Annotated in this window: 104 protein-coding genes, 2 tRNA genes, 4 pseudogenes and 1 riboswitch (2 of these 111 cut by a window edge); of the genes and pseudogenes, 55 read left to right on the forward strand and 55 right to left on the reverse strand. The window is 63.4% G+C overall.

The features are described from left to right. Together RVAN_RS03020 and RVAN_RS19470 are read left to right on the forward strand one after the other, a co-directional pair. Window positions 1–467, forward strand: the 3' end of a protein-coding gene (locus RVAN_RS03020) for a response regulator (RefSeq protein ID WP_169309508.1). It extends 547 nt beyond the left edge of the window; the window shows 467 of its 1014 coding nt (coding positions 548–1014); its start codon lies off the left edge, out of view; the stop codon is at window positions 465–467. Window positions 468–820: 353 nt separating this feature from the next. Next, window positions 821–1177: pseudogene (locus tag RVAN_RS19470) on the forward strand (HWE histidine kinase domain-containing protein); the annotation flags it as partial. A 352-nt stretch (window positions 1178–1529) separates the two neighbouring features. Here RVAN_RS19470 and RVAN_RS03025 read toward each other — a convergent pair. Both RVAN_RS03025 and RVAN_RS03030 read right to left on the reverse strand, forming a co-directional pair. Then, window positions 1530–1619, reverse strand: a tRNA-Ser gene (locus tag RVAN_RS03025). 261 nt (window positions 1620–1880) lie between these two features. Beyond that, window positions 1881–3926 (reverse strand): TonB-dependent receptor plug domain-containing protein, encoded by a 2046-nt coding sequence (locus tag RVAN_RS03030; RefSeq protein ID WP_013418293.1) that lies wholly within the window; start codon window positions 3924–3926, stop codon window positions 1881–1883. Between the two features lie 105 nt (window positions 3927–4031). Then, a riboswitch (cobalamin riboswitch) is annotated at window positions 4032–4220 on the reverse strand. A gap of 189 nt (window positions 4221–4409) precedes the next feature. Here RVAN_RS03030 and RVAN_RS03035 point away from each other — a divergent pair. Both RVAN_RS03035 and rph read left to right on the forward strand, forming a co-directional pair. After that, window positions 4410–4733 carry a hypothetical protein gene (locus tag RVAN_RS03035; protein WP_013418294.1) on the forward strand — a complete coding sequence of 108 codons (324 nt, stop codon included), beginning with the start codon at window positions 4410–4412 and terminating at the stop codon, window positions 4731–4733. A 278-nt stretch (window positions 4734–5011) separates the two neighbouring features. Continuing rightward, window positions 5012–5725 carry a ribonuclease PH gene (gene rph / locus RVAN_RS03040; RefSeq protein WP_013418295.1) on the forward strand — a complete coding sequence of 238 codons (714 nt, stop codon included), beginning with the start codon at window positions 5012–5014 and terminating at the stop codon, window positions 5723–5725. 252 nt (window positions 5726–5977) lie between these two features. Here the strand turns inward: rph and pyk are convergent, their stop codons facing one another. The 6 genes from pyk to RVAN_RS03070 form a co-directional block, all read right to left on the reverse strand. Then, entirely contained in the window at window positions 5978–7411 is a 1434-nt protein-coding gene (gene pyk / locus RVAN_RS03045) for a pyruvate kinase (protein ID WP_013418296.1), read from the reverse strand. Continuing rightward, window positions 7408–7953 (reverse strand): DUF1036 domain-containing protein, encoded by a 546-nt coding sequence (locus RVAN_RS03050; protein WP_013418297.1) that lies wholly within the window; start codon window positions 7951–7953, stop codon window positions 7408–7410. Before RVAN_RS03050 ends, pyk begins: the two co-directional genes overlap by 4 nt. A gap of 38 nt (window positions 7954–7991) precedes the next feature. Continuing rightward, window positions 7992–9296: a glycerate kinase type-2 family protein gene (locus tag RVAN_RS03055; RefSeq protein WP_013418298.1), complete on the reverse strand. Its 1305-nt coding sequence runs from the start codon at window positions 9294–9296 to the stop codon at window positions 7992–7994. A 173-nt stretch (window positions 9297–9469) separates the two neighbouring features. Next, window positions 9470–10339, reverse strand: a complete 870-nt coding sequence (nadC, locus tag RVAN_RS03060) for a carboxylating nicotinate-nucleotide diphosphorylase (protein WP_013418299.1) — start codon at window positions 10337–10339, stop codon at window positions 9470–9472. A gap of 100 nt (window positions 10340–10439) precedes the next feature. After that, a complete protein-coding gene (locus tag RVAN_RS03065; RefSeq protein ID WP_013418300.1) occupies window positions 10440–10964 on the reverse strand; it encodes a DUF1499 domain-containing protein in 525 nt (174 codons plus the stop codon). A gap of 139 nt (window positions 10965–11103) precedes the next feature. Then, window positions 11104–11667 carry a hypothetical protein gene (locus RVAN_RS03070; protein ID WP_013418301.1) on the reverse strand — a complete coding sequence of 188 codons (564 nt, stop codon included), beginning with the start codon at window positions 11665–11667 and terminating at the stop codon, window positions 11104–11106. A 350-nt stretch (window positions 11668–12017) separates the two neighbouring features. Between RVAN_RS03070 and gap the strand changes: the two genes are divergently transcribed. The 3 genes from gap (at window position 12018) to RVAN_RS03090 (ending at window position 14831) form a co-directional block, all read left to right on the forward strand. Continuing rightward, a complete protein-coding gene (gap, locus tag RVAN_RS03080; protein WP_013418302.1) occupies window positions 12018–13025 on the forward strand; it encodes a type I glyceraldehyde-3-phosphate dehydrogenase in 1008 nt (335 codons plus the stop codon). Window positions 13026–13137: 112 nt separating this feature from the next. Continuing rightward, entirely contained in the window at window positions 13138–13716 is a 579-nt protein-coding gene (locus tag RVAN_RS18650) for a thiamine phosphate synthase (protein WP_013418303.1), read from the forward strand. 134 nt (window positions 13717–13850) lie between these two features. Continuing rightward, on the forward strand, window positions 13851–14831 hold the full coding sequence (locus RVAN_RS03090) for a tetratricopeptide repeat protein (protein WP_013418304.1): 981 nt from the start codon (window positions 13851–13853) through the stop codon (window positions 14829–14831). Window positions 14832–14965: 134 nt separating this feature from the next. Here the strand turns inward: RVAN_RS03090 and RVAN_RS03095 are convergent, their stop codons facing one another. Beyond that, on the reverse strand, window positions 14966–15592 hold the full coding sequence (locus tag RVAN_RS03095; protein WP_013418305.1) for an acetate uptake transporter family protein: 627 nt from the start codon (window positions 15590–15592) through the stop codon (window positions 14966–14968). Window positions 15593–16119: 527 nt separating this feature from the next. Between RVAN_RS03095 and rpmF the strand changes: the two genes are divergently transcribed. From rpmF to RVAN_RS03115, 3 genes are all read left to right on the forward strand, one after another. Beyond that, window positions 16120–16305: a 50S ribosomal protein L32 gene (gene rpmF, locus RVAN_RS03105; protein WP_013418306.1), complete on the forward strand. Its 186-nt coding sequence runs from the start codon at window positions 16120–16122 to the stop codon at window positions 16303–16305. Between the two features lie 186 nt (window positions 16306–16491). After that, window positions 16492–17559: an NUDIX hydrolase gene (locus tag RVAN_RS03110; protein WP_013418307.1), complete on the forward strand. Its 1068-nt coding sequence runs from the start codon at window positions 16492–16494 to the stop codon at window positions 17557–17559. Between the two features lie 333 nt (window positions 17560–17892). After that, on the forward strand, window positions 17893–18456 hold the full coding sequence (locus RVAN_RS03115; RefSeq protein WP_013418308.1) for a CarD family transcriptional regulator: 564 nt from the start codon (window positions 17893–17895) through the stop codon (window positions 18454–18456). Window positions 18457–18570: 114 nt separating this feature from the next. On the opposite strand, the gene RVAN_RS20460 is transcribed toward RVAN_RS03115, so the two are convergent. From RVAN_RS20460 to RVAN_RS03130, 3 genes and pseudogenes are all read right to left on the reverse strand, one after another. Continuing rightward, a complete protein-coding gene (locus tag RVAN_RS20460; RefSeq protein WP_169309509.1) occupies window positions 18571–19305 on the reverse strand; it encodes a thermonuclease family protein in 735 nt (244 codons plus the stop codon). Window positions 19306–19912: 607 nt separating this feature from the next. Beyond that, window positions 19913–20464, reverse strand: a complete 552-nt coding sequence (locus tag RVAN_RS03125) for a hypothetical protein (protein ID WP_013418310.1) — start codon at window positions 20462–20464, stop codon at window positions 19913–19915. A gap of 133 nt (window positions 20465–20597) precedes the next feature. Then, window positions 20598–20768, reverse strand: a pseudogene (locus RVAN_RS03130) (acetyl-CoA C-acetyltransferase); the annotation flags it as partial. A gap of 66 nt (window positions 20769–20834) precedes the next feature. Between RVAN_RS03130 and RVAN_RS03135 the strand changes: the two are divergent. Then, window positions 20835–21503, forward strand: a complete 669-nt coding sequence (locus RVAN_RS03135; RefSeq protein ID WP_013418311.1) for a glutathione S-transferase family protein — start codon at window positions 20835–20837, stop codon at window positions 21501–21503. A 73-nt stretch (window positions 21504–21576) separates the two neighbouring features. Here the strand turns inward: RVAN_RS03135 and RVAN_RS03140 are convergent, their stop codons facing one another. Continuing rightward, complete coding sequence (locus RVAN_RS03140) at window positions 21577–22278, reverse strand: SDR family NAD(P)-dependent oxidoreductase (protein ID WP_013418312.1); 702 nt, start codon at window positions 22276–22278, stop codon at window positions 21577–21579. A gap of 261 nt (window positions 22279–22539) precedes the next feature. Here RVAN_RS03140 and RVAN_RS03145 point away from each other — a divergent pair, with 261 nt between their 5' ends. Both RVAN_RS03145 and ligD read left to right on the forward strand, forming a co-directional pair. Then, entirely contained in the window at window positions 22540–23514 is a 975-nt protein-coding gene (locus RVAN_RS03145; protein WP_013418313.1) for a Ku protein, read from the forward strand. Beyond that, window positions 23514–26426 carry a DNA ligase D gene (gene ligD / locus RVAN_RS03150; protein ID WP_013418314.1) on the forward strand — a complete coding sequence of 971 codons (2913 nt, stop codon included), beginning with the start codon at window positions 23514–23516 and terminating at the stop codon, window positions 26424–26426. The genes RVAN_RS03145 and ligD overlap by 1 nt, the downstream gene beginning before the upstream one ends. A 57-nt stretch (window positions 26427–26483) precedes the next feature. Here ligD and RVAN_RS18655 read toward each other — a convergent pair whose 3' ends face one another. After that, window positions 26484–27644 (reverse strand): tetratricopeptide repeat protein, encoded by a 1161-nt coding sequence (locus RVAN_RS18655; protein WP_169309510.1) that lies wholly within the window; start codon window positions 27642–27644, stop codon window positions 26484–26486. 585 nt (window positions 27645–28229) lie between these two features. Beyond that, entirely contained in the window at window positions 28230–29603 is a 1374-nt protein-coding gene (locus RVAN_RS18660) for an ATP-binding protein (protein WP_169309511.1), read from the reverse strand. A gap of 660 nt (window positions 29604–30263) precedes the next feature. Between RVAN_RS18660 and RVAN_RS03165 the strand changes: the two genes are divergently transcribed. Next, the gene (locus RVAN_RS03165; RefSeq protein ID WP_155942333.1) at window positions 30264–31832 is read left to right on the forward strand and encodes a glycoside hydrolase family 3 N-terminal domain-containing protein; all 1569 of its coding nucleotides are present in this window, start codon (window positions 30264–30266) and stop codon (window positions 31830–31832) included. Between the two features lie 77 nt (window positions 31833–31909). Here the strand turns inward: RVAN_RS03165 and RVAN_RS03170 are convergent, their stop codons facing one another. Beyond that, complete coding sequence (locus tag RVAN_RS03170; protein WP_013418318.1) at window positions 31910–32491, reverse strand: cytochrome b/b6 domain-containing protein; 582 nt, start codon at window positions 32489–32491, stop codon at window positions 31910–31912. Further along, complete coding sequence (locus tag RVAN_RS03175; RefSeq protein ID WP_013418319.1) at window positions 32491–32778, reverse strand: PepSY domain-containing protein; 288 nt, start codon at window positions 32776–32778, stop codon at window positions 32491–32493. Before RVAN_RS03175 ends, RVAN_RS03170 begins: the two co-directional genes overlap by 1 nt. Window positions 32779–32927: 149 nt before the next feature. Here RVAN_RS03175 and RVAN_RS03180 point away from each other — a divergent pair, with 149 nt between their 5' ends. The 3 genes from RVAN_RS03180 to RVAN_RS03190 are packed head-to-tail and all read left to right on the forward strand — an operon-like array spanning window position 32928 to window position 35272. Continuing rightward, a complete protein-coding gene (locus RVAN_RS03180; protein ID WP_013418320.1) occupies window positions 32928–33233 on the forward strand; it encodes a PepSY domain-containing protein in 306 nt (101 codons plus the stop codon). Beyond that, a complete protein-coding gene (locus RVAN_RS03185) occupies window positions 33234–33899 on the forward strand; it encodes a response regulator transcription factor (RefSeq protein ID WP_013418321.1) in 666 nt (221 codons plus the stop codon). Further along, window positions 33896–35272: a sensor histidine kinase gene (locus RVAN_RS03190; protein ID WP_013418322.1), complete on the forward strand. Its 1377-nt coding sequence runs from the start codon at window positions 33896–33898 to the stop codon at window positions 35270–35272. Before RVAN_RS03185 ends, RVAN_RS03190 begins: the two co-directional genes overlap by 4 nt. 327 nt (window positions 35273–35599) lie before the next feature. Here RVAN_RS03190 and RVAN_RS03195 read toward each other — a convergent pair whose 3' ends face one another. From RVAN_RS03195 to RVAN_RS03210, 4 genes are all read right to left on the reverse strand, one after another. Further along, window positions 35600–35791 carry a Trm112 family protein gene (locus RVAN_RS03195; RefSeq protein WP_013418323.1) on the reverse strand — a complete coding sequence of 64 codons (192 nt, stop codon included), beginning with the start codon at window positions 35789–35791 and terminating at the stop codon, window positions 35600–35602. Between the two features lie 186 nt (window positions 35792–35977). Next, entirely contained in the window at window positions 35978–36655 is a 678-nt protein-coding gene (locus tag RVAN_RS03200) for an LON peptidase substrate-binding domain-containing protein (protein WP_013418324.1), read from the reverse strand. Between the two features lie 19 nt (window positions 36656–36674). Further along, window positions 36675–37589, reverse strand: a complete 915-nt coding sequence (gene trxA / locus RVAN_RS03205) for a thioredoxin (protein ID WP_013418325.1) — start codon at window positions 37587–37589, stop codon at window positions 36675–36677. 149 nt (window positions 37590–37738) lie between these two features. Beyond that, on the reverse strand, window positions 37739–38365 hold the full coding sequence (locus RVAN_RS03210; protein ID WP_049779583.1) for a putative colanic acid biosynthesis acetyltransferase: 627 nt from the start codon (window positions 38363–38365) through the stop codon (window positions 37739–37741). 283 nt (window positions 38366–38648) lie between these two features. On the opposite strand from RVAN_RS03210, the gene mdh reads away from it, so the two are divergent. The 8 genes from mdh (at window position 38649) to lpdA (ending at window position 48745) form a co-directional block, all read left to right on the forward strand. After that, the gene (mdh, locus tag RVAN_RS03215; protein ID WP_013418327.1) at window positions 38649–39620 is read left to right on the forward strand and encodes a malate dehydrogenase; all 972 of its coding nucleotides are present in this window, start codon (window positions 38649–38651) and stop codon (window positions 39618–39620) included. Window positions 39621–39727: 107 nt separating this feature from the next. Next, window positions 39728–40927 carry an ADP-forming succinate--CoA ligase subunit beta gene (sucC, locus tag RVAN_RS03220; RefSeq protein WP_013418328.1) on the forward strand — a complete coding sequence of 400 codons (1200 nt, stop codon included), beginning with the start codon at window positions 39728–39730 and terminating at the stop codon, window positions 40925–40927. 55 nt (window positions 40928–40982) lie between these two features. Continuing rightward, a complete protein-coding gene (locus RVAN_RS20020) occupies window positions 40983–41297 on the forward strand; it encodes a hypothetical protein (RefSeq protein ID WP_013418329.1) in 315 nt (104 codons plus the stop codon). After that, entirely contained in the window at window positions 41206–41676 is a 471-nt protein-coding gene (locus tag RVAN_RS03225; RefSeq protein ID WP_013418330.1) for a PIN domain-containing protein, read from the forward strand. Before RVAN_RS20020 ends, RVAN_RS03225 begins: the two co-directional genes overlap by 92 nt. A gap of 3 nt (window positions 41677–41679) precedes the next feature. Further along, window positions 41680–42555 carry a succinate--CoA ligase subunit alpha gene (gene sucD, locus RVAN_RS03230; protein ID WP_013418331.1) on the forward strand — a complete coding sequence of 292 codons (876 nt, stop codon included), beginning with the start codon at window positions 41680–41682 and terminating at the stop codon, window positions 42553–42555. Window positions 42556–42709: 154 nt separating this feature from the next. Next, the gene (locus tag RVAN_RS03235) at window positions 42710–45679 is read left to right on the forward strand and encodes a 2-oxoglutarate dehydrogenase E1 component (RefSeq protein WP_013418332.1); all 2970 of its coding nucleotides are present in this window, start codon (window positions 42710–42712) and stop codon (window positions 45677–45679) included. Window positions 45680–45928: 249 nt separating this feature from the next. Continuing rightward, a complete protein-coding gene (gene odhB, locus RVAN_RS03240) occupies window positions 45929–47206 on the forward strand; it encodes a 2-oxoglutarate dehydrogenase complex dihydrolipoyllysine-residue succinyltransferase (RefSeq protein ID WP_041787256.1) in 1278 nt (425 codons plus the stop codon). A 129-nt stretch (window positions 47207–47335) separates the two neighbouring features. After that, a complete protein-coding gene (gene lpdA / locus RVAN_RS03245; RefSeq protein ID WP_013418334.1) occupies window positions 47336–48745 on the forward strand; it encodes a dihydrolipoyl dehydrogenase in 1410 nt (469 codons plus the stop codon). Window positions 48746–49133: 388 nt separating this feature from the next. Here the strand turns inward: lpdA and RVAN_RS03250 are convergent, their stop codons facing one another. The 5 genes from RVAN_RS03250 to RVAN_RS03270 form a co-directional block, all read right to left on the reverse strand. Next, window positions 49134–49466 (reverse strand): HPr family phosphocarrier protein, encoded by a 333-nt coding sequence (locus tag RVAN_RS03250; RefSeq protein WP_013418335.1) that lies wholly within the window; start codon window positions 49464–49466, stop codon window positions 49134–49136. A gap of 22 nt (window positions 49467–49488) precedes the next feature. Continuing rightward, window positions 49489–49890, reverse strand: a complete 402-nt coding sequence (locus RVAN_RS03255) for a PTS sugar transporter subunit IIA (protein WP_013418336.1) — start codon at window positions 49888–49890, stop codon at window positions 49489–49491. A gap of 102 nt (window positions 49891–49992) precedes the next feature. Further along, window positions 49993–50460 (reverse strand): HPr kinase/phosphorylase, encoded by a 468-nt coding sequence (locus RVAN_RS03260; protein ID WP_013418337.1) that lies wholly within the window; start codon window positions 50458–50460, stop codon window positions 49993–49995. An 8-nt stretch (window positions 50461–50468) separates the two neighbouring features. Further along, window positions 50469–52325: a sensor histidine kinase gene (locus tag RVAN_RS03265; protein WP_013418338.1), complete on the reverse strand. Its 1857-nt coding sequence runs from the start codon at window positions 52323–52325 to the stop codon at window positions 50469–50471. 108 nt (window positions 52326–52433) lie between these two features. Further along, on the reverse strand, window positions 52434–53129 hold the full coding sequence (locus tag RVAN_RS03270) for a response regulator transcription factor (protein WP_013418339.1): 696 nt from the start codon (window positions 53127–53129) through the stop codon (window positions 52434–52436). A 366-nt stretch (window positions 53130–53495) separates the two neighbouring features. Between RVAN_RS03270 and RVAN_RS03275 the strand changes: the two genes are divergently transcribed. From RVAN_RS03275 to truA, 7 genes are all read left to right on the forward strand, one after another. Next, window positions 53496–55106: a phosphoenolpyruvate carboxykinase gene (locus RVAN_RS03275; protein WP_049779203.1), complete on the forward strand. Its 1611-nt coding sequence runs from the start codon at window positions 53496–53498 to the stop codon at window positions 55104–55106. A gap of 381 nt (window positions 55107–55487) precedes the next feature. Beyond that, the gene (locus RVAN_RS03280; protein ID WP_013418341.1) at window positions 55488–57101 is read left to right on the forward strand and encodes an ArnT family glycosyltransferase; all 1614 of its coding nucleotides are present in this window, start codon (window positions 55488–55490) and stop codon (window positions 57099–57101) included. A gap of 57 nt (window positions 57102–57158) precedes the next feature. After that, window positions 57159–57308, forward strand: coding sequence for a hypothetical protein (locus tag RVAN_RS20025; protein WP_155942334.1), 150 nt, complete (start codon window positions 57159–57161; stop codon window positions 57306–57308). Between the two features lie 70 nt (window positions 57309–57378). Then, complete coding sequence (locus RVAN_RS03285) at window positions 57379–57720, forward strand: hypothetical protein (RefSeq protein ID WP_013418342.1); 342 nt, start codon at window positions 57379–57381, stop codon at window positions 57718–57720. A gap of 267 nt (window positions 57721–57987) precedes the next feature. Beyond that, entirely contained in the window at window positions 57988–59532 is a 1545-nt protein-coding gene (locus RVAN_RS03290) for a helicase HerA-like domain-containing protein (RefSeq protein ID WP_013418343.1), read from the forward strand. Window positions 59533–59698: 166 nt separating this feature from the next. Then, the gene (locus RVAN_RS03295; RefSeq protein WP_245258027.1) at window positions 59699–60493 is read left to right on the forward strand and encodes a ribonuclease T2; all 795 of its coding nucleotides are present in this window, start codon (window positions 59699–59701) and stop codon (window positions 60491–60493) included. A 230-nt stretch (window positions 60494–60723) separates the two neighbouring features. Beyond that, window positions 60724–61461, forward strand: a complete 738-nt coding sequence (gene truA, locus RVAN_RS03300; RefSeq protein WP_013418345.1) for a tRNA pseudouridine(38-40) synthase TruA — start codon at window positions 60724–60726, stop codon at window positions 61459–61461. Window positions 61462–61523: 62 nt separating this feature from the next. Here truA and RVAN_RS03305 read toward each other — a convergent pair. The 7 genes and pseudogenes from RVAN_RS03305 to RVAN_RS03335 all read right to left on the reverse strand — a co-directional run. Continuing rightward, window positions 61524–61937 (reverse strand): annotated as a pseudogene (locus RVAN_RS03305) (ATP-binding protein); the annotation flags it as partial. Then, window positions 61934–63453, reverse strand: a pseudogene (gene istA, locus RVAN_RS03310) (IS21 family transposase). The pseudogenes RVAN_RS03305 and istA, both read right to left, overlap by 4 nt. Window positions 63454–63842: 389 nt before the next feature. Beyond that, window positions 63843–63919, reverse strand: a tRNA-Pro gene (locus tag RVAN_RS03315). 763 nt (window positions 63920–64682) lie between these two features. Beyond that, window positions 64683–64931, reverse strand: a complete 249-nt coding sequence (locus RVAN_RS03320; RefSeq protein ID WP_013418347.1) for a hypothetical protein — start codon at window positions 64929–64931, stop codon at window positions 64683–64685. Between the two features lie 188 nt (window positions 64932–65119). Continuing rightward, window positions 65120–65557 (reverse strand): phasin family protein, encoded by a 438-nt coding sequence (locus RVAN_RS03325; protein WP_013418348.1) that lies wholly within the window; start codon window positions 65555–65557, stop codon window positions 65120–65122. Between the two features lie 816 nt (window positions 65558–66373). After that, the gene (gene rpmB, locus RVAN_RS03330; protein ID WP_013418349.1) at window positions 66374–66682 is read right to left on the reverse strand and encodes a 50S ribosomal protein L28; all 309 of its coding nucleotides are present in this window, start codon (window positions 66680–66682) and stop codon (window positions 66374–66376) included. A gap of 198 nt (window positions 66683–66880) precedes the next feature. Continuing rightward, complete coding sequence (locus tag RVAN_RS03335) at window positions 66881–67495, reverse strand: peptidoglycan recognition protein family protein (RefSeq protein WP_013418350.1); 615 nt, start codon at window positions 67493–67495, stop codon at window positions 66881–66883. A 278-nt stretch (window positions 67496–67773) separates the two neighbouring features. Between RVAN_RS03335 and RVAN_RS03340 the strand changes: the two genes are divergently transcribed. Then, window positions 67774–69516: a Crp/Fnr family transcriptional regulator gene (locus tag RVAN_RS03340; protein WP_013418351.1), complete on the forward strand. Its 1743-nt coding sequence runs from the start codon at window positions 67774–67776 to the stop codon at window positions 69514–69516. Between the two features lie 52 nt (window positions 69517–69568). Here the strand turns inward: RVAN_RS03340 and RVAN_RS03345 are convergent, their stop codons facing one another. The 6 genes from RVAN_RS03345 to ppa form a co-directional block, all read right to left on the reverse strand. Then, complete coding sequence (locus RVAN_RS03345) at window positions 69569–70561, reverse strand: adenosine kinase (RefSeq protein WP_013418352.1); 993 nt, start codon at window positions 70559–70561, stop codon at window positions 69569–69571. A gap of 18 nt (window positions 70562–70579) precedes the next feature. After that, window positions 70580–71338: an endonuclease III gene (gene nth / locus RVAN_RS03350; protein WP_013418353.1), complete on the reverse strand. Its 759-nt coding sequence runs from the start codon at window positions 71336–71338 to the stop codon at window positions 70580–70582. Between the two features lie 300 nt (window positions 71339–71638). Continuing rightward, complete coding sequence (locus RVAN_RS03355) at window positions 71639–72259, reverse strand: 2,3-bisphosphoglycerate-dependent phosphoglycerate mutase (protein ID WP_013418354.1); 621 nt, start codon at window positions 72257–72259, stop codon at window positions 71639–71641. A gap of 36 nt (window positions 72260–72295) precedes the next feature. Beyond that, a complete protein-coding gene (gene dapB, locus RVAN_RS03360) occupies window positions 72296–73093 on the reverse strand; it encodes a 4-hydroxy-tetrahydrodipicolinate reductase (RefSeq protein ID WP_013418355.1) in 798 nt (265 codons plus the stop codon). Window positions 73094–73421: 328 nt separating this feature from the next. Then, window positions 73422–73880 (reverse strand): hypothetical protein, encoded by a 459-nt coding sequence (locus tag RVAN_RS03365; protein ID WP_013418356.1) that lies wholly within the window; start codon window positions 73878–73880, stop codon window positions 73422–73424. Window positions 73881–74177: 297 nt separating this feature from the next. Further along, window positions 74178–74711 (reverse strand): inorganic diphosphatase, encoded by a 534-nt coding sequence (gene ppa / locus RVAN_RS03370; protein ID WP_013418357.1) that lies wholly within the window; start codon window positions 74709–74711, stop codon window positions 74178–74180. A 167-nt stretch (window positions 74712–74878) separates the two neighbouring features. On the opposite strand from ppa, the gene RVAN_RS03375 reads away from it, so the two are divergent. Continuing rightward, on the forward strand, window positions 74879–75361 hold the full coding sequence (locus RVAN_RS03375) for a hypothetical protein (RefSeq protein WP_155942336.1): 483 nt from the start codon (window positions 74879–74881) through the stop codon (window positions 75359–75361). Between the two features lie 111 nt (window positions 75362–75472). Here the strand turns inward: RVAN_RS03375 and RVAN_RS03380 are convergent, their stop codons facing one another. Further along, window positions 75473–76219 (reverse strand): YebC/PmpR family DNA-binding transcriptional regulator, encoded by a 747-nt coding sequence (locus tag RVAN_RS03380; RefSeq protein ID WP_013418359.1) that lies wholly within the window; start codon window positions 76217–76219, stop codon window positions 75473–75475. A 265-nt stretch (window positions 76220–76484) separates the two neighbouring features. Between RVAN_RS03380 and RVAN_RS03385 the strand changes: the two genes are divergently transcribed. The 4 genes from RVAN_RS03385 to RVAN_RS03400 all read left to right on the forward strand — a co-directional run bounded on the left by RVAN_RS03385 (window position 76485) and on the right by RVAN_RS03400 (window position 79612). After that, window positions 76485–76757 (forward strand): metal-sensitive transcriptional regulator, encoded by a 273-nt coding sequence (locus RVAN_RS03385; RefSeq protein ID WP_013418360.1) that lies wholly within the window; start codon window positions 76485–76487, stop codon window positions 76755–76757. Window positions 76758–76932: 175 nt separating this feature from the next. Continuing rightward, window positions 76933–77637 carry a phosphate signaling complex protein PhoU gene (gene phoU / locus RVAN_RS03390; protein ID WP_013418361.1) on the forward strand — a complete coding sequence of 235 codons (705 nt, stop codon included), beginning with the start codon at window positions 76933–76935 and terminating at the stop codon, window positions 77635–77637. 194 nt (window positions 77638–77831) lie between these two features. After that, window positions 77832–78938 carry an S-(hydroxymethyl)glutathione dehydrogenase/class III alcohol dehydrogenase gene (locus RVAN_RS03395; RefSeq protein ID WP_013418362.1) on the forward strand — a complete coding sequence of 369 codons (1107 nt, stop codon included), beginning with the start codon at window positions 77832–77834 and terminating at the stop codon, window positions 78936–78938. Between the two features lie 167 nt (window positions 78939–79105). Then, window positions 79106–79612: a DUF3280 domain-containing protein gene (locus RVAN_RS03400; RefSeq protein WP_169309512.1), complete on the forward strand. Its 507-nt coding sequence runs from the start codon at window positions 79106–79108 to the stop codon at window positions 79610–79612. A gap of 9 nt (window positions 79613–79621) precedes the next feature. Here RVAN_RS03400 and pqqE read toward each other — a convergent pair whose 3' ends face one another. The 9 genes from pqqE to yajC form a co-directional block, all read right to left on the reverse strand. Beyond that, complete coding sequence (pqqE, locus tag RVAN_RS03405) at window positions 79622–80749, reverse strand: pyrroloquinoline quinone biosynthesis protein PqqE (protein ID WP_013418364.1); 1128 nt, start codon at window positions 80747–80749, stop codon at window positions 79622–79624. After that, window positions 80719–80964 carry a pyrroloquinoline quinone biosynthesis peptide chaperone PqqD gene (gene pqqD / locus RVAN_RS03410; RefSeq protein WP_245258028.1) on the reverse strand — a complete coding sequence of 82 codons (246 nt, stop codon included), beginning with the start codon at window positions 80962–80964 and terminating at the stop codon, window positions 80719–80721. The genes pqqE and pqqD overlap by 31 nt, the downstream gene beginning before the upstream one ends. A 50-nt stretch (window positions 80965–81014) precedes the next feature. Then, window positions 81015–81800 (reverse strand): pyrroloquinoline-quinone synthase PqqC, encoded by a 786-nt coding sequence (pqqC, locus tag RVAN_RS03415; RefSeq protein WP_013418366.1) that lies wholly within the window; start codon window positions 81798–81800, stop codon window positions 81015–81017. A 161-nt stretch (window positions 81801–81961) separates the two neighbouring features. Further along, the gene (locus RVAN_RS03420; protein WP_013418367.1) at window positions 81962–82675 is read right to left on the reverse strand and encodes an ATP12 family chaperone protein; all 714 of its coding nucleotides are present in this window, start codon (window positions 82673–82675) and stop codon (window positions 81962–81964) included. A 10-nt stretch (window positions 82676–82685) separates the two neighbouring features. Beyond that, entirely contained in the window at window positions 82686–83546 is an 861-nt protein-coding gene (locus RVAN_RS03425) for a phytoene/squalene synthase family protein (protein WP_013418368.1), read from the reverse strand. A gap of 5 nt (window positions 83547–83551) precedes the next feature. Further along, window positions 83552–83932, reverse strand: coding sequence for an Mth938-like domain-containing protein (locus RVAN_RS18665; protein WP_013418369.1), 381 nt, complete (start codon window positions 83930–83932; stop codon window positions 83552–83554). 14 nt (window positions 83933–83946) lie between these two features. Next, window positions 83947–85077 carry a protein translocase subunit SecF gene (secF, locus tag RVAN_RS03435; protein WP_013418370.1) on the reverse strand — a complete coding sequence of 377 codons (1131 nt, stop codon included), beginning with the start codon at window positions 85075–85077 and terminating at the stop codon, window positions 83947–83949. 85 nt (window positions 85078–85162) lie between these two features. Then, window positions 85163–86809: a protein translocase subunit SecD gene (gene secD, locus RVAN_RS03440; RefSeq protein WP_013418371.1), complete on the reverse strand. Its 1647-nt coding sequence runs from the start codon at window positions 86807–86809 to the stop codon at window positions 85163–85165. Between the two features lie 43 nt (window positions 86810–86852). Continuing rightward, complete coding sequence (gene yajC / locus RVAN_RS03445) at window positions 86853–87242, reverse strand: preprotein translocase subunit YajC (RefSeq protein WP_013418372.1); 390 nt, start codon at window positions 87240–87242, stop codon at window positions 86853–86855. Between the two features lie 197 nt (window positions 87243–87439). Here yajC and RVAN_RS03450 point away from each other — a divergent pair, with 197 nt between their 5' ends. From RVAN_RS03450 to RVAN_RS03460, 3 genes are all read left to right on the forward strand, one after another. Next, the gene (locus tag RVAN_RS03450; RefSeq protein ID WP_013418373.1) at window positions 87440–88318 is read left to right on the forward strand and encodes an ATP-binding protein; all 879 of its coding nucleotides are present in this window, start codon (window positions 87440–87442) and stop codon (window positions 88316–88318) included. 42 nt (window positions 88319–88360) lie between these two features. After that, window positions 88361–89272, forward strand: coding sequence for an NAD(P)/FAD-dependent oxidoreductase (locus RVAN_RS03455; RefSeq protein WP_013418374.1), 912 nt, complete (start codon window positions 88361–88363; stop codon window positions 89270–89272). A gap of 168 nt (window positions 89273–89440) precedes the next feature. After that, window positions 89441–89836 (forward strand): hypothetical protein, encoded by a 396-nt coding sequence (locus RVAN_RS03460; RefSeq protein WP_013418375.1) that lies wholly within the window; start codon window positions 89441–89443, stop codon window positions 89834–89836. A 22-nt stretch (window positions 89837–89858) separates the two neighbouring features. Here RVAN_RS03460 and RVAN_RS03465 read toward each other — a convergent pair whose 3' ends face one another. After that, the gene (locus RVAN_RS03465) at window positions 89859–90344 is read right to left on the reverse strand and encodes an Lrp/AsnC family transcriptional regulator (protein WP_013418376.1); all 486 of its coding nucleotides are present in this window, start codon (window positions 90342–90344) and stop codon (window positions 89859–89861) included. A gap of 164 nt (window positions 90345–90508) precedes the next feature. Here RVAN_RS03465 and RVAN_RS03470 point away from each other — a divergent pair, with 164 nt between their 5' ends. The 9 genes from RVAN_RS03470 (at window position 90509) to RVAN_RS03510 (ending at window position 103351) form a co-directional block, all read left to right on the forward strand. Beyond that, a complete protein-coding gene (locus tag RVAN_RS03470) occupies window positions 90509–93961 on the forward strand; it encodes an indolepyruvate ferredoxin oxidoreductase family protein (protein ID WP_013418377.1) in 3453 nt (1150 codons plus the stop codon). 70 nt (window positions 93962–94031) lie between these two features. Beyond that, window positions 94032–95195, forward strand: coding sequence for an isovaleryl-CoA dehydrogenase (locus tag RVAN_RS03475; RefSeq protein WP_013418378.1), 1164 nt, complete (start codon window positions 94032–94034; stop codon window positions 95193–95195). A gap of 88 nt (window positions 95196–95283) precedes the next feature. After that, entirely contained in the window at window positions 95284–95655 is a 372-nt protein-coding gene (locus RVAN_RS03480; protein WP_013418379.1) for an AbrB/MazE/SpoVT family DNA-binding domain-containing protein, read from the forward strand. A gap of 9 nt (window positions 95656–95664) precedes the next feature. Continuing rightward, window positions 95665–96084: a PIN domain-containing protein gene (locus RVAN_RS03485; RefSeq protein ID WP_245258029.1), complete on the forward strand. Its 420-nt coding sequence runs from the start codon at window positions 95665–95667 to the stop codon at window positions 96082–96084. 94 nt (window positions 96085–96178) lie between these two features. Beyond that, window positions 96179–97786, forward strand: a complete 1608-nt coding sequence (locus tag RVAN_RS03490; protein WP_013418381.1) for a carboxyl transferase domain-containing protein — start codon at window positions 96179–96181, stop codon at window positions 97784–97786. 7 nt (window positions 97787–97793) lie between these two features. Further along, window positions 97794–99848 carry a biotin carboxylase N-terminal domain-containing protein gene (locus tag RVAN_RS03495; RefSeq protein WP_013418382.1) on the forward strand — a complete coding sequence of 685 codons (2055 nt, stop codon included), beginning with the start codon at window positions 97794–97796 and terminating at the stop codon, window positions 99846–99848. Continuing rightward, window positions 99841–100719 (forward strand): hydroxymethylglutaryl-CoA lyase, encoded by an 879-nt coding sequence (locus RVAN_RS03500; protein ID WP_013418383.1) that lies wholly within the window; start codon window positions 99841–99843, stop codon window positions 100717–100719. The genes RVAN_RS03495 and RVAN_RS03500 overlap by 8 nt, the downstream gene beginning before the upstream one ends. A 182-nt stretch (window positions 100720–100901) precedes the next feature. After that, window positions 100902–102083 (forward strand): acyl-CoA dehydrogenase, encoded by a 1182-nt coding sequence (locus RVAN_RS03505; protein ID WP_013418384.1) that lies wholly within the window; start codon window positions 100902–100904, stop codon window positions 102081–102083. Next, window positions 102080–103351, forward strand: a complete 1272-nt coding sequence (locus RVAN_RS03510) for a CaiB/BaiF CoA transferase family protein (protein ID WP_013418385.1) — start codon at window positions 102080–102082, stop codon at window positions 103349–103351. The genes RVAN_RS03505 and RVAN_RS03510 overlap by 4 nt, the downstream gene beginning before the upstream one ends. Window positions 103352–103496: 145 nt before the next feature. Here the strand turns inward: RVAN_RS03510 and RVAN_RS03515 are convergent, their stop codons facing one another. After that, on the reverse strand, window positions 103497–103907 hold the full coding sequence (locus RVAN_RS03515) for a hypothetical protein (protein WP_155942337.1): 411 nt from the start codon (window positions 103905–103907) through the stop codon (window positions 103497–103499). 64 nt (window positions 103908–103971) lie between these two features. Continuing rightward, complete coding sequence (locus tag RVAN_RS03520) at window positions 103972–104238, reverse strand: DUF883 family protein (protein WP_013418387.1); 267 nt, start codon at window positions 104236–104238, stop codon at window positions 103972–103974. 335 nt (window positions 104239–104573) lie between these two features. On the opposite strand from RVAN_RS03520, the gene RVAN_RS03525 reads away from it, so the two are divergent. Beyond that, window positions 104574–104984 (forward strand): DUF2853 family protein, encoded by a 411-nt coding sequence (locus tag RVAN_RS03525; RefSeq protein WP_013418388.1) that lies wholly within the window; start codon window positions 104574–104576, stop codon window positions 104982–104984. A 161-nt stretch (window positions 104985–105145) separates the two neighbouring features. On the opposite strand, the gene RVAN_RS03530 is transcribed toward RVAN_RS03525, so the two are convergent. Continuing rightward, window positions 105146–105463 carry an antibiotic biosynthesis monooxygenase family protein gene (locus tag RVAN_RS03530; RefSeq protein ID WP_013418389.1) on the reverse strand — a complete coding sequence of 106 codons (318 nt, stop codon included), beginning with the start codon at window positions 105461–105463 and terminating at the stop codon, window positions 105146–105148. Window positions 105464–105556: 93 nt separating this feature from the next. Between RVAN_RS03530 and RVAN_RS03535 the strand changes: the two genes are divergently transcribed. The 3 genes from RVAN_RS03535 (at window position 105557) to RVAN_RS03550 (ending at window position 109169) form a co-directional block, all read left to right on the forward strand. Next, window positions 105557–106342 (forward strand): SDR family NAD(P)-dependent oxidoreductase, encoded by a 786-nt coding sequence (locus RVAN_RS03535; protein ID WP_013418390.1) that lies wholly within the window; start codon window positions 105557–105559, stop codon window positions 106340–106342. Window positions 106343–106782: 440 nt separating this feature from the next. After that, on the forward strand, window positions 106783–108393 hold the full coding sequence (locus RVAN_RS03545; RefSeq protein ID WP_013418392.1) for a hypothetical protein: 1611 nt from the start codon (window positions 106783–106785) through the stop codon (window positions 108391–108393). Beyond that, window positions 108387–109169 (forward strand): hypothetical protein, encoded by a 783-nt coding sequence (locus RVAN_RS03550; protein WP_013418393.1) that lies wholly within the window; start codon window positions 108387–108389, stop codon window positions 109167–109169. The genes RVAN_RS03545 and RVAN_RS03550 overlap by 7 nt, the downstream gene beginning before the upstream one ends. 174 nt (window positions 109170–109343) lie before the next feature. On the opposite strand, the gene dusB is transcribed toward RVAN_RS03550, so the two are convergent. Further along, a complete protein-coding gene (dusB, locus tag RVAN_RS03555; protein WP_013418394.1) occupies window positions 109344–110360 on the reverse strand; it encodes a tRNA dihydrouridine synthase DusB in 1017 nt (338 codons plus the stop codon). 249 nt (window positions 110361–110609) lie between these two features. On the opposite strand from dusB, the gene RVAN_RS03560 reads away from it, so the two are divergent. Then, window positions 110610–110978 carry a hypothetical protein gene (locus RVAN_RS03560; protein ID WP_013418395.1) on the forward strand — a complete coding sequence of 123 codons (369 nt, stop codon included), beginning with the start codon at window positions 110610–110612 and terminating at the stop codon, window positions 110976–110978. 165 nt (window positions 110979–111143) lie between these two features. Here the strand turns inward: RVAN_RS03560 and ettA are convergent, their stop codons facing one another. Next, window positions 111144–112636, reverse strand: partial view of an energy-dependent translational throttle protein EttA gene (gene ettA / locus RVAN_RS03565; RefSeq protein ID WP_013418396.1) — the 3' portion only. Its footprint extends 166 nt past the window's final position; only the last 1493 of its 1659 coding nucleotides appear in the window; the start codon falls outside the window, past its right edge; it ends in the stop codon at window positions 111144–111146.

Raw genomic sequence — 112636 nt, forward strand, 5'->3', positions numbered from 1 at the left:
AGCTTGAGGACACGGCGTTCCTCGACGATCCAGGGATTGCGAGTTGGTACCATACCCTCGCCGAGCGCATCGGAGCGGTCGAGCACTATCTCCTGCCGTCACCGCCGGGCCTGATGCTGGTCGACGAGGCGGGGCAGGTCACCATCGCGTGGATCAACAACCCGGATCGGATGCGCGCTCAACTCGAGATTGCGATCGATATCGGCGCTCCCGCGGCGCTTTTGAAAGAGCTACGCGCCGGCAACACGATCCTCACCTGCCCGACGCCGACCGGGTTCTACGAAGAGCAGTACGAGCTCGATTGGCGAAAGTACGCTTTGCCGTGCGAGGAAATCAGGGGGAACACGCTCTGGAAAGTCGCGATCCAGCGCGACCGGGCACTTTGCTTGTCGCGGGCACTTGGCTTGTCGGCAGTCTCGTTGCGCCAATACCGCCAGTCGCAGGCCGGGGGCGTCTGCGAAATCTAGCAATGTCGAGTCGTGGCGCAACGCCATCGTTATCTCGGCGCATCCTCCATCTGGAACGATCACACTGCCTGCGCGTCCGGCGTCTTCGCTGGTGAACGAGATCGACCCGCGCCGTATCTCGGGCAGCAGGATGCCTGCTTGCTGGGCCGTCTCGCGTCGTCCAGTCCCTTTTTCAAGCTGCCAGAGCAGGTGGCATCTTGCATGCCTTGTCGAGCGCAGGCGGTCGCCCATCCACAGTCCATGGCGTCGAGCCGATCGAGCCGGGCTGGATGCGTGGCCGCCCCGACTTCGGACAAACACACTTACGACAGTTCTTGTGATTTCAAGGGAAACCGCGGTACGCCACCACCCTCGCCGAGTGCGGTGACGCTTTTCAGGCCCGCATTCTGGCGCTCTCAAAGACGCACAATCTGCGCACCGAGAGCCATTGGGAGGGCGCTTCCTTGCGGCGCATCCTCGCTGCGGAGCTTTCGCCCTATGGTCGCGCGGGTAATGAGCCGCGTTTCGCGCTCGACGGGGAGACCGTGAACCTGTCTCCGGGGCAGGTCCTTATGCTCGGGATGGCGGTTCAAGAACTGACGACGAATGCCGCGAAGTACGGTGCTCTTTCTACCCAGTCCGGCAGGGTCGATGTCACTGGAGCGTCGACAGGAACGGGGCCGAGGAGGTCGCGCGAATTCGATGGGTTGAGAGTGGTTGACCGACCGTGAGTCTGCTAACGCGGCAGAGTTTCGGGTCTCATCTGATTGAACGCGGGCTCTCGTTCGAAACGGGGAGCGAAGTTCGCCTGGAGTTCGCGCCCGCGGGTCTTTGATGCGCGATCACGATGCCGCTCAAGCGCGCGGATAACTGATGGGGAGCGAACCGCAAAATGAGCCGGAGCAGGGTTGCGAGCGTGGCTTTTCTCTCCGGCTCCTTCCCTGGGGGATGAGGCGGGATGACGTCGCTGGCGTCACGCCTGCGCGCGGGCAAAGCTGGTGCGGGTAGCCGCGGGCTTCGGTGTTGAGGCTGTCCAGCGCTCCGGGAGCGATGAGGCGTTTCCGTAATCTTGCGGCGAGAATTTGGCGGAGGGGGTGGGATTCGAACCCACGGTACGGTTGCCCGCACGCCGGTTTTCAAGACCGGTCTATTAAACCACTCTAGCACCCCTCCACTGGATGCTGGCCGCTCGCTTGCCGAGCGCTGGAACGCTTTGCGCCGGGATCGACAGACACACAGCGCCACGCCGCTCGCCGGTTCACACCGAAGCACGCCAGACTTTCCACGGCGATGGATAACAAATGCGCCCTCGCGGAGCAACTGCGATGGCGATGTGTCGGGAGCTTCTTCGCGTTCTTCGGCGCAAAGAAGCTCCGTCTCCTGTTTCGCATGCGGAAGCGAGATGCGTCCCGCGTGCGCTCGTTTCCGAAGTGGCTACTTCAGCGACGCATAGGTATTGGCGTCGACGTTGAACGTCAGGCCGCCGAAGACCGAGAGGCCCGGCGTGTTGTAGCGGCGCACCGTCTCATACTTCTCGTCGAGCAGGTTTTCGCCGCGCACATAGGCGGTAAGGCCCGGACGGATGTCGTAGCTGAGCTTCGCGTTGAGCAGCACGTAATCTTCGAGCTGGTAATTGCTCGAATCCACGGTGTCGAGCGCGAAACGCGTGTTGACGTTCGCCTTGACGGTGTCGAACAGCACCGCGTCCGCGCCGAGCGTGATGCTGTTGCGCGGGATGCGGACGAGGCGCGAGCCATCCTCCGCCCTTGCATCGACATAGGTGTAGCCCGCCGACAGCGTGAGCCACGGCGTGACCATCGCCGCGCCGGAAAGCTCCACGCCCTCGCGATGTGTCGTGCCGGGGATCTGCTGGTAGACCCACTTCCAGTTGGCGTCATAACCACCGCCAATCTCATTCGTAGTGTCGACCTGGAAATACGTACCGCTTAAACGATAGCGCTTGTTGTCGAACCACTGATCGAAACCGACGTCCCAGCTTTCACTTTCCTCGGGCTTAAGACCAGTGTTGCCGGAAACCCACTCGTTGTTTGCGTAGAGTTCATAAAGGCTCGGCGCGCGGAAGCCCGTGCCAGTGCTGGCGCGCAGTTTTGTTTGCGTAGGTTCATAGAAGTACGCGCCGGTGAAGCGGTACGTCTGAAAGTCACCGAAGGTGCTGTGCTCATCGTTGCGGCCGCCACCGGTGATCGTCAACCCCTTCAGCGGCTCCACCGAAAGTTGAGCGAAGACACCCGTCAGATCGATTCCGTGCTGGGAGTAAGCGCCGGTCTCAGCGGTTTCTTCCATGTAGTCGGCACCCGCTGTCACGGTCGCCCATTTCGTGATTTTCGCCGTGCCGAGATAGTCCACCTTCCAGCGGTCGCCGGTATAGGAGTCGTTGACGGCTGAACCACTGGACCATCCCCACTGATCGCGATCAAGTTTCATGCCTTGAATCGAAACCGTGTTGACGAAAGCGCCATCGAAAAGCTTGACCTCGGTGCCTACACGGCCGGACTGCTGGCTGTTTACACCGCGCGCGCCTGGCCATCCGTCTGGCGCCAGCCCCCAGGAATCGTAGGTGCTGTCGTAGTTATGCTTTTCCTCCAGAGCGCGCGCAGCAAAGAAGACTTTCACATCGTTGGAAAGCTTGTATTCGCCTGTGCCGCTGAAGGTCAGGTTGCGGTAACCGTCGTCTTCATTTCCAATCGCCAGAGCGGAATAGCCATCGCTGCGCACACTTTGCACGGTGAAGCGCGCATAACCGCGATCCGTGCCGTAGGCCGCGCTCGCCGTGCCGCGCTGGGTGTTGTAGGAGCCTGTCTCGCCGGAAGCCGTCATCGAAGCGCCGAGCACGGGGCGCGCCGTGTCGATTGAAATCACACCGCCGATCGCCTGACCGCCGTAGAGCAGGCTTTGCGAGCCTTTCAACACCTCGATGCGCTGGACATCGGTGGCGAGGATAGTTTCAAGCGCCGTCGTGACCTGCGTCCCGGTGGGATCGGATACATCCAGCCCGTCGACCTGCACCTTCACATATTTAGAAGCCGCGCCCCAAATGAAATAAGATGTTGTGCTGGCCGGCCCCGACTGCGCCACAGAGACGCCCGGCACCTGCGCGAGATAGTCCTGCACATAGGTGCGCGACTGCGCCTCGATCTGGTCGCGCGTGATGACCGTGACCGCGGAGCCGACCTTGGTAATGTCGGTGGGCACGCGGTTCGCGGAATAGATCACATCGCGTGACGCCTCGCCCGGCACCGCCTCTGCGGGCTCGGCCTGCCCTTGCGCAACGGCCGGGGCTTCCTTCTTTTTCTTCGGCGTTGCGGCTTTCTTCTTCTGCTTGTCGGCCTCGTCCTTCTTGACGACGACGGGCGGCAGGGTGTCCGAACGAGCGGCGGTTTGGGCCTGTGCATTCGCGGCGAGCGCGACAAGGCTGACGAGCGCGACGCAGGAGCGCGCGCGCGGATAGGAAACGGGCATTTTGGCCTCGCGATAACGTGACACGTCACCACGAACCAAAGTCAGGAACGCCGCGTATTGAGCGGATTCCAAGCCCCATCAGGACACCCCGCCCGACGTGTTCGCGCGTGACCACGGCTGATGGCAGGTCTCCTGGCTCGCGGGTCCAAGCTCCACGCCGCCTTCCCGGTTGCCCAGTGGCCTTTGGCGCTTCGCTCACCGCTTACAGTTGCGGGGGCAGCCGCGGATTGAGGACACCGTCCCTCACCGCGTTCCCTATTATCCTCACGTGAGGACCATCGCCTCATGGCATAGCTTGCGCGAAGCTTGCGTCGCAACCACGCAAATGCCGCAATGCGGCAAGTCTCGCGCAAGCTGTGGCGCGACGGCAACATCCCGCCATCGCGGGCCCCGACGCCGTTAACCATGCCCGTGCACGCATGATTAACGCTGCCCTGCTATTTTTAAGAAAATCGTTTGGTTGCGTGGAGGGAGGCGCGGGGCATGACATCGGCCGATATCATGCGTTTTGTGATCATCATCAGCCTCGGCGTGCTTGCGTTCATTACCTTTCTGGTGGCGGGCACACTGATCGGGCTGATGTGGCTCGAAAGCTGGTCCTGCGGGCATTGCAAGCAATATCCCGCCGGGATTTACATCCTTGGCGTGCTGGGCCTGTTGCTGCTCGGCTCGATGGGGCAAGAGGCAGGCGAAGCGCCGGAAACCTGGCGCAACTGGGTCAAGGCCCATATCCAGACCCTGATTATTCTGGCGCTGATCCTCGTCACATTCATGCTCGTCGTGAACTGGTGGTGGTGGTTCGGATAGGCACGGCCACGAGGACACGGATCACGCCCGATCCCGGTGCGGCTCGTTTCCGACGCGCAGTGACGGTGGCGGTCTGCGGCATTTGGCGAAGGATCAAAGCGACGCGGGGGCGGCCGAAAGCCGTTGATACCCGAAAACCGCTGGCCTACTGTCCGCTACGGCGTTCACGAGGACGCCCAAAATTCACATCTGCGCTGGATCGACCGTCCGGCTGCGGCAAGGTGAGCATTATAAAAACGGGCGTGGCTCAGCTTCGCGCCCGAGATGAGAGAAATTTCATGCGCCCCTCGAAACGGCAGGCCGGCGACCTTCGCCCTGTGAGCTTCCAACGCGCCTTTTCGCATCACGCGGAAGGATCGTGCCTCATCAAGTTCGGCAATACGCATGTGCTATGCACGGCGAGCCTTGAAGATCGCGTGCCGCCGTGGCTGAAGGGGCAGGGACGCGGCTGGATCACGGCCGAATACGGGATGCTACCGCGCGCCACCTCCGACCGCACGCGCCGCGAGGCGACGACCGGCCATCAGTCCGGCCGCAGCCAGGAAATTCAGCGGCTGATCGGACGGTCGCTCCGCGCCGTGGTCGATCTTCAGGCGCTCGGCGAACGCCAGATCATGGTCGACTGCGATGTGTTGCAGGCCGATGGCGGGACGCGCACGGCCTCGATCACCGGGGCATGGGTCGCGCTGCATGATTGCTTCCAGTGGATGCGCGCGCGCGACATGCTTCGCGGCGAACCCATGAAGGACAACGTCGCCGCCATTTCCTGCGGCATTTACAAGGGCGAAGCGGTTCTCGACCTCGATTATCCCGAGGATTCGGATGCCGAGGCGGACGCGAATTTCGTGTTCACCGGCAAGGGCCAGATCGTCGAAATTCAGGCTACGGCGGAGAAGGGCGCGTTCTCCGAGGAACGCATGGCCGAATTGACGGCGCTCGCGAAGAAGGGCATCGCCGAACTCGTGAATTTGCAGAAGCTTACGGTTCTTTGACATTGCCATGCCCGCTGCCTGACCGGCGGCGGGCATGCAAAGTCTGAGCATGGCGGATCGCTTTGCGCGGACTTCCGCGCAATCAGAAGCCACGATCGCAGGATCGGAATAGCTGATCCTGTCTGCTTTCGACGGCGCATAAAGCCCGCAGTTCAGAGCGTTTCTGCTTAATTGAAACGCTCTGCATGTTCGTTTCGCATTGCCAGACGGAATACCGGTTTTTGTCGCGCGGCTTCGGTGACCCGCCGCGCCTTAGTGTGGCTTGCCGCTGTCCTCGCCGATGGTGAAGATGCGCAGCATGTTCGTGCTTCCCGGGCGCTTGAACGGCACACCCGCGCAGACGAGGACGCGGTCGCCGTCGTCAGCATAACCGGAAGCGCGCGCGACCTCCTCGGCCCCGCGCACCATCTCACCCGTATTCGCGGGGTCGGATGTCTGCACGCAATGCAAGCCCCAGACGAGGTTGAGCCGCCGTGCTGTCTCGATCACCGGTGTCAGCACAACGATGGGCTGGGCGGGCCGCTGTCGCGCAACGCGAAGGCCGGTCTTGCCGGTCGCCGTGTAACAGAAAATCGCCTTCAGCTTCAACGTCTCAGCGATGGATGCGGCGGCGGCGCTGATCGCGTCGGCGGCGGTCTTGTCCGAAGGCGTCCCGCGAAAATGCAGGATGCTCTCGTAATTGACATCCTTTTCCACTTCGCGCGCGACGCGGTCCATGGTGGCAACGGCCTCGACCGGATAGGCGCCGGTCGCTGACTCGGCGGACAGCATCACCGCATCCGCGCCCTCGAAAACGGCGGTCGCAACGTCGGAGACCTCGGCGCGCGTCGGAACTGGGGATGACGTCATGCTTTCTAGCATCTGCGTCGCAACCACCACCGGCTTGCCGAGATCGCGGCCGGCTCGCAGAAGCTGCTTCTGCAATCCCGGCACCTGCTCAAGCGGCATCTCGACGCCGAGATCGCCGCGCGCGACCATCACGCCGTCGCTTTCGCGCAGGATGTCGTCGATTTCGGCGATGGCGGAGCGGCGCTCGATCTTCGCCATGATCGCGGCGCGATCGCCCACGATGGCGCGCACGTCGCGCACATCATGCACGCGCTGCACGAAGGAAATGGCGATCCAGTCCACGCCCGCTTCAAGGGCAGCTTCGCAGTCCAGGCGGTCTTTCGGCGTCATCGAGGCGAGCGGCAGGATGGCATCGGGTAGATTCACGCCCTTGCGGCTCGATAGCACGCCGGCGGTAATGGCTTCCGCGACGATGCGGCCGGGGCGCGCGTCGAGAACGCGCATGTGAAGCTTGCCATCGTCGATGAGGAGCGTGTGTCCAGGTTCGGCCGCTGCGTAGATTTCCGGGTGAAGAAGCCCGACGCGATCGATAGTGCCCGGCGTGTGGTTCGCATCGAAGATGATGGTCTGACCACGTTCGAGCTGGATGCTGCCTTCCGCGATGGAGCTGATGCGAAGCTTCGGCCCCTGAAGGTCGGCGAGGATGGCGATGGGGCCGTATTTGCTTTCGAGGTCGCGCAGCGCGGCGATGTAGGTGCGCATGTCGTCGTGGCTCGAATGGCTCATATTGATGCGGAAGACGTCCGCACCAGCCACGACAAGGCGTTCGAGTTGTTCAGGGGTGCTCGTCGAAGGCCCGAGCGTTGCTATAATCTTGACGCGGCGTTTTCTTTTCATCGGCGGCGTTGTCCCGGCGCGGAGGCTGCTGCGGCTTGCGCGGGAGCATCGGCAGCGGGCGGTGCGCCGCTCGCAGCCGTCGGCGCTGCGGGCGCCGTTTCGGATTGATCGGTGAGTTTCACCGTCCAGTCCGTCTGCTCCTGCGTATCGACTTCAAAGAACCCGCTTTTCTTGAAGCCGCGCCCGTCGCAATTATCGATGCCCTTGATAGTGAACTCAACGTCATTGGTGCACATGGCGATCGCGCCGCCCCACTCGCCGCCCTTGTCGTAGTCGAAGGCGTAGACGTAGTAGAAGCGCGCGCGCAGCTTGTCCTGAATGAGAAGGGCGCAGGACTGACTGTCGACATTCCACCAGCCTTCGCTGACCCAGCCGTCCTTGTCCTTGTAGCCGATGGCGACGCCGATGCGGCTCGCAGTGCTGTTGCAAAGCTTGAGCTCGGCGTTCGCCGGAGCGGGCAGGGCGAGCCCGAGGCAGAAAACGCCCGCCAAGGCTATCGCACGTGCCAGCCGTGGCGTTATGGGAAGCTGTTGCAGGATCATCCGTGGGTTCCAGGAATCACGTGAGTCGCTGGCTCACACTAATCTCTGATTGAGCTGTCGACAACAATAGCCCTGAAGTCATTCACATTTGTTCCCGTGGGGCCGCATACGACGAGATCGTTCGTGAGCCGGAAGAAGCCAGTGGCGTCGTTATTGGCGAGAAATGTGGCTGGAAGGAGATTGAGCGCCGCCGCGCGCCGGGCCGTGCCGGGATCGACGATGGCTCCCGCGGGGTCGTTCCCGCAGTCGCCGGTCCCGCCGTCGATGCCGTCCGTGTCGCCCGCGAACGCGGCGATGCCGGGCTGACCGTTGAGGGCCGCGGCAAGCGCGAGCGCGTATTCCTGATTCGGGCCGCCTCGGCCGTTTCCACGTACAGTCACGGTGAGTTCGCCACCCGAAAGGATTACGACGCGCCGACCGTCTGCGAGGCAGCGGCGGGCGAGGCGGGCGTGCATCTCGGCCACGTCGCGGGCTTCGCCTTCGAGCGAATCGCCCAACATGATGACCTCGTAGCCGAGGCCGCGCGCCAGTTCTCCCGCCGCGTGCAGTGAGTCGCGGCCGGTGGCGACGAGTTCGTAACGCGCGTTGGCGAAAATCGCGTGCCCCGGCTTTGGGGTTTCGTTCACGGGATCGTTCAGCGCCTCGATCACCGAACGCGGCGGTTCAATGCCGTATTTCGCAAGAATGCGCCGCGCATCGGCGAGCGTCGTGGTGTCGGGGCAGGTGAGGCCCGAAGCGATGGTCTCAGGCTCGTCGCCGGGCACATCCGAAATGGCGAGCGTGACGAGGATCGCCGAAGGCGAAGCGCAGGCGGCGAGGCGTCCACCCTTGATGCGCGAGATGTGTTTTCTGACGCAGTTGATTTCGCTGATGCGTGCGCCGCATTTGAGAAGCGTGCGAGTGAGATCCTGCTTCTCGGCGAGCGTAATTTTCCCGGCGGGCGCAACGAGGAGCGCCGACGCGCCGCCCGAGATCAGCGTGAGGATGAGGTCGCCCGCCTTGGCGGAGTGCGCGGCCTTGATGGCCTCGGCGGCGGCGAGCACGCTGCTCTCGTCAGGGATCGGGTGCGCCGCCTCGATGAGCTTCAATTTCTTGAGCGGTTCCGAGTTCTCGCCATGCCGCGTGATGGCGACACCTGTCAGTGTGTGAGACGCGCAGGTTCGCGAGAAATGGTCTTCGGCGATGCGTGCCATTCCAGCCGCCGCCTTGCCGCAGGCGATGATGACGATCTTGCCGTCCGTCGGGCATTCGGGGAAGTGACGCGGCAGACAGCGCCCCGGCTGCGCGACAGCGACGGCCGTATCGAATAGCGCATAAAGGAAGCGTCTGGCGTTGTGTGACACGTCGCAAACTGGGGGTTAATGGTCGATGGTCGCCCAGCGCACGTTACTGCTTCGACCGCGATGGTCCAATTGGCTTTAAGTCTGTCGCCCAAAGTAGCGGGGTGCCATGCGATTATTGCATGGCTCGCGTTGCCGGCCGGATGGGCCTTGCTGCCCCGTTTACGCCCCGCTTTTCAGAAGTCGAGGCCGATATCGAGCGCCTTCACCGAATGCGTGAGCGCGCCAACCGATATCATGTCCACGCCCGTTTCCGCGATGGCGCGCACCGTCACGAGCCGCACCCCGCCCGACGCCTCGCAGAGGATGCCAGGCTTCGCGGTTTTGGCGCGCGCGACGGCGCTCTTGAGCTCGGGCACGGCCATGTTGTCGAGAAGCACAGCGTCGACATCATGCCGAAGGGCCTCTTCGAGCTGGGTCAGCGTATCCACCTCGACCTCGATCTTCACCATGTGGCCGTTGGCGGCCCGCGCGAGATCGATTGCCGCCGAAACGTCGCCCGCCGCCGCGATGTGGTTGTCCTTGATGAGTACCGCATCGAAGAGGCCAAAACGGTGATTGTATCCGCCGCCCGCGCGCACGGCGTATTTCTCGAACGCGCGAAGGCCGGGCGTCGTCTTCCGCGTGCAGACGATGCGGGCGTGCGTGCCGTGAACCGCCTCCACGAAATGGCGCGTGGCGGTGGCGACGCCGGAGAGATGCTGCACGAGGTTCAGCGCGACGCGTTCGGCCGAGAGTATGGCGCGCGTGCTGCCCGATACGCGGGCGATGACGCTTCCGGCATGGGCGGTTTCGCCGTCGCGAAGCTCCGCCGCGAAGGATATGCCGGGATCGAGCGCGCGAAACGCCGCCTCGGCGAGCGGAAGCCCCGCGATGCAGCCGTCTTCGCGAAGAGCGAGCACGGCCTCGGTGACATCATCCGGCGCGATGATGGCGTTGGTCGTGATGTCGCCCGCGAGGCCGAGATCCTCCGCCAGCGCATCCCTGATGAGAGCCGCGACGAGATGATGGGGAAATTGAAGGTTCGAGGGGGCGTGTCCCGTCATGTCTTTTGCCAAGCTCGCATTCCAGAAATGAACGCGGAGCTTAACAAGGAACGCCCGGGGTGCAAACGTCTTCGCGCGATGAGCGCAGGGTTTATGCTGCTCAGGCGATCTGCACCACGGGCGCGAGCTTCGCAAGCTTGTCGAGCCAGCGCTGAACCCGCGCCTTGTTCACGCCGAAGTCGCCGCGACCGACGAGCGAGCGGCTGTAAATCGCGATGGTGGACCGGCCATCCTCGACATCGACGAAGCGCACTTCGATGGTATCGGGGAAACGCCAGAAGGCGGAGCGTTGCACATAGCGCGCGCTGAGTTTGTTTTCGTCGACATCGACGAGTTCGAGGTTCGGCTCGGAAGCGACGGCCGTCCTGAACGCCTTCCTCAGTTCATGCGCGCTCACCGCGAAGACTGGCGGCTTGATATCGCTGCGAGCCTTGCATGCGCCAGGCGGGCAGGCGAGCGCGTCGTTCGGCGTCTCGCGGCGGCTCAGCGTTTCGAAATCGACCGGCCCCTGATCGGCGGGACCGGCGAGCGACCAGAGCCTCTCGGGACCGACGATGAAGAATGCGGCGATGATCGCGATGGGGATCGCAACCAAAGCAATGGCGACGACGGATCGGGCTCTCATTATATCTCCGATGGCAGGGCAGCCTTGGGAAATGGTAGACCACCCGCCCGCGAAGGCAAGCGTCGGCACGGCGGATGCGGCATGCACAAAGAGAAGGAGCCTCGGAAGGCTCCCGGCGAAAGCCGTTGCGCATCGACCGTCAGCGGACGAGGCGCCCGATGCGTGTCACGCCGAACGCAAGCGCGCCAAGCGCACCGAGAATAAGGAGCACGCCGCCCGGCATCGAAGCTTCGGAAGGCTGGGCCGCTTCGGCCGACGACAGCGGCGTCGCCTGCCCGGGTGCATCCCGCTCAACTCTCGTGGCATCGAGCGCGGCGGGAGACGAAGGGCGCGCCGACGCGACCACCGGCCCGGAGAGCAGATCCGCGACGAGTTCCTGCGTACCGATGAGGGCGATTTCCGCAGCCTCCTTCAGGGCGCTTGCCTCATCGAGCTTTGCCTTGAGTTCGCCGACTTCGCCGCGTGCGTCTTTCTCGGCGACCTCCGCGATGTCGCGGGCCGCTTCGGCGAATTCGCGGGCGCGAACCTCCACGGCATACTTGTCGCGGAGCGTGTTCACCTTGTCTCTTGCATCGGTGAGCTGGCTCGACATCGCGAGGTTCGCCTGAAGCAGTTCCTGTTTTTCTGTCGTGCTTGCGACGAAGGCGACGAACAGCCCGAAGCTCAACGCGCCGAGCATGTAATTGAGGTAATGGCTGGGCATGACGGTTCCTTAAAGGAAGGTTAACGGGTCAACGCGCACATCTTTTTCTTCCTTTTTCATAGCAGCTATTGGTTAACGCCAGCTTTTTCAGATGTTTGACGACGGAAAGTAATTGAAACCTATCAAGTTCGCTCGCTGCAACTTTCGCGCGATGCTTTGCGGTATCTCGCCCAGCTTGCGGGCTGGTCGAAGGGTTATCGGACGTTTGCTGGGTTTCCGCGCAAGAAAAAATCTTTAACGGAGGGCAAAATCGTTTGCCTCTTGCGTTCCGTGCCGTTAGCGATCAAGGTTGCGCGCGCGCAACAGATGCAAAAGATTGCGAATCTCGTTTCCAGCGGAAAACACACACAATGACTGTCAGGGTAGCTATCAACGGCTTCGGCCGCATTGGTCGAAACGTTCTCAGGGCCATCTCCGAATACAAGCGTCATGATATCCAGATCGTTGCGATCAACGATCTGACGGACGTGAAGACAAATGCACATCTGCTTAAATACGATTCCGTCCACGGCAAGTTTCCCGGCGAGGTTAACGTAACCGGCGACGGCATCGATGTCGGCTACGGCCCGATCAAGGTTCTCGCCGAACGCGATCCGTCGAAGCTTGCCTGGGGCGACCTCGGCGTCGATCTGGTGATGGAGTGCACGGGCGTGTTCTCCGATCGCGACAAGGCGGCAATCCACCTGCGTTCGGGCGCGAAGAAGGTGCTCGTCTCGGCGCCGTCGAAGGGCGCAGACCTCACCGTTGTCTTCGGCGTCAACCACAAGCAGCTTGAGCCCTCGCACGAGATCATCTCGAACGCGTCGTGCACCACCAACTGTCTTGCGCCGGTCGCGAAGGTCATCAACGACCTGTGCGGCCTCAACCAGGGCTACATGACGACGATCCACTCCTACACGAACGACCAGCGCATCCTCGACCTGCCTCACAAGGATCTGCGCCGCGCCCGCGCCGCTGCTCTCTCCATGATCCCGACCACGACCGGCGCCGCGAAGGCGATCGGCCTCGTGCTGCCGGAACTTGCGGGCAAGCTCGACGGCACCTCGATGCGCGTACCGACGCCGAACGTGTCCTGCGTCGATCTCGTGTTCATCCCCGGCCGCGAAACGAGCGTGGAAGAGATCAACCACGCGATGGAACGCGCCGCGCAGGAAGAGCTGAAGGGCGTGCTCGGCGTGACGAACGAGGAACTCGTTTCCACCGACTTCAACCACAACCCGAACTCGTCGACCTTCGATCTCACACAGACGCAGGTCGTCAACAACAAGCTCGTGCGCGTGCTGTCCTGGTACGATAACGAGTGGGGCTTCTCGAACCGCATGGTCGATACGGCTGTCGCCATCGGCAAGCTCATCTAGAGTATGATCCGCAAAAGTGGGCACCTTCGCGAGAAGATCATGCCCACGAAAGAACTTTGAGCGAGATTGCGACCCGTAAAGGCGATCTCGCTCTGGAGAAAGCGATCACATCATGAACGAAAAGCCCTGCGGGCTGATCGTTGCCATTCCGCCCGCTTTGGAAACAGAGTGGGCGGCGCGTCTTTCGGAGCTCGTGGCAAGCTTCCGCCCCGCCGGGCTGATCGTTCGTCCGTCGCGCGAAAACGCGGCGCTCGTGAAGGCGGCCGCACCGCTCGAACTCGCCGTGCTCGTCGCTGGCGAGATCCGTGAAGCCGCGCGCGCCGGGGCGACCGGCGTCTGGTTCCCGTCGTCGGAAGATGCGGATTTTGCCGGTGCGCGGAAAGCGCTTGGCGCCGACGCGATCCTTGGCACGGCCTGCGGCGTGAGCCGTCATGCGGCCATGGAAGCGGCGGAGGCTGGCGTCGATTTCCTCGCCTTCGACGCCGCCGCCGACCTCGACGCCGCAGTCGATGCCTCGGCGTGGTGGGATGAGGTGGCGGAAGTGCCAGTCGCGCTCATCGTCGGAGCGACGAAGCCGGAGCGCGACCGTGTCCTTGATGCACGTCCAGACTTTCTTCTTGTCGAAGAATCGGTGACGGCGGGCGAAAGCCTTATTTTCGCAACAGAGTTCGGATTGCAAAGCCAGACCTGAAGTGTTTTCGAGCGAGGCGTCTGCCGGTTGAGAAAACGCGTCAGCACAAGCCTAGCTTTCCGCACGACGCGGAGACCGTCGGATGTTCGGCGGGCAATCCATCGCGTCGGCGATGTCTTCGAGGTTTTGCTTCCGTGAAAAGCCTGCGACTTCTGACCTTCGCCTTGACCGCCGTCTTCATCGGTGCGCTGGCGCCCGCTTGCGATGCCGCATCGAAGGCGCCGCCCGCGCAGAAGGGCGGTTGGTCCACGAGCGAAGCGCCCTCGGACCCGGGCGATCCAGCCTACGCAGCCTTCGAAGCCGGGAATTACGATGAAGCCTACCGGCTGGCGAGCGCAGCGGCGCAACGCGGCGAGGCGCAGGCCAATACGCTCCTCGGCGAGCTTTACGAACAGGGCCTCGGCGTCCATCAGGATCTGAAGAAGGCCGCCGAGTGGTTCACCAAGGGCGCAGTCGCGGGTGATATGCACGGGCAGTTCCGCCTCGGCGTCATGCTCGCCGAAGGCCGCGGGCTCAAGAAGGATCGCCGCAAGGCCGCCGACTTCTTCGAGGCCGCGGCGCAGCAGGGCCATACGCTCGCGGCCTATAATCTCGCGCAAGTTTATGTCGAAGGCTTCGCTCGACCGCAGGACATGGGCCGGGCGGCCTACTGGCTCGGCATCGCGGCGGAAAAGGATCACGCGCAGGCGGCCTACGACCTCGCGACGCTGCTTCGCCACGGCGATGGCGTCCAGAAGGACGAGGCCAAGGCAGCCCAGTTCATGGCCAAAGCTGCGGATATGGGCAATGTCGAAGCGCAGGTGGAGTACGCGATCATGCTCGGCAACGGCAAGGGCGTGCCGAAGGACGAGGCGGGCGCGGTTAAGCTGCTGCGGATCGCGGCGGAGCGGGGAAACCCGATCGCGCAGAATCGGCTGGCGCGCGCCTATTCGGCGGGCTTCGGCGTGGGGAAGGATCGAATCGCGGCGTCGAAGTGGCATCTGCTGGCGCGGGCCGCCGGTCAGAGCGATTTCAGGATGGACCTGTTCGTGATGTCGCTGAAGCCGGACGAGCGCAAGAAGGCGGAAGCCGAGGCGCAAGCTTGGCGCGAGGAAGCCGGTGCCGCTGTCCGCTGACGCATAGGGCATGACCCTCTCATTGATCGCGCCAGGCCGAGCTTTCATGTATCGGGAGCGATGACGCTTAAAAGCCAAAAGCGCCGGACATTGTCCGGCGCTCTGGAAGGCTGACGACTGAACCACTAAGTTTCTCAGGGAACGAGCGGCCCCGGCAGCGGCAAAACCTTCCTGCCGAAAGCCGTATTCACGACCAGCGCGCCGCTGAGATAAATCCCCACGATGCCAGCGCCAAGCAAGGCCCAAGCGGGGATGAACGCGTTGGACTTTCCGATCAGGCCGAGATCCATCAACGCCACGAAGGGCAGGGCCACATCGAGCAGCGCCACGATGGCGAAGAGTAGCACCGTGTTCTTGAGGAAGGCGGGGGTCCAGAGCCAGAGAACCATCGTCAGAACGGCCCATGCCCAGCCATCGATGCGCGCATCGAAGGGAACCTGCCGCACAATCATGTCGTACTTCAACAGCATCTCGACGCCGCCGACGAACATGAAGAAGGCGGCGAAGAACAGAAACGTGTTACCTCCGGTCGAATTATTCGACTTGTAGTCCAGGATCGCCACAGTGAACTGGATGACGAAGCCGCCCAACAGCCAGAGGCCCAGCAACGGCATGGCCTCTTTTGTGACGTTGCCGCTCAACAAGGCGAAAAAACAGAAGCAGGCTACAGCCAGACCAACCAAACCCGCCGGCGTCGGATTCGCCCAAGGAGATGTTGTGAGCTGAACGTTCTGAAAATTCGAGTCTACTCGCTGGTCCATTGAATTCCTCTATCGAATGACGTGACGCGTGTTCAGTGATTGCGGTTTCGCTGCCACTGAGGCATGCCCTCGATACGTACCCATCCCATTCACGATCGAAGGATTGCCGTTCTGTCAGTCGTCATTTCGCGAGGAAGATTTTCGCTAGATGTCCATTCGTTTCGAGAATCTTTAGCTGCCGGTCCGTAATCCCCGAAACAGGATCGCGCCACTCAACTAAAGTCTTGCATGCCAAGGGTTCGCACGGCGCGAACGCTGCCCAAACAAGGACATGCATGAGATGGACGGTTCCCGCCCGAACCGGCGTGGCGAAACGCCGCCCGATGCAAAAGCAGGCCACGTCCGGCCACGGCGGCAAACGATCGGCGCGCCTCATGGCGGAAAACCATCGGGCTTTTTGCCAAGCGGGCTAGCCAAGCGTTAAAAGGGCATGTATATCTAGCGGCGATTAACTCTCGACAGGCTTCGCACCTTCGGAAAGGGAACCGAAGGACGGGGCTTGTTGCATTTCTATTCGGAGAACGACGATGGCAGTCCCCAAGAGAAAAGTCTCGCCCATGAAGCGCGGTTTCCGCCGCTCGGCCGACGCGCTTGCCGCCCCGACCTATGTCGAGGACAAGGAGTCGGGTGAACTGCGCCGTCCGCACCACATCGACCTCAAGTCGGGCAAATATCGCGGCCGCCAGATTCTGGAACCGCGCGAAGACATCTAACCGGTCCGGCCTGTAGCCTCGCATAGGCTCATCGCCTCTCTGGATCGGTGCTTTCAGCCCTTATGCGCCGCGCCGCGATCAAACGCGGCGCCTTTGGCGTTTTTGGCGTCCGCGTCGGCATAGCATTTCCAACGCGTCCGCCTGGCATAGCGTATTCAGGCCCGATCTGGTATTTCATTGGTTGCGATGACACCCGAGGATCTTCTCATACGGGAACACAAAGCGCCGGACGGCCACCCTACCGCTGCGCCCGGAGAAGAAACGGCTGCCGTCGAGATCGGACTGAATGCCGCCATCGTGTCGATGATCTGCGGCGAGCCACAGATTCTCACCGTCTCGACCGGTAGCGGCGCCAATGGCGATTCGCCGCCCGCGCTGCCGTTTGGCCTCTTCACGCCGCGCAAGCATCGCACGCTCGAAATCGGGCTGCGTGACTGGGTGAAGGACCAGACCGGCGCCGACCTCGGTTATGTGGAGCAGCTCTATACGTTCGGCGATCGGGGCCGCCACGCGCACCCGGGCGACGAGGGCATGCATGTGGTGTCCATCGGCTATCTCGCGCTGACCCGCAACGAAGAGGCTCGTGCGGGCGGCGGGGCGCACTGGAGCGCATGGTATCGTCATCTGCCCTGGGAGGACTGGCGCAACGGCAAGCCCCAGATCCTGACGCAGGAGATCGAGCCGAGGCTTGAGGAATGGGCGCATCGGCGCGAGAGCGCGGGCACGCCGCGACGGCCGCTCGCGCGAGGGGACCGCTTTCGCATGTGTTTCGGCCAGTCGGTGCCCTGGGACGACGAGAAGGTGCTGGATCGCTACGAGCTTCTTTACGAGGCCGGTCTTATCGCGGAGGCGGCCCGCGACGGTCGCGACGCCGCGCGCGCATGGTCTGACCTGCCGCAACTCGGGCGTCCGATGATGTTCGACCACCGCCGAATCCTCGCGACCGCGATGAGCAGGCTGCGCGGAAAACTCAAATATCGGCCCGTGATCTTCGAGTTGATGTCCGAGACATTTACCTTGCTTGATCTTCAGCGGGTTGTCGAAGCCATCCTCGGTAGCTATCTGCACAAGCAGAACTTCCGGCGGCTTGTTGAAAACGCGGGGTTGGTCGAATTGACGGGCCAGCAGGTATCGAGAACGGGCGGCCGCCCCGCGCGGCTCTACCGCTTCCGAAAAAGCGTCCTTCTCGAGCGGCCTGCACCTGGTTTCAGGGTTCGCGTGCAGAACATTACAAGAACAAATTCTGCCACCTGACCGTTGCCCCGTTAACACTACTCGTAGGAAAGAGAAGAAATCCCCAGAAAGAGGGTGATTAAGCTCTTTGAATGCTTCCTAAAAACGGCGCATTTTGATAATATTTCCCTGTCGGTAGGAAGACTCATTGCGGCGATTGAGTCTGATCGGCCTCGGCAAGACCCTCAATCGTAGGCGCGTACGAGCCGCCTGCAAAGGATCACGATTAAGGCATGGCTTCGAGTCGGCTCTAAAAGGGCGGGGCGGCTTATTTGTTTTCAGTCATGCGAGGCGTAAGGCTGCGGCATGTTGATGAGAACCCTCTAACCAAGACAAAGCAAAGTGAGAGCGAGTATGCCTGATAATAATAAGGATCTATGCTTCGGTTTCAAAGCCAACGAATACGTGGTTTATCCGACGCACGGCGTAGGGCGTATCGTTGCGATAGAAGAGCAGGAAATCGCCGGCTGCAAGCTCGAACTCTTCGTTATCAACTTCGAAAAAGACAAGATGACGCTTCGCGTCCCCACGTCGAAGACGCAGAGCGCCGGCATGCGCAAGCTTTCGGACGCAGCCGTGCTCGCTCGCGCCATGGAGACGCTGCGCGGACGCGCCCGCGTCAAGCGCACGATGTGGAGCCGCCGCGCCCAGGAATACGAGGCGAAGATCAATTCCGGCGATCTGATCACCATCGCCGAAGTCGTGCGCGACCTTTACCGTTCCGACGCGCAGCCCGAGCAGTCATACTCCGAACGCCAGCTTTACGAGTCGGCTCTCGATCGCATGGCGCGGGAAATCGCCGCCGCTCAGGATGTCGATGAATCGATCGCCATCCAGAAGGTCGCCGAAGCGCTGACAAAGGCCGGTCGTCTTCGCAAGCAGGAAGTCGAAGACGAAGAGAAGAAGGAAGCCGCCTGATCGGCTTGCTTTTCCCGCAGCGTCGCGTGCTCTTTCGCTCGGAGCCGCGATGCCGCGACAGCAAGCCGTTCCTCCCATCGAGACGATGAACATGCCATTCGGCGCGTGCCGAGGTTAGCGCAGTGTTGCGCCTTCCTCGCCGCTGACGACTTCAACCTGCTCAGGTAAAGTGGCCGTGATCGATGGCCCAGCCTTGCGCTCCAGCCAGCCCCGGATGCGCACGATCTTTCCGACAATCGCGGTCACGTCGCCGCTTAGGCGCTTCGCCGCCGCTCCTTCGGCATACGCACGGAAGCCGAACTTCTTGTCATCCCCAAAGGTCAGCGTTATGCGCGAGCCGCTTCTGGCGACGCCTTTCACTACGCCCTCCACGATCTGATAGGTCTGAACGAGATTGCCGACGAGGCGCGGCTCGGACGCCGACAAGATCTTGAAGACGGCGCTCCCCCAGTTTCCGCGCCTTTCGGCTCTGGCGGTTGCCTCGGCGGCTCGAAGCGCGGCGAAGCAGCTCTTGTTGTCCGCTTGCGGCGCGGCAAGCGCCAGCCCGGCTGACACGAGTTGTTGTTGCAGCCAGAGCGGCGGATCGCCCGCGACGAAGATATGCGCGGTGGTCACGCCGTAGCGATCACGCTCCGCGCCGCCGATTTTTACCTCGACCTTCTTCCCGAGCGCGCCCTTCAGATAAGAGGTCGCATCGTGCGCGGCGTCGCCGCCTTGTTGCGGCAGGGGAGGGGTCGCGATGATTTCCGCGAGGCGAATCATGCGGCCATCCGCGAGGCGGAGCGTTTGCGGTCCGGTGACGGCGGCAAGGGCGCTTTCGCCCGCGCTTCGGAGGTCACAGGTCGGCACGGCGGCCCCCTGTTGCCCGCGCGAAGGCGAGGCCGCCACCAGCACGGCCAGAATGCAAACGGCGGAGGTAGCCTTGCGAAAGCCGCTCGCGGAAATGGTTCGCGGGACTTTCGATCCCGCCCACCACATGCCTCGCCAGCCAAATACGCTCGACGCATGCCAAAAGTTGCGCGCGCCAAGTAACGGCGGAGCCGACAAGCTCCGTCGACAGCTCCCGCCGCGCGGGCTTCCGCAGAGTTCGTGCCCGGAGCGGAAAAGCGGCTCGTCGATGCGCGCCTGCGCGTGGCGGAATGAAAAAATCATGGCGCAATTCGTAGTAGCTCGCTGCACCGCGCTCAAGCGTTTCCCCGGCACGCATCGCATCGCCGTGGCGCGCGCGGCACGCCAGCGCTTCCGATGTGCGCCACCGCTGCACCTTCGTTCATCGGTGGTCCGGCCTGAGTGTCGAGCGAGCAATGGCTTGGCGCCACGGAGCTTATTGGCGCGCGATCGGTTGCTCCGCGAAGATGCTTCGTTTGTCATCGTGCAGCGCAAGCGCAGACGGCGGTCTACGCGCGCTTGGTCCGCGCGGCGGCGTGACGGCGCTCAGTTTGAGTCCGCCCGGCGTCTACGCGTGCTTGGTCCGCGCCTTCATCCTCAGATAAGCGTCGTAAAGCACGAACAGCGCCAATATCTGCACGAGGATCGTTGTAATCACGCCGCGAATGAAGCTCAGCGTGAAGTCCTGCGTAAAGAGGATGTAGGTTTTCAGGGCGAGCGCGAACGCCTGATAAGCCAGCAGGAACAGGAGCGGCGCACGTCCCGGCCGTTGAAACAGCCAGACGAGGCCGACCACGAGGGCAATGAGGTCGGCCGCGACCTGTGGGACGGCGTCCGGTCCAAACGCGACGAGCGACATCAGAAGCGAGATCACCTGAGCCGCCGGCACGCCCGCGGCGAGCGCCAGGAAACGCCGATCCTGCGGCAGCAGATATCGCATCGCGAGGGAACTCGCCGCGAGAAGTGCGATGGCAAGACCGTAGCTTATGACGAGCATGCGTGTGAAGTCTTCGGACACGGTCGCGACGGCATAAGCGCCGATAGCGGCAAGCACAGCAACAACGCCGCCACCGATGGCAAGCAGCGGTATCTGTTTTACGGGAGCGCTCTTCTGCAGCATGGTTCCTTCCCTCCGGCTTATACTTTTACCTTCGACTATACCACGAAGAGAGAAAGAGCCGTGACCACGCTTTCGCGACCCGTCGTTCATCGGCATCGCGCACAAGGTCCAGCAAGGCGAAAGCCGAGCCGCTTCAGTCGATTTCGACGGCCATCGCCACGGCTTCGCCGCCGCCGATGCACAGGCCTGCGATGCCGCGCCTTGCGCCCGTCCGCCTCAGCGCGCCCGACGCGCCGATGGGATGGCCAAGCGCGCATGCCCCGCCGCCGATGTTGACCTTGTCATGGGGAAGCCCGAGGTCGCGAAAGCGGAACTCCGACGCAGGCGGACTGTTGCGCTTCAAACAACCGACATGAAGAGACGCATCAACATGGCCACAAGCGACAAGCCAGAACTCGAAATCATCGGCGCGCCGTGGGGCAACTTCGTCCGCACGGTCTGCATGGCCGCCCGCGAAAAGGGCGTGCCTTATACGCAAACGGTGGTGCGGCCGACCGATCCCGAGGTGGCCGCGATCCATCCGTTCAGCCTCGTGCCGTGCGCGCGTCACGGCGACCTCGTGCTGTTCGAGAGCCGCGCCATCTGCACCTATATCGACGACGCGTTCGACGGGCCGCCGCTCGTGCCGCGCGACGCTCGCGGCGCAGCGATCACCGAGCAATGGATCGCGCTCGTGCTGACCACCATCGATCCGGTGCTTGCGAGGCAATATATCAGCGCCTATCTCGCCGCGCCGGACGGCAAGCCCGACAGCGCCACCATTGAGGCGCTTCTGCCGAAAATGCACAAATGCTTCGCGGTGCTCGACGAGCGTCTCGCGGTGAGCCGCTATCTCTCGGGCGATGAGTTCAACCTCTCGGACATGATGTTGTTTCCGCTGATGTGGTTCATGCGGCTGAAGCCGGAAAGCGCGGCCATGCTGGAGGAGGCGCCGCATATTCTCGACTGGTATGCCCGCGTCGCCGAAAGGCAGAGCGCGCGCGAAACCGAGCCGCCCGTCGTCACCGGACCGGCGGTGGCCTGCGGCGCGTTCGGCTAGAGCATGATCCGCAAAAGTGGGCACCGGTTTTGCGATAAGATGATGCTCAAGAAATCGCTCTTCCAGCGCCGGCCTACCAGTCGGCGGGTTCGCCACGGCGGAAGAAGCCGCCCGTAGGCCCGTCCGCCGAGATCGCCACAAGATCCGCGATTTCCCGCGCCGGCTCGGATGGATCGCGGTTTGCCTCCGCGCCGCCCATATCGGTACGCACCCAGCCGGGGCAAAGGCTGTTCACCTTCACGGGGCTGTTCGGCCCGAGTTCGGCGGCAAGAATTTTCGTGAAGCCGTTCAGCGCGAGTTTTGCCATGCGATAGGCCGCGTAGCCGCCCGCCATGTCCGAGATCGCGCCGAGGCCCGACGAGACGTTCACGATGCGCCCGGACCCTTTCGCCAGCATGCGCGGCACGACGAGTTGGCACATGCGGATCGGGCCCCCGAGATCGATTTCGAGCGTGCTCAGGAGGTCGCTTTCGGCCATGTCGAGCACGGGGGTCTTCGGGTTAAGCAGGATCGCGGCGTTGTTGATGAGGCCATCGATCCGCCCCTCGTGCTTCTCGACGCAATCCACGAAGGCGCGACAGCTTTCGGCGTTCGCCACGTCGAGCGGAAGCACGATAACTCCTTCGAGCGGCGCCATTTTCGATGGTTGGCGCACCCCCGCCACGACCGTCGCGCCGCGCGCCTTGAGTTCCTTCGCCGTGGCGAGGCCGATGCCCCGGTTGGCGCCTGTCAACAGAATGACTTTCCCGGCAATCGGATCGACGGGCAGCGGCATGGCATCTCTCCCTTGTTGGTTTCTCGCTGACAACGCTCTAACCCGCGTGGCGCTTCATCTGGCGCACCGTCGCGGGTTGTTGCGTACATTATCGCAAATTCAAGCGTCGAAATGCTTCTACGATCTTCTTTTGTTCTTGAAACTAACGCCTTGAACGCGAGCTGAAACGGAACTTCTTGAACGCACGCCGCGTTTTCATCCACCGTGAGACGTGCCACCCGGCATCGAATACTCACGCCCCAAGCCTTCGGAGTTCCGCGTATGGCCCCGCGCCCTTACTGGAAAGGCTATCTCAAGCTTTCGCTCGTCTCTTGTTCGGTCGCGCTCTATCCGGCGACTTCAAGTTCGGAGCGCATTTCTTTCAACTGGCTGAACCGCGCGACGGGCAACCGGCTGAAACAGCTCATGGTCGATTCGGACACGAACGAGCCGGTTGAGCGCGACGAGCGCGTGCGCGGCTATCAGGTGGCGAAGAACGATTACCTGTTTATCGAGGACGACGACCTCGACACGGTGGAGATCGAAAGCTCGCACACCATCGAAATCGAGCGTTTCGTGCCGAAATCCGAGATCGACCCGGTCTATCTCGACAGCCCCTATTATCTCGCGCCGAACGACAAGGTGGCGGAGGAAGCGTTTGCGGTGATCCGCGACGCCATGGCGGCGGAGGGCGTTGCGGGGCTGGGGCGAGCGGTCATCAACCGGCGCGAACGGCTTTTCATGCTGGAGCCGCGCGATAAGGGCATCGTCGCAACATCGCTGCACTACAATTACGAGGTGCGCGGCGACGAAGCCTATTTCGAGGACATCCCCGAGATCAAGATTCCCGGCGAGATGCTGGATCTGGCGAAGCACATCATCGGCACGAAGCGCGGGCATTTCGACATCGCCGCCTTCGACGATCGCTATGAGAGCGCGCTGGCCGAGATGATCAAGGCGAAGCAGGCGGGCCGCCCGATCGAGGCCACCCGGCCCGCGCAGCCGACAAACGTCATCAACCTTATGGAAGCGCTCAGGAAATCGGTCGCCGCTGAAAAGGGAACGAAGGTTGCGGCCGCGCCCGCTTCCGGCGAGGAGCCGAAGGCGAAGAAATCCGCCGCTAAGCCCGCGCCGCGCGCCGCCGCCGAAGCCCGCGCCGAGCCGGAGCGTAAGCCGCGTGCGGCCAAGGCGAAAGCCGCCGCCGTCCCGCCGCCGCCGCGTGCCAAGCCTGAACGAAAGAGGGCGGGCATACACTGATGCCGAAGGGCGCCGCCTCAGCACCGGCAAAATCGAAGCGCGGCGCGCCGGCCGTCTCTGCGAAAGGCGACCTCACGCGCTACCGTCAGAAGCGCGACTTCGCGAAAACGCCTGAGCCATCCGGCACGAAGCAACTGGCCAAGGCCCCTGAGCTGCGCTTCGTCATCCAGAAGCACGCGGCGCGGCGGCTGCATTACGACCTGCGCCTTGAACTCGATGGCGTCTACAAAAGCTGGGCGGTGACGAAAGGGCCGAGCCTCGATCCCGCCGAAAAGCGGCTCGCCGTGCATGTCGAGGACCACCCGCTCGACTATGGCGATTTCGAGGGCATCATCCCGCCGGGCGAGTATGGCGGCGGCACGGTCATGGTCTGGGATCGCGGTACGTGGGAGCCGGAAGGCGACCCCGCGAAGGGCTACGCGAAAGGGCATCTCGCCTTCACGGCGCACGGCGAGAAACTCAAGGGCCGCTGGCACCTCATTCACATCAAGCCGAGGCCGGGCGAGAAGGACCAGCAGTGGCTTCTGTTCAAGTCAGACGACGAATTTGCGCGCGCGGCGGGCGATGGCGACATCCTCGAAGACGCGCCGGATTCGGTCGCGACAGGACGCAGCATCGATGAAATCGCGCGCGACGGCGAAGCGGTGTGGTCAGGCAAGGCGGGGCTTGTGAAGGGCGAGCTTTCGCCTGCGGAGGGCGCGGAGGAGTGGCCAGCGTTGCCGAAACGCAAGCGGCGTCGCACGCTGGCTGATGCCACGGGCGCGGCGGGGGCCATCCGTGCCGACCGCCGCGCGTCGGATGAGGATGCGGCGAAGACCACGTCGCGGCGAATTGCGCGCCGCGTTGCCAAAGCACCCGTAGCGCAGGATGCCGACCCTGTCGCAGCCGCACCGCCACCCGCGAAGTCGCCCGCCCGCGTCGCGGTGGCAACCACGGCACCCGCCGGCGCCGCGAAAGCCGTCGCGGGCGCGAAGAAAGCGCCCTTCCCCGGCTTTGTCGCGCCATGCCTCGCGCAACTTTGCGAGCGCGCGCCCGACGGCGACAACTGGCTGCACGAAATCAAGTTCGACGGCTACCGGGTCATGGCGCTGATCGAGAACGGACGCGTGCGCCTCATGACGCGCAGTGGCCTCGACTGGACGGAGCGTTTCCCCGCAATCGCCGCCGCGTTCGCCGCCTTTCCCGCCGCGTCTGCCATCGTGGACGGTGAGGCCGTGGTCGAGGATCACACGGGCGTGTCGAGCTTCTCGGCGCTGCAAGAGGCGTTGTCCACCCGCAAAAGCAAAGCCGATATCGTCTTCTTCGCCTTCGACCTTCTCTATTTCGACGGTTACGACCTGAGAGGCGCGAGCCTCGAATCACGCAAGGCCGCGCTCGCGCCGCTGGTTGAAGCCGCCGCAGCGTCGGCACTTCGATATTCCGACCACGTCATCGGTCACGGCCCGGCCATGGTCGAAAACGCCTGCCGCCTCGGCCTCGAAGGCATCGTGTCCAAGCGCCTCGACGCGCCTTACCGCTCCGGCCGGCACGGGGCATGGCTCAAGACGAAATGCACGAACCGGCAGGAATTCGTCGTTGGAGGGTACGCACCATCGACCGCGATGCACGGCGCTATCGGTAGCCTCGCGCTCGGCGCTTATGACAACGGCGCGCTGCTGCATGTGGGCCGCGCCGGGACCGGCTTCACGCAGGCGACCGCGAAGGCGCTGTTCAAGCAGCTCCAGCCGTTGCGGCGCGCAACCTCGCCCTTCGCCAATGCGTTGTCGTCAGAAGAAAAGCGCGGGCTTGTTCATGTCGAGCCGCAGCTCGTCGCCGAGGTCGAGTTTCGCGGCTGGACAGGCGACCGGCATCTACGTCACGCCGCATTCAAGGGCTTGCGCGAAGACAAGCCTGCAACGGAGGTTCTGTTCGAAATGCCGCGTCAACAGACAGCCCCCGACGCCGCCGCCCGCGAACGCACCACGCCCGCGCGCGCTCGTGCTACGCCCGGGAAGGGCGGCACCGTCGATTTCGAAGGCATCCGGCTCACTCATCCCGACCGTATTCTCTGGGAGGGGCAGGGGCTGACGAAGCTCGGCCTCGCGGATTATTACGCAGAGGTCGCCGACCACATTCTGCCGTTCATCACCGGCCGCCCACTTGCGCTCGTCCGCTGCCCGAGCGGCCAAGGCGGCGATTGCTTCTATCAGAAGCGATCCTTCGCGGGCCTCACCGACGCGGTGGAGGTGGTCCCGATTGCCGACAAGGACGGCGACACGGAGGCGCTCGTCATCCACGATCTGCGCGGCCTTATCAATCTTGTGCAATCGAACGTGCTCGAAATCCATCCCTGGGGCGCGCGCATCGACGACCTTGAGCGGCCCGACACGCTGATTTTCGATCTCGATCCGGGCGATGGCGTTGGCTTCGAAGCGGTCATGGATGGCGCGCGCGAGGTTCGGCGGCGGCTCGGCGATCTCGGCATCGAGTCGTGGGTGAAGACGACCGGCGGCAAGGGGCTGCATGTGGTGTCGCCGCTGGTGCCGGATCTCGGCTGGGAGGAGTTGAAGGCCTTCGCCCAGGGTATCGCGCAGACGATGGAGCGGGATGCGCCGCAGCGCTTCGTTTCGACCATGGCGAAGAAAGCGCGCGACGGGAAAATCTATGTCGATTACCTGCGCAACGGGCGCGGCTCGACGGCCATCGCACCCTATTCCACGCGAGCGCGCGAGGGCGCGCCGGTGGCAACGCCGCTTGGTTGGGACGAACTCGGCCCGGCTCTGACGCCGCAAAGGTTCACGGTCGAAACGATGGGTCGGCGGCTCGCAGCGTTGAAGTCCGATCCGTGGGCGGGTTATTTCGAGAATCCGCAGCGCATCGAAAGCCTTGGCGGGCGAGCGGCGAGGCAACCGAGACGGCGACCGAAGTCTTAGATCGCATGGCCTGTTCGCCAATCGGAACCCGGCGATGCGCTTTATTCGCGATCTGCTCTACTCGTCCACGCCCGCCAATTTGACGCTGGATGGCAAGTCGCTGCGCGCATCCGTCGAGCGTGCGCGGTACATCTCGATAATACCGGCAGACCCGCTTTCCTTCTGATCGACGCTGTAATGCGGCGTCCCCTCTTCGGAGACAGACATCGGCGTGGCGTCAAGCTCGGTCAGCGCTTTCGACGTACCCTTGATCGGCGTGCCGACCAGCGGTGTCGTGAGCGATTGCTGCGTCAGAGGCGTAGCGGCGGAAGGCGCGACCGGCGCGGTAGCGGCCGACGCCTCATCGCGCGTGCCACCGTTGATCAGGATGTCGCTCGACACCGGGAAACGCGCGGCGCTCGCCTCCTGCACGATGAAAGCGTTCGCTTCGAGAATTTCGCTCGGCGCAGCTTCGGCGCGCGCGCTTTCAAAGATCCGACCCACCCAAGCCTTGTCTTCGTTCGAGGCGTTGCGGTGCGCGATCGCCAGCAATCCCAATCCGTCGCCGGGCACCCGCTTCACGCCATCCCGGCCCTTCCAGAGGATCTCGCCAAGCGTCGCCTGAGCGGGCGCATAGCCCTTGCGGCTCGCAGACAGAAGCCATTGAGCGGCGGCACGCGTGTTCTTGGTGACGCCTTCTCCTTCGGTGAGAAGCCTCGCCAGCTCGAACTGGGCAGCGGGATCTGCGAGATAGCTTGCGGCGTGGTGCACGAGGCTGAAGGCGTAGGCCGGATCGGGATCGATATCCGCTTCGGCTATGCCCTGTTCATAAAGCCGCGCCATCTGGAGGAAGGCCGAGGCGATGAGCGGAGCACGTGCGTCGCGCGAGCCGGTTTCGCTGAATTCTGCGATGATGCGCTGGAAATATTCGGCGGCGCGGCTCTCGCTCTTCTTGACGCCATTGCCAGTTGCGAAGCGCCGGCCGAGTTCGACTCGCGCGGCAAGGTCGCCCTTGTCGGCGGCGGCGGCGAGGTCGCCATATTTGGTCTGCGGAAATGCTGTCGCGGCTTGCGCTCCGGGAAACGGCGCGAGCGAAGCCGATGCCGGCGCGGGTGCCACGGTGGCGCCGCGTCTGGGCTGCAAGCCGGTCTGCAAGGCGACCATGCCTATGGCGACGCCGCAAAACAGCAGTGGAATGGATAACACCCTGAGAGCGCGCATTACTTTAGAGATCTTCATGGCAAATATTTTCAACCGAGGCGCCTCGACGCCCGACAAAGTGATCTCGTGCTCGCGTCGCACGCTGCACGTGCATCTTGAGTACCCGGAAGTTGTAGTCGTTTTTAGGCAAAGTCCCGACATAATGACGGCAGGCCGTTTTTCTCCCCGACATCAAGCATCCCGCAGCAATCGCCGACCACGATTCCCCGGCTTCGGAAGTCTCGGTTCCAGTCGTCGCGAAAAACGCAACGCCCTCACGAGAGGACGCGAGCGTTGTCGCGGCGAATTGAATGTTTGGGGGTGTCATGGCGTTGAATGTGCGAGCGGTCACGGCAACCATCCTCTCACCGGCAATAACCGGCGCTTCGGAAAGTCTGTTATTTATCGGGAGGGAAGCACCGCATACGCATAACAGACGGCAACTTCGACAAACTCTAAGCCTCTTCTACAAGTACAAGGTCGAATTGCTTTCGGTTTCGACTTAGAACAATGTGGTTCCTGTTTATGGCCTAAACGGGGCAGGGACGCCCCATCCCGTGCTGTTTGGGCAACAGGAGCGTCTAAAGGGTAACCATCCCGGAACCGTGTCTTAAAAGCTTTAAATCAAATCCTGCCAAGCGGGATGAACAGCCGCGACAGCACGTCATGACGCTGAAGCGGTTTCAACTCGTCGCGCGCCTGTGAAAGCCACGGAAGGGTCGAGGGCGCGAAATGTCTCAGGGCGTCCTCGAAGGCGGCCGTCGTGAGCGCCCCTTCGCCCGAACCCGATAACGCCTTAGTTAACGAGGCGTTACTGACGAGGTCGGCAAGCGCACGCAGGTCGGCACCCGAAAATCCGTCCGTCTTCCGGGCGATCCGGTCCGCTGAAACCGCCTCTGCCCCGGGTATGCCCGCGATCGCCTTAGTCAGAATTTTCTTGCGGGCTTCGTAGTCGGGCGGCGGGACGAAAAACAGGCTCTGCATCCGCATCGAGCGGAACAGCGCGCGGTCGAGGTGCCACGGCGCATTCGATGCGACGATGACCAAAACGCCACTGTTGTTGCGCTGAGTCCCGTCGATTTCCGATGCGAAAGCGGAAACGAGAGCGCTCACGCTTTCGCGGGAAGACTTCGCGCGCTGAGAGACGACATCGAATTCGTCGAAGAAGAGGATGGCCGGCGTGTCCGAGCGCGCTTCGTCGAACAGCACGCGCAGCCGCTTCTCCGCCTCGCCCGGATATTTGTCGATGAGATCTTCCGGGTTCACAGACAGGAAGCGCGCGTCGCTTTCGCCCGCGGTGGCACGGGCGACCAGCGTCTTGCCGCAGCCGGGAGGGCCGTAAAGCAGGATGTTGCCTCCGGCCTTCTGCTTGTAGCGCTCGAAAATGCTCGGCTTCAGATATGGCAGCACGATGCGGCGGCGGACTTCCATCTTGACATCGTCGAGACCGGCCACGTCGCCGAAGGTGAAGGCGACGTCGTCGAAGTCGTCGAGGAAGACATCGGAGAAAACGTCGCGCCGCTCCTGTTCGGCCTTCGCTTCCCGGCGCAGGGAATAGGTATTCAGCGAGATGACCTTGGCGGGCGTGGCGATGATCGGGCTACCCGGCCGAATGCCGAGCAAGCGCTCCAGATCGCGGTTGCGGATGGCGGCATCCTGCTGCACGGCCTGCCGATAGAGCGTCTGCGCCTCCTGCTCGCGGTTGAGCGCGAACAGGGCGCGCGCCCTGAGCGCCTGCTCCTCCGGATGGTCGGAACAGCGGGCGAGCGTTTCCGCCAGGTCGAAATCCTCAGCATTCAGGCTGAAACGGCAGGCTTTGCGTCTGACGGCGGCGAACGGCTCGCTCGTCAATGTGTCTTGCGGAAGCGCGCGCAGCAGTTCGAGAACCGCCACTTGCCCCTCTTGCCCCTCGGCTTCGTCCATGATGATCGAGAGGAGGTCGCCACTCGCGCGAGTCCTGTAGACTTTGATCAGCGCTTGCAGCGTCTCTTGATCCATATGCGGATTGCCCATCACCGTTTGGGCACGCCCGCGCTGCGTTGCAAATTGAGCGCCATTACCACTACCCCGTCTTTAGCCGCCGATAACAAAGGCCAAACGTGCAAAACGCAAGGCAGTGCGGGCCGATATAGGGGGGAACTTTCCGTTTTTCCCCGCCTTGTGGCCCGCCCACCACAACCCCTGCTGCACATTGACCTGAAGCGTTCCCGTTCCCGTTCGAAGACGTCATTGCCACCGCGATGGTGTCGGTCTCATGGCGCATGGCCGCGAAAAGGAGGGACAACGGGGCGGTGAGACAGCGTGTCTCGGCGCGCGGATTCTGTCGCCGCAGCGCTCACGGTGATCGCCCGACTGCGCCCGTGCGGTGGAGCCTTGCGATCCAGGCATTCCGCAGAGTGGCTCCACCATCAGCCTGAGGATTGGAAATATACATGAAAGCAATAAGTTAGCTGTTCGGGTGTCGGCGCCGGTCAGCTCGCGAGCGCGCCCGCCAGGAAATGCCGCGCGCACATTCGCGTTCTTTTTTTCGAGCGAAACCAAAAGGCATCTACGGCAAAAGAAGTATGGATCTCGCGTCCCGCGTGCTGGAACGCAACCCAGCCATGCAATATCCTCCGACAGGCTGAATTGGGCCTGGTATGGTGTATGGGGGGGTCGGTGCGATCAAGGCTTGTCGCGCTTGGCGTTTTTGGTCTTTCGGGGGCGGCCGCCGCGGCGCCTATCCCGTTGCCGCTCGCTGCCCCTTCCGACGCCGTCGCCTTCGTCAATGATGTAGAAGACGCCTTCCCAGGTACAGCGACGACGCGTCGTCTTCGCTCCACGCCCGCCGATTGCCGCGCCCGCGCGCTGCAATATAGCGGGGGTGAATGCGTGGCGACGGTCGAGAAGCCGCCCGTCGCGTCGCCGCAAAAGCCACCTCTGCCGCCACAGCCGCCGAAGCCGAAGACTGCGACACCCGCCCCGGCCGCCGCCCCGAAGCCCAACGCTCCGCCCAAGCCGAATGCCCCGGTCGCGAGCGCCACACGCCCCACGAACGAAAGCGGACGCACGCCGCCTGCGGCGAAGCCCGTGGTGATGCAGACTTCGCGGGTTCTCGGCCCGGCACCGAAAACCGACGTGGCGAAGGTCAGCGTGGCGAAGGTCAGCGTGACCAAGGTCGGCGCGCCGAAGGGCGATGCGGCGAAAGCCTCGGCGGCGAGTGCGCCTCCCTCGTTGCGCGCCATGACGGGTCAACTGCTTCTCTCCGGCTTTTCCGGGCGGCGCGCGAGCGATCCAGACGTCGTCCGTGTTCATGCGGCGCTGGCTGCCGGGCGTCTCGCGGGCGTAGTCGTGGCCACGAGCAACATTTCATCGTCCGCGCAACTCCGCGAGTTGCTTCATTATCTGGGGGATGAAACCGGGGCCGTGCCCGCCCTCGTCGCGGTGGATCAGGAAGGCGGCCCCGAATCCGCGCTCGGCGAGGAGAAGGGCTTCGCCTTCTATCCTTCCGCCAAGAATGTCGGGCGGAGCCGCAGCCTCGGCGAAGCACGCGCGCTTTACCGCGAAATGGCGGAGGAGATGTCTTCTCTCGGCATCACTCTTAATATCGGACCGGCGCTCGGCGCCTGCGGCGACAAGCGGGCGGATTTTTCCGCGCCGTGCTTCGCCACGGCTGAGCCGCGTGCCCGGGCGTTCGCGGCCGCATTCACGCGCGGTCACCATGACCGGGCAGTTCTGACGGCACTTCGTGCGGAGGCGTTCAGCGCGCGCCGTGCGGCATCGCTGCGGCGCGAGCGCGCCAGCACGGCCATGCTGCGGGCTGTCGCCAGAGCCGATGCGGCCGACGCCGCAATCCTGCGCGTAAAGGCGAGCGAGCAACCGATTTCGTCCGCTGTGACGAGTGTGTCCCAGCCGTCGCGACCCGGCGAGAGCTGGCTCCGACGCGACATGGCATTCGGGGGAGCGATCATCGTCGACCTCAACCTCGGTAACAGTGGCGCGCCGTTGCATCAGGGCGAAGCGGTTGTATCCGCGCTGATCGCAGGCGCGGATCTCGTGCTGGTGCGCGCAACGCCGGACGTGCCGCAAGACCTCGACGAGACCGTTTACGAGGCGGTGGAAGAGGCAGTGGTTGCAGGTCGGTTGCCGCGCGCGCGGGTGGAGGATGCCTGGCGTCACGTGCTTTCGCTCAAGGCGCGCCTGGCGTCCTTTCGCCAGCGAATGCAGGTTGCGACAGCATCGCGTTAGTTTCATCAAAGCCGAAATCCGCTCAGGCTGAGACAACCTGAGCGGCAAATGGACAAGGCATTGACGGGCGCGAAACGCTAAGCGTCCGATACATCGGTGCCGGTTTTCTTGCGACCGGTAATCATGGCGCGGGCGAGGTTTTCGCCGTGCTGGACGCTGGACCAGATCACCCCGACGATATGAAGACCGATCAGCACCAGCATGCCGTTGGCGAATGCCTCGTGCACTTCCTCAAGCTGATGCGAGCCCCAGCCCGATTTCGTCGTCATCATATAGCCTGTGGTGCAGGTGCCGATGAGCGCCGCCAGCAGCATAAGGATCATGATGCCGCCAGCCGGATTATGGCCGAGATAGCGCGGACCGATGAGTGAAGTGGAACCGCGAAGATAGGCGAGCACGGTTGCAGGCGATTTCACGAAGTCGCTGAAGCGCGCATGCCTCGTGCCGATGAAGCCCCAGACGATGCGCAGGCCCACGAGCACCGCGATGGCATAACCCACCATGATGTGCACGCGCTCGACCTCGTCGCCGGTCGCGAAAGCCGCGATGAACAGGCCGACGAGCGACCAGTGGAAGACCCGCACGAACGGATCCCACACCTTGACCGTTGCCGGCGGCGTCGCGCCGCCGGCTTCGATCGCCTGATGGGCGATGGTCATCAGTCTTCGTCCTTCTTCGTCTCGACGATCTTCGCATTCGTCGGATCGACGAACAGCTCGATGCGCTCGCCGGACTTGTCGACGGCGTAAAGTTCGCCGCACGCCTTCTTCAGCTTGGCCTTGCGCACCTTGTAGCCCTGCTCCTCGACCTTCGCCTGAAGATCGGCGATCTTGAGCCATTGGCTTTCGGGCGCAGTCGTGCAGGCGCGGGACGGGTCGCTCGCATTCGCGGCGGTCGCTGCGGCGCAGACGGCAAAGGCAGACAGAACAAGGGAAAATTTCCGCATCTCAAAACTCCGTATTGGATTGCAGCAGGGCACGATAGCCCCGCCGATGGACAATCAATGGCAGAGTGGCGGTGACGGTAGCCTGTTGGCCGATGTCAGCGTTTTGTCAGCGTGCGGATGCGATAAGTAAGGCCGGAAGGATCATATTGATGTCGCCGCTTCGATTTCTTTTCGTCGCCATCGTCGCGTTCGCCGCGCCGGTGCTGACGCACGCGCATTCTGATGACGATCACGACGCGGCGCTGGAAGCCGTCGAAAAGAAGGACATCAGGCAACTCGCCGACATCCTCGGCTCCGTGAGGGACAGGATGCCGGGCGAGGTGGTTGGCATCGAGATCGAGCGCAAGCACGGCGTGTGGTATTATGAGTTTCGCACCGTGGACAAGGCGGGCCGGATTTTCGAGGTCTATGTCGATGCGAAGACCGCCGAAATCGCGAAGATCAAGGAAAAGTAGATGCGCGTGCTTCTTGTCGAGGATGACAGGCGGATCGCCGACGATGTGGAGCGAGCGCTTCAGGCGAGCGGTTATGTCGTGGAAACGGCGGGCGAGGGGGAAGACGCCTGGTTTCGCGGCGATACCGAAGACTATGCCGCCGTCATTCTCGATCTCGGCCTGCCGCGCATGGACGGGCTGTCCGTGCTGAAACGCTGGCGCGCCGCCGACCGTCGCATGCCGGTTCTCATCCTCACCGCGCGCGGAAGCTGGGCTGAGCGTGTCGACGGCATCGACGCGGGCGCCGACGACTATCTGCCGAAGCCCTTCCATATGGAGGAGCTTCTCTCGCGGCTGCGCGCGATAATCCGCCGCTCGGCAGGCGCCGCGTCCTCGCTCGTCAGCATCGGCGATGTGACAGTCGATGACCGCCAGATGCGCGTCAGCGTGCGCGGCGTACCCGTTGCGTTGTCGGCGCTGGAATATCGCGTCGTCGCCTATCTCGTGCTGCATCGCGGTCGCGTCGTGCCGCAGCATGAGCTTGAGGAAGCCGTCTATGGCCACGACGAGGATCACGATTCCAACGCGCTTGAGGTGCTGATGGGGCGCGTGCGGCGCAAGCTCGGCGTGCCCGTGATCGGGACACGGCGCGGCTTCGGCTACATCGTCGAAGAACCGGGGTCATGACGGGGTCGTCGCTTCGGCTGCGGCTGATCGTAGGCGGAATGGCGGCGATTCTCCTCGCGCTGACCGTCGCGGGTGGCGGGCTCGTGCATCTTTTCGAGCGCCATGTCGCGCGCACCATCGCCGACGATCTCAACCTGCATCTGAGCCAGATCCTCGCAGCGCTCGACGTGAACGCCGACGGTACGCTCGTGCTGACGAGAAAGCCGGGCGATCCGCGCTTCGAGGTGCCGCTGTCGGGCCTTTACTGGCAGGTCAGCAACGATCGCGACCAGCTTCTGCGCTCTCGCTCGCTCTGGGACGCGACGCTGCCGATCGCGGCCGATGCCATTTCGCCGGGCGAGGAACATCGGCATGTCTTGCAGGGGCCGGGGCGCGATGAGGTGCTCGCGGCCGAGCGAAGCGTTGTTCTCACGGTGGGCGACCGCAAGATGCCGGTGCGGGTCGCGGTTGCGGCGAGCCTTGCCGGAGTTTCGAAAGCTTCTGCGGCCTTCACGCGCGATCTAGCCATCGCGCTTGCGATCCTCGGCGCAGTTCTGACGGGGGCAACCATTCTTCAGGTGAGCCTCGGCCTTCGCCCTCTCGACAGGCTGCGCCGGGGCGTGGCCGACATCCGCGCGGGCCGCATCGTGAACCTGCCCACGGCGGTACCTTCGGAAGTGCAGCCGCTTGTCGAGGAAATGAACGCGCTGATCGATAGTCAGGTCTGCGAGATCGAGCGCTCGCGCGGGCGCGCTGCCGACCTCGCGCATGGCCTCAAGACGCCGCTCGCCGCCCTTTCGGCGGATGCACGCCGCTTGCGAGGGCAGGGCGAAAAGCAGATCGCGGACGATATCGAAGGCGTGGTGGCGGCGATGGGCCGTCATGTGGATCGCGAATTGGCGCGGGCTCGCGTGCGTGGCGTAGGCGGGCGCAGCGTGGGCCGCCCTACACCGCTGGCACCGCTGCTTGCATCGCTGATCGCGACGCTCGGCCGAACGTCCGAAGGCGCGCGCGTCGTTTTCGAAACGAGGCAACCGCCCGAGTTCGCGATTCCCATGGACCGGACCGACCTCGCCGAAGTGCTCGGCAACTTGCTGGAGAACGCAGCGCGGCACGCTTCGACGCGCGTGCTCGTTTCGGCCGCCGCCGACGATGACGGCGCGGGTCTGTGGATTACCGTCGAAGACGATGGCGCAGGGATCGCGCCGGAACTGCGAGATTTGGTGATGGAGCGCGGTATCCGCCTCGATGAACGCGAGCGTGGCACGGGATTGGGCCTCGCCATCGTGCAGGATGTGCTGGACGCCTATGGCTGGCGGCTCTTGCTCGACGCGTCGTCGGCGCTCGGCGGATTGAAGGCGACGATCGCGACCGGGCCGAAAGCCGGATCGTGAGCGGCGGGGATGCGGCGCGCTGACACGCTGCGGTGTCGCAAATCTGTGACTTAGGCGTGGCATGTGTGCCGTGGCAAAACCGCAAAGCGCCAGTCAAACTCTTGCGGCTTGGGGCCTGCTGCGCGGCGTCCGATGGCAAGGTACGGCGGCTCCTCGCCGTGTGACTACAGGCCCAGGCGTTGAATAACGCGGCAAGCTCAACGGGCGTGGAGTCTGAGGGACGGGCGAGTTCCGGCGCAAGGCTACAGCCGAACCCACGAGGGGCTTGGCTGAGCGGGCGCCTTATCGCTACAGGCGTCCGCTGTTCGTTGCAGGGTGTTGTCCGCTTCAGGCGTGCAGCTTGCGTGCTTCTTCCGGCAGCATGACAGGTATGCCCTTGCGGACGGGATAAGCGAGCCCGGCGGCCTGACTTACGAGTTCACCCGCGGTCCGGTCGTAAACGAGCGGCGTCTTGGTGATCGGGCACACAAGGATTTCGAGGAGAACGGGATCGAGTTCTTCTTTTGTTGCGACGTCCATCGTTAACCTTTCAGCTCGGTTCAGTCGGGCGGGGCCCGAAGCTGGCATTAGAATAGCTCTTGGGCACAACTTACGCAATTTTGCGAGTGATTTTCCAGATGTTCGTGCTTAACGCACGCAGAGGTCGCTTAAAAGCGTTGAAAAGTAGCAGAGCGTTTTTTCTGCGATGGCATGGCATGAGGCATGTCAGTGCAGGCTGGTGCCGGTGCCCGATCCGGGTGCGGCGATTTCCATCTCGGCCAGCGCTATCAGCACCTCGGCGCGCGCCTTGAGATCGGCGGCTTCGAGCAGCGCCTGCTTCTCTTCCGGGCCGTAAGGGCTGATCATCGACAGCGTATTGATGAGAAGCTCCGTCGGGGACCGCTGAATGCTGTCCCAGTCGGCAGTGAGCTTTCTTGCGTCTAGATAGGCGCGAAGCACCTCGACGAATTTCGGCCAGTCGACCGCGTCTTGCCCGTGTCCGCGAATGAGGTCGTTCTCATAGGGCCGATAGCTTGCGTCGCAGATGCGGTAGGGCTTTGCGGTTTGCGTCTCGCCCACGATATCGAACCGGCAGACCCCCGTCAGCGTGATGAGCAGGCGGCCGTCGTCGGTTTCCGAGAAGGCGGACAGGCGTCCGACGCAACCCGTCGCGCGCAGCGGAAACCCCTTCGCCGCCGGTGATTCTTCCTCCGCCGGGAGCGGCTGGACGATGCCGATGAGGCGGTCGCCGGCAATCGCATCCTCGACCATGGCGAGATAGCGCGGCTCGAAGACGTTCAGCGGCAGGTTGGAGCGTGGCAGCAGGATGCAGCCCTGCAACGGGAACACGGGAATCTGCGCCGGGAGGTCGGAGAGCGTCCGGTATCTTTCGGTAATGCCCAAAGCAACGTCCCTCTTCATATCAGGCGAAAAGAATCGACGACAGGCGCTGACGCCCGGCTTGTGTCAACGGATCCTTAGGCCCCCATGCCTCGAAAAGTTCCACAAGCTGTTGCCTTGCCGCATCGTCGTTCCACGCGCGATCCTTCCGCACGATCTCGAAAAGGTGGTCGAGCGCATCCTCGCGTTTGCCTTTTGCGACGAGCGCGAGCGCAAGCTTGAAGCGCGCGTCCCAGTCGCGAGGATTGGCTGCGATCGCCTTTTCCAGCGGCGCGGTGTCGGCGGAAGGCTCGGCCTTTTTCGCGAGTTCCAGCGCCGCCTTCGCCGAGAGGTAGGCTTCGGCCGTCTGCTTCGCGGGCGGCGTCATGGAGAGCACCTGTTCGGCGCGGGCGAGATCGTCGAGGCGGACATAGCATTTCGACAGGCCGCCGATGGCGTCCGCGTTCTCGCGGTCATTCTTGAGCACGGCGCCGTAAAGCTGTGCCGCACCCGCGATATCGCCTTCCTCGAACAGACGCTGCGCTTCTTCGACACCCGCCGCGTCATCGGCGTCGGGGCCGATAAGGCGCTGGACGAATGCCTTCACCTGGCTTTCAGGCAGCGCGCCCATGAACCCGTCCACGGGCTGGCCCTGCGAGAAGGCGAAGACGGCCGGGATGGACTGGATCTGAAGCTGGCCCGCTACCTCCGGGTGCTCGTCGATGTTCATCTTGACGAGCCGCACCTTGCCCTTGGAGGCGCGGACGACCTTTTCGAGGATGGGTGTAAGCTGCTTGCAGGGGCCGCACCATTGCGCCCAGAAATCGACGATCACCGGCACCTTGTGCGATGCCTCGATCACGTCCGCCACGAAGGTCGCCGTGGTGGTGTTCTTGATGATGTCGCTCGTGTTGTCCGCCGGTTGAGCGGCACCGCCGCCGAGAAGCGAAATCGCCATCGCTGGATCACCCGAAAAATTTGCACCTGACGAGCGGCTGTTCGGCCGCCAAGAATTCCGCGCCTTACATGGGCTTTCCGGGAACCGCCGACAAGCGCGAAATCCGCTGGCGATAGCCTTTTGCGGCGAACCGGAACGCCCTCCTGTTATCAGACCACGTCCGTTTCCGCTGCCTCCGGTGTCAGGCGAAGTTCAGCGGGCGACGAGGCAAGGATTTCGGCCCGGCGTTCCGCGCTGCGCTCGGCGGGGTTGCCGCGATAGATGCCCCATGGTGCGAGATCGCGTGTCGCAACGCTGCCAAGCCCGAGCACCGCGCCCTCGCCGATGACGACACCCGGCGCGACGACGGCCTTCGCGGCGATCCACGCGCCATCCTCCACTCGGATGCCCTTCGTGATGAGGTCGAAGGTGCGGCTTTTCCAGTCGTGGCTACCGGTGCAGAGATACGCGCCTTGCGACAGGCAGCAATCGCGCCCGATGGCGACTGGCGCGAGGTTGTCGATCCACGCATCCTCGCCGATCCAGCTATGGTCGCCGATTTCGAGCCGCCACGGAAATTTGACCCGCACGCCGGGCTTGATGACCACGCCCGCGCCGATTGTCGCGCCGAACAGGCGGAGAAGCGCGCGGCGGTGTGCCGATCCCGGCAGCCACGAGGAGACGAAAGCCCATTGCACGGCGAGCCACAGGGCCTCGACTGCGCGGGACCGACCCCGGACGAAATCGCGGGTGCTGAAGTCGGCGAGATTCGGAAAGCGCTCTTTGGCTGCCAGCATCGCGTGCATCCCTGATTCCACATCAACGCTAATCGCGCAGGCATTTTCGGCGAAAATCGGGATGAGAATAAACACTTTCGCAATTTCGTTACGAAAATCGTTCGTGTTCTTCGCGCGGCGCGGCTTCAATTCGTCCTATCGGGCGCCACTCGCGCAGTGGTAAACTTGCCGTCACTTGTCTTGCCGCACGCGCGAAATGCGAGTAACGGAACGCGAGCGCAGCATTTTCCCGCGGCGGAGACGCACGCGAGCCACACTAAGACAAATAAGACAGGAGAACGGCATGGCACGGGCCAAAATCGCACTCATCGGGTCGGGCATGATTGGCGGTACCCTCGCCCATCTGATCGGCCTCAAGGAACTCGGCGACGTGGTCATGTTCGACATCGCCGAGGGCTTGCCCCAGGGCAAGGCGCTTGACCTCGCCGAGTCCGCGCCGGTCGACGGCTTCAACGTCGGCTTCCAGGGCGTCAACGACTACGCCGACATCAAGGGCGCGGACGTGGTCATCGTGACCGCAGGCGTTCCCCGCAAGGCCGGCATGAGCCGCGACGACCTTCTCGAAATCAACCTCAAGGTGATGGAACAGGTCGGCGCGGGCATCAAGAAGTACGCCCCCGACGCCTTCGTCATCTGTATCACGAACCCGCTCGACGCCATGGTCTGGGCGCTTCAGCGGGTGACCGGCATGCCGAAGAATCAGGTCGTCGGCATGGCTGGCGTGCTCGACGGCTCGCGCTTCCGCTACTTCCTCGCGCGCGAATTCGATGTGTCGGTCGAAGACGTGACGGCCTTCGTGCTCGGCGGCCACGGCGACACCATGGTTCCGCTCACGCGCTACACCACGGTTGCTGGCATCCCGCTCCCCGACCTCATCAAGATGAACTGGATCACGCATGAGCGCCTGAACGAGATCGTTCAGCGCACGCGCGATGGCGGCGCCGAAGTCGTGAAGCTGCTCAAGACCGGCTCGGCCTATTACGCGCCTGCCGCCTCCGCGATTGAGATGGCCGAATCCTACCTCAAGGACAAGAAGCGCGTGCTGCCTTGCGCCGCCTATCTCACCGGCGAATATGGCGTGAAGGGGCTTTATATCGGCGTGCCGACCGTGATCGGTGCGAAGGGCATGGAACGCGTGATCGAAATCGATCTCAACACGCACGAGCGCCTCGATTTCAACCGCTCCGTCGAGGCGGTGAAGAACCTCGTCGAAGCTTGCGTCCGCATCGCGCCGGGCCTCGCCCAACCCGCTTGACCTAGACGAAAGCCGCCTTGCAGGCGGCTTTCTTTTGCGGCTGTGTAACCCGGACTTTTTGCGGCGCACAATGCCGCCACCCACTCCCACACATTCGAGAGTGCCTCATGAACGTTCACGAATATCAGGCGAAAGCCATCCTGAAAGAATACGGCGTACCTGTGCCGAAGGGCCATGCCGCCTTCACACCGGAAGAAGCCTTCGCAGTTGCGAAGGAACTCGGCGGCCCCATCGCCGTCGTTAAGGCGCAGATCCATGCCGGCGGTCGCGGCAAGGGCTCGTTCAAGGAGCCGGAAGCGGGCGAGAAGGGCGGCGTTCGCATCGCCAAGTCGTTCGACGATGTCCGCACCTTCGCGGACGAAATGCTCGGCCGCACGCTCGTCACCGTGCAGACCGGCCCCGAGGGCCGCGTCGTGAAGCGCCTCCTCATCGAAGAGGGCGCGGCGATCAAGCGCGAACTCTATCTCTCTTTCCTCGTGGACCGCGCGACGAGCCGCGTGGCCGTGATCGCCTCGACCGAGGGCGGCATGGACATCGAGGAAGTGGCGCACGACGCCCCCGAGAAGATCCTCACCTTCTCCATCGATCCGGCGTCGGGCTATTCGCAGTTCCATGGCCGCAAGGTGGCCTTCGAACTCGGCCTCGAAGGCGATCAGGTCAAGCAGTGCGTGAAGCTGATCGGGAGCCTCTACAAGGCTTTCGTCGAGAAGGACATGAGCCAGCTGGAAATCAATCCGCTGATCGTGACCGAGAAGGGCGACCTCGTCTGTCTCGACGCGAAGCTGAACTTCGACTCGAACGCGCTCTACCGTCATCCCGAGATCGTGGCGCTGCGCGACCTTGAAGAGGAAGACCCGGCGGAAGTGCTCGCGTCCCGCTATGACCTGTCCTACGTGAAGCTCGACGGCAGCATCGGCTGCCTCGTGAACGGCGCCGGACTCGCCATGGCGACAATGGACATCATCAAGCTCTACGGTTCGGAGCCCGCCAACTTCCTCGACGTCGGCGGCGGCGCGACAAAGGAGAAGGTGACGGAAGCCTTCAAGATCATCCTGTCCGACCCGAACGTGAAGGGCATCCTCGTCAACATCTTCGGCGGCATCATGCGCTGCGACATCATCGCGGAAGGCATTATCGCCGCCGCCCGCGAGATGAGCCTCAAGGTGCCGCTCGTCGTGCGCCTCGAAGGCACGAACGTCGAACTCGGCAAGGAGATCATCCGCAATTCCGGTCTCGCCGTGATCCCGGCGGACAACCTCGCGGACGCAGCCGAGAAGATCGTGGCCGAGGTGAAGAAGGCGGCTTGACCGAACAGGGCCCCTCCACATAAGCTGTGTAACACAGGATATGTGGAGGTGCGCCATGAAAAACATAACGCTGGCCGTTGAGGATGAAGTGCTGGCGGTGGTGCGCAAATACGCCGCCGCCAACGACACGACCGTGAACGGCCTCGTAAGGGAGTATCTCGGCAAGCTCGCCCGTCATCATGGGCGCGCGGCGGAGGCCAGGAAGCAACTGATCGCGCTCGCGGAACAGTCGACTTGCGATCCTGGCGAAAACTGGAAGTGGGACAGGGAGGCGCTGTATGACCGTGGAGTGTTTTCTCGACACGAACATTCTGCTGTACGCGGCTTCGAAGAACCCGGCACACCGTTCAAAAAAGACGATAGCGATTAGACTTATCGGAGAGGAGCAGTTCGGTCTTTCGGCGCAGGTTTTACAGGAATTCTACGTGAACGCTACCCGGAAGACGGATTTCGACATGCAGCCCGCTCTGGCTCTCGAATGGATCGAGAACCTTGAGGAATTTGCATGCGTCCCGACCGATGTCGCCCTCGTCAAGGCGGCGGTGGCGCTGTCCGCCCGATACCGCATCTCGTATCGGGACGCGGCGATCATCGCTGCGGCGGAAGCGCTCGGCGCAACCACAATCTACACGGAAAACCTCAGCCACGGACAGGCTTACGGCTCCGTCACGGTCGAAAACCCATTCCTCCCCGCGCCGTCAGCGGGCGGCTTCCACGACACCGAACAGTCGCTTCTCTTGAAGGATTAGAACATGGCCATCCTCGTCGACAAGAATACAAAGGTAATCTGCCAGGGCTTTACCGGCGCGCAGGGCACCTTCCACTCCGAGCAGGCAATCGCATACGGCACGAAGATGGTCGGCGGCGTGACACCGGGCAAAGGCGGGTCCACCCATCTCGGCCTTCCCGTATTCGACACCGTGCTCGACGCCGTCCAGAAGACGGGCGCGAACGCGACCGCGATCTATGTGCCGCCTCCGTTCGCGGCCGACGCCATCCTCGAAGCCATCGACGCGGAAATCCCGCTCATCGTGACCATCACCGAGGGCATCCCGGTCGAGGACATGATCAAGGTGAAGCGCGCGCTCGTCGGCTCGAAGTCGCGGCTCATCGGCCCAAATTGCCCCGGCGTCATTACGCCCGGCGAGTGCAAGATCGGCATCATGCCCGGCCACATTCACAAGCGTGGCAGCGTCGGTATTGTTTCGCGCTCCGGCACGCTTACCTATGAGGCGGTTCATCAGACGACGCTTGCAGGGCTCGGTCAGACAACCTGCATCGGCATCGGCGGCGACCCTGTGAAGGGAACCGAACATATTGATGTGCTCGAAATGCTGCTCGCCGACGACGAGACACAATCGATCATTATGATCGGTGAAATCGGCGGCTCAGCGGAGGAGGAAGCGGCGGATTTCTACAGGACATCCTCGCGCAAGAAGCCGATTGTAGGCTTCATCGCGGGCGTTACAGCACCTCCCGGCCGACGCATGGGCCATGCTGGCGCGATTATTGCTGGCGGCAAAGGCTCAGCCGGCGACAAGATCGAAGCGATGAAGTCCGCCGGCATCGTCGTGTCCCCCTCGCCGGCCGCACTCGGGAGCACGCTCGTCGAAGTTCTCAAAGGCTGATCCGCCGAAAGGCGGGGCGGACAGCCATTCGCCGATGGCAGTGCACCCTCTCTTTTTTTGGTGCACCGCCTATTCGGTAACCAGAATGTGAGAGCAAAATTTGCGCAACTGCGCGCGAAATTTGCTCTATGTCCGCTCAAAAGCCTTTTAGGTGATGGTGATCGAAGTGAGACGGGAAAACCTCAACGAAGCGTTCGCGAGGACATCGTTTCTGCACGGTGCGAATGCGGCCTATATCGAAGACCTCTACGAGCGTTTTCAGGAGAACCCGGGGTCTGTTACTGCCGACTGGCGCGCCTTTTTCACCGATCTGAAAGAACGCCGCGGGACCGTCGACGCCGAGGCTCTTGGTCCGTCGTGGAAGCCGAAAAACGGACATAGCGACGAGGATGGCGACATCCTGAACGCGCTCGCCGCCGACTGGGGGCCGGAAGAGGGCCTTCCGATCAACCGCCGCATTCAGGCGAAGGCCCAGCAGCACGGCGTCGAAATCACCCGCGAGGAGGCGTTCCGGGCCACGCGCGAAAGCGTACGCGCGATCATGCTCATCCGCGCCTACCGCGTGAACGGCCATCTCATCGGCAATCTCGACCCGCTGCACATCACCCCTCCCGGTTCGCACCCGGAACTTGATCCGAAGACCTACGGCTTCACCGCCGCCGACCTCGATCACCAGATCTACATCGATAACGTGCTCGGCCTCGAAACCGCGACCCTGCGCCAGATCATCGAGATCCTGAAGCGCACCTATAGCGGCACCATCGGCTTCGAGTTCATGCACATCTCCTCGCCGGAGCAGAAGCTCTGGATTCAGGAGCGCATCGAAGGCCCCGACAAGGAAGTCGAGTTCACGGCGCTCGGCAAGAAGGCGATCCTCACGAAGCTCGTCCATGCCGAGGGGTTCGAGCGTTTCCTCGACAAGAAATACACAGGCACGAAGCGCTTCGGCCTTGAAGGCGGCGAGGCAGCGATTCCCGCGCTCGAACAGATCATCAAGCGCGGCGGCCAGCTCGGCGTAAAGGAAATCGTCATCGGCATGCCGCATCGCGGCCGCCTCAACGTGCTCACCAACGTGATGGGCAAGCCGTTCCGCGCGCTGTTCCACGAGTTCAAGGGCGGCTCCGCCAACCCCGAGGACGTCGAAGGCTCGGGCGACGTGAAGTATCACCTTGGCGTGTCGAGCGACCGCGAGTTCGACGGCAATTCCGTGCATCTCTCGCTCACCGCGAACCCGTCGCATCTCGAAATCGTTGACCCCGTCGTGCTCGGCAAGGTTCGCGCGAAGCAGGACCAGCTCGGCGACAAGACGCGCTCGGAGGTTCTCCCGCTTTTGATGCACGGCGATGCCGCCTTCGCGGGGCAGGGCGTCGTCGCGGAGTGCTTCGGCCTCTCCGGCCTGAAGGGGCACCGCACCGGCGGCTCGATCCACTTCATCGTCAACAACCAGATCGGTTTTACCACCGCGCCGCGCTTCTCTCGCTCATCGCCATATCCGTCGGACATCGCGCGCATGATCGAGGCACCGATATTCCATGTGAACGGCGACGATCCGGAAGCCGTGGTCTACTGCGCGCGCGTGGCGACTGAATTCCGCCAGCGCTTCCACAAGCCGGTCGTGATCGACATGATCTGCTACCGGCGGCACGGCCATAATGAGGGCGATGAGCCGTCCTTCACGCAGCCGCTCATGTACAAGAAGATCCGCCAGCAGCAGAGCGTGGTGTCGATCTACTCAAAGCGGCTCGCGGATGAGAACCTCGTCAAGGAGGAAGAGGCCGAGAAGCTGAAATCTACCTTCTGGGACAAGCTCGAACAGGAGTTCATCGCGTCCGAAAGCTATCGGCCGAACAAGGCCGACTGGCTCGATGGGCGGTGGTCCTCGATCACGCTGCCCGAGGAAGGCCCGCGTCGCGGCAACACCGGTGTCGATCTCGACAAGCTGCGCCGCATCGGCGAAAAGCTGACCGAGTTGCCGAAAGGCTTCACAGCGCACAAGACGATCGAGCGCTTCCTCGCCAACCGCCGCAAGACGATCGAGGAAGGCAAGGGCATCGATTGGTCCATGGCGGAGGCGCTCGCCCTCGGTACGCTCCTCGATGAAGGCTACCCGGTTCGCCTGTCGGGTCAGGACGTGGAACGCGGCACCTTCTCGCAGCGCCACGCGGTGCTCACCGATCAGGAAAACGAGGAGCAGTTCACGCCGCTGAATCACCTGTCCGACACGCAGGCGCGCATCGAAATCGTGAATTCGATGCTGTCCGAGGAGGCTGTTCTCGGCTTCGAATATGGCTACAGCCTCGCGGAGCCGAATGCGCTCGTGCTCTGGGAGGCGCAGTTCGGCGACTTCGCGAACGGCGCGCAGGTCGTCATAGACCAGTTCCTCGCGAGCGGCGAACGCAAATGGCTGCGCATGTCGGGCCTCGTGCTGATGCTGCCGCACGGCTATGAAGGGCAGGGGCCGGAACATTCCTCCGCGCGCCTCGAACGCTACCTTCAGCTTTCCGCCGAGGACAATTGGCAGGTCGCGAACTGCACCACGCCCGCGAACTATTTCCACATCCTGCGTCGCCAGCTTCATCGCAGCTTCAGGAAGCCGCTGATCCTGATGACGCCGAAGTCGCTCCTCAGGCACAAGCGCGTGGTCTCGTCGCTCGACCGGTTCGGCTCGGGAACGACGTTCCATCGCGTGCTCTGGGACAGCGCGCAGGTCGGCAAGAGCGAGACGGTCAAGCTCGTCCGCGATGAAGCCATCAAGCGCGTCGTGCTCTGCACCGGCAAGGTCTATTACGACCTGTTCGAGGAGCGCGAGAGCCGCGGCACCAACGATATCTACCTGATGCGCCTTGAGCAGCTTTACCCGTTCCCGGCGCGCGCGCTGATTCAGGAGCTGTCGCGCTTCCCGAACGCCGAAATCGTCTGGTGTCAGGAAGAGCCGAAGAATCAGGGTGCCTGGACGTTCGTCGAGAGCAACATCGAGTGGGTGCTCGATCACATAGGCGCGGAAACGCGGCGCCCCCGTTATGTCGGGCGGCCTGCCTGCGCGTCGACCGCCGCCGGTTTGATGAGCAAGCATACGGCGGAGTTGCACGCGTTCCTCGACGAAGCTTTGACGGTGCTGGGCTAGGTTCGGCGTAGAGATCGATTTGCGATCGGGCGACCCGTTTGCGGATTCGGTCGGCGGACAGGATAGGAGCGCCGGGCGCGGTTTTGGGCCGGGCGCGGGTCGCGTGATCGGTCGCGACGGACAGGATGTGAGATCGCGGTCGCCTTCATTTGAGGGCGGTCACGGTCTGGTTTTCAGGGGGCTACCGGGCGCGAAGCGGCTCGGAGCGGGCAAATGCGCCTCGGGATGAGGCTGTTGAAGGATTTATGCATGACCACGGAAATCGTCGTTCCCACGCTTGGCGAATCAGTCACAGAAGCGACCATCGGCCGATGGTTCAAGAAGCCGGGCGACGCCGTGAAGGCAGATGAGGCTGTTGCCGAGCTTGAGACCGACAAGGTCACGCTCGAAGTGAATGCCCCGGCGGCGGGGGTTATCGCCGAAATCCTCGTCAAGGAAGGCGAAACAGTCGGCGTCGGCGCGCTGCTCGGCACGATCGCGGAAGGCGCGGGCGCGGCCGCGAACGGTGGCGCACCCAAGTCCGCCGAGAAATCGGCACCTGCGCCGGTCGCCGCTCAGGCCACAACCCCGAGCCCTGTTCAAGCCGCTTCGCCCCGCTCGCCGAACGTCGATGTGCTCGCCCCGTCCGTGCGCCGCATCGCCGAGGAAACCGGCATCAATCCCGCCACCATTTCGGGCACCGGCAAGGATGGCCGTGTGACAAAGGGCGACATGCTTTCAGTGATCGAGGGCGGCGCCGCCTCTGCGTCCGTCGCGCCGAGTTCCTTCTTCGAAAAGGCGCCGCCGCCCGCTCCCGCCGTCCGTCCCGCCGCGCCGCGCACCATTGAAGCGCGCGAGGAGCGCGTGCGTATGACGAAGCTTCGTCAGACTATCGCGCGTCGCCTCAAGGAAGCGCAGAACAACGCCGCGATGCTGACCACCTTCAACGAGGTGGACATGTCGACGATCATGGATTTGCGCAACCGCTACAAGACGATCTTCGAGAAGAAGCACGGCACCAAGCTCGGCTTCATGGGCTTCTTCGTGAAGGCTGTGCTGCATGCCCTGCATGACGTTCCGAGCGTCAACGCGGAGATCGACGGCGACGACATCATCTACAAGAATTTCTACCATATCGGTATCGCGGTCGGCACGGATCGCGGCCTCGTCGTGCCCGTCGTGCGCGACGCGGACCACAAGTCCGTCGCCGAGATCGAGAAGGAGATCGCGGGCTTCGGCGTGAAGGCGCGCGACGGCAAGCTCAGCCTTGAAGAGATGCAGGGCGGCACGTTCACCATCTCGAACGGCGGCGTTTACGGTTCGCTGATGTCGACGCCGATCCTGAATGCGCCGCAGTCGGGCATCCTCGGTATGCACAAGATTCAAGAGCGGCCGGTCGTCGTGAACGGCAAGATCGAGATCCGGCCGATGATGTATCTCGCGCTGTCCTACGATCACCGGCTCGTCGACGGCAAGGATGCCGTGACGTTCCTCGTGCATGTGAAAGATGCGCTGGAAGATCCGCAGCGCCTCATTCTGGACCTTTAGCGCCCGCAACGCGCGATCGCGCGCTGCGCGGGCTTTCGGAACTGGCGCTGCAAACGAAGCGACGGCGCGGCAACGGACACACATACGGCCGGCACCTGTCCGGCGACCTGGGATATATTGGAGACACGCATGGTTGATGCGTACGACCTTATCGTTATCGGAAGTGGCCCCGGCGGCTATGTCTGCGCCATCCGCGCGGCGCAGCTCGGGCTCAAGACCGCAATCGTGGAAAAGAACCCGACCTTCGGCGGCACCTGCCTCAACGTCGGCTGTATCCCCTCGAAGGCGCTGCTGCACGCGTCCGAGCTTTACGAGGAAGCTGGCCACGGTTTCGCGGGGATGGGCATCAAGGTGAAGCCCGAACTCGATCTTGCGGCGATGATGAAATACAAGGCCGAGGGCATCGACGGTAACGTCAAGGGCGTCGAATATCTCCTGAAGAAGAACAAGATCGATACCCATCGCGGCACGGGCCGCGTTGCGGGCGCGGGCAAGGTGTCGGTCACGGCGGCTGATGGCGCGGTTGAGACGCTCGCGACGAAGGCCATCGTCATCGCCACCGGCTCCGACATCGTTCGGCTGCCGGGCATCGAGATCGACGAGAAGCGCGTCGTCTCGTCCACCGGCGCGCTCGATCTCGACCGGGTTCCCGAGCATCTCGTCGTCATCGGCGGCGGCGTGATCGGTCTCGAACTCGGCTCCGTCTGGCGCAGGCTCGGCGCGAAGGTGACGGTCGTCGAATTCCTCGACCGCATCCTGCCCGGCATGGACAATGAAGTGGTCAAAAGCTTCCAGCGCATCCTCGAAAAGCAGGGCGTGGCCTTCCGCGTCAGCCAGAAGGTGACGGGCGTAAAGGCGAACGGCAAAGGCCCGCTCAAGGTTGCGGTTGCGCCGGCTTCGGGCGATGGCGCGACGGAGGAATTCGAGGCGAGCCATGTGCTCGTCGCTGTCGGCCGCGTGCCCTACACCGAGGGGTTGGGGCTCGAAGAAGCAGGCGTCGCCATCGACAACAAGCGCCGCATCGTCGTTGACGATCATTTCGAGACGAACGTACCCGGCATCTATGCCATCGGCGACGTGATCCGCGGACCGATGCTTGCACACAAGGCGGAAGACGAGGGCGTGGCCGTCGCCGAAAACCTCGCGGGCAAGGCCGGTCACGTGAATTACGGCGTCATCCCGGGTGTGATCTACACCTATCCCGAGGTTGCGAGCGTCGGGAAGACGGAGGAGAGCCTGAAGGCGGCGGGCGTCGAATACACGGTCGGCAAGTTCCCGTTCACCGCGAATGGCCGCGCGAAGGTGAACCGGCAGACCGAAGGTTTCGTGAAGATCCTCGCGGACGCGAAGACGGACCGCGTGCTCGGCGTGCATATCCTCGGGCCGGACGCGGGCAACATGATCGCGGAAGCGGCGGTGCTGATGGAGTTCGGCGGCTCGGCGGAAGACCTCGCGCGCACTTGCCATGCGCACCCGACACTGCCCGAAGCGGTGAAGGAAGCAGCGCTCGCGGTCGGTAAGCGCGCGATCCACATCTGAGGAGCGCCTCCGATGCCCGCGAGGCGCGGTTTCGGAGGCGAAACACAAGGCGGTTTTCAACGGGCTTTCATTGGAAGCAGCCTGTCCGTTTTGCGCTCGTGGGCGTATCCAAGTGCTGCGTCAGCATGCCCGATCACCCTGCGGCCAGATGCAACGCGCTTCCGGTCGCTCGTGTTTTTCGGTCCTAAGTGCAGTCGGGCCGTCTGGCGCTCGTATCCGGCGTGCGAAAGCGTCCGCATTATTGGGCCGTGATCGGGCACGAACAGGCGGCGCGCAAATGTTCGGATGAATGGCAAGGGGTCCGCGGGACCACCGCAAATGCCACTAACACTCGCTCGCAAGGCGACTGATAGCGCGCACTTCGCGCCGTCACGCTCGCCTCAGGCGATCAGTCCGTCTCGTGGAAGCCAGCCTCGATCAGCGCGGTGAGGGCTTCGAGCGCCTCCTCGGCCTCAGGCCCTTCCGTTTCGATAGAAAGGATCGTGCCCGGACCGGCGCCCAGCATCATCAGCCCCATGATCGAACTGCCGCACACCTTCTGGTCGTCCTTCAGGACCGTCACCTCGGCGTCGAATTTTTCGGCCGCTTTCACGAAGGCGGCCGAGGCGCGAGCGTGGAGGCCACGCTTGTTCACGATGGTGACTTCGGCAAGGCACTGATAGATGCCGTCCGCACCGAGAGTTCGCGGTTTTTGCCGTGCCGAGGTCTTTGGCATTGTCATGCGAGAGGCCGATTCCAGGTGCTTACTGCGCGTTGAGCACAAGGCTCGCGACGTGAATATACTTTCGACCGGCTTCCTGCGCCTGTTTGAGCGCGTCCGCAAGTGCAACTTCTTCACGAATTCGCGCAAGCTTGACGAGCATCGGAAGGTTCACGCCCGCGATCACCTCGACAGAACCGGCTTCCATTACCGAAATCGCGAGGTTGGATGGCGTTCCGCCGAACATGTCGGTCAGGATGATGACGCCATCTCCGCTTTCAACCTTTTTGGCCGCGGCGAGGATCGCATTCCTGCGTTCTTCCATATCGTCGTTGGGCGCGATCGAAATCGTCGCGGTCTGCTGCTGCGGCCCGACCACATGCTCAAGCGCGGAGACAAATTCCCTTGCCAAATTGCCGTGGGTTACAATGACAAGGCCAATCATCTATTTTCCGAGGCTCGCGCGGTCTATACCCAGTCGCTTCATTGTGAAGCGCAACGATTTAACGTTCAAGCTCTATATATATTCCAAAGTGGGACAAAAGCGTTATCCACCATCCCCGTCGAAGCGCCCTAGCATTGCAAGCGCCAGTTTCATCGGCGCGGATGATTCAAACGGGTCGAGCGCAATCCGGCGTATGCGGACGCCCAGCACGTCCTCCCATTCGATCGTATCGGGAAAGCGCGGCAGTTCTCTTCTGGCGGCGAGGTCGACGAGAAGCCGCAGATGCGCGTCTCCTTCGATCCAGGGCGGCGGGAGATCGGCGATGCCGAGGGTGCGCACTTCGATCTTCCCCGTAATGGTGTCGGGGCAGGTCACGCGGATTCCCGCGTCGGTGCGACGAAGACGCGCGCCATCGTCGGCGACGAACCGGGGCTGAGCGCCGAGCGTGTCCTTCGGCAGAAACAGGAAACGAAGCGCGAGGTCCGATTTGCCCGCGCCTGAGTCGCCGCGAAGGAGCGCCGCGGCTCCGCCGAGCGCAACGCATGTCCCGTGAACGACGATCCCATCCATAGCGCGCCTCATCCGAGCGGGCAGGCGGGCAGGCGGATCACCACGCGCGCCCCCCAGCTGTAGCGTTCCTTGACTCCGCAGGCGAAAGCCTCCTCCCGCGTCGGGACCGGAGTTCGCGCCGCAGCGCCGCCCCATGCCGGCCTGTTCGGGTTGAGCGGCTTTGGCGATGTCCGGTTCTCCGCCCAGATATGCCCGCCATGGGCCTTCACGATCTGCTGCGAGATGTTGAGTCCGAGTCCGGAATTTTGCCCGAACGATTCGGGTCGGTCGGTGTAGAAGCGCTCGAAGATCTTTTCGAGGTTCTCGTCGCGGATGCCGGGGCCTTCATCCTCGACACTGATCTCGATCTCGTCCTTTTTCGGTAGCCGACGCGCGCTGACATAAATCGAGCCCTTCTTCGGCGAGAAGGAAATTGCGTTGTCGAGAAGGTTCGCGATCACCTGGCTCAAGCGGCTGTCGTTGCCGTTCGCGATGAAGCGGCGGGTCTCGGCGAAGTCCTCTTCGGTCACGCATCCCTCGACGTTGAGCACGATGCCGATGCCGCTTTCCCGTCGAACCTCCCGCTGAATTTCGCACAGCATTTTGAGCAGCTTGGCCAGATCGACGGGCTTCGCCATCTCGCGCGCGAGTTCCGCATCGAGCCGGGAGGCGTCGGAAATGTCGGTGATGAGGCGGTCGAGACGGCGCACATCGTGCTCGATGATCGCGACGAGCTTGTCGCGATCTTCATTGTTTTTCACCCTCGGCAGAAGGCTTGCTGCGTTTCTGAGCGAGGTGAGCGGATTTTTAAGCTCGTGCGAGACGTCTGCAGCGAAGCTCTCGATCGCATCGAGCCGGGAGTAAAGCGCGTTCGTCATGTCGCGGAAGGCGCGCGACAGATGGCCGATCTCGTCCGGGCGGTCGCTGAAGTCGGGGATCTGCTCGCGGTTCTTGATGTTGCGGCGGACGCGCTCGGCCGCGACGGCGAGGCGGCGCATCGGCTCGGCGATGGTGCTGGCGAGGAGGAGCGACAGGATCGCCGTCACGAAGGCGACGAGCGCCGCCACCTCGACGATCTGAAGCCGGTCGCGGGCGATCATGTCGTCGATGTCGCCGCCCTGCGCCGTCAGCAGGAGCGCGCCGAGCGTGGCGGAATCGCGCTGGATCGGCACGGCGATGGAAATCACGATGTCGCCGGCCTCGGTCACGCGAATGAGCGGCGCGAGACTGCCCGCGAGCGCAACGCGCACCTCCTCGTAAGACTTTCCGTCCGCTCCGAACTCCTTGTAGATCGGAAGATCGGATGTCCAGAATTGCCCGCGAAGCCAGGCCCATATCGTGTTGAACAAGCCGGGATCGCCCTGCGTCGCCCCGCCGTCGGCCGCGCGGCTGGTCGGCGCGCGCGTGTACAGGTTCAAACTGTCGGAAATGAGCGTGCCGTAGGGGTCGAAAACACGCGCCCGCGTCTTCGTCGGCCCCACGAGATCGCGAAGCATCGGCGAGACCACCTCCGGATCGACACGGAACGACAGGTCGGGATTGGAAAGCCCCGAGGATGGCACGGCAAGCCTGTCGCCCGCACGCGAGCCATCGGCGTCGCCCCCGTTCTTGCTCGTCTGCGCGATGGCCGTGGCGATGATCTGCGCCTGCGTCGTGAGGTTTTCGACGCGCGTGCCGATGAACTTCACGCGGTACTGGTTCAGATACAGGATGCCGCCCACCAGAACGGCCACGCCGATGATGTTGATGACGATGATGCGGCGGGTGATGCTGTTGAAGCGGTAGCGGCTGAAGAGATGCCGCCCGGCGCGAAGCAAACGCAGGCGCAGCGCGCGGCCCGGCCGCCTTACGCTCGTCGCTTCCCACCACCGGGACATATCGACCATTTTCAACCCGGGTCCGGATGATTTGACGCGGCGGGAATACGCTTCCTTCGCCGCGTCCTGTTGCCGGAGCAGACTCTCATCTTTTCAGAACGGCTGCAACGCCGCGCGCTATTCCTTGAACCGATAACCCACACCGTACAGCGTTTCGATGACATCGAAATTGTTATCGGCCACCTTGAACTTCTTTCGGAGGCGCTTGATGTGGCTGTCGATCGTGCGGTCGTCGACATAGACCTGATCGTCGTAGGCGGCATCCATCAGCGCGTCGCGGCTCTTCACCACGCCGGGACGTGTCGCGAGCGCCTGAAGGATCAGGAATTCCGTCACTGTGAGCGTGACCTGCTTGCCGTCCCAGATGCACGTGTGGCGTTCGGGATCGAGCTTCAGCTTGCCGCGCTCGATGATCTTCGACGAATCCTCCACCTGCGCCTGAGCCTCGCGGGGCGCACTGCGACGCAGGATCGCGCGTACACGCTCGACGACGAGTCGCTGGGAGAACGGTTTGCGGATGAAATCGTCCGCGCCCATCTTGAGGCCGAACAGCTCGTCGATTTCCTCATCCTTCGAGGTGAGGAAGATCACGGGCATTTCGGTTTTCTGACGCAGGCGGCGCAAAAGCTCCATTCCGTCCATGCGCGGCATCTTGATATCGAGAATCGCGAGATCCGGCGGATCGTTCGTGATTCCGTCGAACGCGGAAACGCCATCCGTATAGGCAAGGATCTTGTATCCTTCCGCCTCCAGAAGCATCCGCAGCGAGGTCAGGATGTTACGGTCGTCATCGACGAGGGCGATTGTAGGCATCAGCGATCCAAGGTTGCTTTCTGGTTCCGATTATAGTTTCTGTTGCCGAAATACCTCTATGCAGAAAAAAACATAAAGCGCAACCAACCCACCGGTCCATGATGGCGGAATTGCGGAGCTTCAGTCAATTTTCCATTTAACGTTTCGTTAACGTCATTAACGGCTCGTCATTGGCAAAAAGTAGCAGTCAAGCTCTTTTGCGCGATTCGCCCCGCGTTAGTTTGACCGCTTGCGGAGCGGAGAAATTGAGCGAAGTACAAGCCATATGAGCGGCAGGCTGCTACCGTTCGGGCGTTCAGGTGTTTATCCTGACCCACGTTTTTTGCGAGACCGCTCGCTTTGTGATTCAACCTTCATGCCCTGGAGATGAAAGTGCCTTCCTCAAAGACCTCTACACCTTGCAATCAATTGGCGGCGCCAGATCTCCAACGGGCATTGCTTCATAACGGGTCCGTGGCTGCTCTTTACGAACAGGCGATTCGCCGCGGCGAAGGTCAGGTGACGTCCACGGGCGCATTTGCCACCGTAACGGGGCTGCATACGGGCCGGTCCGCCGCCGACAAATTCGTCGTTCGGAATGCCGAGACGGAAGGCACCGTCTGGTGGGACAACTCGAAGGCGATCTCTACCGAGCAGTTCGATGTTCTTCACAAGGATTTTCTGGCTCACGCAGCCGAGAAAAATCTGTTCGTGCAGGATCTGTTCGGCGGCGCCTCCGAGGACCATCGCGTTTCGGTCCGCGTTTTCGCGGAGTATGCCTGGCACGCGTTGTTCATCGATCACCTTCTGATCAACCCGACCGCCGATCAGCTTCGCGGCTTCACGCCGAAGCTCACGATCATCGATCTGCCGAGCTTCAAGGCCGATCCGGCGCGTCACGGCGTGCGCAGTGAAACGGTCATCGCCTGCGACTTTACGCGCGGCCTGATCCTTATCGGCGGCACATCCTATGCGGGCGAGATCAAGAAGTCCGTCTTCTCCTACCTCAACTACGTGCTGCCGCCGGAAGACGTGCTGCCGATGCACTGCTCCGTGAGCGAAGGCAGCGCGGGCGACGCGGCCGTGTTCTTCGGCCTGTCCGGCACGGGCAAGACGACGCTTTCCACCGATCCGCTGCGCACCCTCATCGGCGACGACGAGCATGGCTGGTCGAAGAAGGGCCTCTACAATTTCGAGGGCGGTTGCTACGCGAAGGTCATCAAGCTTTCGGCCGAGAACGAGCCCGGCATCTACCACGCCGTGTCTCAGTGGGCGGCTGTGCTCGAAAACGTCGTGCTCGACAAGGATACCCGCGAGCCGAACTACGCGAGCGAGGCGCTGACCGAGAACACGCGCGGCGCCTATCCCATCTCCTACGTTCCCGGCGCGAGCCTTGAAGGCATCGCTGGCCAGCCGAAGAACATCCTGATGCTCACGGCGGACGCTTTCGGCGTGCTGCCGCCCATCTCGAAGCTGACGCCCGGCCAGGCCGTCTTTCACTTCCTCTCGGGCTACACCGCGAAAGTGGCGGGTACCGAGAAGGGCGTGACGGAGCCGACCGCGACGTTCTCCACTTGCTTCGGCGCGCCGTTCATGTCGCGTCATCCCACCGTCTACGGCGACATGCTGCGCAAGCTCATCGCCGAGCACAAGGTCAATTGCTGGCTCGTGAACACGGGTTGGACGGGCGGCAAGTACGGCGTCGGCAAGCGCATGTCGCTGCCGGCGACGCGCGCGCTCGTGAACCTCGCGCTTTCGGGCGGCTTCGACGCCATCCAGTTCGAGCAGGATCCGGTGTTCGGCCTTCTCGTCCCGACCGAAGCGCCGGGTGTCGATACGCGCATTCTCAATCCGCGCGAAACCTGGGCCGACAAGGCCGAGTACGACGCCACCGCCAAAAAGCTCGTCGCGATGTTTGCTGAGAACTTCAAGAAGTTCCAGCCGCTCGTCGAGGCCGACGTGTCCATGATCGCGCCCGCGCTCAAGGCCGCCGAGTAACATGTGCGAGCGCCGCTCTGGCGCTCGCCTAAAAGTTCACGCCCCGCGACTGGCCTCGGCCTTTGCGGGGTTTTTTATGGGCGCGCGATGCGTCGCGCGGTTTGCCGTACGGGGCTTGCAGCACACCCGCGCGCCGCTCATCTCGCCAGCTTTCGTTACAATCCACACCGTTGCTTTCGGCCGAGTTCCCGCCTAAGCGTTTTTCGAGCGAAGCGGAATGCCGTCTCGCGTGGAAAATCGCGCCATATCGATGGGCGGGCGCCTTTCGATGAAACGCGAATGCTCCAAGACGGCTGGAAAGCGGGGCCGTTCCCGCAGGCATGACTTGACAAAGGACGAGATCGCCCGCGATCGACTTCGCGCTGTGATCTTCGCAAACGCATGGAAGCGATCCCGGTCAGCGTTCCCCGTGCCGAAAACCACGCCTCGCGGCTAGCCGCCGTCGATGCGGCGGTCGCGCGCGGATTGCGTGCCCTCGCTTTTCGTCCCTATGCGGCCACGCTTGCGCTCGCGCTCCTTTGCGCCGTGCTCTTCTTGCCTGGCATCGCGTCACTTCCCGTTACCGACCGCGACGAGGCCCGCTTCGCGCAGGCCACGAAGCAGATGCTGGAGACGGGCGACTTCGTCGACATCCACTTCCAGCAGGAGACGCGCTACAAGAAGCCCGTTGGCATCTACTGGCTGCAATCGGCGGCGGTGACGGCGGCCGAAAGCGCAGGCGCGACGCTCACCGATATCTGGGCTTATCGCATCCCGTCGTTTCTCGGCGCGCTCGGCGCGGTGCTCCTGACGTTCTGGGCGGCGCGGGGCATCTTCGGGCGAGAGACGGCGCTTGTAGCATCGGCGCTGTTCGCAACCTGCCTCACGATGTCGTTTGAAGCGCGCATCGCGAAGTCTGACGCGGCGCTCATCGCGGCCATCATGCTGGCCCAAGGCGCGCTGTTCCGCCTCTATATGGCGCGCGACCCGGCACGCACAGGCTGGCTCGCGGCGTTGTTCTGGATCGGGCTTGGCGTCGGCATCCTCATCAAGGGACCGGTCGCGCCCGCGCTCTCCTTCATCACCGCAGCCGTGGTGCTGATTTTCGACAGCCGCCGCGCGTGGCTTCGGAACCTGCACTGGAAATGGGGCGTGCCGCTCCTTCTGCTGCTGACGCTACCGTGGTTCATCGCCATCGGCGTCTCCTCTGGCGGCGCGTTTTTCAAGGCATCGCTCGGGCAGGACTTCGCGGGCAAGCTCGCGAGCGGGCAGGAAAAGCACTGGGGACCGCCCGGCTTCTACTTCATCGCCTTCTGGTGGACGTTTTGGCCCGCCGTTCTGTTCGTGACTGGCGGCGCTATTGGGTGGCTGTGGCGAACCAGGCGCGTTTCGCGTCGCGTCCTGTTCCTCTTGGCGTGGATCGTGCCGTGGTGGCTCATCATCGAGGCGATTCCGACGAAGCTGCCGCATTACGCCCTGCCGTTGTATCCGGCCATAGCCATGGCCGCCGCGTTTGCCTTCCGCGAGGCGGCGCAGAGGGTGTCACGCGCGCGACTGAGCGCCGTTTTGTGGTGTTTCCTCGCGACCGCGCAGATCGTGCTGCTTCTCGGGCTTTCATGGATCGCCGAGGCGGAAAACCTTCCGCTGCTCGTCGCCATTCTTGTCACGCTTGCGGCAGCCTCGGTTTTCACGGCGGCCGCCGCGTGGGGAAGCTATTCCCGCGCGGCGTTGGCGGGTGCGGTGGTCTCGGCCGCGTTGTTCTACACAGCGGCGTTTCGTGTCGCGCTGCCGGGCCTTGAGCCGATCTGGATCACGAAGAGCGCAGCCGCGGCCGCCGAGCGCCTAGCCGGATGCGGAGAAGCGCCCGTCGCGTTCGGAGGCATCAGCGAGCCTAGCCTCGTCTTCATGAACGGCACCCGCACGATCCTAGGCGGCGTCCCCGGCTCGGCCGAAGCGCTTGCGTCGGGCGCCGCGCGACTGGCCTTCATCAACGGCAGCAAGCGCGACGTGTTCTAAAAGGTTTTCGAGGATAAGGCTGGTGCGGCACCGCGCATCCTCGGCTGCGTGGACGGCGTGAATATCAACGGACGCGGACCGACGCGCCTCTTCGTCTTCGCGCGGCCGGAGACTGCGGCGCTTCCCGCCTGCATGCCGGTCCCCGAAACCGAATGCCGCGACAAACAGGCCGTGCGCTGGCGGCGGCTGTTCGATACGAAATTTTGATCTTCCGCCCGTTTTTTGTTATCTTCATATTTGGTTAAGATTTTAACGAGTTCTTTTCCGGGTAGGTTCCATGAAACCGCTTATTGCCGCCGCATGCCTTTGTCTTTCCGCCGCAGCCTTCAACCCCGTCCCCGCCGCTTCCATCCCGCTTCAGTCCGCGCCCGCTCCGACAGCCTCGCAACCGCTCCTGAAGGTCGGCTGCAGCTATTATTATTATGTCGAGTGCGAGCACAGCACATGGCGCAGCCATCATCGCTGGGGCTCGCGCGCTGAATATCCGTCGCGCTGGCGCAGCCACTTCCGCTGGGGTTCCTACGCGGGCGACGACCCGTGGCACAGCCGCGCGCGCAGCCACTATCGCCCCGGCTCATACCATCGCTACTGGGCTCCGCGTTACGACGATTGGGAGTGATCGCGGTTCGTCCCACATGGCGGCTTTGTCAAACTTCGCTACAATTTTCACGAAACCGCCATTGTTCGAACGCAACCGTGCCCCCCAACGGGGGCACCTTTCCCCTCCAAGCAGGAGCCGGTGCCGGTTCGCTTTCTCCGACCCCCCCAATGCCCAGAGCCCTCTGGCACCGGTGCCTGCTTGGCCTTTACGCCTTTCCCATAGCGAAAAGCGCTGCCGATGCTTAGGTTTCAGGCATCGATTCGGCAGGCTCGCACGGGAGACGGCATGAGCGAAGACACCGACACCGGCATATTCGCCGGCAAAAGCGTTAAGCCGGAATATCTCAATTTCAAATTCGCCAACCGGCACGGCCTCATCACGGGCGCGACCGGCACCGGCAAGACCGTGACGCTGCAGATCCTCGCGGAGGGGTTTTCGCGCGCGGGCGTCCCGGTTTTCGCCGCCGACATCAAGGGCGACCTCTCCGGCATTGCGGCAGCAGGCGAGCCGAAGCCGTTTCTGGAAAAGCGCGCGAAGGAAATCGACCTCGACAACTACACTTTCGAGGCGTTCCCGACGATCTTCTGGGACTTGTTCGGCGAGCAGGGCACGCCGATCCGCGCCTCCATCGGCTCGCTCGGGCCGATGCTGCTGTCGCGGCTCATGGAACTGAACGAGACGCAGGAAGGCGTGCTGACCATCGCGTTCCGGCTCGCCTCCGACGAGGGCCTCCCGCTCAACGATCTCAGCGATCTGCGCTCCGTTATCGCGCTTGTCTCGGAGCGCGCGCAGGAGCTTTCGCAGCAATACGGCAATGTGTCGAAGACGTCAGTGGGTGCGATCCAGCGCCGCCTTCTGGTGCTCGACGAACAGAAGGCCGAGCTCTTCTTCGGCAAGCCGCAACTCGACATCGAAGATTTCATGCGGAAGGCACCGGACGGCCGCGGCTTCATCAGCGTGCTCGCCGCCGACAAGCTGATGTCAACACCCCGGCTCTACTCGACGTTCCTTCTCTGGCTGATGACGGAGCTTTTCAACAAGCTCCCCGAAGTTGGCGACATCGCCAAGCCGAAGCTCGTCTTCTTCTTCGACGAGGCACATCTTCTCTTCAACGAAGCGCCCAAGGCGCTGCTGGAGCGAATCGAGCAGGTCACACGCCTCATTCGCTCGAAGGGCGTCGGCGTCTATTACATCACGCAAAACCCGCTCGACGTGCCGGATCGCGTGTCAAGCCAGCTCGGCAACCGCGTGCAGCATGGGCTTCGTGCCTTCAGCCCGCGCGAGCAGAAGGCCGTGCGCGCCGCCGCCGAAACCTTCCGCGCGAACCCGGCTTTCAACGCCGAAAAGGCGATCCTCGAACTCGGCACCGGCGAGGCGCTCGTCTCCTTTCTTGAGGGCAAGGGCGAGCCGTCCATCGTGCAGCGGACGTTGATTCGCCCGCCGTCGTCGCGGCTCGGGCCGGTCACGCCGGAAGAGCGCAAGGCCGTGATCGAGGCGAGCCCCATCGCCGGAAAATATGACGAGGAAGAAACAAGCGTCGCGCCAGCGAACGGCAGAATGCGCCGTGGCACCGACGCGCGCGCGGGCCAGGCGCGCAAAGACGACGACTACGAATGGGCGGGCGAGTTCCGCATCCCGAAGAAGCCCGGGTCACCGGACGAACCGTTGCCGCGCGAGGACGATCCCGAGCCTGAACCGCAGCCGAAGGGGCGCGGGCGCGGCGGCGGCTACAGTCGCCAGACCTACGGCGAGGCGTTCGGCAAGTCGCTGCTGCGCTCGCTCGGCTCGGCGGCGGGGCGTATCCTTGAGCGCGTGCTGAGGCCGAAATAACCCAGCTTACCAATTTCTCATTTGGGATCGTGGCGACAATCACCAGTTTTCTCGGATGCGCGCTTCGGCAGCTTGACTTTGCCGCCGAAGTGGTTACGTTCCTGCTTCGTTCTGTGATTTTTCGGGTGGCGTGGTGATGGTTACGGGGATCAGAAGTTCCTTGCGATTGGCTTGTATCGCGATGGGCGCGGCTGCGCTGGCGGCGATCGGTGGCGTGCATGCGCAGGGCGACCGCAGCGCGCGGCCGGGTGACTTCGATTATTATGTGCTGACGCTGAACTGGTCGCCGACCTACTGCGCGGGGCGTGAGGACGGCGGCAATGAACGCGGCCGGTCGTCTCGATTCGACGAAGATGAGACCGGTGGCGGATACCGCTTTTTCAACGACCGGCGCAACGGCCGCAGCAGTGGCTCCGATGAGCAGTGTAACGGCTCGCGGCCCTATGCCTTCGTGCTCCACGGCTTGTGGCCGCAATACGAGCGGCGCGGCTGGCCGGAGTCGTGCCGGACGGATTACCGCCCATGGGTTCCGAATGAACTTATCGACCGCATGCTCGATATCATGCCGAGCCGTCAACTCGTCATCCACGAATACAAGAAGCACGGCACATGTTCGGGGATGGACCCGCGCGGATATTTTGCCGCCGCTCGCAAGGCTTACAACAGCATCCGCATTCCCGACGAATTTCAGGATTTGACCAAGCCGCTGCGCGTGGGGCCGGAGGAGGTGCGACGCGCATTCCTGGACGTGAACCGCAACCTGACGCCCGACATGGTGCAGATCGTCTGTTCGCGTAACAGGTTGCAGGAAGTTCGCGTCTGCATGAGCAAGGATTTGCAGCCGCGTCCCTGTGCGGAAAGCCGCAGACTCTGCAATTACGACACCGTGACCATGCCGCCGGTTCGCGGGGGTGGGCAGGGTCCGCAGGGTGGGCCCACGCAGCGCGGCGACCGGTTGTAGGCCCAGAAGGAAGCGCCCGGGGGGCTTCGGTTCACGTACGGGCCTGCAGCGGCAAGCCCGTCGAACCTCGGTGAACTCTCCGATCACCGCTTGCTCCGCAGCTTTCTGTCACCATCACCGAGAGTTTTTTCCGCTGACCGGGAGAGTGGCTGGTTGCAATGCGCCGGGATTCGGGTGAGAGCAATCGCCAGCTTTCTCTCTTCTCCCACGAACCAGCCTAAGCCCTGAGCATGCCGCGCTACAAGATTACAATCGAATATGACGGGACGCCGTTTTCGGGCTGGCAGATGCAGGCGAACGGCCGTTCCGTGCAAGACCATCTCGCGCGCGCTATCGAGCGTTTCACTGGCGTACGTGCCATCCCGCGCGGGGCGGGACGAACGGATGCTGGTGTGCATGCGCGCGGGCAGGTGGCGCATGTCGACCTTGAACGCCGTTGGCCGCCCGAAACTGTTCGTAATGCGCTGAATTTTCACCTTCGCCCGGCTCCGATGGTTATTCTCGCATGCGAAGAGGTGGACGAGACCTTCGACGCCCGCTTTTCAGCCAAGGCGCGGCATTATCTCTATCGCATCGTCACCCGCCGCTCGCCCCTCGCGCTGGACCGGGATCGCGCGTGGCATATCGGCGTCCCGCTCGATGCCGAAGCCATGCAGGAAGGCGCGCGCCATCTCCTCGGCCATCACGACTTCACAACCTTCCGCGCCTCGCAATGCCAGGCGAAATCGCCGCTGCGCACTCTCGACACGCTCACCGTCCGGAGCGAAGGCGAAAGCGTGTTCATCGCCACGAGCGCGCGATCATTCCTTCACAATCAAGTGCGCTCGATGGCGGGCAGCCTCAAGCTTGTGGGCGAAGGGAAGTGGCAACCGGAAAGGATGCGTGAGGCGCTTGAGGCGCGCGATCGTCGGGCATGCGGTTCGGTCGCACCCGCCTGCGGCCTGTATTTCATGACTGTGGATTATTGAATGCGACAAGGCGATTCTCGGCCATTTCGATCTGCGCGTGGTCGCCATAGGGCGTGGGTCTCGAAGAGCACCCGCCAGCCGTTTTCGACGAGGGCGAGACCGAGCGCGGCCGCCAGATGGCTTTTGCCAACGCCCGGAGGGCCGAACAACAAGATGTTGGCGCCTTTGCCGAGCCATGCGTCGCCAGAGGCCAGCGCCATCACCTGGGCCTTTGAGACCATCGGCACGGTTTCGAAGTCGAAGGCGGCAAGCGTCTTTCCTGCCGGCAGACGCGCCTCGGCCATATGGCGTTCGAAGCGCCGGCGGCCCCGGTCGGCGAGTTCGTGCTCGGCAAGGGCTGCCAGGAAGCGGGCCGCCGGCCAGCCCTCCTTGTCGGATTGCTCGGCAAGCCTGGCCCATATCGGCTTGATGCCCGGCAGGCGGAGTTCGGTCAGCAAAAGCTCGAGGCGAGCGGCGTCGATTGTCGCGGTTGTCATGCTGCTGCCTCCAGGCTGAAGGCCGGCCCGACAGGGTGAACGGCGGCAAGCTCGTCGTAAGCATGAAGCGGCGCGAGGTTCACTTCGACAACGGGCGCCGAGGCCTGGGGCGCTCCGAAGCGTTCGCGCAATCTGGCAATCTCCAGCGTCTGGCCGGAATGAAGCGCGACGTCGATAGCCTGGGCGAGTTCAGCCTCGCAGCCGCGATCGTGCGCCAGCGCCAGCAGTTCGACCGTCACCTTGCACGCTCGCTTTTCGCCGCCGCCGGCGCGCAACGCCTCGAAGGCTTTTCGATAAGCCGCATGCGGGAACAGCTGGTCGCGATAGGCAAGATTATTGAGCGCCATCGGCTTCTTGCGGAGCGCGTGAATGACATGGCGGTAATCGACCACGTGCCCGCCCTTCTTGTCCGAGACCGGCTGCCCGCGTTTGAGTGTCATCACAAGCGTCGAGCCGAGAAAGCGTCGTAGATCCGAACGCGCAGGCGATGACCGATCAGCCGCGACGGCGCGGTGTAGAACACCCGGCGCAGGACGAAGCCGCCGCTCGACGTGACCGTGACGATCTTCTCCTCATAATCGGCGGTGCGCCGCGTCGGCAGCGGGGTGAGCGCCGCCCGCTCCAGTTCGATGCGCTTTCGGTTATGGGCATTGCGTCGGCCGACGATCTCGTCGACGAAGGCGCGGTAGCTGTCGAGGTCTTCGAAGTCGCTGCTGGCGCGGAGCAGAAGCGCGTCCTTTAGCGCCCTCTTCAGATGGCCATGGGCGCTCTCAATGGACCCGTTCTCATGCGCGATGCCGCGATTGTTGCGCGTCGGCGCCATCCCTTAGTGACGCATGAGGCCCTCGTAACGCTGGGTCAGGTCGTCCTTTGCTGCCTTGTCCAGATTGCGGTACGCCGCCGACAGGCTGTCGCTGCGAGGTTCGCCGGGCACGCCGCCGAGCGCCCAGAGCGCATTCTGCAAACCCTCGGCCAGCGCCACGAAGCTCTCGCCGCCGAGTACAACCTCGGCATGCTCGAAGCCCGAGAAGACGAGCCGGAAGTGATAGAGCCGGTGATCGAGCGCGACGCCCGCAATCGTAATGCAAAGCTCGCTCGTGTCCGTGAAGTCCGAAAGGCCAAGACGGCCGGGCTCATGTTCCTGGCGGAAGATGACATCCTGCTCTGGCCCTTCGACGGCGCGCCAGGTTCGCATCCGTCGTTCCAGCGTGCGCCGGATATTGGGATTTAGGCCCGAAAGCCGCCGCCGGATCTCGTCGAACACGGCGATCGACCGGATCCCCGGCGCCGCTTTCAGGATCGGAACGACCTCGGCGTCCCAAATCTCGGCGAGCGGATCGGGCCGGCGGCGTCCGCGCGGCGCCTTTTTCTGCGAGGGCAGACGCGGATCGTTATCGATCCGGTAGCCCGTCGCGGTGCTGAAGCTGGCCTTGGCGGCGGCAACAGCGGTGTCGTGGGTCTGTCAGAAACTCATAGACAGCCTCATCTGATGGTCGGTGATGTGGAGGCCGGGCAAGCGATGATCCCTCGAAATTGAGACGAATCAGTAGCTTGACGCCGTCCCGCTCGACCGCCAGACGGGTTCGAAAAAACGCCGCCGCGGATAACCGCCGTCAGTCGGGCTGCGCCCTCCTTCCGTCAGTTAACCCCGCCATTCTCATCCTGATTGACGCTGCCCTCTCATCTTGTTTGTCGCGCCGCATCCTGGCACCGCGAGGCCACGCCGGTTATGTTTCAATCTCAGTCGGAAGGACTCTACAGGGCAGTTTGCCGAGCCGCCTGACAATCCATCAGCAGAGTCGCGAAGCTTGCCTCTTTCGTGTCTCAAAGGACGTGACAACGCGTGATCCCACCGCAAGCCGAAAGGCAAGCAAAGAGGGTGATGCAAATGAGCGTTTGAAAGAATGGTCGGAGTGGAGTGATTCGAACACTCGACCCCCTCGTCCCGAACGAGGTGCGCTACCAGGCTGCGCTACACTCCGACTTTATCGCACCGCTGCCGATGCGAAGGATACAGCGTCGGTTCTCCCGACCGCGTTTGCCGTATATACCCGCCTCGCTGCCGTATCGCAAGCGCTGAAAAGGCGCTTCTTTCAATTTGTTGGAAGCCGTGGGGTTGCGCGCTTTATTCCGTCTTTTTGTCGTGAACTCCCGCGCATTTCTTGCAATCAGGGCGGCGCCCGGACCGCCCGCCGCATGTGCAGACAGAAACCGCCAAGGGCTTTGGAAAGGCAGGAAACGCTTGAGCCGGATTTGATCTGAAACAGCCTGTTCGGCGAGCCCGCTTCTTCGGGAGTTTGAAGAAGATGCTGTCTACAGCTCGGCTTTCGGCCCAACCGTTATCCGACGGCAAGAGGACGCTCACAAGTTCAACGCCGTCTTGCGATAGTATTATCGATTCACAAGCGTGAAGCGCCGCGCCACTTTTGTTTTTCGCCCAAAAAAGCAAAGCGCTCCAGAGTCATCAGTGTCACTGCGTGTATCTTTAAATAGCAAAGGATCGATGTGCCGCGTTCTCACAGCCAACCGGTATCCACTTCGCGGGCAATCATCTTAGCGGCCTCGTCTCCTAACCGCGAGCCAGTCATCCGACCTACAAAACTATCGAGATTTCCACAGACCGCGGTCGGCCTCGTTCCATTCAAGCGCTAACCTGAATGAAAGGAGGCTTTCTGAGCCGGGGTATCGGATGACCGGTCAACATCGGCGGTTTGTGGCAGGACGGGAGAGCGCGAGGCCCAAGCGCTAGCAGAGCAGCGTGGGTCGTGCCATCGATGCGAGCCGCGCTGTGTTCTTCTCGCGAGCCGCCATTTTCAGCTTGGCCGCGTAGATGGCAAGGCAATCGGAGAACTCGGAGGCCTTTTCCGGTGAAAGCTGAATGAAAGCGAGCGCTTCTCCATCGCGATCCTCGATCTGGATGGTGATCTTCTTGTCAGCGTCCTCAGCCCAAGCCCGAACAACCGCCGGTTCGCGCTTCGATTGATCCTTTTTCATGTCTGCTTCCCCTTTACGAGTACATGTGCCGGCCAGCCCGAGGTCCGGCTACACGCAAAAGTAAGCAAAGAATGTGCCGATTCCACGTCAATGCGTTAACCAAAGACTCATTTCGGCGGTGGCCTCCGTAAACCGGGGGGCGGGAAGCCGCATCGAAAAAATTGAGCGGCTTCCGCATTCTAACGAAATCAGTTTCCGCTGTAGAAGGGGTTCGACGGAACCGAATTGGCGGCGTTCTGTACGGTTTGCGTAGCCGCGCGGGAGCCTTCCTTTACCGTCTTGACGGTGATCTCGCGAAGCTCTTCCAACTGGTGGCTGAAGGTTTCCATCTGGTCGCGCAGGTGAGCGTTTTGCAGTTCCACGATCTCGCTGAGATGCTTCGCATCGGTCAGCTTGAGCGCGAGGCTGAAATTCGCATCTGCATTTTGACGCGTGAAGGCCGCGATCTTTTCGTTAAGCTGCTTCAGGCCATCGGCGGCGGGAACGGAAGACGTGTCCACGCCCTGGAGAAGCTTTTCGCTCGACGCTGCGAACGTATCGAAAGCCTTCTGCGCCTGCTCGATGCTCGTCTTGAGGATGCTGCGTACGGAATCGGGAAGTTCGCCGAAATTGGGTGTATTGGTCATGTTCAGTCTTCCTTTGATTTGCGCGGCGAAGTCGAAACGGGTGAATTGCCGTATTCCGCTATGGCGCAGACACGGTTAGTATCCTGATATTGAAGATATGCGTCAATTTAGCAAGCGCTCGCGGCGTTCTCTTTTACGGCGGCCGTTCGATTTTCCGTGTCGCGTTTCGGACGCTCCATCCGGCGGAGGTTCGAACCCGACATTATGGCGCTCGCGGCCGTGCAACCAGGGAACGACGGGGGTCATTATGGCCGCTGCAGCCTGCAAAAACTTCGGTTCATTTGCAGTATCGCGTGGTGATTCGCCCAAAGCCGTTCGCGGCGTCGGCTCGAATCATTTGCGGCTTCGGCAGGCTTCGATACGAGGCAACGGTTTTGCGTCGGACTGTGTGGGAATGGCGGCGCTTGCCTCGCGCGGTGGCGCGCTGTACCTGCGAGCAGGGCAATTGGCAGTTCGCACACGAGGAGGCATGCCGGGAGCAAGCTCGGCGGGACGATCTGGCCAGTGAGGCGACTCGATCGTGTGCGCGGGCTGTGCTTCCGCCGCGGGAGGCGCGAATGGGCGCTACGTGCAAGAGGGGTATACGAAAAGGCGGCGAGAGATAAACGCGTGCCGACCTTTGGGTGAAGCACGGGATCTTCGTTGTGTGTCCACAAGAGCGGCAAGGCCTACGTAAGGCTAAGGGCTAGCCTTCGCGCATTTTACGCAGGCGGACGCGAATCGCAGATCAAAGCACCAAACAGCTGCTGCGACCGTGTCATCCGCGCTCCAACGGTTTCATTCGAGCGCGGATTGGCAGGTGGCGACTGCGGCGTTTTAGGCGGCAGTTTCGGCCGTAGCAGCAGCGGCGCGCGCCTTCGAGACTTCCTTCTTCAGGCGGCGAGCCTTCAGCGAAAGTTCTTCGTCGCGAGCCTTGAGCAGGAAAGCGTCGAGGCCGCCGCGATGCTCGACCGAGCGCAGGGCATTCGCGCTGATGCGCAGACGCACACCGCGACCGAGCGAATCGCTGATCAGCGTGACATTGCAAAGGTTCGGCAGGTAGCGCCGCTTCGTCTTGATATTGGAGTGGCTAACGAGATGACCGACGAGGCCACCCTTGCCTGTGAGTTCGCACTGGCGCGACATGATCGGACCTAGATATTGGAATTGGAAGTAATGGCGTGCTCGCCTATCTTTGGTTCATGTAACGCCTGAGGCAACGCGGGTCAAGCCTCCTTTGCGCGGTACTCCCCACCCGTACCCGGATGAAATGGCCTGTCCACCGGCTCGGCCCCATTGCATCGTCCCATGGTCTCGCCCGTTGAAGGAACCGTCGCGCCGTCGCTACCGTGCCTGTATTGCGCGCACGGCTTCGCGGATTTCTTCGAGAATCGGCTTGAGATTTTTCCCCGGGCAGTTCGTCTGGTCGAAATCGCCGTGCCCGGAAATCGCGCTCGCGGGAATGCCGTATGATGCGGCGAGCCACGTGACGAGGCGGGTCAACGATTCGGCCTCGGCCTGTGACGGCTGCTCGCGCTCGAAATCGCCCTCGACCGCGACCTGGATGCGATCCTCATTGTCGAGGGCGGTCACGCTGTCGCCGGCGAAGGACAGGTCGCGGCCTTCGCCGATGCGGCCCGAAACGTCGATGTAATAGTGATAGGGGACGTCGCCCCAGGTCGTTTTCGCCAGGAAGCCTACACGGCCGGGCTTGAATGCGAACTCTTGCAGGCCCCTCATCTTGGCTTCGAGGCTGACCCTTCTTTGCTGGCGATTCGCCGTGTGATGTATGATGATCTCGGTCGGCTTCTGGTCGTGCATCAGCGCATAATTCGGCGACTGCGCGCCCCACGCCGCGCGGGGAACGATATCCGGCACCGGATTGTCGGCAAAGGCTTGATTGCCGGGGGGTGCGAGAGAAAAAGCGAGCACAGCCGCGCAAAAAATAAGCGCGCGCATCAACCGGAGCCGGTTATGGCGAGGTCTGGTGCCCAAAAGTACATCCACGGAGGGGCGGCCGGTCTGCCGGTCCGGCGCGCATTGTCTTCATTATCCATCGTCTTAACAGTATCGGCATGCGGGTGGAAGGCTACCAAAGGCTTTCGCCAAGGAAAAAGTAAGCGGGTGTCGGCTCGGCGCATGGCATTCACGTTTCGCGCGTTTCGCAGGCGCGCTCAACCCGGTGCGCTTTGTGGAAAATCGCATACACTGCAAGCAAAGAGCGATAAGGGGAGGGCATGGAACAGGCGTCGCGAACACTCCGGCTTTTGCAGGGCGTGCCGGCCTTCGCGGGGCTGAGCGTGGCGGAGCTTGAGCGCGTCTATGCCTGCACGTCGCTGCGCGTTGTCGGGCCGGGCGAGACCGTTGCGCTGGCAGGGGAACCCGTGGACGATCTGGCCATCGTCGCTTCGGGGCGACTGAAGGCGCGGGAGGGCGGAGCCGCTGCGCATGAGACCGGGCAGGGCGACGCGGTCGAGGCACAAGCGTTCTTCGGCCGAGGTCCGGCTTCCTCGACCCATGAGGCGCTGCGCGAAACCGTGCTGCTCTCCCTCGCCTGGGATGACCTCGTGGCGGCCTACGCGGCGACGCCTTCGCTCATCGGCTCGTGCCTCTCGCGCGCGTTCGACGGTCATGCCGCAGCAGCCAATCGCCTGAAGGCGTCGTCGCGCCTGCTCGTGTGCCCGGCGGGCGCGAATGCGCGCCTCGACAAACCCGCGCTCGAAGCGCTGCTGCTGGCGCTGGAAGAGACGGCCGAGGTCCGCGTGCTCCGGCAAGAAACGTTCGGGGGCAGCCTTCCGGGGGCGCTTGCCTTCGACGATCCAGCGATGGCGCATTGGCTTCAGGAGCAGGAACTGAAATTCGACGTCACGGTAGTAATCGCCGATGGCTCCGACCAAGCCTTCGCGGCGGACGCTGTCTGCGAGGCCGATGAGATCGTGTTTCTGGCGCAGGGCCGCGCGACGGAGCTATCCGACCTCGAACGGCATGCCATCGAGCGGCGCGGGCCGGAGCGGTGCAGCCTCGTCATCGCCAGCGACGGCATCGAGGTGAGGAAGGCGGCGGAGTGGTTGCCGCTCCGACCCTATCGAACCTCGCTCTTCATCGATTTCTCGGTTCCGCGCGCGACGGGGCAGCTTGCCAGTGCGCTTCTCGGGCGCGGTAGTACCGTCGTAGCGACAAGCTCAGGCGTCTACGCGGCGGCGATCCTCGGTGCGCTTCAGGCTTTCGAGGCGAGCGGCGCGCCCGCAACGGCACTCGCCGCTGCCGGAAGCGCCGTTCTGCCCGCGGGGATGCTCGCCTGCGGTGTGACACTGGCCGACGCCGAAGACCTTTTTCGCGAGCTTGCGAACCCGCTGCTGTGGAAACGCGCTGGCCGTGCCGAGGCTGGACTATACGAGGCCTTGGCTGTTGACGCGGTGCTTGGCTCGGCGCTGGCGGGGCTCGACATCGCGCTTGCATCGCGACCGTTCGCGGCGCTTTCGCTCTCGCTGTCGAAAGATGCGCCCGCCGTCCATTGCGGCGGCGGGCTGCATGCCGCCATCCGAGCCGGTATCCTGCCGCCGGGCCTGCTCCCGCCGCTCATACCGGAGGATGGTGCGATCCTCGTCAGCGGCGAGTGCGAGACCGAAGCGCTTCTCGAAGCGGCGGAGCGGCTTTCCCCCGCGCCGCCCGTGTTCCTGCATCCGGCCGTGCCCGGCCTTGGCGCTTCGCCGATGTCGTACAGGCAGGCTGTGGGCGGCTCCCAGTTCAGGCTGGCGCCGTTTCAGTCGCCGGGGCCGATCGACAAGCGCCTGCGTATCGAAAGCGTGCTCGGCGCGTATCAGTCCCGCCGCCGCCGTCCGGTCGATGGCGCGCCCGTCGCTTACGCCGTCCCCGTTGCCGAGGGCATAAGCCCCATGGATTGGGGCGAATGGGCGCGGCTCAGGGATGCGGCGTTCGACTGGATGTCGGCCGAGATCGAGAAGACGCGCGTCCCATAGAGCAATTCCGGGAAAGTGGGACGGTTGCAAAACCCAGAAGGACGCGCTTCGATCAGATGAGGCCGTGCGATTGGGCAAGGGCGGCCAGCGGGCGTTGTGGACGCGGCCCGACTTGCGTGATCACCTCCGAGGCGCACAGGCTGCCGATCCTCGCGCAGGTTTCAAGGTCGCGGCCCGTGGAGAGGCCGAACAGGAAGCCCGCCGCGTAGAGGTCGCCCGCGCCGGTGGCGTCCACGAGCTTTTCGATCTTCACCGCGGGGACGGCGACTGTGGTCTCGCCTTCGAGGATGACGGACCCCTTCTCGCTGCGGGTGATGGCGGCAAGCGCGCATTCCGAACGGATGGCCGCGCAGGCTTCGTCGAACGACGCGCCCGGATAAAGAGCCAACAGTTCCTTCTCGTTCGCGAAGACGATATCGACGCTCTCACGGATGAATTTGCGGAAGCCTTCGCGGTGACGGTCCACGCAGAACGGATCGGACAGCGTGAAGGCGAGCTTCGTGCCGCGCGCATGCGCGATTTCGCCCGCCGCAAAAAACGCCTGCCGCGCGGGGATGGGATCGAATAAATAGCCTTCGAGATAGACGATCTCCGCCGCAGCGATGGCGTCCGCATCGAGATTGGCCTCGGAATATTCCGCCGCCGCGCCGAGATTGGTATTCATGGTGCGCTCGCCATCGGGCGTGACGAGAATGAGGCAGCGTCCGGTCGGCGTGCCGCTGCCGTCCTTCGCGCCGAAGAAGCTGACGCCTGTCGCCTTGATGTCGTGCGCGAAGGCGTCCGCGAACTGGTCCTGACCGACCTTGCCCGCAAAGCCGGCCTTGCCGCCGAGCGACGCGATGCCCGCGCAGGTGTTTGCCGCCGAGCCGCCGCTCGCCTCGACTGCCGGTCCCATGCAGCTGTAAAGCGCGGTCGCTTCTTCCGGCGAGGTAAGCCGCATCGTGCCCTTCACCAGCGAAAACTCTTCGAGGAGGCTTTCCTCGCAGGAGGCGATGATATCGACCAGCGCATGGCCGATCCCGAGCACGTGAAGCGATTTCGTCATGGTTTTTCGTGTTCCGTTTCAGTTGACGCTAGCGCCGCCGCTTGGCGCCGTGGATGGGGTTTTCGGCTCGAACCGGCACAGATCGGCGATGAGACATCGCCAGCATTCCGGTTTTCGCGCCTTGCAGACGTAGCGCCCATGCAGGATGAGCCAGTGATGCGCGTTCAGCGCGAAGCGGGCGGGAACGACGCGTTCGAGGCCCAACTCCACCGCGAGCGGCGTTTTCCCCGGCGCGAGCCCGGTGCGGTTCGCGACGCGGAAGATGTGTGTGTCGACGGCGATGGTCGGCTCGCCGAAGGCGACATTCAGCACGACATTCGCCGACTTGCGCCCGACACCCGGCAGGCTTTCGAGCGCGTCGCGGTCTTTCGGCACCACGCCGCCCCAGGTTTCGACGAGCGCCTTCGAAAGCGCCACGACGTTTCTGGCCTTCGTGTTGAAAAGCCCGATGGTCTTGATAGCGTCGCGGACCTTGTCTTCCCCGAGCGCCAGCATCTTTTCCGGCGTGTCCGCCTTGGCGAACAGCGCCTTTGTGGCCTTGTTGACGCCCGCATCTGTCGCCTGTGCCGAGAGCACCACCGCGACAAGGAGCGTGAACGGGTTCACATAGTCGAGTTCGGTGCGCGGGTCCGGCATGGCGGCCGCGAACCGGGAAAACAGCTCACCGATCTCCTCCGCTGAAAGAAGGGAAGAGGTGTCGCCCGTCCGTTTCTCTTTCGTCGCGGGGGTCAGCCTGGCCTTCGCCTTTCGGCCTCCCGCAACACAGGGCTTTTCCATGTCGGGCCGGTGAACCGGGTTACAATGCTCTGGTCACACTCCGGCGGCGGGTATCAGCTGCGGAAAGCAAAGCCGGAGTTTTCGCTTCCGCGTGTCTTTGCTGCCTCATCGCGAGCGCGGGCGCAAGAGCTTTGTCGTACGAAAGGCGTAAGCAAGGCCTTCTTGAGCGTGGCGGGCCGCGCTTGCGCCCGGTTTTCGCCATAATCGACACGCCACCGGCGCTTAGCGGGAGCGCGAGGCGAAACGCCGCGCCGAATCCGAATCGGGGCGTTGCTCAATTCGGATTCGCGAAAGGCGAGGCTACGCGGTCAGCGTCTTCTTCGACGCCGCGGACCCATCCGGGTTCAGGCGATAGACATAAGGTTCGCCCGTTGCGAGGTTGAGTTTCAGGATTTCCTCGGTCGAAAGCCCGTCGAGTTTCATGATAAGCGCGCGCAGCGAATTGCCGTGGGCGGCGACGATCACATTCCGGCCCGCTTTTACCTGCGGCAATATTTCCGCCTCGTAATAGGGCAGCACGCGCGCGGCCGTGTCCTTCAGGCTTTCGCCGCCGGGGGGTGGGATGTCGTAAGAGCGCCGCCAGATATGCACCTGCTCCTCGCCCCATTTCGCGCGCGCGTCATCCTTGTTGAGGCCAGCGAGGTCGCCATAGTCGCGCTCGTTCAGCGCCTGATTCTCCACGACCGGAATGGTGCGCTGGCCGAGTTCATCGAGGATGAGCGACAGCGTGTGCTGCGCGCGTGTGAGCGCGCTCGTGAAAGCGATGTCGAAGGCATAGCCGTCCTTCTTCAGGAGTTCACCCGCCTGGCGCGCTTCGTCGATGCCCTTCTCGGTGAGGTCGGGGTCGCGCCAGCCGGTGAAGAGGTTGAGCTTGTTCCATTCGCTCTCGCCGTGGCGAACGAGCACGAGCACGTTGTTCATTGCTGTATCCTTCGAGTTTCGCGAAAAAGCGGGGCGTCAGAGCCCCAAGACGTTGCGCATTGAGAAAAGACCGGGGCCTTTGCCTTGACCCCAGAGCGCGGCAGCGACAGCGCCCCGCGCGAAAATCTGCCGGTCTTCGGCGCGGTGCGACAACTCGATGCGCTCGCCGGTGCCTGCGAAGATCACGCTGTGATCGCCGACGACGGAGCCGCCGCGCAGCGCCGCGAAGCCGATCGCGCCGAGCGGACGCTCGCCCGTATGGCCTTCGCGCGCGGTAATCTTGTGGTCGGCAAGCTGGATGTGACGGCCATCGGCGGCCGCTTCGCCCAGAAGCAGCGCGGTGCCGGACGGCGCGTCAACCTTGTGCTTGTGGTGCATCTCGATGATTTCGATGTCGAATCGCTCGTCGAGGGCGGCGGCGGCTTTCTCAACCAGCGCCGCGAGCAGGTTCACGCCGAGACTCATATTGCCCGACTTGATGATTGTGGCGTGGCGGGCGGCAGCCTCGATCTTCGCCTCGTCATCGGGGGAAAAGCCCGTCGTGCCGATGACGTGCACGATGCGCGCCTGCGCGGCGAGGCCAGCGGTTTCAACGCTCGCGGCGGGGGTGGTGAAATCGAGCACGCCGTCGACATGGGTGAACAGCGAAATGGCGTCGCTCGTGATCTCGACGCCGAGCGGGCCGACACCGGCGATTTCGCCCGCATCCTTGCCGATAAAGGGCGAGCCCGCGCGCTCGACTGCGCCTGAGACATCGCAATTCGGTGTTTCGTGAATGGTGCGGATCAGCGCGCGCCCCATTCGTCCGGCAGCGCCCATGATTGCCAAGCGCATGGCCTGTACCTCGCCTGTTTTGTTTCGGCGCATATCATAAGGCAAAGGGGATTACGAGTCCTAGCGCGGTGAATTTTACATCTGATTCACGCCCGCCGGTGACACCATCATCAAATGTAAAATTCGAAACCGCACTGGAATCGATCGGTCACTAGTGCTCTTGTGGCGCATACGTTTGCTGGAAAGCGTGCAGCAACGTGGACCAAACGTATGAGCCAGAGCACGAGTGGAGTCACGGGCGCCGCGCGTTCCAGCTCGAATGTCAAATATGAAAAAGGGCGCGGCCTTGCGGCGCGCGCCCCTTGTGAAATCGGAGGGAAGCTTTCGCTTACATCTCGCCGCCGCCGAAGGAGACGGTGCGACGGTTGAGAACGAACCGGATCCAGATCGTCAGCAGGAATTCCGACGCGCCCGCCACGATCAACACGGCCAGCGAATTCAGCTGATAGGCCGAAATCTGTTCCTTGAATGTCGGGCTGATGATGATCTGCACGAGGATCACGAGACCCGCGACGACCGGTGCGATGGCGAGCACCGAATCGAGCACGCCAAGCGCGCGGATCTGGCTCGCGGAAAAGAGCAGGAACATCATCTGGATGATGAGGTAGAAAAAACCGATCCAGACAGGCACGGCCCAAGCCACGCCGCCGGTCTCGCCCGGCGTATAGGCTGGATAGGAACCGATGAAAAATGCGCCGCCGATTGTGGCGAACAGAGCCAGAAGAATGCTGAACCATTCCTCGGGGTTCGTGCTTGCGCGACGCCGCCGATCGTCTTCAAATGACATGATTATCCCTTCCTTGAGTCTATTGCGTGAAAGCTAACCGCGTCGTGCAATGCCACCCTCGCGGCCGTCACGGCGCCGGAATTCGTGTCTGCATCGGAATGGCCCCTGCTGGCCCGATGCACAGGCGAAGGCAAGTTCCGGCAAAACCGGAAAGCCTCGCCCACACTGGCAAGGCCGCCCCCAATGGAAGATCAGGTGTAACCCGGCACCGATCCGTGCAAGATCCGATGTCGGAATTTTGACGGGGGCGCGGCAATTGTACCAACGCCCCCAAATACAGCCATGAGCGTCCGGGGATCAGCCCTTTTTCCGGCCGTCCTCGATCGCCTTCAGAATGAGGTCGCGCGCTTCCGCTTCGCCGCCCCAACGGTCGATCTTCACCCACTTGCCAAGTTCGAGATCCTTGTAGTGCTCATAGAAATGGGCGATGCGGTTGCGAAGCATGTCCGGCAGGTCGGTGTAATCTCTGATGCCGCGATAGGTCGGCGAAATCTTGTCCGAAGGCACCGCGATGATCTTTTCGTCGCCGCCTGCTTCGTCGCGCATGAAAAGAACGCCGATCGGGCGGCAGTTGCAGATCGCGCCCGGCACGATCGGCCGGTTATTCGCGATGAGCACGTCGAGCGGATCGCCGTCTTCCGACAGCGTGTGCGGCACAAAGCCGTAATTGCCCGGATAGTGCATCGCGGTGTACAGCATGCGGTCGACGAACAGCGTTCCCGACGGCTTGTCGAGTTCGTACTTGATCGGTTCGCCGCCAATGGGAACCTCGACGAGCACGTTGATATCGAAAGGCGGGTTGTTGCCGATCGGGATGGAGTCAATGCGCATTCGTTTGCCCTTGTGATAATTTGAGCGTGTCGTAGCGCAGTCGGAGCCGATTTTCCATCTTTTTGCGGCGATACGGCGCAGATAAGCCTTGCGCACTAGGGTTACTTCTTTAGAAGCAAAAGACAGTGGGGGGAATAGTTTTCATGCAACGCGAGCAGGTTTTCCCGATGCCCACGCCTCGTTTATTTGCTTATGCCCTTGCGATAACGCTTGGTATGGCCGCTCCGGTGCTTGGCGGTGAACCGCGAGAAATCAGAGCTTTCGTCAAGACCATATTCAAGGAGAAGATCGAGGACATCAAGACGGGCATATACTGCCGCGCCTTCTCCTGCGAGTTCGAGGTGGAGAGCTTTTTCGCCACCGAAACCGATCCCAAGACATACGCGCTTTCGACGACCGGCTGGCTCGAAGGTACGATCCCCGGGCTTCACGGCTCGGCCAAGCGCACTGTGGGCCTGACCGCGTCCTATACGCGCGGCACTTGCATCGTTAAGGATGTGAAGCCGATCTTCGACAAGACGACCAACAACAACGGCTGGGGCGCGTCGAAGATCGAGGCTGTTTTCAAGCGGATCGAAATTCCGGCAATCGTGGTGCTGACGCCGGAAGACTGCAAGAAGGTGGACGAATACATCTTCGCGGGGTCTTGAGCCGCAAGGCAGCGGGGCAATAACGCTCGGCGAAGAAAAGCGGAAACAGGCGCCGTTTCCCGCAAGCCGCGCCCCGGCTTTCGCGCGGGAACGCCGCCGCCCGACCGCATCTTACGCGCTGAGCTTCTCCATGACCTTGTCGCTCATCTCGAAGTTCGCGTAGACCTTCTGCACGTCGTCGGAATCTTCCAGCGAATCGATGAGCTTCAGAAGCTTCTCGCCCTTTTCCTCGTCCACCTCGACGGTGTTTTGCGGGCGCCATCCGATAGCGGCCGATTTCGCCGGGCCGAACTTCTTTTCAAGCTCAGCCTGAACCTCGCTGAACGCGTCGATGGTGGTCGTCAGCCAGTGCGCCTCGGCGTCGGACTCGCAATCGTCGGCGCCCGCCTCGATGGCGGCTTCCAGCATCTCTTCCGCGCTTCCGGCAGAAAGCGGATATTCGATCTCGCCCACGCGGTCGAAGCTGAACGACACCGCGCCCGTTTCGCCAAGGTTTCCGCCGTACTTCGTGAACAGCGAGCGCACCTCGCCCGCCGTGCGGTTGCGGTTGTCGGTGAGCGCTTCCACGATGATGCCGACGCCGCCGGGCGCAAAACCTTCATAGCGCACTTCGATGTAATCCGCGCCGCCCGCTTCCTGGCTCTTCTTGATCGCGCGCTCGATGTTGTCTTTCGGCATGTTCTGCGCGCGGGCCGCAAGGATGGCTGTGCGAAGACGCGGGTTCATTGCGGGGTCGGGCAACCCGATCTTTGCGGCGGCAGTGATTTCGCGCGCGAACTTGGAAAACATCTTCGAGCGCTTCGAATCCTGAGCGCCCTTGCGATACATGATGTTCTTGAATTGCGAATGCCCTGACATGGGTAGCCTTTGTGTTCGTCTCGATTTGTCCGCTGATTGGATGCGTTGTCGCAATTTTCGCGCGCGAGCACAAGATTTGCGTCACGCCTTTGCAGCCGAAACCGCGATTGGCAACGCCATGCGTTTTGCGGCGGCTCGCGTTCGATCAGGATGAGCGCAAAGCGGGCAGCCGTCAACGACATCGCCCGCATCAACATGCGCGGTCATGCGCTTGGCGCCCGAGCGATTCGTTGTCTGTCATACCCCGTGATGGTACAAATTTCCGATGCAGGACGGCAAGGACAAGAGGCTGCGACGACTGGCGCGCATCGAAGGTCAAGTGCGCGGCATCGCGCGCATGGTTGCCGATGAACGCTATTGCATCGACATCATTACCCAGATCGCTGCGGTGCAGGCCGCCCTTCGCAAGGTGGAAAGCGAAATCCTGGAGAACCACGTCAGCCATTGCGTCGAGCATGCGATTCAGAGCGGCAACGCTGAGGAACAGCGCAGCAAGGTAGCCGAACTGATGGAGGTGCTGAACCGTCGTCTGCGCTGATACTTGCAGCGTTAAATTGCTGTTACGTTTCTGTCTTAAAGAAAGGCGATAATGACGCGAGCGGACTCGGCTTCATCCAAAAAGGGGGTTTTGGCGCATGGCGCTCTTCCCGTTCCTGGTCCGAATATCCAATGCATTTTCGCAGCCGAGCCGGCCTTCAAGAAGGAATAGGGAAATGACTGCCCACACCGTCACCGCCTACGATCAGGAGCTCAAGGCTCTCGAAAACGCCATCGCCCGCATGGGTGGTCTCGCCGAGCAGCAATTGCGGCTCGTGCTCTCCGCCGTCACCGAGGCCGATCCGGAAAAGGCGATCAAGGTTATTGCCGGCGATCAGGTGATCGACGCGGTGCAGCGCGAAGTCGAGGAAATGACGGTTCAGCTCATCGCGCGCCGCCAGCCGGTCGCGGTGGACCTTCGCGTTGTGCTGGGCGCGCTTCGCATCGCGAGCGACCTCGAACGCATCGGCGACCTCGCGAAAAGCACGGCGAAGCGCCTCGCGCAGTTCGATGAAAAGGCGTGGCTCTCGCCCATGACGAAGAGCCTCACCGCTATCGGCGATCTGGCGGCCCTTCAGCTCAAGACGGTGCTCGACGCATATTCGCAGCGCAATCTCGATCAGGCGCTGCTCGTCTGGAACCGCGACGAGGAAATCGACCGCCAGTATAATGCGCTGTTCCGCGAGTTGCTTACCTACATGATGGAAGACCCGCGCACGATCACCTTCTCGGCACATCTCCTGTTCTGCGCGAAGAACATCGAGCGAATCGGCGATCACTGCACGAACATCGCGGAAATCGCGGCCTACATCATCACGGGCGAGCCGCTCGTCGAGAACCGGCCGCGTGCGGATATTGCGCCCGTCCCGTCGGAAGGCTGATCGGGACACGCGCGACGCGCTTCAGCCGCTCGGGATCGTCCTTGGATGCGGGCGGCTGCCCTTAGGCCCCGGCGCGCGAGCTTCAATCCGACGTGAGAGCCGTGGAAGTGTCGAGCCGGCCTTGTTGAAAGCGGCAGCGCGCGGCGTAAACTCTCTTGTCACATATGCGGAAAACGCAAAGGGAGGATACGGGATTGAAAACGCGCGCCGCCGTCGCATTCGAGCCGAAGAAGCCGCTCGAAATCGTTGAAGTGGACCTCGAAGGGCCGAAGGCGGGCGAGGTGCTCGTCGAGATCATGGCGACGGGCATCTGCCACACCGACGCCTATACACTCGACGGTTTTGACAGCGAGGGCATTTTCCCGTCGATCCTCGGCCACGAGGGTGCTGGCATCGTGCGAGAGGTCGGCGCGGGGGTGACGAGCGTGAAGCCCGGCGACCACGTCATCCCGCTTTACACACCAGAGTGCCGCCAGTGCAAATCCTGCCTAAGCCGCAAGACGAACCTCTGCACGCACATCCGCGCGACTCAAGGCAAGGGCCTGATGCCGGACGGCACGAGCCGCTTCTCCTACAAGGGACAGACGATCTTCCACTATATGGGCTGCTCGACGTTTTCGAACTTCACCGTGTTGCCCGAGATCGCTGTGGCGAAGATCCGCGAGGACGCGCCCTTCGATACGTCCTGCTACATCGGCTGCGGCGTGACCACGGGCGTCGGCTCGGTGATCTTCTCCGCGAAGGTCGAGCCCGGCGCGAATTGCGTGGTGTTCGGCCTCGGCGGCATCGGCCTGAACGTGATTCAGGGCCTGCGGATGGTGGGCGCTGACAAGATCGTCGGCGTGGACATCAACCCGTCGAAAGAGGAATGGGGCCGCCGCTTCGGCATGACGCACTTCGTCAACCCGAAGGACGTGGGCGACATCGTGGCCCATCTCGTGAACCTCACAGGCGGCGGCGCGGACTACAGCTTCGACTGTACCGGCAACACCACCGTGATGAGGCAGGCGCTCGAATGCTGTCATCGCGGCTGGGGCACGAGCATCGTCATCGGCGTGGCGGAAGCGGGCAAGGAAATCTCGACGCGGCCGTTCCAGCTCGTCACGGGCCGCGTGTGGAAGGGCTCGGCGTTCGGTGGCGCGCGCGGCCGCACCGACGTGCCGAAGATCGTCGACTGGTACATGGAAAAGAAGATCGAGATCGACCCGATGATTACGCACAGGATGCCGCTGGAGAAGATCAACGACGCCTTCGATCTCATGCACAAGGGCCAGAGCATCCGTTCGGTCGTCGTGTACTGATGTGCATCAAACCTATGCGCCACAGCACCAAAGCGTTTCTTTTTGAAGCGGACTTATGGAAATGCTCTGTCTTATTGCTTTTGCGCTACGCTCACGCCGGTAACCATAGGCCGATGCAGATACGGAGCGCCGTTGCCGCGCCCAAGCCCGGCGTTCATATTCGACCTATGCGTATATTTTCGACAGCACTCGTCTTGTTTCTTTGCCTCGGCGTCGGTGGCCTTTCGGCGGCGGAACGCGTTGCGGTCTTCGATTTTGAAATGATCGACGCGAATTCCGACACCGCGAGCCTTGGCAGCCGTCCCGAAGAGGCGCAGCGGCTCAAGGCGGCGGCCGCCCGGTTGCGCGAAGCCCTTGTCCGCTCCGGCAAGTTCGAAATGGCGGACCTGACGCCGGTGGAGCCGTCTGCGCGTGCCTTCAACCTCAGCGCGTGCAACGGGTGCGACGGCGCGCTTGCCCGTAAGGTCGATGCCGTGATTTCCATCACCGGATCGGTGCAGAAAGTACAGGATGTCCCGCGCGCCATGGCTGTTTTCGTCCGCGACGTGGAGACCGGGAAGCTTCTTGCAAGCAAGAGTGTCGATATACGCGAGGACACGGACGACGCCTGGAAAGGGGCGGTCGATGAACTCGCCGCGACCTGCGTTCTTCCCCTGAATCTCGAAGACAACTGAAGTTTGCGGTTAAGTGCGCCCGATCCGCCGGTAAACGAAGGGTGGCGGGGCGGCGGCGCTCGCCTCGGCAAACCCGGCCATCAGCCCGTGATGAGGCGAGAGGCTGCACGCTGGGTCCGTGGCTTCAGCGTCGCCCGTGAGCGCGAACGCCTGACACCGGCACCCACCGAAATCGACCGCCTTGCGCGGGCAGGAGCGGCACGGCTCCTTCATCCATTCATCGCCACGAAAGCGATTGAACGCCGCGCCGTCATACCAGATTTCAGCGAGCGGCTTGTCCCTCACCGTGTCGAAGGGCAGGGGAAGGATCTCGGCGGCGTGGCACGGCAGAACCTTGCCGGAAGGCGTGATGGTGATGACGTCCTTCGCCCAGCCGCCCATGCACGGCTTCGGGAATTGCGCGTAGGTGTCGGGCGTTACGTAGTCGATGTTGAGCAAGCCCTTCAGCCGCTCGCGCGCTTCGCCGACGATGGCGGCTTCTTCGAGGACGGCGTCATAATCCGGCACCAGCGCCGCGCGGTTCTTCGCCGCCCAGCCGTAATATTGCACATGCGCGATTTCGAGTCGGTCCGCGTCGAGTTCAAGCGCAAGCTCGATCAACGCGGCCGCCTGCCCGATATTGTGGCGGTGCGTCGGCGCGTTGAGCGTCAGCGGAAGACCCGCCTCGCGCACCCATCGCGCCACATCAAGCTTCCGCGCGAGGCTTCCCGTGTAATTGCCGATGCGGTCGGACATCTCGGCGTCGAGCGCCTGAAGGCTGAGTTGCACATGATCGAGACCGCAATCGGCAAGCCGCGCCACGCGTTCGCGGGTCTGCGTCACGCCCGCCGTGATGAGGTTCGTGTAGACGCCGCGCGCCGAGAGCGCCGCCACGAAGTCATCGAGGTCCGCCCGAAGTGTTGGCTCGCCGCCCGACAGGTGCACCTGAAGCACGCCGAGGTCCGCCGCCTGCTCGAACGCGGAGCGCCAACCGCGCGTGTCGAGTTCATCCGCCGCCTTGAGGAGGGTCAGCGGGTTCGAGCAATAGGGGCATTGCAGCGGGCAGCGATGCGTCAACTCCGCGAGCAGGCCGAGCGGCGGCCCGGCGCGCGCGGCGGCGTTGGACGTCACAGCGTCAGCAGGCGCAAATCCATCCATCCCTGTATGAACTCCAGCACATCGGCTTCAATGGTCTCGACGGGTGCGGCGTACTCGGCGGCGAGCGTCGCAGACATGGCGGCAATGGTTCGCTCGCCGTCGCAGAGCTTCAGGATGTCGACGGCGATGTCGTCCGGCCAGTAGACCCGCTCCGGCGCGAGCACAGCGTGTCGCCCGCGCACCGGATCGAAATGCAGGCGCACATGCCTCGGCATTATTGGCGCGCTGCGCGCCGATACGAGAGGCCGCGTTCGCGCCAAGCTCGTCATGGACGGAAAGCTCCGGGCGCGATCAGCCCCGGCTCGACATAGGCGAGATGCAGCGCATCGAGTTGCGCCCAGAGCACCTGCGTCTTGAACAGAAGCGCGTCCACAACCGCCTGCTGCGCATCCGCCGTGCGCGCGTGCGCCCTCACATAAGTCAGCGCGAATTCTACGTCGCGCGGGGCCTGACCGAGTCGTCGGGTGAAATAGCCCATCATCGCCTCGTCGATGAAATCGTAATTAGCGAGCATGCCGGAGATGCGCTCCGAGTGGATGCCGGGCGCAAAGAGTTCGGTGAGCGAGGACGCGATGCCTTCGAGTAGCGTCTTCTCGCGCGCGAAATTCAGATAGGCGTCGCAGGCGAAGCGCGTGCCCGGAAGGATGCCGCGCGTGGACTCGACATAACCGCGCGGCAGGCCCAGCGCGTCCGTCAGGCGAAGCCAGCGCACGATGCCGCCCTCGTCGTCGCCGATGCCGTCGTGATCGAAATAGCGCTGCCGCCATTCGAGGCGCATGGCGCGGTCGGCCATCTTCGAAATTAGCGCCGCATCCTTTCGCGGGATCGTCGCCTGGTAATAATAGCGGTTCAATGCCCACGCCTGCACCTGCGGCTTCGAGAGCTTGCCGCCATGCAGCAGCTTGTGAAACGGGTGCAGATTGTGATAGCGGCGCGCGCCGATTTCGCGGAGCAGTGCTTCGAGGCCGTCCGGCGATAACCCGGCTGCGGGAACCGTCGTGTCAAGATCGGGCGCGGTCGCGCTTGCCGCATTCGGTTCCGCCGCGCTCATGGTTCGGATGCCATGCCGGTAAGTGCCACGTTCAGACCTCCGCGAGTCCGCCTCCGCCGCTGCCCGCGCAGCGGCGCTCGGTTGGCATAAACCCGCCGGGCCGACTTGGTGCCATTGCCGCGTCCTAAGGCTTTGTGGTGCGGTGGATTTTGGTGCGCCGCTTACGCGAGCGCGAAGAAGCGCGACGCCTTGTCGAAATCGTCGGAGCGGCGCTTCAGACGCTCGGCGGCGTCAAAATCCTGGCCCCATTGCGCCGCCTGCCACGCCTCATCGACATGCGCCGCTGCCCACGTCGCCGCCAGATCGAGGAATCCATCCACATGCGCGATCGCGAGCAGCGCCGAGCCGGTGAGCGTCGTCATCATGTGCAGCGCGGCGAGCCGGAACGGCCCGTAGGCGGCGACGGCGTTGCGAATGGCTTCGAGCGACGCGGGCGGCTGCGCGACATGGCCGACACCCTCGGCCACCTCGAACGTCGCGCCATATTTCTCGCGGATGAAGGCGAGCACCGGGTTCCAGGCCTCCGCCTGCCGGGTGGCGAGCGCGGCGGGAAAAGGCGCGCGATAGCACAGAAGGTCGCTCGCCGCGAAGGACACGATTTCGTCCACGACCTCGGCTTCGCGCGGCGCGACTGCGTCGGCGGCGCTGTTCGCAAGCCGCGTGAAGAACAGGCTGTGCGGCGCGATGGTCTCGCCTTGCTCGTTCCATTCCCCGGCGATGGCGTCGGCGAGGCCCCGAGTCGGCACGGCGAGCGCGCGGCCGGCGGGCGTCTTTATGGTGCGCCCGTCGAGGTGGATCTGGAACGCGCCGTCGTGCTCGGCGACGGTGGCGTCTTTGTAGAAGCGTTTGAGGGTCTTCTGTTCGGATGCGGTCATCGTTCGTCCGTCAGAGTTTGTTGCGGCGCGCCGCGCGCCAGATGCGCCAGAACCGGCCCAGCGGGTTGAGCGTGACGCTGTCCCGCAAGGGGTGGAAGTTTGGCGCGGCCATCGCCTGAAGATAGGGCTCGACGAGCGCCAGAGGAAGGAAGGCCGCGCGTGCGTGCGGCGCGATGTTGGCCTGCTTCACGCGAAAACGCTGAAGGGCTAACGCAGCGTCGGCGCGCAATTCGGTAAGTGCGGCCCTGAGTTTGGGGCTGACCTCGCCGAGCGCCATGGCTTCGAAATCGACGCCTTTCGCTTCAAGGAGCGCGAACGGCAGGGGCAGGCGACCGTGCGCGACGGAGAAAGGCAGCGCGCGCAGTGTTTCGATGACGCCGAGCGCAAGACCTGCCTCGCGGGCGGCGTCTTTCGTGGTGTCGCTTCGGTCGCCAAGCGCTGCTGCTGCGAGTTCGAACAACGCGCCTTGGGAGTCTTCGATGAGGCCTGCGAATTCCGCGTTGTCGGCGGGGCTGTCGCCGAACAGTTCGGGCACGCGCGCGTCGACCATGGCGAGGAGACGCTCGCGGGGCAGGTTATGCGCGGCAACGGCGGCTTTCAGCGCGTCGGCGACGGGGTTGCCGGTTTTCTCGCCCGTGGCGCCGGACTCTATCGCATCCCGCCACCATTTGAGGCGGATCTGTCCGGCCAGCGGCTCGCGCGCGACCGCAAGCACGTGGTTCAACTCGGCGTTGAAGGCGTAGAGAGCGAGAAGCGCGGGGCGGGCCGCATCGGCCGCGAAAAGCGCGCTCCAGTAGCGGTCGCGGTCGCGCGTGCGGACGAGTTCCGCCGCGCTCAGGTCGTCGGCGCGCGTGTCGGCGGCGGGCGACATGCGGGTCAGCCTCTCGGGATCGGGAGCAGCGCGGCGGTAAAGCGGCGACGCTCGGCGATGAGCACATTGTAGGTGCGGCAGGCCGCTGCGGTGTCCATCGTTTCGAGGCCGAGGCCGCGCTTTTCGATCTGCCGCGCGAAGGCAGGCGAGGCGAAGCGCAGGCTTGCGCCGGTGCCGTAGAGGAGGAAGTCGCCCGGCGTTTCGCGCGTATCGAGGAAGCGGAGGATATCCGCCTCCCGCGAGTCTTCGGGCGCCGTCCACGCGAAGACTTCGGCGGTCGAGATGAGGAGCGCCGCATCGCGGATCGTGCCCGCGAATTGAAGCGTGCCCCCCGGCGTCAGCGAGACAGGTGCGCGCGGGCCAAGGCGTATCAGGGAACCGCTCATTGGCCGCGCTCCCGTCAGCGGCGCTTGCCGCGTCCGGCCTTGCGTCCCGCAGGCGGACGGTAACCGGATGGCTTTGTAGCGACCCGCGCGGGGGTCGGAGTTTCGACCTCAGGCGTGTCCGTCGGCTCAAACGCATCGGCTTCGCTCGCCTCGACGGCCGGGCGATTTTCGGGGCGGGACGGAGCGGGCTTGGCAGCTTTGGACGCGGGAACGCCCGGCTTTGCGCCTGCCTTCTCGACGCCGCTCCAGTCGCGCTTGACACCGATGAGGATCAGGAACGGCGCGGCGATGTAAACCGATGAATAGGTTCCGATCAGCGTGCCGAAGATCATCGCGAAGGTGAAGCCGCGGATGACCTCGCCGCCGAAGATATAAAGCGGGATCAGCGCCATGAGCACGGTGGCCACGGTCATGATCGTGCGCGACATCGTCTCGTTGACGGAGAGGTCGAGCAACTGCGGGAGCGGCATCTTCTTGTAGCGGCGTAAATTCTCGCGGATACGGTCGTAGATGACGACGGTGTCGTTGATCGAATAGCCGAGGATGGTGAGTAGCGCCGCGACGATGGTGAGGTCGAAGTCGAGTCCGAACAGCGACCACAGTCCGATGGTGATCATCACGTCATGCACGAGCGCGATGATGGCGCCGAGCGCGAACTGCCACTCGAACCGAAACCACACATAGGCGAAGATGCCGAGATTGGCGAGAACGAGCGCCCAGATCGCCGAGTTGATCAGCTCCTTCGAGACGGTGCTGCCGACCTGCTCGCGGCGGAGTTCCTTCGTTCCTTGCGGGAGCGCGGCCAGAACCTTGTCGGCGGCGACCTTCTGCGCCTCCGGTCCGCCTTCCTGCTCCGGGAAGCGGATGAGAAGCTCGTCGTCCTTGCCAAAATTCTGGATCTGGATCTCGCCAACGCCGATTTCAGTCAGCGTCGTGCGCAGCTTGGCGGCTTCGGCGGCGGTGGGCGTCTGCACCTGCATCAGCGTGCCGCCCTTGAAGTCGATGCCGAAGTTCAGCCCTTGGATGAACAGAAGCACGACCGTGCCGACGATGCCGATGATCGACAGCGCGAAGCAGACCTTGAAGTATTTGACGAAGTGGAAGTTCGTCTTCTGCGGGAGGCGGAACAGCGGTTTCAGCAGCATGGCTTGGCTCGTTCGGCGCTAGAGCAGGCCGCGTTCGACGCGGCGTTGCTCGACAATAAGAAACTAGAGTGTCGTTTTTGACTCTCTAGATGTGAAGGGCGGTCGGGCGCGTCTGGCGCAGCCATGTCGACACCATCAGACGCGTCAGCGTGATCGCGGTGAACAGCGAACTCACGATGCCGAAAGATAGCGTGACCGCGAAGCCTTTCACCGTGCCCGACCCGAAAGCGTAGAGGATCAGCGCGGCGAGAAGGGCGGTCAGATGCGAGTCGATGATCGTCGCGTAAGCGCGGTCGAAGCCCGCCTCAATGGCTGAAATCATGCCTCGCCCGGTTCGCAGTTCCTCGCGTATGCGCTCGTAAATGAGCACGTTCGCATCCACTGCGACGCCCATGGTCAGCACGATACCGGCGATGCCCGGCATGGTCAGCGTCGCGTGGAACAGCGAAAGGCAGGCCATGATGATGGCGATGTTGACGGCCAGCGCGATCACGGAGAATACGCCGAACAGCCCGTAAGCCGAGATCATGAACAGCGAGACAGCCGCGAAGCCGACAGCGGCGGCGATGGAGCCCGCGTCGATGGAGTCCGCGCCGAGGCTTGGGCCGACGGAGCGTTCCTCGATAATGGACAGCGCGGCCGGAAGCGCGCCAGAGCGCAGCAGCAGCGCGAGGCGGTTCGTTTCCTCGACGCCGAAATTGCCCGTGATCTGGCCGCGTCCGCCCGGAATTTCGGAGCGGATGACGGGGGCCGAGATCACCTTGCCGTCGAGGATGATGGCGAAGGGCCGGCCGATATTTTCGCGGGTGACGCGAGCGAACGCCGCCGCACCACGGCTGTTGAACTCGAAATCGACCGCGCGCTCGCCCACACCGCCCGCGCGGCTGTCATAGCCCGCATAGGCGTTCACGAGGTCGTCGCCCGAAACGATCACTTCCTTATGCACAAGCACGAACTGGCCCGGCCGCTCCTGATCCGGCAGAAGCTGGGAGTCCGGCGGCACGCCGTGGTCTTTCGCGTCTTCCGCCGACATCGACGAGTCGACAAGCTGGAAGGTGAGTTTCGCCGTGGTGCCGACGCGGGACTTCACCTCGTCGGGAGCAAGGCCCGGCACCTGGATGAGGATGCGATCCTTGCCGTTTGCGCCGCCCTGCGCCTGAATGGTCGCTTCGGTCGTGCCCTGCGGATCGACGCGTCGGCGGATGACTTCGATGGAGCGCGAGATCGCGTTTTCGATGCGGCGCTGAATGCCTGCCTGCGTCGGCTCAAGCGTGATGACGCCCGGCTGTGTGGACTGCACGGCGACGTCCATTCCTGTATCGCCGCCGGAACTCGTCAGCAGCGACGTGGAAAGCGGCTGCGCCAAAGTCTTGAGCTTCGTCAGCGCGGCGTCCGTATTCGCCGGGTCGCGCAGGTTTACGCGCACCTGATTGCCCGCGATGACCACGCCCGAATGAGCGATCCGCGCTTCGCTCAGCGACCGGCGCGATTCGGTCTGGATGGATTGCAGCCAGTCCTTTTTCAACTGCGCCGTGTCGATCTGGTAAAGCAGGTGCGTGCCGCCGCGAAGGTCGAGGCCGAGCGGCATGCGGGGAAGCTGCGCCCATGAGGGCAGGCTCTCATAGGTCGAGAGCGGTATCACGTTCGGCAGCGCGAAGATCACCGACGCGACGGATATGAGAATCGTCGCCACCGCGCCCCAGCGCGAAAAATGCAACGTGAATGCGCTCATCGACCCTGTTCCCCTTGATGCGCTGCGTACTCAGGCTGCGCGCTTACGCAGCCGTCTTGTCGCCGTTCGCCCCGGATTCGGCGGGCGATTCTTCCTTGTCTTTCGACGCGTCGCCCTTTACAGGCTCGCCCTTGCCGCGAACGTCGGTGATCGTGGACTTCAGCACGCGCACCTGCACGCCATCGGCGATTTCGATCTTCAGCTCGCCGTCGGCTCCGATCCGCGTCACCTTGCCGATGATGCCGCCCGCCGTCACGACCGTATCGCCGCGCTTCACCGCGTCCAGCATCGCCTGATGCTCCTTCATGCGCTTCTGCTGCGGACGGAACACCAGCAGATAGAAGATGACGAAGACGAGGATGAGCGGGAACAGCATGCCGAAAATATCGCCGGCTCCGGCGCCTGGCGCTTGGGCGTATGCGGGAGAGATCATAGAGAGGACTCCGTGATGTGCGGAAAAGAACGGGCGCGAGCCTTTCGCGCAGAAGAACGTGGCTTTCTTATAATGGCTCGCGCTGATATGGCAACTTCTGCGCCGTTGCGTCCGTGGCTTAATAGCGCATAGTTTCTCGTTCTTCCACATCGGCGCGCCAACCTTGCGCTTTTTTCATCCACAACCGCGACCTGACCATGCCCGACACACCGCATTCGCTCGAACCGCTCCTGACCCGCATCGCCGAGGCGCTGGAGCGCCTTGCTCCCCCGGAGGAGCGCAAAGAGACCTTCGCGGCGGCGGACGCCTTCGTCTGGCAGGCCGAGGGCGGCCGCTTCCTCGCCGTTCCGCATGTGAACCGGACACCCATCGCGCTTCTCAAGAGCGTCGACCGCGTGCGCGACAAGCTGCTCGACAATACGGAGAATTTCGCGCGCGGGCTTCCCGCCAACAATGCGCTGCTCTGGGGCGCGCGCGGCATGGGCAAAAGCTCGCTCGTGAAAGCGGTGCATGCTGAAGTTGCCGCAAAGCACGCAGCCAAAGGCGCGTCTGCGCTGAAGCTTGTGGAAATCCACCGCGAGGATATCGAGAGCCTGCCGCGTTGCCTGTCGCATATGCGCGAAAGCCCGCATCGCTTCATCGTGTTCTGCGACGACCTTTCTTTCGACGCGGACGATACGGCCTATAAATCGCTGAAGGCTGTGCTTGAAGGCGGCGTCGAGGGGCGCCCGCAGAACGTGCTGTTTTACGCCACGTCGAACCGCCGCCACCTGATGGCGCGCGAGATGGTGGAGAACGAGCGCTCGACCGCCATCCATCAGGGCGAGGCGGTGGAAGAAAAGGTTTCGCTGTCGGATCGATTCGGGCTGTGGCTCGGCTTCCATAATTGCTCGCAGGCCGATTATCTCGCGATGGTGGAAGGCTACGTGGCGCATCACGGGCTGAAGATCGCGCCGGAGGATCTGAAGGCGCAGGCGCTCGAATGGGCGATGACGCGCGGCTCGCGTTCGGGGCGTGTGGCGTGGCAATTCGTGCAGGATCTGGCGGGGCGGCTCGGGCAGACGCTCAAAGATTGACGCACGGCGGAACCACGCAGGCGTCGGCGCTTTTCCATTTTTATGGAGAACACTGAAAAACTCGATTGCATCGTGATCGGCGGCGGCCCTGCGGGGCTGACTGCGGCGCTGTATCTCGCGCGCTTCGAGCGGCGGTTCGTCGTCATCGACAAGGGCGAACCGCGCGCGGCGCTCATCCCCGAAAGCCACAATGTGCCGTTTTTCGCGCAAGGCATCGGCGGGGTGGAGATGTTGCGCCGCGCACGCGATCACGCCGAGACCTATGGCGCGCGTATCCTGTCCCGCGAGGCGACAGCGCTTGCAAGCGATGGAGACGGTTTCACGGTCGGCTTGCGCGACGCTAACGGCGGCGAGCGGACGCTTCGCGCCCGTTTCGTGCTGCTCGCGAGCGGCGTCGTGGACATCCCACCAAGGCTTGCCGACGTGGACGCGGCGGTTCTCTCCGGTCTCGTGCGCTATTGTCCGATTTGCGACGGCTACGAGGCGAAGGGCAAGCGCGTCGGCGTCATCGGGCGCGGCGCGTGTGGATTGGGCGAGGCGAAGTTCATCGCCCGCACGTGGGGCGCCGATGTTACGCTGCTTTCGCTCGACGAGCCGCTATCGCCCGAGCACCCCAAACTCAGCGCACTCGCCGAACACGACATCGATTTCGTGCCGGTGCCGATTCGCTCCCTTGCCCGCAGCGGCGACGGCATCGAGGCGCTGGGCTACGATGGCGCGGTCCATCGGTTCGACATCGTTTATTCCGCCATCGGCTGCGATTATCGCTCCGGCCTCGCCACTGCGCTCGGCGCGGCCGTCAACGAGGCGGGCGCGCTCAAAGTGGCCGCGCATGCGGAGACGACCGTGCCGGGGCTTTACGCGGCGGGCGACGTGACCGAAGGGCTCAATCAGATCGTCGTCGGCATGGGGCAGGCGGCGCGCGCCGCGACACACATCCACAATCGTTGCTGACTTATGCGCCGGGCCATTATCGGCGTTGTGCCGCAATTCCGGCGCGTTTTCGTCCGCTTACGGACACGCTGGGATAAACAAGAATTAAGCCGCCTCAAGAACCGCCACGCGTTGAATGACGCGCTGCCGTTCCCAAGTTTCGCTCCATCACAGCATAGAGGGACTACCATGCTCAGAATTTCCATGGCCGCCGCCGCGCTGGCCTTGTTTGCCGCCGCCCCGATGGCCTCTTCCGCCGCCGAAAAGACGCTCGCGCTCAAGAGCAACGAAACCTCCGACATCATGCCGGTCTACGGCGTGAAGGACTGCAAGTCGTTGCTGACCGGCACACCCGAAATCGAAGTGCTTCAGGGCGCGCCGGAACTGACGCTCTCGGTTCGCCCGGACAAGATCCTTCCGCCCGGCGGCAAGTGCAAGGAGAAGGTCGACGGCGGCGTGATCGTGGCCAAGGTCGGCAAGGTGGAGAAGCCCTTCGACGGCCCGCTCACCTTCCGCGTGAAGTACAAGACAAAGGACGCCACGCGCCAGTCCGCGCACACCTACGACCTCAAGCTTTTCCCTTGATCGCTGGCTGCCGCTGCCTCACTCACAAAAGAGACAGCGGCAGCTCCGTCGTGCTCTTCACCTCCGAAATCGCCATGGACGAGTTTGTGAACTGCACGGACGCGACCTGGCTCAGATGTTTGCGGAAGAAAGTCTCGTAGGATTCCGTGTCGCGCGTGATGACGCGCAGCAGATAGTCCGTCTCGCCGAGCAGCGTGTGGCACTCGACGACCTCGGGAAAGCGGCGAATCGCGTCCTCAAAGGCGGGCAGCGTGCGCTGGCCGTGCGCCTGAAGCTTCACATGCGCGAAGACCATCATGTTGAGGCCGAGCTTCTTGCGGTCGAGGATGGCGACGCGCCGCTGGATGATGCCCGCCGCCTCCAGCTTCTCGATACGCCGCCACACCGACGATTGCGAAGCGCCCGCGCGGGCGGCAATTTCCGCCGTGGATAGCGACGCGTCGGCCTGAAGCAGCATGAGAATGGTGCGGTCGACGGGATCGAGCGGGTAAGCGGCGGTGCCGGGCATGGATGCATCTCCTCTGCGGCCTATTAGCGCGATTGCGCCTAAAATATGCTCTCAATCGCGTTTTGTGAAAGCCTTAATCCGACGCTCGCAACACCTCTCAGAACTTTGCAAAGTCTTTTCAGTTCTCTCATGGGATACTCATAGTCCGACCATGGGAGAAGCCAATGGACACATTAGCGTCTGCGCCCTCCATCAGCCTCGACGACAAGTATCGCGTCGATCAAGGCCAGGTCTTTGTCACGGGCGTGCAGGCTCTTGTCAGGCTTCCGCTTCTCCGCCGCCAGATCGACGTGGCCATGGGCCTCGACACAGCGGGTTTTATCTCCGGCTATCGTGGTTCTCCGCTCGGCATCTACGACAAGCAGCTTTGGCAGGAGAAGAAGCGCCTCGCCGAAAGCCACATCGTGTTCCAGCCGGGCGTGAACGAGGAACTCGCGGCGACGGCCGTATGGGGTAGTCAGCAGGCATCGCTTTTCCCCGGCGCGCGTCATGACGGCGTGTTCGGCATCTGGTACGGCAAGGGGCCGGGCGTGGATCGCTCCGGCGACGCCTTCAAGCACGCGAATTTCTTTGGCACCGCGAAAAATGGGGGCGTGCTGGCGCTCGCGGGCGACGACCACTCGTGCAAATCCTCGACGCTGCCGAACCAGAGCGATTTCGCCTTCGCGGACGCCGAAATTCCCGTGCTCAGCCCCGCCGACATCGCCGAAATCATCGAATTCGGCATTAAGGGCTTCGACCTCTCGCGCTTCGCGGGGCTTTGGGTCGGCCTGAAAGCCATCTCCGACACGATGGACGCAAGCGCAACCGTGCGCATCGATCCGCTGCGCTACCGTTCGTTCGCGCCGTATGGCGTGGCCGAGCCGCTCGGCGGGCGCAACGCGCGGCTTGGCCGGACGCCGCCTGAGCAGGAGGAAATCCACCGCCATTTCCGCCTTCCGGCCGCGATGGCCTTTGCGCGCGAAAACGGCTTCGACCGTCTCGCCATCGACAGCCCCGCCGCCCGCTTCGGCATCGCGGCTTCGGGCAAGGCCTATCTGCATGTGCGGCAGGCGCTGCGCGATCTCGGCCTTTCCGACGCAGAAGCGGCGGCGCTCGGCCTTCGCGTGTACAAGATCGGCCTCGTCTGGCCGCTGGAGGATCACAGTGCGCGCGCGTTTGCGAACGGCCTCGAAACCGTGCTCGTGGTGGAAGAACGCCGCGACATGATCGAGCATCAGCTTCGCGCGGCGCTTTATGGGCTGCCGGACGGACGCCGCCCGCGCATCCTCGGCAAGCGCGACCTCGACGACCGCCCGCTCATAAGCGACGTGCTCGACATCGACACCGCGCATGTGACGCGCGCGATCCTTCGCGTTCTGCCGGAAGCGATGAAGACGCCGCGCATGAAAGCCGCCGAGGTGCGCCTCGCGGAGGCCGCGCAACAGGCTGCCGCCGCGCCGATCCATCTGCGCACGCCGTATTTCTGTTCCGGCTGTCCGCACTCGACCTCGACGAAGGTGCCGGACGGAAGCCGTGGCATGGCGGGCATCGGGTGCCACTATCTCGCCACCATGATGAACCGCAACACCGACGTTTACACCCAGATGGGTGGGGAGGGCGTGCTGTGGGTTGGTCAGGCGCCGTTCACCGACGAGACCCACGTCTTCGCCAATCTCGGCGACGGCACCTATTTTCACTCGGGCAGCCTCGCGATCCGGCAGGCCATCGCGGCGGGCGCGAACGTCACCTACAAGATCTTGTATAACGACGCGGTCGCCATGACCGGCGGCCAGCCGGTCGACGGCCAACTCACCGTGCCGCAGATTGCGGCCCAGATGCGCGCCGAGGGCGTTTCCCGTATCGCCATCGTGAGCGACGATCCCGACCGCCACCGCCGCGACCCCGTGATCCCTGCGGGCACGAGTTTCGACCACCGTTCGCGGCTCGACGCGGTGCAGCAGGAACTGCGCTCCGTGCCGGGCGTGAGCGTCCTCATCTACGATCAGGTTTGCGCCACCGAGAAGCGCCGTCGCCGCAAGCGCGGCCTTATGGAACAATCGGATAGGCGGCTGCTTATCAACACAAGCGTCTGCGAAGGTTGCGGCGATTGCTCCCGCGCCTCCAACTGCCTTTCGGTCGAGCCGGTCGAGACCGAGTTCGGCCGGAAGCGCAGAATCAACCAATCTACATGCAATCAGGACGCGACCTGCGTCGATGGGTTCTGCCCGAGCTTCGTGTCGGTTTACGGAGGCACGCGCAAACGCGCGCAGGCGGCGCACGCGTCGCCCAACATGCCCGATCCCGCGCTGCCCGCGATCCCCGAAGATGGCTACAACATGTTGATGACGGGCATCGGCGGGCTCGGCATCACCTCGCTTGCCGCGATCCTCGGCATGGCAGCCCATCTCCACAGCCGTCAGGTTCGCGTCGTGGATCAGATCGGCCTCGCGCAGAAGGGCGGCGGCGTCTATTCGCACCTGCGCATCGGCGAGCCGCAGACGGAGCTTTTCAGCCCGCGCATCGGTGCGGGGCAGGCCGATCTCGTGCTGGCGGCCGATATCGTTGTCGCGCACGGCAAGAACGGCCTGCCGATGATGAGCGAGGCGCGCACCGCCGTCGTTGCCGATCCGCGCATCACGCCGACCGCCGAATTCGTCCGCGACAACGCCGTCGCCTTCGATGTGCCCGCCATGACAGCACGGCTCGCGAAGCGCGCCCGCGCGGTCCACGAATGCCCGGCGCAGGCCATCGCGGTCGCGCTCGTCGGCGACGCGATCTTCGCCAACATGGTGCTGACGGGTTTTGCCTGGCAGAAGGGCCTTATCCCACTCGAACGCGGTGCGATCCTGCGCGCGATCGAGCTGAATGGCGCGAGCGTCGACGCGAACAAGCGCGCCTTCGCGTTCGGCCGCGAGGCGGCGCTCTGGCCCGACCGCATCGCGGCGCTGCTCAATCCCGCGCCGAAACTCGCACAGACGCTCGACGACCTCGTCGGCCTTCGCGCAGCCGAACTCGCCGCCTATCAGGATGTGGCCTATGCCGCGCGCTATCTCGCGTTCATCGACCGGGTCCGCGAGCGCGAAATCGCCGTCGCGCCGCAAAGCGAGGCGCTGACCCGCGCGGTCGCGCAGAACCTCTTCCGGCTCATGGCGATCAAGGACGAATATGAAGTCGCGCGGCTCTACACGGACGGCGCCTTCGCGGAGCAGATCAGCGCTGAGTTCGACGGCGACGTGAAACTCAAGTTCCATCTTGCGCCGCCGATCTTCGGCCGCCGCGATCCCGACACCGGGCAACTCAAGAAGATGACCTTCGGGCCGTGGATGCTGCCGGTGCTGCGCGTTCTCGCCAAAGGCAAGCGCTTGCGTGGAACGTGGCTCGACCCGTTTGCGCGGCTCGCCGAACGCAAGGTCGAGCGCGCGCTTCTCGCCGACTACGAGGCGCGTATCGAGCGGCTCCTGCCATCGCTGACGCGCGCCAATCTGAGCCTCGCCGCTGCCTATGCCGCCGTGCCGGACATCATCCGCGGTTTCGGCCATGTGAAGGAAGCCAACATCGCGAAGGCAACGGCCCGTTATGCCGAGCTTGAAGCGGCTTTCGCAACGGACGGACAGACGCGGAAGGCCGCCGAATAGCCGTTCCGCCCTGTTGACAGCAAGCCTCCCTCAAGCGCCTCATTATAGAAAACAAGAGCGGGAGGACGTCATGGCCAGCTATCGCGGTCTCGATTTCGGGCTGGGCGAGGAAGCCGACATGCTGCGCGACAGCGTGCGCGCCTTCGCCGACGACAATATTGCGCCGCGCGCGGCCGAGATCGACCGCTCGAACGCTTTCCCGCGCGATTTGTGGCAGCCCATGGGCGCGCTCGGCCTTCACGGCATCACGGTCGAAGAGGAATGGGGCGGCGCGGGGCTCGGCTATCTGCATCATTGCATCGCCGTCGAAGAGGTGAGCCGGGCGAGCGCGAGCGTGGGGCTTTCCTATGGCGCGCATTCCAATCTCTGCGTGAACCAGATCCGCCGCAATGGCGCGGACGAGCAGAAACGCCGCTACCTGCCGAAGCTTATCTCCGGCGAACATGTCGGCGCGCTCGCAATGTCGGAGGCGGAGGCCGGGTCCGATGTCGTGTCGATGCGCACGCGGGCCGAGAAGCGCGGCGACCGCTATGTGCTGAACGGCACGAAGATGTGGATCACCAATGCGCCGCACGCCGACGTGCTCGTGGTCTATGCGAAGACCGACCCCACCGCCGGGCAGCGCGGTATCACAGCGTTCCTGATCGAAAAGGGCATGCCGGGGTTTACCGTCTCGCCGAAGCTCGACAAGCTCGGCATGCGCGGCTCAGACACGGCCGAACTTGTCTTCGAGGATTGCGAGGTGCCGGAGGCGAACGTCATGGGCGGCGAGGGGCGCGGCGTCTCGGTGCTGATGTCTGGCCTCGATTATGAGCGCGCCGTGCTTGCCGCCGGACCGCTCGGCATCATGCAGGCGGCGCTCGACATCGTGCTGCCCTACATCCACGAGCGCAAGCAGTTCGGCAAGCCCATCGGCACGTTCCAGCTCGTGCAGGGCAAGGTTGCCGACATGGCGGTCGCGCTGAATTCGGCCCGCGCCTACGTCTACGCGGTCGCGCGCGCCTGCGATCGGGCGCAGACGACGCGCGAGGATGCTGCAGGCGCGATCCTCTATGCGGCGGAAGCGGCGACGCGCGTCGCCCTCGACGCGATCCAGCTTCTCGGCGGCACCGGCTATATCAACGACACGGCGACGGGGCGGCTCCTGCGTGACGCGAAGCTGTACGAAATCGGAGCGGGCACGAGCGAAATCCGCCGCATGCTCATCGGTCGCGAGCTATTTGGCAAAATGTGATTTGATGTCATTTTATGTGTAATAGCCACCAGCGGACAGGTTGCCAATTTTGCTCGATGTGATACAGTCTGGCAAAATGGAGGATGAAATGGCGCGCAGAAAAAAGGACGAACGGCCGGATGGCGCGCCCTCGCGGGGGACCGGCTTCGAGGAAGCGCCGCAGGCTCCGTTCGTCGCGGACGACACTGAAAAACCAGGCTTCGGGGCCGCGAACCGCCTGCGTCTGACGCTTGGCCCCGGCGGCCGCGTGGTGATACCGGCGGCGCTTCGCGAAGCGATGCAGGTGGAAGAAGGCGACGCGCTTCTCGCCTGGCTGGAGGATGGCGAACTCCATGTGTTGAGCCCGCGCGTCGGCGCGAGACAGGCTCAGGCGATGATGAAAGGACTGCTTGGAAGCGGTCTCGCCGACGACCTCATCAAGGACCGGCGGCGTGAGGCGGAGGCGGAAACGCGTGGCTAGAAAGCGCACATGTGCCCGCGCGCCACTGCCGAGGCGCCGCTGATGTGCGCTGCGATCGTGCTCGACGCCTCGGCCATCCTCGCGCATCTCGGCGGCGAGCCCGGCGCAGACCGTGCCGAGGCTTTTTTCGGAAACGCCGCGATGTCCTCCGTGAACCTCTCCGAGGTGGTGGCGAAACTTCAGGAGCGCGGTGCCGACATGCCGCTCGTTCGCGCGGCGCTTTACCGCTACGGCCTCGAAATCGTGCCGTTCGACGAAGACCTCGCCTTTCGCGCGGGCGCGCTGCGCGTTGCGACGAAGGCCTTCGGCCTTTCGCTCGGCGACCGCGCTTGCCTTGCGCTCGCAGAAAAACTGCGCCTGCCGGTGCTGACCGCCGACCGGACATGGCGCGACATCGCTCTTTCGGTGGAGGTGCACGTCTTGCGTTAGGGCCGCCCGTTTTCGGAACGGCTCCTCGATACTATTCGGATCGTCTTGCGGTGAAGTCGCGTTCCGCCTGTGCGGGACGAATCCAGGAGCGGGCATGGCAGTCTTGAACAGCGTCATCGACAGGCGCTCCGCAGCTTTCCGGGCGAATGCGGAGGCGATGACGGCTCTCGTCGCGAGGCTTCGCGAAAAGGCCGCGCTCGCGCAAGGTGGCGGCGGGGCTGAGGCATGCGCGCGGCACGTCGCGCGAGGCAAGCTTCTCGCGCGGGACCGCATCGCGCTGCTTATCGATCCGGGGTCGCCCTTCCTCGAAATCGGAGCGCTCGCCGCCCACGGTCTTTATGGCGGCGACGCGCATGCGGCGGGGGTCATTGCGGGGATCGGGCGCGTGTCGGGCGTCGAATGCATGATCGTCGCCAACGACGCGACCGTGAAGGGCGGCACCTATTATCCGCTGACGGTAAAGAAGCATCTTCGCGCGCAGGACATCGCCCGCGCGAACCGGCTGCCGTGCCTCTATCTCGTCGATTCGGGCGGTGCGTTCCTGCCGATGCAGGATGAGATCTTCCCCGACGAGCGCCATTTCGGCCGCATCTTCTACAATCAGGCGCAGATGTCGGCGGAGGGCATCCCGCAGATCGCGCTCGTCATGGGGCCGTGCACGGCGGGCGGGGCCTATGTGCCCGCGATGTGCGACGAGAGCGTCATCGTGAAGGGTAACGGTACGATCTTTCTCGGCGGTCCGCCGCTCGTGCGCGCCGCGACCGGGGAAATCGTCACGGCGGAGGAACTCGGCGGCGCGGACGTGCATGCGCGCCAGTCCGGCGTCGTCGACCACTATGCGGAGAGCGACGCGCACGCCATCGGCATCGCGCGGCGCATCGTGTCGCGGCTCAACCGCACGAAGCCCGCGTCGCTCGACATCGCGCCGCCCCGCGATCCGGCCTACCCGGCCGACGAGCTTTACGGCATCGTCGAAGCCGACGCGCGGAAGCCCTACGATGTTCGCGAAATCATCGCTCGCCTCGTCGACGGCTCCGACTTCGACGAGTTCAAGGCGCTCTACGGTCCGACGCTCGTCTGCGGTACGGCGCGCATCCACGGGTACCCCGTCGGCATCCTCGCCAATAACGGCATCCTGTTTTCCGAAAGCGCGCTGAAGGGTGCGCATTTCATCGAACTCATGGACCAGCGCGGCATTCCGCTCGTCTTTCTGCAAAACATCACGGGCTTCATGGTCGGCCGGAAATACGAGGCGGGCGGCATCGCCAAGGACGGCGCGAAACTCGTCACGGCGGTTTCGACGGCGAGCGTCCCGAAATATACCGTCGTCATCGGCGGCTCATATGGGGCGGGCAATTACGGCATGTGCGGACGCGCCTTTGGCCCGCGCTTCCTGTGGATGTGGCCGAACGCGAAGATCTCCGTTATGGGCGGTGAGCAGGCGGCGACCGTGCTTGCCATCGTCCGGCGGCAGGCGCTGGAAGCGAAGGGCGCGACGCTCGGCGAGGCGGAGGAGGAAGCGTTGAAAGCGCCGATCCGCGCGCAGTTCGAGACACAGGCCGATCCGTATTACGCCACCGCGCGGCTGTGGGACGACGGCATCATAGATCCCGCCGACACGCGCATGGTGCTCGCGCTCGCGCTTTCGGCGGGGCTCAACGCGCCGGCTGAGCGCGGTCGCTTCGGCGTGTTCAGGATGTGAGGCAGACATGACGCTCCGGCCCTTCGCATCGCTTCTCATCGCCAATCGCGGTGAAATCGCCTGCCGCATCGTGCGCACCGCCCGCCGCATGGGGCTTCGCACCATCGCCGTATACTCGGAGGCGGACGCCCGCGCGCGCCATATGAAGGCGGCCGACGACGCGCGGCTGATCGGGCCTGCACCCGCCCGCGACAGCTATCTCGACATCGGCCGCATCATCGAGGCCGCCAAGGCGAGCGGCGCGGAGGCGGTGCATCCCGGTTACGGCTTCTTGTCGGAGAAGGCTGCGTTCGGGGAAGCCTGCGCGGAGGCGGGGCTCATCTTCGTCGGGCCACCCGCGTCAGCCATCCGCTCGATGGGTTCGAAGGCTGCGGCGAAAGCGCTGATGGAGGCGGCGGGCGTGCCGGTCGTTCCGGGCTATGGCGGCGCGGCGCAAGACGCGGCGGCTTTCGCGCGCGAGGCAAAGCGGCTCGGCTTCCCGGTGCTCCTTAAGGCGGTCGCAGGCGGCGGCGGCAAAGGCATGCGTATCGTTCGCGCGGCGGATGAACTGGAAGTCGCGCTCACGGCCGCGAAGCGCGAGGCGGCGGCGGCTTTCGGCGACGACACGCTGATGATGGAGCGCTTCGTCGAGCGGCCCCGCCACATCGAGGTACAGATCTTCGCGGACTCGCATGGCAACGTCGTCTCGCTGTTCGAGCGCGAATGCACGCTTCAGCGCCGCCACCAGAAGGTCGTCGAGGAAGCGCCGTCGCCCTCGCTCGATGACGCGCGACGCGAGGCGCTCTGCGACGCGGCGCGAAAAGCGGCGGCGGCCATCGGCTATGTCGGCGCGGGCACGGTGGAATTCGTCGCCGACGAGACGAACGCGTGGTTCATCGAAATGAACACGCGCCTTCAGGTCGAGCACGCGGTGACGGAGGCGATCACCGGCCTCGACCTCGTTGAATGGCAACTCCGCGTGGCCATGGGCGAGACGCTGCCGCTGCGGCAGGAGGAAATCGCGCGCGCCGGGCACGCAATCGAGGCGCGCATCTATGCCGAGGATGCAGACGCGGGCTTCTTGCCGTCCACCGGGACCATCACGCAATGGCGCGCGCCGCAAGCGGGGCAGGGGCTCCGCATCGATACCGGTTTCGGCGCTGGCGACGAGGTCACGCCGCATTACGATCCGATGCTTGCGAAGCTCATCGCGCACGCGCCGACCCGTGCCGCTGCGCTCGCCCGGTTGCGAGGCGTGTTGTCGGGCTTCGAGATCGCGGGTGTAGCCACGAACGTGGCTTTTCTCGCGCGGCTTCTCGGCGAGGGCGCGGTCGCGGCGAACGCGATCGATACCGGATATATCGAGCGCGAGCACGCTGGCCTCGATGCGAGCCACACGCCCGGCGCCGTGCATCTCGCGGCGGCGGTGGCAGCGATCCTTTCACGCGAGGCGGACGAAACGCGCCGCGATCCGGCCGATCCGTGGTCGCCATGGGTGGCGGGCGCGGCATGGGTGGCAGACGCGGCATGTGTGGCGGGCGCGGCATGGGCGCTCTTCGGCTCGCGCGGCCGCGTTTTCGAATTTCGCGGCAAGGACGGCCATGCGTTCACCGTCCGCCTCGAACAGAGCCGCAACGGCATGACGCTCGCCGTCGAAGGCGAGGCCGCGCGGTTCGCGTTCGAGCGCGAGCGCGGCGATCCGCATCGTTTTGCGGTGACGCTCGGCGGCGCGCGGCGAGCCATCGGCGCGGTGTATGGCGACGGCGCGGTAACGGTTTTCGACGGCCCGCAGCCGATCCGCCTCGCGCCCGTCGATCCTTTCGCGGCGGAGGCGACCACGCATCACCACGGCACGGGCACGCTCGCGCCGATGCCGGGGACGGTGCTTACGCTGCTCGCTGAGCCGGGCGCGAGCCTCGAAGCGGGCGCTCCGATCCTCATCCTCGAAGCCATGAAAATGGAGCACACCGTGCGAGCGCCGTCGCGCGGGCGCGTTGCGCGCTACGCCGTCGCCATCGGCGATTTCGTCTCCGAGGGCGCGGCGCTGATGGAGTTCGAGGCCGAGGAGGCGCGCGATGGTTGAGCAGGTGCGCATCGTCGAGGTGGGGCCGCGCGATGGCCTGCAAAATGAGGCGGCGGTGCTGCCGGTCGAAACGCGCGTCGTCTTCATCGAAAAGCTGATCGCGGCGGGGCTGACGACGATCGAGGCGGGCAGCTTTGTCTCGCCGCGCCGGGTGCCGCAAATGGCCGACACGGCGGTCGTGCTGAAAGCCTTTGAGGGCCGGCGCGGCGTGTCGTTGCCAGTGCTCGTGCCCAACATGACCGGGCTTGAGGCTGCGCTTGCGGCGGGCGCGCGGGAGATCGCGATCTTCGGGTCGGCTTCGGAAAGCTTCTCGCGGAAGAACATCAATTGCTCGATTGCCGAGTCCTTCGAGCGGTTCGCGCCCGTTGTCGAACGTGCGCGGGCGGAAGGTGTGGCGGTGCGCGGCTATGTGTCTTGCGTGCTCGGATGCCCCTATGAAGGCGCGGTGCCGCTCGCGCGCGTTGTGGATGTGGCCAAAAGGCTCTTCGCGCTCGGCTGCTACGAGGTTTCGCTCGGCGACACCATCGGCGTCGGCGCGCCGAACGCCGCGCGCGCCATGCTGCGGGCGGTGGCGGAGTGCGTGCCGATGAAAAGCCTCGCCGTCCATTTCCACGATACCAAGCGGCAGGCGGTCGCGAACATATACGCGTGTCTTGAAGAGGGCGTCCGCGTGATCGACAGTTCGGCGGGCGGTCTCGGCGGATGCCCCTATGCGCCCGGTGCTTCGGGGAACGTGGCGACGGAGGACGTGGTTTATCTGCTCGATGGCCTCGGTTTCGAGACGGGCGTGGATCGCGCCGCGATCATGGAAGCCGCGCGATTCGCTTGTGAGGCGCTCGGCAAAGGCGGCGTGCCGCGACGCGCGCCATAAGGCGACCCTTTTGCCGCCGATTACGACTTGGCTCGAAGACCATGGCTGCCGATATGTCAGACGGCATGACCAGCAACCGTTGAACCGGCTTCGCGATAGGATCATGCTCCGCAAAATGTCGAAGCGAGGCCCCGTTTGACAGAGGCGATCTCGCTTGACGAAGAAATCCGAGGAGACCCGCTTTGCAAAGTTTTCGCTGGGAAGACCCTTTCCTGCTCGATGACCAGTTGTCGGAAGAGGAGAGGCTGATCGCGGATTCGGCGCGCGCCTACTGTCAGGAGCGATTGCAGCCGCGCGTGCTCTCGGCCTATCGCGAGGAGCGGTTCGACCGCGAAATCTTGACGGAAATGGGCGAACTCGGCCTTCTCGGGCCGACGATTCCTGAGGAATTCGGCGGCGCGGGCGTGAGCCATGTCGCCTATGGGCTGATCGCGCGCGAGGTTGAGCGCGTCGATTCCGGCTATCGCTCGGCGATGAGCGTGCAATCGTCGCTCGTGATGCATCCGATCCACGCCTATGGCACCGACGCGCAGAAGAAGCGCTGGCTGCCGGGGCTGGCGCGCGGCGAAATCGTTGGCTGCTTCGGCCTCACCGAACCCGACTCGGGGTCGGACCCCGCCAGCATGCGCACTCGCGCCGTGAAGGTCGACGGCGGCTATCTGCTTTCCGGCCAGAAGATGTGGATCACGAACAGCCCCATCGCGGACATCGCGGTCGTCTGGGCGAAGTCCGACGCGCATGACGGCAAGATCAAGGGCTTCGTCGTGGAGCGCGGCACAAAGGGGTTCTCGACGCCGAAGATCGAGGGCAAGCTCAGCTTGCGCGCGTCGATCACGGGCGAAATCGTGCTCGACGAGGCCTTCGTGCCGGAGGAAAACCTGCTACCGGGCGCGAGTGGTCTCGCCGGTCCGTTCGGATGTCTCAACAAGGCGCGCTACGGCATTGCATGGGGCGTTACCGGCGCAGCGGAATTTTGCTGGCACGCCGCGCGCGACTACACGCTAGCGCGCAAGCAGTTCGGTCGACCGCTTGCCGCGAACCAGCTCGTCCAGTTCAAGCTGGCGGGCATGCAGACGGAAATCGCGCTCGCACTGCAAGCCGCGCTTCGCGTCGGCCGCATGCTGGACGAAGGCACCGCCGCGCCCGAGGCGATCTCGCTCATCAAGCGCAACAACTGCATCAAGGCGCTCGACATCGCGCGGCAAGCCCGCGACATGCATGGCGGCAACGGCATCGCCGACAGTTTCCACGTGATGCGGCACATGGCGAACCTCGAAACGGTGAACACCTACGAGGGCACACAGGATGTGCATGCGCTGATCCTCGGTCGCGCGCAGACCGGCATTCAGGCGTTTACGGCATGAGCGGCGGCGGTCAAGACAGGATGAGCGGCGGGGATACGGGAGCAGCGGGCCGGCCGAAGCCGGGGCCGCTCGCTCATCTGCGCGTGCTCGACCTCAGCCGGGTGCTGGCGGGGCCATGGGCGAGCCAGCTTCTGGCGGATCTCGGCGCGACCGTTTTCAAGATCGAGAAGCCTGTGGAAGGCGACGACACGCGCCGCTGGGGGCCGCCATTCCTTAAGGACGCGAGCGGCGCGGATACGAGCGAGAGCGCGTATTACCTCGCGGCCAATCGCGGCAAGCGCTCGGTCGCCATCGACATCGCGAAGCCGGAGGGGAGCGCGCTCGTTCGCCACCTCGCTGCCACCTGCGACGTGTTCCTCGAAAACTTCAAGGTCGGCGGCTTGGCGAAATACGGCCTCGATTACGCGGCGATTCGCGCCGTGAAGCCGGAAATCGTCTATTGCTCGATCACGGGCTTCGGACAAACCGGGCCTTACGCGGCGCGCCCCGGCTACGATTTCATGATTCAGGGCATGGGCGGGTTGATGAGCCTCACGGGCGAGCCGGACGGCGAACCCATGAAGGTGGGCGTCGCCTTGGCGGACGTCTTCACCGGCATGTATGCCAGCGTGGGCGTGCTCGCCGCGCTCGCCCATCGCGACCGCACCGGCGAAGGGCAATATATCGACCTCGCGCTGCTCGATGTGCAGACCGCCGTGCTCGCCAATCAGGCGACGAACTGGCTTGTCGGTGGCGTGGTTCCGCAGCGGCTCGGCAACGCGCATCCGAATATCGTGCCGTATCAGGCTTTCGAGACGCGCGACGGCCATGTGATCGTCGCCGTCGGCAATGATGCGCAGTTCACGCGGTTCTGCGCGGCGGCGGGCTGCGAAGCTTTGGCGAGCGACGCGAAATTTGCGACCAACGTCGCGCGCGTGCGCCATCGCGAGGAGCTTGTCGCGCTCTTGAAGCCGCTCCTCGCGGCCCGCGGCAGCGCGGACTGGATCGCGGCGCTCGAAGCGGCGGGCGTGCCGTGCGGCCCGATCAACGACGTCGCGCAGGTCTTCGCGCAGGAGCAGATCCGTCATCGTGGCATGTCGGTGCGCATGAAGCACCCGGCGGGTCCGGTCGATCTCGTCGGCAATCCGCTGCAACTTTCGGAAACGCCCGTCGCCTACGACTGCGCGCCGCCGCTTCTTGGCGCTGACACCGAGCGGACGCTTCTGGACATCGGCCTTGATGCCGACGCGATTGCGGCGTTACGCGACAGCGGCGCGATCGGCGGATAAGGACAGCAATCGGCGCGGTACACTCCGGCCGCGCAAAAAACCGCGAGGTTTCCCTCGCGGTTTGCGATCAATCCGGCCACATGGGCTTTGCCTTTCGGGAAAAGGAAAGAACCGCCGCATCGTTGACCGATGCGGCGGGATTGTTTCAAATCTGGCGGAACTTCTTGGCAAGTAACCCGGCCACGAGACCGCCCGCAGCGGCGGCTGTCGCGACCTTCACCGGGCCATAAGTCCGCACGGCATATTCGATCTGCCGTCCAATGTCGTTCACGGTTGCTGGCACCTGCGCCTGAAAAGCTTGAACGGGACGTTCGAACGCTTCACTTACGCTTGGTGTCTTCTCCCTGGTAATTCCATAGGCCACGAATGCTATCAGCAATCCAGCTGCGGTCAGGACTCCAGCCATGATCGCCGCCGAAGTTACCGGATCGTTGCTCCGGGAGGTTAACTCCCAGAAACCCGCCAACAGCGCGAAGACGATCGCCCCAAGAAACGCCGTCCCCGCTACTGAAAGCACGAGATACCTCGTGACCATAGTTTTCGCGTAATCGCCCACGCGCCGACCCGCTTCGCCGACGGCCAATAGCCTCAGAGCTGCTCCAAACATGGGCGTTACTCCTTCAGCGAGTGAGAAGAGCGCCGACGAGGAAGCCGACGCCAGCTGCGATGAGGGTGGCCTGCACCGGTTTGTCGCGGATCTGCTTTTCGACGTCGCCGATGTTCTGCTGCACGGTGTCCTTGACGCCCGTGAGCTTGTCCTGAGCGTATGAGCCGTATTTATCGGTGAGTTCCTTCACCTGCGCGCGAAGATCGTCAATCTCGTTCTTGCTTTTATCAGCAGCATAGTCCGTGGTGGAGTTGATCTCGTGGATACTTTCCTTGGCCATGGTGGAGTTTTCCTTTCGAATTGTCCGTGTCTAGTTCGATCACCTTGTTCCGCTCGGATATTTCATTTGAGTGGGGGTGATCTACTGCCGGGCAAATCCGTGCCCGTCTGTCATTCGGAGAACGCGCCCATGCCATGAGCGTTCCACTCCCTTTGTCGGGTAATGCCGCCGTCATGGACCGATTGCGGACGATTCGGGGGCAGAACGATCGTCGGTCGTCGGGATTGGTTGCAAAGCCGTTGCATAACCGCCGCCGATTCAGCGGAAGTCTCTTGTAGCGCTCAAGACCGCGCGCCATCTTCTGCACGTCGTGAAAGCCAAAAAGGATTCGCAACATGGCCGACGCAGAAAAATATCTTGCTCATGTGAAGAAATACGTGAGCTCTCCCAACGAGGACGCCGTCGCCTCGATCGTGCGCCATCTCGGCATAGCGCTGCGCAACCGCGATTCGGCGCTCGTATCGGGGACAGATCCCGAAGAATTGAAGCGTGTCCGCGAAAGCTGGCTCAAGAAGAAGCTTGCGCTCACCGAGAGCGACGAAGCGCTCGACGCCGCCATCCAGTCGCTGATGGACAAGATGAAGGGCGACCGCTCGAAGGAGCGCGTGACGGTCTATTACATGCTCGCCGAACACTTCGGAAAGCTGGAAGGGCTCGTGAAGCCCGCCGCTGCCCCCAAAGCCGCGAAGGCCGAGGCAAAGCCCGCCGCTGCGGCGAAGCCTGCGAAATCCGCCGCGAAGAAGTAGGGCGACAGGCATCCGAAAACGCGGCGCGCGAGTCCTTGTCGTCAGTCAGGCGGCGCGTTATCGGAGATCGCAGAGCGTCCGCTATTCGAGGCGGATCGATTTCCGGCCGGGCGGGATCGCGCAACAACGATCCGCCCGGCCGATATGCATGGGTTTCCCGATCAGGCGGGTTTGACTTCCTGGATGGCCTCGAAGCCTTCGAAATGCGGTCCTTCGAGATAGAAAACCTTGCGCTCGCCCGCGCCCTGATGCGCCGCGCGGAAGCTTTCCGAGCGCGTCCAGTCCTCGAAAGCCTGCTTGCTCGCCCAGATGGTGTGCGAGACGTAGAGCGTGTGGTCCTCCGCCTCCGGTCCCTTGAGAAGGTGGAACGCGACGAAGCCCGGCTCGCGATTGATGTGGACGTCGCGCTTGATCCAGACGCCTTCGAAATCCTGTTCGCTTCCCCTCTTCACCCGAAACCGGTTCATCGCAACAAACATATATCGTTCTCCTTCCGAGGCTGGACCCTGAGGCCGGGCGCGCCGATATGACGTGCGAATACGCTTCGCCCATCTGGATTTAGGAGGACTTCCGTGGACTACAATCTCGAAGGCAAGCTTGCGTTTGTGACCGGATCGACCAAGGGCATCGGCAAAGCGACCGCAGAGCTGCTTCTAAGGGAAGGCGCGCGCGTCATCATTCATGGCCGCTCGCGCGAAACCGTGGAGCATGCAAAGAAGGATTTGCCAACGGCGCACGCGGTTTACGGCGACCTCGCGAACAAGGCGGACGTCGACCGGATCATCGAGGACGTGAAGGCCATCGGCGACGTGCAAATCCTCGTGAACAACGCCGGGATTTTCCAGCCGAAGCCGTTTCAGGACATCCCGGACGAGGATTGGCTTCGCTTCTTCGATGTCAACGTCATGTCGGGCGTGCGCTTCTCCCGCGCGTTGCTCCCGCCGATGCTGCTGCTGAACTGGGGACGGATCATCTTCATCTCGTCCGAGTCCGCGCTCAATATTCCGGTGGAGATGATCCATTACGGCATGACGAAAACGGCGCAACTCGCGATTTCGCGCGGTCTGGCGGAGCTGACGAAAGGCACGCAAGTGACGGTGAATGCGGTGCTGCCCGGCCCGACCTCGTCGGAGGGCGTGATCGACTTCGTGAAAGATCTGGCGAAATCCGAGGGTAAGGATGAGAAGGCCGTGGAAGCCGACTTCTTCAGGACCGCGCGGCCGACCTCGCTCTTGCAGCGCTTCGAAGACCCGCTTGAAATCGCGCAAACGGTCGTGTTCCTCGCCAGTCCGCTTTCGAGCGCGATCAACGGTGCGGCGCTTCGCGCAGATGGCGGCGTGTTCAAGTCGATTTTCTAATCGACTGACCCGCGTGGCGTTTCTAAAAACCCCAGCGCAGGCATCGGGCCCGCTTGCGCCCGAAGCATATATGCTGCGTACAGACATCGATCCGCCCGCGTCCGCAGCTGCAATTGTTGCAGCCGTCGAACCATTCAACGCATAGTTTCGGGCACTGGCCGCCGGAAGCAGAGAACCGCGCGAGCCATGGCCCGCGACTGCCGCCTTCGCCGAGCGAGGCGGCCTCCGCCAAAAACGAAGGCGCCGTCACGATCATCAGCGCGGCTGTTGCCGCAAGCCACGCTCGCATGTTCAGTCCCCCTCGTTGCGGTTGCTTATCGCATTGTTGCAGTGACGCATCAGCCCTAAGAAAAACGAGAGCCCCGCCCACGCTCTCTTTCTTTTTAGTCATTTCAAGCATAAAACTGTTTCATATTAAGAAAAAGTAGCCGAGCGTTTTTATGAGTATCGATGAGTTGAACGGCGAGCGCGTCATAGACAGGTCGGGCGATATCGATCAGCGGCCGCCCGACGAAATTGGCCTGTCATCCTTCAGCGTTGTCCCGTATCGGCGCGCGGCACTGGCGAGTGTCGTCGCCGTTGATGTGCCGCGCGAAGTCGTGCCTTTGCGAGAGGCTGGCGGTCAGGCTTTATCTGCCGCCGCCTCGACGGCTGAGCGCCTTCAGGCTGAAATCGACGCCACCTATGCGAAGGCCGCCGACCGCCTATCCGCTCTCTCCGATTCCATCGCTGCGCATGAGAAGAAATGCATCGCCCCGAGCCTTGAAGCCGAGATGCGCGAGGCCCGTCTCGCACGACAGACCATCCTCATCGAAAACGGGCCGGAACTCGCCGAGCGCTTGCGCGAGGAGAAGAGCCGTCTTGACGACCTCGACGCGTTCAGGGCGAAGCACCGCATCACGCGCGAGCCGTATTATGCCGCGTCGCCGGTGCTGGGCCTCGGCGTGCTTTGCGCGCTTATCCTCACCGAAGCCATGGTGAACGGCGTGCTGTTTGCCGGGACGAGCGAGCAGGGACTTTTCGGCGGCTGGCTCGAAGCGCTGGTTCTCGCGATTGCCAATGCGGGCGCGGCGTTCCTCATCGGCTATTTCGCACTGCCTCAGCTCAACCGACGATCCTTCATTGCGAAGGCTGGCGCGGGCGTCTTCATGCTCGCGGGCATTGCAGCAATTTTCGCGATCAACCTGTTCGGCGCGCATTACCGCGACTATCGCGAACGCGCCTTCGCCGACGCCATGACGCGCGTGGAAGCGAGCCGCCCGCCTCCTAAGGCAGCGGCTCCGCTTGGCACGGCGAAGCAAACGCTCGTTGCGTTGCCCGCCAAACCCACAACCGAGACGAAGGAGGCGGCGCTTCCTCCGGCCGGATCGAAGAGCGCGGAAGCGGACGCACTTCGCCGGCTCGTCGAAAACCCCTTCCGAATCGAAGGCTTTTCCAGCGTCTTTCTTCTTGTGATCGGTCTGTGCGCCGCCTTGATCGCGGCCGCCGACGGCTACAAGTTCGACGATCCCATTCCCGGCTACGGCCGACGGCATCGAAGCTATCGGCAGGCGCGGGCGGCTACGGCGGCGACGTTGCGTCGAGCGATGCGTCGGGCTGGTGGAGGGGCGACCGCCGCCTTTCAGGCGCTCGACCGCAAGCTCGACCGGCACGCCGCGTCGCTTGCGGATTTGTCCTCGCGTCACGACGCGTGGGCCGCTGAACGCCGCCGCCTTCAGGTCGATCTCGATGACACGGCACGTCGCGCCGAAGCCGAGATCGAAAGTCTTGAACGCCTTTCGAGGCGAACGCTACGGGGGGGATTCATGTATGCGCTGACTTCGAAACCGCTTCCGTCGCTCGAAGTGGAACGCGGCAAATTCCTGGAAACACAGGAGAAGAAATTGAAGGCGTTGCAAAAAGCCGTTCAGAAGGAGAAGGACGAGAGCTTCCGCTTTCTCGACGCAGCTGCCGATGGATTTGAGACCATCCTCGCCGAAGCGGTCCGCACGAGCTTCGAAGGCGCTCGGCAGTCGACGCAAGTTGCAAACGAAGGAGCGGCCGCATGCTGAGATCGGTGCTCGGAGTTCTTCTCATCGCGTGTACCGCGGCGCTCGCGGGTGGTGGCTTCTACGCGGCAGCAAGCCTCAAGGCCGAGATGATTGATCCGGCCACGCTATGCCCCCGCAACGGCGCCACGAGCGCTACCCTGATCCTTATCGACCGCACCGACCCGCTGACGCCGGTCGAGCAGGCCTTCGCAAAAGACCTGATCGCCGCGCATCGCGATGCGGCCGCGCGCGGCGAGCGGATCGCCGTCAAGGTGCTGCGGGAGCGCGAACGCGGACTCGGTGTGGCGCTTGAAACGTTGGTCGATCTCTGCAATCCGGGGGCTGGCGCGGAGGTGAACCCGTTCTTCGAAAATCCGAAGCGGATCGCGGTCCGCTATGAGAGCGCCTTCCTTCAGCCGGTGGAGGATGCGCTGGCCGCACTCGGGCACGAGGGCACGGCTACGGCATCACCCATTGCCGAGGCGCTGGCGCTTGGTGTGCAAAGCCTTGATGTTCAGCCAGAGGGGCTTCTCAAGGTGATCCTGATATCGGACATGATGGAGTACGGACCCGGCGCTTCGGCCTATAATGGCACGCTCACCCCGGCCGCGCTGACCGAGCGTCTGCTGCCGGAGGTAAGGCCCGCGCTCAGCGCCGCGCGAACGAAAGTGGTGCTGCTCCCGCGCCCGCGCTTCGCAAAGCAGCAGGCGTCGGCATTGAAGGTGTGGCGACGGTTGTTTCTGGAACTCTCGGGCCGCGACCCGGATCTGATGCAGCCTTTCGGCTCGGGCGCGTGACGCTTTGAGCATCGCGCTCTGGCGGATCCGTTTTCGTCCACATTGCTGCACGCTCTCAGGCAAACGCACGCGGCTCAAGAGTAGCAACTATTTGATTCCGGTGAGTTTCGAATTTTACGCCTGATAACGGTGCCACGGGTATGAATCATGCAAAAATCACCGCACTAGCAGCCCTCACAAAAGCGGCTCGCGGAACGCGCGCATCTGGCGTCTGACGTCCGCCGCTGCCTCCGCCACATTGACGGCGTCACGAAAAGCGGTCGCCCCCGGCAGCCCCGCGCTGTACCAACCGAAATGCTTGCGCGCGATGGGCACGCCCGCACGCTCGCCGTAATAGTCGAGCATCGCCTCGAAATGCTCCGCCATCGTGTCCAGCCGGACGCGCAACGAAGGTTCGTCAGAGACAGTTTCTCCGCGAAGGGCCGCCGCGACCTGCGCGATAATCCACGGGCGTCCGTAAGCGCCGCGCCCGATCATCACGCCATCGGCTCCGGACGCCGCCAGCGCGCGCACCGCATCGGCCGGAGTGACGATATCGCCGTTGACGATGACGGGGATGGAAACCGCCTCCTTGACGCGCCGCACGAAGCCCCAGTCGGCATCGCCGCCATAGAACTGGCATCGCGTGCGGCCATGCACGGTGACCATGGCGATCCCGCACCCTTCGGCGATCCGCGCGAGGCGCGGCGCGTTGAGTTCGTCCGGGCTCCAGCCCATGCGCATCTTGAGCGTGACCGGCACCGTTACCGCGTTGACCACGGCCTCGAAGATCTTCGCGGCGTGAACCTCGTCGCGCATCAGCGCCGAGCCGACCATATCCTTGACAACCTTTTTGACCGGGCAGCCGAAATTGAGGTCGATAATATCGGCGCCGCGATCCTCGGCGAGACGGGCGGCGTCGGCCATGATCGTGGGGTCGCGGCCAGCAAGTTGCACCGCGAGCAGACCGCCATCGGTCTCCCGCTCCGACATCCTGAGCGTCTTTCTCTGCTGGCGTATGACGGACTTGCTGGCGAGCATCTCGGTGACGACCAGGTCCGCGCCGAACTTCCGGACGATGCGCCGGAACGGCCTGTCGGTGACGCCCGACATCGGCGCGAGAATGACGGGATTTTCGAGCGTCAACGCGCCGATCCGCACGGGCCGCACCCGCGCCGTGCCATCTTTGAAATGCGCCGTTTCATTAAGCATGGGGCATCATCATCGCTTGCCGGTAAATTCCAGTGCGAGGAGCTAAAAATCGCCAGCAGGTTAGCGGTAGTGGGAAACAGCTCGCTTCATAAACGGAGTGCAAGCTAAAATCGGATGGTAAACACTTGGCGGGGCGATAATTAAGCGCGGAGACAAGCGGAATCGCGATGTGTATTTTGGTCAGGAACCCATAGACCACATTCGTTCGGTGCTGCTTGAAATAGAGGGCACTTTTTGAAGGGAAATTCGATGTTCGCACGATTCTTTATGTCTCTGATTTTTGCAATGGCGGTATCCCCGACTTACGCGCAACAGAATTCCGGCATATTCCAAATACTGGACAATTATATTGCAAGTTCCGTTGTATACAATAAATGCGGCTCCAACAACTTGAGATTGAAATCGAAATTTGCGGTGCGTTATATGAATATTATAACCGCGGCAGGAGAAAAGATGCAGAAAGATAATCCGGAGCAACCTGACTCTGTATACGCAAAAACCCTGGAAGATCGATACAACACCGTTGAAGAGCAGACCAAGAACGCGCTCAGCGCGGCTGGATGTGACTCCGATTACGCCAGAAAGATGCTGAGGCTGTATGAGGTTCACGCAAACTAGTGGTCCGATTCCGACATTTGCATCCGTTCGCAGCACGACTCAAATGTCAAATTCGCTCCACTAGAATGCTCCGCTCGGCCCGCCCAGGTGGCGTGGGAGCTTTGCTCGGGCGTGGCGATAGAAGAACCGCGTTTCTGCGGCTCCTCTCTATCGCCGAGGCCGAACTTAACCTCGCGCGAACCGCGCGAACTTAGCCTTCGGCGTGTCGAGCGCGGCGGCGCCGAGGCGGCGCAGCTTGTCTTCCTCATACGCCTGGAAGTTGCCCTCAAACCATTCGACATGGCCGTCGCCCTCGAAGGCGAGGATGTGCGTCGCGAGCCGGTCGAGGAAGAAGCGATCATGGCTGATGACCACGGCGCAGCCGGGGAAATCCTCCAGCGCGGCTTCGAGGCTCGACAGCGTTTCAACGTCGAGGTCGTTCGTCGGTTCGTCGAGCAGCAGCAGGTTGCCGCCCTCCTTCAGCATCTTGGCGAGGTGCACGCGGTTGCGCTCACCGCCCGAAAGCAGGCCCACCTTCTTCTGCTGGTCCGCGCCCTTGAAGTTGAACCAGCCGCAATAGGCGCGGGAGTTTACTTCCTTGGTGCCGAGCTTGATCTGGTCGAGGCCGCCTGAGATTTCCTCCCACACGCTCTTCTTCGGATCGAGCGCATCGCGGCTCTGGTCGACATAGCCGAGCTTCACCGTCTCGCCGACGCGGAACGAGCCGTTGTCCGGCTTTTCATTGCCGATGATCATCTTGAACAGCGTCGTCTTGCCCGCGCCGTTCGGGCCGATCACGCCGACGATGCCGCCGGGCGGCAGCTTGAAATCGAGGCCTTCGATGAGCGTGCGGCCGTTGAAGCCCTTCTTCAGCCCCTCCGCTTCGAGCACGACGCCGCCGAGGCGTGGACCTGTCGGGATCTGGATCTGCGCCTTGCCGACCTGATCGCGGCTAGCTTCCTCCGCGAGCTTCTCATAGGCGGTGATACGCGCCTTGCTCTTGGCCTGCCGCGCCTTCGGGCTCGCCCTGATCCATTCGAGTTCGCGCGCCATGGTGCGCTGCTTGGCCTCGTCCTCGCGCGATTCCTGTGCCGCGCGCTTCGCCTTCTGTTCGAGCCAGCTCGAATAATTGCCCTTGTAGGGCACGCCCTGGCCGCGGTCGAGTTCGAGCGTCCATGTGGTGATCGAATCGAGGAAGTAGCGGTCGTGGGTGACGAGGATCACGCAGCCCGGATAGTCTTCGAGGAAGTGCTGGAGCCAGTCCACCGACTCGGCGTCGAGATGGTTCGTCGGTTCGTCGAGCAGCAGGATGTCGGGCTTCGACAGCAGAAGCTTCGTCAGCGCCACGCGGCGCTTCTCGCCGCCCGAGAGGCTCTCGACGCCAGCATGCGGGGGCGGGCAGTTCAGCGCGGCGAGCGCCTGCTCCACCTGCGCGTCGAGATCCCAGAGATTGTGCCCGTCGATGACGTCCTGAAGCGTCGCCATCTCGTCAGCGGTCTCGTCGGAATAGTTCATCGCAAGCTCGTTGTAGCGGTCGAGCATCGCCTTCTTGTCGGCCACGCCGTCCATCGCATTGCCGAGCACGTCCTTAGACGCATCGAGCTGCGGCTCCTGCGGTAGATAGCCGACGCGCACGCCTTCCGCCGCCCACGCCTCGCCCTGATGCTCCGTCTCGACGC

It is taken from the genome of Rhodomicrobium vannielii ATCC 17100, from assembly GCF_000166055.1.
Lineage (GTDB): Bacteria > Pseudomonadota > Alphaproteobacteria > Rhizobiales > Rhodomicrobiaceae > Rhodomicrobium > Rhodomicrobium vannielii.

Excerpts from the sequence above, each read along its gene's own strand:
- phoU (WP_013418361.1), top strand. The coding sequence starts at position 76,933 with ATGACTGCCCACACCGTCACCGCCTACGATCAGGAGCTCAAGGCTCTC.
- RVAN_RS03420 (WP_013418367.1), bottom strand. The coding sequence starts at position 82,675 with ATGACCGCATCCGAACAGAAGACCCTCAAACGCTTCTACAAAGACGCC.
- mdh (WP_013418327.1), top strand. The coding sequence starts at position 38,649 with ATGGCACGGGCCAAAATCGCACTCATCGGGTCGGGCATGATTGGCGGT.
- dusB (WP_013418394.1), bottom strand. The coding sequence starts at position 110,360 with ATGCTTAATGAAACGGCGCATTTCAAAGATGGCACGGCGCGGGTGCGG.
- gap (WP_013418302.1), top strand. The coding sequence starts at position 12,018 with ATGACTGTCAGGGTAGCTATCAACGGCTTCGGCCGCATTGGTCGAAAC.
- nth (WP_013418353.1), bottom strand. The coding sequence starts at position 71,338 with ATGGAAAAGCCCTGTGTTGCGGGAGGCCGAAAGGCGAAGGCCAGGCTG.
- ppa (WP_013418357.1), bottom strand. The coding sequence starts at position 74,711 with ATGCGCATTGACTCCATCCCGATCGGCAACAACCCGCCTTTCGATATC.
- RVAN_RS03500 (WP_013418383.1), top strand. The coding sequence starts at position 99,841 with ATGGTTGAGCAGGTGCGCATCGTCGAGGTGGGGCCGCGCGATGGCCTG.
- RVAN_RS03255 (WP_013418336.1), bottom strand. The coding sequence starts at position 49,890 with ATGATTGGCCTTGTCATTGTAACCCACGGCAATTTGGCAAGGGAATTT.
- secD (WP_013418371.1), bottom strand. The coding sequence starts at position 86,809 with ATGAGCGCATTCACGTTGCATTTTTCGCGCTGGGGCGCGGTGGCGACG.
- RVAN_RS03035 (WP_013418294.1), top strand. The coding sequence starts at position 4,410 with ATGACATCGGCCGATATCATGCGTTTTGTGATCATCATCAGCCTCGGC.
- RVAN_RS03495 (WP_013418382.1), top strand. The coding sequence starts at position 97,794 with ATGACGCTCCGGCCCTTCGCATCGCTTCTCATCGCCAATCGCGGTGAA.
- RVAN_RS03560 (WP_013418395.1), top strand. The coding sequence starts at position 110,610 with ATGTTCGCACGATTCTTTATGTCTCTGATTTTTGCAATGGCGGTATCC.
- RVAN_RS18655 (WP_169309510.1), bottom strand. The coding sequence starts at position 27,644 with ATGAAGATCTCTAAAGTAATGCGCGCTCTCAGGGTGTTATCCATTCCA.
- rpmF (WP_013418306.1), top strand. The coding sequence starts at position 16,120 with ATGGCAGTCCCCAAGAGAAAAGTCTCGCCCATGAAGCGCGGTTTCCGC.
- RVAN_RS03550 (WP_013418393.1), top strand. The coding sequence starts at position 108,387 with ATGCTGAGATCGGTGCTCGGAGTTCTTCTCATCGCGTGTACCGCGGCG.
- RVAN_RS18650 (WP_013418303.1), top strand. The coding sequence starts at position 13,138 with ATGAACGAAAAGCCCTGCGGGCTGATCGTTGCCATTCCGCCCGCTTTG.
- RVAN_RS03030 (WP_013418293.1), bottom strand. The coding sequence starts at position 3,926 with ATGCCCGTTTCCTATCCGCGCGCGCGCTCCTGCGTCGCGCTCGTCAGC.
- RVAN_RS20020 (WP_013418329.1), top strand. The coding sequence starts at position 40,983 with ATGAAAAACATAACGCTGGCCGTTGAGGATGAAGTGCTGGCGGTGGTG.
- trxA (WP_013418325.1), bottom strand. The coding sequence starts at position 37,589 with ATGGCGATTTCGCTTCTCGGCGGCGGTGCCGCTCAACCGGCGGACAAC.
- RVAN_RS03210 (WP_049779583.1), bottom strand. The coding sequence starts at position 38,365 with ATGCTGGCAGCCAAAGAGCGCTTTCCGAATCTCGCCGACTTCAGCACC.
- RVAN_RS03145 (WP_013418313.1), top strand. The coding sequence starts at position 22,540 with ATGGCCCCGCGCCCTTACTGGAAAGGCTATCTCAAGCTTTCGCTCGTC.
- RVAN_RS03180 (WP_013418320.1), top strand. The coding sequence starts at position 32,928 with ATGTCGCCGCTTCGATTTCTTTTCGTCGCCATCGTCGCGTTCGCCGCG.
- RVAN_RS03460 (WP_013418375.1), top strand. The coding sequence starts at position 89,441 with ATGCTCAGAATTTCCATGGCCGCCGCCGCGCTGGCCTTGTTTGCCGCC.
- RVAN_RS03385 (WP_013418360.1), top strand. The coding sequence starts at position 76,485 with ATGCAGGACGGCAAGGACAAGAGGCTGCGACGACTGGCGCGCATCGAA.
- RVAN_RS03530 (WP_013418389.1), bottom strand. The coding sequence starts at position 105,463 with ATGTTTGTTGCGATGAACCGGTTTCGGGTGAAGAGGGGAAGCGAACAG.
- RVAN_RS03185 (WP_013418321.1), top strand. The coding sequence starts at position 33,234 with ATGCGCGTGCTTCTTGTCGAGGATGACAGGCGGATCGCCGACGATGTG.
- RVAN_RS03325 (WP_013418348.1), bottom strand. The coding sequence starts at position 65,557 with ATGACCAATACACCCAATTTCGGCGAACTTCCCGATTCCGTACGCAGC.
- lpdA (WP_013418334.1), top strand. The coding sequence starts at position 47,336 with ATGGTTGATGCGTACGACCTTATCGTTATCGGAAGTGGCCCCGGCGGC.
- RVAN_RS03470 (WP_013418377.1), top strand. The coding sequence starts at position 90,509 with ATGGACACATTAGCGTCTGCGCCCTCCATCAGCCTCGACGACAAGTAT.
- RVAN_RS03480 (WP_013418379.1), top strand. The coding sequence starts at position 95,284 with ATGGCGCGCAGAAAAAAGGACGAACGGCCGGATGGCGCGCCCTCGCGG.
- RVAN_RS03510 (WP_013418385.1), top strand. The coding sequence starts at position 102,080 with ATGAGCGGCGGCGGTCAAGACAGGATGAGCGGCGGGGATACGGGAGCA.
- RVAN_RS18665 (WP_013418369.1), bottom strand. The coding sequence starts at position 83,932 with ATGAGCGGTTCCCTGATACGCCTTGGCCCGCGCGCACCTGTCTCGCTG.
- RVAN_RS03525 (WP_013418388.1), top strand. The coding sequence starts at position 104,574 with ATGGCCGACGCAGAAAAATATCTTGCTCATGTGAAGAAATACGTGAGC.
- RVAN_RS03355 (WP_013418354.1), bottom strand. The coding sequence starts at position 72,259 with ATGAACAACGTGCTCGTGCTCGTTCGCCACGGCGAGAGCGAATGGAAC.
- RVAN_RS18660 (WP_169309511.1), bottom strand. The coding sequence starts at position 29,603 with ATGGATCAAGAGACGCTGCAAGCGCTGATCAAAGTCTACAGGACTCGC.
- RVAN_RS03235 (WP_013418332.1), top strand. The coding sequence starts at position 42,710 with ATGGTGATCGAAGTGAGACGGGAAAACCTCAACGAAGCGTTCGCGAGG.
- RVAN_RS03050 (WP_013418297.1), bottom strand. The coding sequence starts at position 7,953 with ATGATCCTGCAACAGCTTCCCATAACGCCACGGCTGGCACGTGCGATA.
- RVAN_RS03175 (WP_013418319.1), bottom strand. The coding sequence starts at position 32,778 with ATGCGGAAATTTTCCCTTGTTCTGTCTGCCTTTGCCGTCTGCGCCGCA.
- secF (WP_013418370.1), bottom strand. The coding sequence starts at position 85,077 with ATGCTGCTGAAACCGCTGTTCCGCCTCCCGCAGAAGACGAACTTCCAC.
- RVAN_RS03270 (WP_013418339.1), bottom strand. The coding sequence starts at position 53,129 with ATGCCTACAATCGCCCTCGTCGATGACGACCGTAACATCCTGACCTCG.
- RVAN_RS03340 (WP_013418351.1), top strand. The coding sequence starts at position 67,774 with ATGGAACAGGCGTCGCGAACACTCCGGCTTTTGCAGGGCGTGCCGGCC.
- pqqC (WP_013418366.1), bottom strand. The coding sequence starts at position 81,800 with ATGAGCGCGGCGGAACCGAATGCGGCAAGCGCGACCGCGCCCGATCTT.
- odhB (WP_041787256.1), top strand. The coding sequence starts at position 45,929 with ATGACCACGGAAATCGTCGTTCCCACGCTTGGCGAATCAGTCACAGAA.
- rpmB (WP_013418349.1), bottom strand. The coding sequence starts at position 66,682 with ATGTCGCGCCAGTGCGAACTCACAGGCAAGGGTGGCCTCGTCGGTCAT.
- ligD (WP_013418314.1), top strand. The coding sequence starts at position 23,514 with ATGCCGAAGGGCGCCGCCTCAGCACCGGCAAAATCGAAGCGCGGCGCG.
- RVAN_RS03450 (WP_013418373.1), top strand. The coding sequence starts at position 87,440 with ATGCCCGACACACCGCATTCGCTCGAACCGCTCCTGACCCGCATCGCC.
- RVAN_RS03375 (WP_155942336.1), top strand. The coding sequence starts at position 74,879 with ATGCCCACGCCTCGTTTATTTGCTTATGCCCTTGCGATAACGCTTGGT.
- RVAN_RS03140 (WP_013418312.1), bottom strand. The coding sequence starts at position 22,278 with ATGCCGCTGCCCGTCGATCCGATTGCCGGGAAAGTCATTCTGTTGACA.
- rph (WP_013418295.1), top strand. The coding sequence starts at position 5,012 with ATGCGCCCCTCGAAACGGCAGGCCGGCGACCTTCGCCCTGTGAGCTTC.
- RVAN_RS03475 (WP_013418378.1), top strand. The coding sequence starts at position 94,032 with ATGGCCAGCTATCGCGGTCTCGATTTCGGGCTGGGCGAGGAAGCCGAC.
- RVAN_RS03465 (WP_013418376.1), bottom strand. The coding sequence starts at position 90,344 with ATGCCCGGCACCGCCGCTTACCCGCTCGATCCCGTCGACCGCACCATT.
- RVAN_RS03400 (WP_169309512.1), top strand. The coding sequence starts at position 79,106 with ATGCGTATATTTTCGACAGCACTCGTCTTGTTTCTTTGCCTCGGCGTC.
- RVAN_RS03260 (WP_013418337.1), bottom strand. The coding sequence starts at position 50,460 with ATGGATGGGATCGTCGTTCACGGGACATGCGTTGCGCTCGGCGGAGCC.
- RVAN_RS03545 (WP_013418392.1), top strand. The coding sequence starts at position 106,783 with ATGAGTATCGATGAGTTGAACGGCGAGCGCGTCATAGACAGGTCGGGC.
- RVAN_RS03380 (WP_013418359.1), bottom strand. The coding sequence starts at position 76,219 with ATGTCAGGGCATTCGCAATTCAAGAACATCATGTATCGCAAGGGCGCT.
- pqqD (WP_245258028.1), bottom strand. The coding sequence starts at position 80,964 with ATGCCGAGGCATGTGCGCCTGCATTTCGATCCGGTGCGCGGGCGACAC.
- RVAN_RS03195 (WP_013418323.1), bottom strand. The coding sequence starts at position 35,791 with ATGGACGTCGCAACAAAAGAAGAACTCGATCCCGTTCTCCTCGAAATC.
- RVAN_RS03265 (WP_013418338.1), bottom strand. The coding sequence starts at position 52,325 with ATGGTCGATATGTCCCGGTGGTGGGAAGCGACGAGCGTAAGGCGGCCG.
- RVAN_RS03095 (WP_013418305.1), bottom strand. The coding sequence starts at position 15,592 with ATGGACCAGCGAGTAGACTCGAATTTTCAGAACGTTCAGCTCACAACA.
- RVAN_RS03225 (WP_013418330.1), top strand. The coding sequence starts at position 41,206 with ATGACCGTGGAGTGTTTTCTCGACACGAACATTCTGCTGTACGCGGCT.
- yajC (WP_013418372.1), bottom strand. The coding sequence starts at position 87,242 with ATGATCTCTCCCGCATACGCCCAAGCGCCAGGCGCCGGAGCCGGCGAT.
- sucC (WP_013418328.1), top strand. The coding sequence starts at position 39,728 with ATGAACGTTCACGAATATCAGGCGAAAGCCATCCTGAAAGAATACGGC.
- RVAN_RS03490 (WP_013418381.1), top strand. The coding sequence starts at position 96,179 with ATGGCAGTCTTGAACAGCGTCATCGACAGGCGCTCCGCAGCTTTCCGG.
- RVAN_RS03275 (WP_049779203.1), top strand. The coding sequence starts at position 53,496 with ATGAAAGTGCCTTCCTCAAAGACCTCTACACCTTGCAATCAATTGGCG.
- RVAN_RS03320 (WP_013418347.1), bottom strand. The coding sequence starts at position 64,931 with ATGAAAAAGGATCAATCGAAGCGCGAACCGGCGGTTGTTCGGGCTTGG.
- pqqE (WP_013418364.1), bottom strand. The coding sequence starts at position 80,749 with ATGGATGGATTTGCGCCTGCTGACGCTGTGACGTCCAACGCCGCCGCG.
- RVAN_RS03170 (WP_013418318.1), bottom strand. The coding sequence starts at position 32,491 with ATGACCATCGCCCATCAGGCGATCGAAGCCGGCGGCGCGACGCCGCCG.
- RVAN_RS03485 (WP_245258029.1), top strand. The coding sequence starts at position 95,665 with ATGTGCCCGCGCGCCACTGCCGAGGCGCCGCTGATGTGCGCTGCGATC.
- RVAN_RS03115 (WP_013418308.1), top strand. The coding sequence starts at position 17,893 with ATGCCTGATAATAATAAGGATCTATGCTTCGGTTTCAAAGCCAACGAA.
- RVAN_RS03335 (WP_013418350.1), bottom strand. The coding sequence starts at position 67,495 with ATGCGCGCGCTTATTTTTTGCGCGGCTGTGCTCGCTTTTTCTCTCGCA.
- dapB (WP_013418355.1), bottom strand. The coding sequence starts at position 73,093 with ATGCGCTTGGCAATCATGGGCGCTGCCGGACGAATGGGGCGCGCGCTG.
- nadC (WP_013418299.1), bottom strand. The coding sequence starts at position 10,339 with ATGACGGGACACGCCCCCTCGAACCTTCAATTTCCCCATCATCTCGTC.
- RVAN_RS03290 (WP_013418343.1), top strand. The coding sequence starts at position 57,988 with ATGAGCGAAGACACCGACACCGGCATATTCGCCGGCAAAAGCGTTAAG.
- RVAN_RS03125 (WP_013418310.1), bottom strand. The coding sequence starts at position 20,464 with ATGCTGCAGAAGAGCGCTCCCGTAAAACAGATACCGCTGCTTGCCATC.
- RVAN_RS03345 (WP_013418352.1), bottom strand. The coding sequence starts at position 70,561 with ATGACGAAATCGCTTCACGTGCTCGGGATCGGCCATGCGCTGGTCGAT.
- RVAN_RS03365 (WP_013418356.1), bottom strand. The coding sequence starts at position 73,880 with ATGTCATTTGAAGACGATCGGCGGCGTCGCGCAAGCACGAACCCCGAG.
- RVAN_RS03285 (WP_013418342.1), top strand. The coding sequence starts at position 57,379 with ATGAAACCGCTTATTGCCGCCGCATGCCTTTGTCTTTCCGCCGCAGCC.
- sucD (WP_013418331.1), top strand. The coding sequence starts at position 41,680 with ATGGCCATCCTCGTCGACAAGAATACAAAGGTAATCTGCCAGGGCTTT.
- RVAN_RS03110 (WP_013418307.1), top strand. The coding sequence starts at position 16,492 with ATGACACCCGAGGATCTTCTCATACGGGAACACAAAGCGCCGGACGGC.
- RVAN_RS03070 (WP_013418301.1), bottom strand. The coding sequence starts at position 11,667 with ATGCCCAGCCATTACCTCAATTACATGCTCGGCGCGTTGAGCTTCGGG.
- pyk (WP_013418296.1), bottom strand. The coding sequence starts at position 7,411 with ATGAAAAGAAAACGCCGCGTCAAGATTATAGCAACGCTCGGGCCTTCG.
- RVAN_RS03065 (WP_013418300.1), bottom strand. The coding sequence starts at position 10,964 with ATGAGAGCCCGATCCGTCGTCGCCATTGCTTTGGTTGCGATCCCCATC.
- RVAN_RS03455 (WP_013418374.1), top strand. The coding sequence starts at position 88,361 with ATGGAGAACACTGAAAAACTCGATTGCATCGTGATCGGCGGCGGCCCT.
- truA (WP_013418345.1), top strand. The coding sequence starts at position 60,724 with ATGCCGCGCTACAAGATTACAATCGAATATGACGGGACGCCGTTTTCG.
- RVAN_RS03280 (WP_013418341.1), top strand. The coding sequence starts at position 55,488 with ATGGAAGCGATCCCGGTCAGCGTTCCCCGTGCCGAAAACCACGCCTCG.
- RVAN_RS03520 (WP_013418387.1), bottom strand. The coding sequence starts at position 104,238 with ATGGCCAAGGAAAGTATCCACGAGATCAACTCCACCACGGACTATGCT.
- RVAN_RS03425 (WP_013418368.1), bottom strand. The coding sequence starts at position 83,546 with ATGTCGCCCGCCGCCGACACGCGCGCCGACGACCTGAGCGCGGCGGAA.
- RVAN_RS03135 (WP_013418311.1), top strand. The coding sequence starts at position 20,835 with ATGGCCACAAGCGACAAGCCAGAACTCGAAATCATCGGCGCGCCGTGG.
- RVAN_RS03250 (WP_013418335.1), bottom strand. The coding sequence starts at position 49,466 with ATGACAATGCCAAAGACCTCGGCACGGCAAAAACCGCGAACTCTCGGT.
- RVAN_RS03190 (WP_013418322.1), top strand. The coding sequence starts at position 33,896 with ATGACGGGGTCGTCGCTTCGGCTGCGGCTGATCGTAGGCGGAATGGCG.